General features: G+C 53.7%; 108 protein-coding genes, 2 tRNA genes, 1 other RNA gene and 1 other annotated feature (2 of these 112 only partly in view). Of the genes, 54 read left to right on the top strand and 57 right to left on the bottom strand.

Features of this window, described 5'->3' with window-relative positions:
• The 14 genes from thrS to selO all read left to right on the top strand — a co-directional run.
• A protein-coding gene (thrS, locus tag M8Q36_RS20015; protein WP_017456552.1) for a threonine--tRNA ligase crosses the window boundary here: on the top strand, window positions 1-692 show its 3' end. Its footprint begins 1,237 nt before the window's first position; the window shows 692 of its 1,929 coding nt (coding positions 1,238-1,929); its start codon lies off the left edge, out of view; the stop codon is at window positions 690-692.
• Between the two features lie 3 nt (window positions 693-695).
• The gene (gene infC, locus M8Q36_RS20010; RefSeq protein ID WP_071908164.1) at window positions 696-1,238 is read left to right on the top strand and encodes a translation initiation factor IF-3; all 543 of its coding nucleotides are present in this window, start codon (window positions 696-698) and stop codon (window positions 1,236-1,238) included.
• Between the two features lie 92 nt (window positions 1,239-1,330).
• A complete protein-coding gene (gene rpmI, locus M8Q36_RS20005; RefSeq protein WP_001124225.1) occupies window positions 1,331-1,528 on the top strand; it encodes a 50S ribosomal protein L35 in 198 nt (65 codons plus the stop codon).
• 49 nt (window positions 1,529-1,577) lie between these two features.
• Window positions 1,578-1,934, top strand: a complete 357-nt coding sequence (gene rplT / locus M8Q36_RS20000) for a 50S ribosomal protein L20 (RefSeq protein WP_013366084.1) — start codon at window positions 1,578-1,580, stop codon at window positions 1,932-1,934.
• Window positions 1,935-2,053: 119 nt separating this feature from the next.
• Window positions 2,054-2,178: a sequence feature (Phe leader region), on the top strand.
• Window positions 2,059-2,103 carry a pheST operon leader peptide PheM gene (gene pheM, locus M8Q36_RS19995; RefSeq protein ID WP_001386830.1) on the top strand — a complete coding sequence of 15 codons (45 nt, stop codon included), beginning with the start codon at window positions 2,059-2,061 and terminating at the stop codon, window positions 2,101-2,103. (Overlaps the previous feature by 45 nt.)
• Before the next feature lie 40 nt (window positions 2,179-2,218).
• Complete coding sequence (pheS, locus tag M8Q36_RS19990; protein WP_007374647.1) at window positions 2,219-3,202, top strand: phenylalanine--tRNA ligase subunit alpha; 984 nt, start codon at window positions 2,219-2,221, stop codon at window positions 3,200-3,202.
• Window positions 3,203-3,216: 14 nt separating this feature from the next.
• The gene (gene pheT, locus M8Q36_RS19985) at window positions 3,217-5,604 is read left to right on the top strand and encodes a phenylalanine--tRNA ligase subunit beta (RefSeq protein WP_249882104.1); all 2,388 of its coding nucleotides are present in this window, start codon (window positions 3,217-3,219) and stop codon (window positions 5,602-5,604) included.
• A 4-nt stretch (window positions 5,605-5,608) separates the two neighbouring features.
• On the top strand, window positions 5,609-5,908 hold the full coding sequence (gene ihfA, locus M8Q36_RS19980; RefSeq protein WP_006820203.1) for an integration host factor subunit alpha: 300 nt from the start codon (window positions 5,609-5,611) through the stop codon (window positions 5,906-5,908).
• Window positions 5,909-6,008: 100 nt separating this feature from the next.
• Window positions 6,009-6,989 (top strand): vitamin B12 ABC transporter permease BtuC, encoded by a 981-nt coding sequence (gene btuC, locus M8Q36_RS19975; protein WP_249882103.1) that lies wholly within the window; start codon window positions 6,009-6,011, stop codon window positions 6,987-6,989.
• Between the two features lie 34 nt (window positions 6,990-7,023).
• Window positions 7,024-7,575 (top strand): glutathione peroxidase, encoded by a 552-nt coding sequence (locus tag M8Q36_RS19970; RefSeq protein WP_249882102.1) that lies wholly within the window; start codon window positions 7,024-7,026, stop codon window positions 7,573-7,575.
• Complete coding sequence (gene btuD / locus M8Q36_RS19965; RefSeq protein WP_249882101.1) at window positions 7,575-8,324, top strand: vitamin B12 ABC transporter ATP-binding protein BtuD; 750 nt, start codon at window positions 7,575-7,577, stop codon at window positions 8,322-8,324. Before M8Q36_RS19970 ends, btuD begins: the two co-directional genes overlap by 1 nt.
• Window positions 8,325-8,402: 78 nt before the next feature.
• Window positions 8,403-8,867 carry a C40 family peptidase gene (locus M8Q36_RS19960; RefSeq protein WP_200551791.1) on the top strand — a complete coding sequence of 155 codons (465 nt, stop codon included), beginning with the start codon at window positions 8,403-8,405 and terminating at the stop codon, window positions 8,865-8,867.
• A 254-nt stretch (window positions 8,868-9,121) separates the two neighbouring features.
• The gene (locus M8Q36_RS19955) at window positions 9,122-9,835 is read left to right on the top strand and encodes an EAL domain-containing protein (RefSeq protein WP_249882100.1); all 714 of its coding nucleotides are present in this window, start codon (window positions 9,122-9,124) and stop codon (window positions 9,833-9,835) included.
• 61 nt (window positions 9,836-9,896) lie between these two features.
• On the top strand, window positions 9,897-11,339 hold the full coding sequence (gene selO, locus M8Q36_RS19950) for a protein adenylyltransferase SelO (RefSeq protein ID WP_249882099.1): 1,443 nt from the start codon (window positions 9,897-9,899) through the stop codon (window positions 11,337-11,339).
• 6 nt (window positions 11,340-11,345) lie between these two features.
• Here selO and hemP read toward each other — a convergent pair whose 3' ends face one another.
• From hemP to ppsR, 3 genes are all read right to left on the bottom strand, one after another.
• Complete coding sequence (gene hemP, locus M8Q36_RS19945; protein WP_249882098.1) at window positions 11,346-11,537, bottom strand: hemin uptake protein HemP; 192 nt, start codon at window positions 11,535-11,537, stop codon at window positions 11,346-11,348.
• A 142-nt stretch (window positions 11,538-11,679) separates the two neighbouring features.
• Window positions 11,680-12,726, bottom strand: coding sequence for a 3-deoxy-7-phosphoheptulonate synthase AroH (aroH, locus tag M8Q36_RS19940; RefSeq protein ID WP_249882097.1), 1,047 nt, complete (start codon window positions 12,724-12,726; stop codon window positions 11,680-11,682).
• A gap of 154 nt (window positions 12,727-12,880) precedes the next feature.
• Window positions 12,881-13,714, bottom strand: coding sequence for a posphoenolpyruvate synthetase regulatory kinase/phosphorylase PpsR (gene ppsR / locus M8Q36_RS19935; RefSeq protein WP_016496328.1), 834 nt, complete (start codon window positions 13,712-13,714; stop codon window positions 12,881-12,883).
• 331 nt (window positions 13,715-14,045) lie between these two features.
• Here ppsR and ppsA point away from each other — a divergent pair, with 331 nt between their 5' ends.
• From ppsA to M8Q36_RS19915, 4 genes are all read left to right on the top strand, one after another.
• Window positions 14,046-16,424: a phosphoenolpyruvate synthase gene (ppsA, locus tag M8Q36_RS19930; RefSeq protein WP_045511496.1), complete on the top strand. Its 2,379-nt coding sequence runs from the start codon at window positions 14,046-14,048 to the stop codon at window positions 16,422-16,424.
• A gap of 217 nt (window positions 16,425-16,641) precedes the next feature.
• Window positions 16,642-18,051 (top strand): MFS transporter, encoded by a 1,410-nt coding sequence (locus M8Q36_RS19925; protein WP_249882096.1) that lies wholly within the window; start codon window positions 16,642-16,644, stop codon window positions 18,049-18,051.
• Complete coding sequence (locus tag M8Q36_RS19920) at window positions 18,048-20,420, top strand: glycoside hydrolase family 3 N-terminal domain-containing protein (protein WP_249882094.1); 2,373 nt, start codon at window positions 18,048-18,050, stop codon at window positions 20,418-20,420. Before M8Q36_RS19925 ends, M8Q36_RS19920 begins: the two co-directional genes overlap by 4 nt.
• Window positions 20,421-21,007: 587 nt before the next feature.
• Window positions 21,008-21,214: a hypothetical protein gene (locus M8Q36_RS19915; RefSeq protein WP_175272415.1), complete on the top strand. Its 207-nt coding sequence runs from the start codon at window positions 21,008-21,010 to the stop codon at window positions 21,212-21,214.
• A 19-nt stretch (window positions 21,215-21,233) separates the two neighbouring features.
• On the opposite strand, the gene rprA is transcribed toward M8Q36_RS19915, so the two are convergent.
• An RNA gene (gene rprA / locus M8Q36_RS19910) (antisense sRNA RprA) lies at window positions 21,234-21,341 on the bottom strand.
• 188 nt (window positions 21,342-21,529) lie between these two features.
• Complete coding sequence (gene ydiK, locus M8Q36_RS19905) at window positions 21,530-22,636, bottom strand: AI-2E family transporter YdiK (RefSeq protein ID WP_249882093.1); 1,107 nt, start codon at window positions 22,634-22,636, stop codon at window positions 21,530-21,532.
• A gap of 208 nt (window positions 22,637-22,844) precedes the next feature.
• Here ydiK and ydiJ point away from each other — a divergent pair, with 208 nt between their 5' ends.
• The 4 genes from ydiJ (at window position 22,845) to M8Q36_RS19885 (ending at window position 27,863) form a co-directional block, all read left to right on the top strand.
• Window positions 22,845-25,901 carry a D-2-hydroxyglutarate dehydrogenase YdiJ gene (gene ydiJ, locus M8Q36_RS19900; RefSeq protein ID WP_249882092.1) on the top strand — a complete coding sequence of 1,019 codons (3,057 nt, stop codon included), beginning with the start codon at window positions 22,845-22,847 and terminating at the stop codon, window positions 25,899-25,901.
• Window positions 25,898-26,308 carry a 1,4-dihydroxy-2-naphthoyl-CoA hydrolase gene (gene menI / locus M8Q36_RS19895; protein WP_160270528.1) on the top strand — a complete coding sequence of 137 codons (411 nt, stop codon included), beginning with the start codon at window positions 25,898-25,900 and terminating at the stop codon, window positions 26,306-26,308. The genes ydiJ and menI overlap by 4 nt, the downstream gene beginning before the upstream one ends.
• Window positions 26,309-26,523: 215 nt before the next feature.
• Window positions 26,524-27,441 carry a kdo(2)-lipid IV(A) palmitoleoyltransferase gene (gene lpxP / locus M8Q36_RS19890; RefSeq protein WP_175272412.1) on the top strand — a complete coding sequence of 306 codons (918 nt, stop codon included), beginning with the start codon at window positions 26,524-26,526 and terminating at the stop codon, window positions 27,439-27,441.
• 71 nt (window positions 27,442-27,512) lie between these two features.
• Window positions 27,513-27,863 (top strand): hypothetical protein, encoded by a 351-nt coding sequence (locus tag M8Q36_RS19885; RefSeq protein WP_249882091.1) that lies wholly within the window; start codon window positions 27,513-27,515, stop codon window positions 27,861-27,863.
• Between the two features lie 62 nt (window positions 27,864-27,925).
• On the opposite strand, the gene M8Q36_RS19880 is transcribed toward M8Q36_RS19885, so the two are convergent.
• The 3 genes from M8Q36_RS19880 to M8Q36_RS19870 form a co-directional block, all read right to left on the bottom strand.
• Window positions 27,926-28,666: an EAL domain-containing protein gene (locus tag M8Q36_RS19880; protein ID WP_249882090.1), complete on the bottom strand. Its 741-nt coding sequence runs from the start codon at window positions 28,664-28,666 to the stop codon at window positions 27,926-27,928.
• Between the two features lie 647 nt (window positions 28,667-29,313).
• Window positions 29,314-30,105, bottom strand: coding sequence for an alpha/beta fold hydrolase (locus M8Q36_RS19875; protein WP_249882089.1), 792 nt, complete (start codon window positions 30,103-30,105; stop codon window positions 29,314-29,316).
• A gap of 160 nt (window positions 30,106-30,265) precedes the next feature.
• Entirely contained in the window at window positions 30,266-30,454 is a 189-nt protein-coding gene (locus M8Q36_RS19870) for an Ecr family regulatory small membrane protein (RefSeq protein WP_017456575.1), read from the bottom strand.
• 446 nt (window positions 30,455-30,900) lie between these two features.
• On the opposite strand from M8Q36_RS19870, the gene sufA reads away from it, so the two are divergent.
• The 7 genes from sufA (at window position 30,901) to ldtE (ending at window position 37,530) form a co-directional block, all read left to right on the top strand.
• On the top strand, window positions 30,901-31,257 hold the full coding sequence (sufA, locus tag M8Q36_RS19865) for a Fe-S cluster assembly scaffold SufA (RefSeq protein ID WP_016496315.1): 357 nt from the start codon (window positions 30,901-30,903) through the stop codon (window positions 31,255-31,257).
• A gap of 8 nt (window positions 31,258-31,265) precedes the next feature.
• The gene (gene sufB, locus M8Q36_RS19860) at window positions 31,266-32,753 is read left to right on the top strand and encodes a Fe-S cluster assembly protein SufB (RefSeq protein WP_017456577.1); all 1,488 of its coding nucleotides are present in this window, start codon (window positions 31,266-31,268) and stop codon (window positions 32,751-32,753) included.
• Window positions 32,754-32,770: 17 nt separating this feature from the next.
• A complete protein-coding gene (gene sufC, locus M8Q36_RS19855; protein ID WP_249882088.1) occupies window positions 32,771-33,517 on the top strand; it encodes a Fe-S cluster assembly ATPase SufC in 747 nt (248 codons plus the stop codon).
• Complete coding sequence (gene sufD / locus M8Q36_RS19850; protein WP_249882087.1) at window positions 33,492-34,763, top strand: Fe-S cluster assembly protein SufD; 1,272 nt, start codon at window positions 33,492-33,494, stop codon at window positions 34,761-34,763. Before sufC ends, sufD begins: the two co-directional genes overlap by 26 nt.
• On the top strand, window positions 34,760-35,980 hold the full coding sequence (gene sufS / locus M8Q36_RS19845; RefSeq protein WP_249882085.1) for a cysteine desulfurase SufS: 1,221 nt from the start codon (window positions 34,760-34,762) through the stop codon (window positions 35,978-35,980). The genes sufD and sufS overlap by 4 nt, the downstream gene beginning before the upstream one ends.
• A 14-nt stretch (window positions 35,981-35,994) precedes the next feature.
• Window positions 35,995-36,411: a cysteine desulfuration protein SufE gene (gene sufE / locus M8Q36_RS19840; RefSeq protein ID WP_017456581.1), complete on the top strand. Its 417-nt coding sequence runs from the start codon at window positions 35,995-35,997 to the stop codon at window positions 36,409-36,411.
• Window positions 36,412-36,513: 102 nt separating this feature from the next.
• Window positions 36,514-37,530, top strand: coding sequence for a L,D-transpeptidase LdtE (ldtE, locus tag M8Q36_RS19835; RefSeq protein WP_249882083.1), 1,017 nt, complete (start codon window positions 36,514-36,516; stop codon window positions 37,528-37,530).
• A gap of 70 nt (window positions 37,531-37,600) precedes the next feature.
• On the opposite strand, the gene M8Q36_RS19830 is transcribed toward ldtE, so the two are convergent.
• The 3 genes from M8Q36_RS19830 to ynhH form a co-directional block, all read right to left on the bottom strand.
• Window positions 37,601-37,837, bottom strand: coding sequence for a major outer membrane lipoprotein (locus tag M8Q36_RS19830; RefSeq protein ID WP_007374746.1), 237 nt, complete (start codon window positions 37,835-37,837; stop codon window positions 37,601-37,603).
• A gap of 309 nt (window positions 37,838-38,146) precedes the next feature.
• Window positions 38,147-39,559 (bottom strand): pyruvate kinase PykF, encoded by a 1,413-nt coding sequence (gene pykF, locus M8Q36_RS19825; protein WP_249882082.1) that lies wholly within the window; start codon window positions 39,557-39,559, stop codon window positions 38,147-38,149.
• Window positions 39,560-39,573: 14 nt separating this feature from the next.
• Window positions 39,574-39,768 carry a protein YnhH gene (gene ynhH, locus M8Q36_RS19820; protein WP_502825482.1) on the bottom strand — a complete coding sequence of 65 codons (195 nt, stop codon included), beginning with the start codon at window positions 39,766-39,768 and terminating at the stop codon, window positions 39,574-39,576.
• Window positions 39,769-40,558: 790 nt separating this feature from the next.
• Here ynhH and M8Q36_RS19815 point away from each other — a divergent pair.
• Together M8Q36_RS19815 and M8Q36_RS19810 are read left to right on the top strand one after the other, a co-directional pair.
• A complete protein-coding gene (locus tag M8Q36_RS19815; RefSeq protein WP_249882081.1) occupies window positions 40,559-41,815 on the top strand; it encodes an autotransporter strand-loop-strand O-heptosyltransferase in 1,257 nt (418 codons plus the stop codon).
• Between the two features lie 31 nt (window positions 41,816-41,846).
• Complete coding sequence (locus M8Q36_RS19810) at window positions 41,847-48,650, top strand: AIDA repeat-containing protein (protein ID WP_249882080.1); 6,804 nt, start codon at window positions 41,847-41,849, stop codon at window positions 48,648-48,650.
• A gap of 174 nt (window positions 48,651-48,824) precedes the next feature.
• Here the strand turns inward: M8Q36_RS19810 and M8Q36_RS19805 are convergent.
• The 3 genes from M8Q36_RS19805 to mdtK form a co-directional block, all read right to left on the bottom strand.
• Window positions 48,825-48,901: transfer RNA gene (locus M8Q36_RS19805), tRNA-Val, on the bottom strand.
• A gap of 12 nt (window positions 48,902-48,913) precedes the next feature.
• A tRNA-Val gene (locus M8Q36_RS19800) sits at window positions 48,914-48,990 on the bottom strand.
• A 151-nt stretch (window positions 48,991-49,141) separates the two neighbouring features.
• A complete protein-coding gene (gene mdtK / locus M8Q36_RS19795; protein ID WP_249882078.1) occupies window positions 49,142-50,515 on the bottom strand; it encodes an MdtK family multidrug efflux MATE transporter in 1,374 nt (457 codons plus the stop codon).
• A gap of 313 nt (window positions 50,516-50,828) precedes the next feature.
• Here mdtK and M8Q36_RS19790 point away from each other — a divergent pair, with 313 nt between their 5' ends.
• Window positions 50,829-51,470 carry a riboflavin synthase subunit alpha gene (locus M8Q36_RS19790; RefSeq protein WP_249882077.1) on the top strand — a complete coding sequence of 214 codons (642 nt, stop codon included), beginning with the start codon at window positions 50,829-50,831 and terminating at the stop codon, window positions 51,468-51,470.
• A gap of 31 nt (window positions 51,471-51,501) precedes the next feature.
• Here the strand turns inward: M8Q36_RS19790 and cfa are convergent, their stop codons facing one another.
• Both cfa and punC read right to left on the bottom strand, forming a co-directional pair.
• A complete protein-coding gene (cfa, locus tag M8Q36_RS19785; RefSeq protein ID WP_249882075.1) occupies window positions 51,502-52,650 on the bottom strand; it encodes a cyclopropane fatty acyl phospholipid synthase in 1,149 nt (382 codons plus the stop codon).
• 302 nt (window positions 52,651-52,952) lie between these two features.
• Window positions 52,953-54,149, bottom strand: coding sequence for a purine nucleoside transporter PunC (gene punC / locus M8Q36_RS19780; RefSeq protein WP_249882074.1), 1,197 nt, complete (start codon window positions 54,147-54,149; stop codon window positions 52,953-52,955).
• A 112-nt stretch (window positions 54,150-54,261) separates the two neighbouring features.
• Between punC and punR the strand changes: the two genes are divergently transcribed.
• Window positions 54,262-55,173 carry a DNA-binding transcriptional activator PunR gene (punR, locus tag M8Q36_RS19775; RefSeq protein ID WP_249882073.1) on the top strand — a complete coding sequence of 304 codons (912 nt, stop codon included), beginning with the start codon at window positions 54,262-54,264 and terminating at the stop codon, window positions 55,171-55,173.
• An 18-nt stretch (window positions 55,174-55,191) separates the two neighbouring features.
• Here the strand turns inward: punR and purR are convergent, their stop codons facing one another.
• Window positions 55,192-56,217 carry an HTH-type transcriptional repressor PurR gene (gene purR, locus M8Q36_RS19770; RefSeq protein ID WP_065368641.1) on the bottom strand — a complete coding sequence of 342 codons (1,026 nt, stop codon included), beginning with the start codon at window positions 56,215-56,217 and terminating at the stop codon, window positions 55,192-55,194.
• 297 nt (window positions 56,218-56,514) lie between these two features.
• Between purR and cydH the strand changes: the two genes are divergently transcribed.
• Together cydH and M8Q36_RS19760 are read left to right on the top strand one after the other, a co-directional pair.
• Window positions 56,515-56,604 (top strand): cytochrome bd-I oxidase subunit CydH, encoded by a 90-nt coding sequence (gene cydH, locus M8Q36_RS19765; RefSeq protein ID WP_016496299.1) that lies wholly within the window; start codon window positions 56,515-56,517, stop codon window positions 56,602-56,604.
• Between the two features lie 168 nt (window positions 56,605-56,772).
• A complete protein-coding gene (locus M8Q36_RS19760) occupies window positions 56,773-57,942 on the top strand; it encodes an MFS transporter (protein ID WP_249882072.1) in 1,170 nt (389 codons plus the stop codon).
• A gap of 54 nt (window positions 57,943-57,996) precedes the next feature.
• Here M8Q36_RS19760 and sodB read toward each other — a convergent pair whose 3' ends face one another.
• Complete coding sequence (gene sodB / locus M8Q36_RS19755) at window positions 57,997-58,578, bottom strand: superoxide dismutase [Fe] (RefSeq protein WP_200551820.1); 582 nt, start codon at window positions 58,576-58,578, stop codon at window positions 57,997-57,999.
• Between the two features lie 124 nt (window positions 58,579-58,702).
• On the bottom strand, window positions 58,703-59,533 hold the full coding sequence (locus tag M8Q36_RS19750; RefSeq protein ID WP_249882820.1) for a C40 family peptidase: 831 nt from the start codon (window positions 59,531-59,533) through the stop codon (window positions 58,703-58,705).
• A gap of 339 nt (window positions 59,534-59,872) precedes the next feature.
• Between M8Q36_RS19750 and M8Q36_RS19745 the strand changes: the two genes are divergently transcribed.
• Window positions 59,873-60,217, top strand: a complete 345-nt coding sequence (locus tag M8Q36_RS19745; RefSeq protein WP_016496295.1) for a Grx4 family monothiol glutaredoxin — start codon at window positions 59,873-59,875, stop codon at window positions 60,215-60,217.
• 38 nt (window positions 60,218-60,255) lie between these two features.
• Here M8Q36_RS19745 and rnt read toward each other — a convergent pair whose 3' ends face one another.
• From rnt to M8Q36_RS19725, 4 genes are all read right to left on the bottom strand, one after another.
• Window positions 60,256-60,909, bottom strand: coding sequence for a ribonuclease T (gene rnt, locus M8Q36_RS19740; RefSeq protein ID WP_200551821.1), 654 nt, complete (start codon window positions 60,907-60,909; stop codon window positions 60,256-60,258).
• Window positions 60,910-61,001: 92 nt separating this feature from the next.
• Window positions 61,002-61,409 carry a lactoylglutathione lyase gene (gene gloA, locus M8Q36_RS19735; RefSeq protein WP_249882071.1) on the bottom strand — a complete coding sequence of 136 codons (408 nt, stop codon included), beginning with the start codon at window positions 61,407-61,409 and terminating at the stop codon, window positions 61,002-61,004.
• A gap of 95 nt (window positions 61,410-61,504) precedes the next feature.
• Window positions 61,505-62,599, bottom strand: a complete 1,095-nt coding sequence (locus tag M8Q36_RS19730) for an alkene reductase (RefSeq protein ID WP_249882070.1) — start codon at window positions 62,597-62,599, stop codon at window positions 61,505-61,507.
• A gap of 56 nt (window positions 62,600-62,655) precedes the next feature.
• Window positions 62,656-63,252 (bottom strand): TetR/AcrR family transcriptional regulator, encoded by a 597-nt coding sequence (locus M8Q36_RS19725; protein WP_249882069.1) that lies wholly within the window; start codon window positions 63,250-63,252, stop codon window positions 62,656-62,658.
• 120 nt (window positions 63,253-63,372) lie between these two features.
• On the opposite strand from M8Q36_RS19725, the gene M8Q36_RS19720 reads away from it, so the two are divergent.
• From M8Q36_RS19720 to sodC, 3 genes are all read left to right on the top strand, one after another.
• Complete coding sequence (locus M8Q36_RS19720; protein WP_016496290.1) at window positions 63,373-63,612, top strand: DUF1289 domain-containing protein; 240 nt, start codon at window positions 63,373-63,375, stop codon at window positions 63,610-63,612.
• A gap of 49 nt (window positions 63,613-63,661) precedes the next feature.
• The gene (locus tag M8Q36_RS19715; RefSeq protein ID WP_249882068.1) at window positions 63,662-64,558 is read left to right on the top strand and encodes an aldo/keto reductase; all 897 of its coding nucleotides are present in this window, start codon (window positions 63,662-63,664) and stop codon (window positions 64,556-64,558) included.
• 77 nt (window positions 64,559-64,635) lie between these two features.
• Window positions 64,636-65,157, top strand: coding sequence for a superoxide dismutase [Cu-Zn] SodC (sodC, locus tag M8Q36_RS19710; RefSeq protein ID WP_016496288.1), 522 nt, complete (start codon window positions 64,636-64,638; stop codon window positions 65,155-65,157).
• On the opposite strand, the gene M8Q36_RS19705 is transcribed toward sodC, so the two are convergent.
• The 3 genes from M8Q36_RS19705 to M8Q36_RS19695 are packed head-to-tail and all read right to left on the bottom strand — an operon-like array spanning window position 65,150 to window position 68,261.
• Window positions 65,150-67,162 (bottom strand): FUSC family protein, encoded by a 2,013-nt coding sequence (locus tag M8Q36_RS19705; protein ID WP_249882067.1) that lies wholly within the window; start codon window positions 67,160-67,162, stop codon window positions 65,150-65,152. The genes sodC and M8Q36_RS19705 overlap by 8 nt on opposite strands.
• The gene (locus tag M8Q36_RS19700; RefSeq protein ID WP_249882066.1) at window positions 67,162-68,022 is read right to left on the bottom strand and encodes an efflux RND transporter periplasmic adaptor subunit; all 861 of its coding nucleotides are present in this window, start codon (window positions 68,020-68,022) and stop codon (window positions 67,162-67,164) included. Before M8Q36_RS19700 ends, M8Q36_RS19705 begins: the two co-directional genes overlap by 1 nt.
• 2 nt (window positions 68,023-68,024) lie before the next feature.
• Window positions 68,025-68,261, bottom strand: a complete 237-nt coding sequence (locus tag M8Q36_RS19695; protein ID WP_249882065.1) for a DUF1656 domain-containing protein — start codon at window positions 68,259-68,261, stop codon at window positions 68,025-68,027.
• Between the two features lie 199 nt (window positions 68,262-68,460).
• Here M8Q36_RS19695 and slyA point away from each other — a divergent pair, with 199 nt between their 5' ends.
• Window positions 68,461-68,901, top strand: coding sequence for a transcriptional regulator SlyA (slyA, locus tag M8Q36_RS19690; protein ID WP_016496284.1), 441 nt, complete (start codon window positions 68,461-68,463; stop codon window positions 68,899-68,901).
• Window positions 68,902-68,997: 96 nt separating this feature from the next.
• Here slyA and slyB read toward each other — a convergent pair whose 3' ends face one another.
• Window positions 68,998-69,465 (bottom strand): outer membrane lipoprotein SlyB, encoded by a 468-nt coding sequence (gene slyB, locus M8Q36_RS19685; RefSeq protein WP_200551829.1) that lies wholly within the window; start codon window positions 69,463-69,465, stop codon window positions 68,998-69,000.
• Between the two features lie 282 nt (window positions 69,466-69,747).
• Between slyB and anmK the strand changes: the two genes are divergently transcribed.
• From anmK to pdxY, 5 genes are all read left to right on the top strand, one after another.
• The gene (gene anmK, locus M8Q36_RS19680; RefSeq protein ID WP_249882064.1) at window positions 69,748-70,872 is read left to right on the top strand and encodes an anhydro-N-acetylmuramic acid kinase; all 1,125 of its coding nucleotides are present in this window, start codon (window positions 69,748-69,750) and stop codon (window positions 70,870-70,872) included.
• 92 nt (window positions 70,873-70,964) lie between these two features.
• The gene (gene mliC, locus M8Q36_RS19675) at window positions 70,965-71,285 is read left to right on the top strand and encodes a C-type lysozyme inhibitor (RefSeq protein ID WP_016496281.1); all 321 of its coding nucleotides are present in this window, start codon (window positions 70,965-70,967) and stop codon (window positions 71,283-71,285) included.
• A 56-nt stretch (window positions 71,286-71,341) separates the two neighbouring features.
• Window positions 71,342-71,998 carry a pyridoxamine 5'-phosphate oxidase gene (gene pdxH / locus M8Q36_RS19670; protein WP_249882819.1) on the top strand — a complete coding sequence of 219 codons (657 nt, stop codon included), beginning with the start codon at window positions 71,342-71,344 and terminating at the stop codon, window positions 71,996-71,998.
• A gap of 142 nt (window positions 71,999-72,140) precedes the next feature.
• Window positions 72,141-73,415: a tyrosine--tRNA ligase gene (tyrS, locus tag M8Q36_RS19665; RefSeq protein ID WP_016496279.1), complete on the top strand. Its 1,275-nt coding sequence runs from the start codon at window positions 72,141-72,143 to the stop codon at window positions 73,413-73,415.
• 73 nt (window positions 73,416-73,488) lie between these two features.
• Window positions 73,489-74,349, top strand: coding sequence for a pyridoxal kinase PdxY (gene pdxY, locus M8Q36_RS19660; protein ID WP_249882063.1), 861 nt, complete (start codon window positions 73,489-73,491; stop codon window positions 74,347-74,349).
• Between the two features lie 64 nt (window positions 74,350-74,413).
• Here pdxY and gstA read toward each other — a convergent pair whose 3' ends face one another.
• Both gstA and dtpA read right to left on the bottom strand, forming a co-directional pair.
• The gene (gstA, locus tag M8Q36_RS19655) at window positions 74,414-75,019 is read right to left on the bottom strand and encodes a glutathione transferase GstA (RefSeq protein ID WP_249882062.1); all 606 of its coding nucleotides are present in this window, start codon (window positions 75,017-75,019) and stop codon (window positions 74,414-74,416) included.
• A 107-nt stretch (window positions 75,020-75,126) separates the two neighbouring features.
• Window positions 75,127-76,629 carry a dipeptide/tripeptide permease DtpA gene (gene dtpA / locus M8Q36_RS19650; RefSeq protein WP_249882061.1) on the bottom strand — a complete coding sequence of 501 codons (1,503 nt, stop codon included), beginning with the start codon at window positions 76,627-76,629 and terminating at the stop codon, window positions 75,127-75,129.
• A 743-nt stretch (window positions 76,630-77,372) separates the two neighbouring features.
• Here dtpA and M8Q36_RS19645 point away from each other — a divergent pair.
• Window positions 77,373-77,798, top strand: a complete 426-nt coding sequence (locus M8Q36_RS19645) for a CopD family protein (protein WP_249882059.1) — start codon at window positions 77,373-77,375, stop codon at window positions 77,796-77,798.
• A 6-nt stretch (window positions 77,799-77,804) separates the two neighbouring features.
• Here the strand turns inward: M8Q36_RS19645 and nth are convergent, their stop codons facing one another.
• From nth to blr, 10 genes are all read right to left on the bottom strand, one after another.
• A complete protein-coding gene (gene nth / locus M8Q36_RS19640) occupies window positions 77,805-78,440 on the bottom strand; it encodes an endonuclease III (RefSeq protein ID WP_017456616.1) in 636 nt (211 codons plus the stop codon).
• Window positions 78,440-79,138, bottom strand: coding sequence for an electron transport complex subunit E (locus M8Q36_RS19635; RefSeq protein WP_249882057.1), 699 nt, complete (start codon window positions 79,136-79,138; stop codon window positions 78,440-78,442). The genes nth and M8Q36_RS19635 overlap by 1 nt, the downstream gene beginning before the upstream one ends.
• Before the next feature lie 3 nt (window positions 79,139-79,141).
• Window positions 79,142-79,762 (bottom strand): electron transport complex subunit RsxG, encoded by a 621-nt coding sequence (gene rsxG / locus M8Q36_RS19630; protein WP_249882056.1) that lies wholly within the window; start codon window positions 79,760-79,762, stop codon window positions 79,142-79,144.
• 9 nt (window positions 79,763-79,771) lie between these two features.
• Complete coding sequence (gene rsxD / locus M8Q36_RS19625) at window positions 79,772-80,824, bottom strand: electron transport complex subunit RsxD (protein WP_249882054.1); 1,053 nt, start codon at window positions 80,822-80,824, stop codon at window positions 79,772-79,774.
• On the bottom strand, window positions 80,825-83,125 hold the full coding sequence (gene rsxC / locus M8Q36_RS19620) for an electron transport complex subunit RsxC (RefSeq protein WP_249882053.1): 2,301 nt from the start codon (window positions 83,123-83,125) through the stop codon (window positions 80,825-80,827).
• Window positions 83,118-83,696 (bottom strand): electron transport complex subunit RsxB, encoded by a 579-nt coding sequence (gene rsxB / locus M8Q36_RS19615; protein WP_016496267.1) that lies wholly within the window; start codon window positions 83,694-83,696, stop codon window positions 83,118-83,120. Before rsxB ends, rsxC begins: the two co-directional genes overlap by 8 nt.
• 1 nt (window position 83,697) lies before the next feature.
• Window positions 83,698-84,279 (bottom strand): electron transport complex subunit RsxA, encoded by a 582-nt coding sequence (rsxA, locus tag M8Q36_RS19610; RefSeq protein ID WP_017456621.1) that lies wholly within the window; start codon window positions 84,277-84,279, stop codon window positions 83,698-83,700.
• 77 nt (window positions 84,280-84,356) lie between these two features.
• The gene (locus M8Q36_RS19605; RefSeq protein ID WP_017456622.1) at window positions 84,357-84,797 is read right to left on the bottom strand and encodes a DUF2569 domain-containing protein; all 441 of its coding nucleotides are present in this window, start codon (window positions 84,795-84,797) and stop codon (window positions 84,357-84,359) included.
• Window positions 84,798-84,883: 86 nt separating this feature from the next.
• Window positions 84,884-85,099, bottom strand: coding sequence for a transcription modulator YdgT (gene ydgT, locus M8Q36_RS19600; protein ID WP_016496264.1), 216 nt, complete (start codon window positions 85,097-85,099; stop codon window positions 84,884-84,886).
• Between the two features lie 243 nt (window positions 85,100-85,342).
• Window positions 85,343-85,480 (bottom strand): division septum protein Blr, encoded by a 138-nt coding sequence (blr, locus tag M8Q36_RS19595; RefSeq protein ID WP_249882052.1) that lies wholly within the window; start codon window positions 85,478-85,480, stop codon window positions 85,343-85,345.
• 203 nt (window positions 85,481-85,683) lie between these two features.
• Here blr and M8Q36_RS19590 point away from each other — a divergent pair, with 203 nt between their 5' ends.
• Window positions 85,684-86,724, top strand: coding sequence for an oxidoreductase (locus M8Q36_RS19590; RefSeq protein ID WP_249882051.1), 1,041 nt, complete (start codon window positions 85,684-85,686; stop codon window positions 86,722-86,724).
• A gap of 44 nt (window positions 86,725-86,768) precedes the next feature.
• On the opposite strand, the gene add is transcribed toward M8Q36_RS19590, so the two are convergent.
• The 5 genes from add to manA all read right to left on the bottom strand — a co-directional run bounded on the left by add (window position 86,769) and on the right by manA (window position 93,649).
• Window positions 86,769-87,770: an adenosine deaminase gene (gene add, locus M8Q36_RS19585; protein ID WP_249882050.1), complete on the bottom strand. Its 1,002-nt coding sequence runs from the start codon at window positions 87,768-87,770 to the stop codon at window positions 86,769-86,771.
• 101 nt (window positions 87,771-87,871) lie between these two features.
• On the bottom strand, window positions 87,872-89,056 hold the full coding sequence (locus tag M8Q36_RS19580) for a MalY/PatB family protein (RefSeq protein WP_283945973.1): 1,185 nt from the start codon (window positions 89,054-89,056) through the stop codon (window positions 87,872-87,874).
• A gap of 4 nt (window positions 89,057-89,060) precedes the next feature.
• Complete coding sequence (gene malX / locus M8Q36_RS19575; RefSeq protein ID WP_249882049.1) at window positions 89,061-90,674, bottom strand: maltose/glucose-specific PTS transporter subunit IIBC; 1,614 nt, start codon at window positions 90,672-90,674, stop codon at window positions 89,061-89,063.
• A gap of 167 nt (window positions 90,675-90,841) precedes the next feature.
• Window positions 90,842-92,371, bottom strand: coding sequence for a YdgA family protein (locus M8Q36_RS19570; RefSeq protein WP_249882048.1), 1,530 nt, complete (start codon window positions 92,369-92,371; stop codon window positions 90,842-90,844).
• A gap of 105 nt (window positions 92,372-92,476) precedes the next feature.
• On the bottom strand, window positions 92,477-93,649 hold the full coding sequence (gene manA, locus M8Q36_RS19565; RefSeq protein ID WP_045513446.1) for a mannose-6-phosphate isomerase: 1,173 nt from the start codon (window positions 93,647-93,649) through the stop codon (window positions 92,477-92,479).
• Window positions 93,650-93,846: 197 nt separating this feature from the next.
• Here manA and fumA point away from each other — a divergent pair, with 197 nt between their 5' ends.
• The gene (fumA, locus tag M8Q36_RS19560; RefSeq protein WP_017456630.1) at window positions 93,847-95,493 is read left to right on the top strand and encodes a class I fumarate hydratase FumA; all 1,647 of its coding nucleotides are present in this window, start codon (window positions 93,847-93,849) and stop codon (window positions 95,491-95,493) included.
• A gap of 134 nt (window positions 95,494-95,627) precedes the next feature.
• Window positions 95,628-97,028, top strand: a complete 1,401-nt coding sequence (gene fumC, locus M8Q36_RS19555; RefSeq protein ID WP_249882047.1) for a class II fumarate hydratase — start codon at window positions 95,628-95,630, stop codon at window positions 97,026-97,028.
• Here the strand turns inward: fumC and tus are convergent.
• The 3 genes from tus to rstA all read right to left on the bottom strand — a co-directional run bounded on the left by tus (window position 97,025) and on the right by rstA (window position 100,069).
• Complete coding sequence (gene tus, locus M8Q36_RS19550) at window positions 97,025-97,954, bottom strand: DNA replication terminus site-binding protein (RefSeq protein ID WP_249882046.1); 930 nt, start codon at window positions 97,952-97,954, stop codon at window positions 97,025-97,027. The two genes, fumC and tus, sit on opposite strands and share 4 nt — an antisense overlap.
• Before the next feature lie 75 nt (window positions 97,955-98,029).
• Window positions 98,030-99,325: a two-component system sensor histidine kinase RstB gene (rstB, locus tag M8Q36_RS19545; RefSeq protein WP_249882045.1), complete on the bottom strand. Its 1,296-nt coding sequence runs from the start codon at window positions 99,323-99,325 to the stop codon at window positions 98,030-98,032.
• A gap of 21 nt (window positions 99,326-99,346) precedes the next feature.
• The gene (gene rstA / locus M8Q36_RS19540) at window positions 99,347-100,069 is read right to left on the bottom strand and encodes a two-component system response regulator RstA (protein WP_131412309.1); all 723 of its coding nucleotides are present in this window, start codon (window positions 100,067-100,069) and stop codon (window positions 99,347-99,349) included.
• Between the two features lie 128 nt (window positions 100,070-100,197).
• On the opposite strand from rstA, the gene M8Q36_RS19535 reads away from it, so the two are divergent.
• On the top strand, window positions 100,198-100,533 hold the full coding sequence (locus M8Q36_RS19535) for a GlpM family protein (protein WP_249882044.1): 336 nt from the start codon (window positions 100,198-100,200) through the stop codon (window positions 100,531-100,533).
• Here the strand turns inward: M8Q36_RS19535 and M8Q36_RS19530 are convergent.
• A complete protein-coding gene (locus M8Q36_RS19530; RefSeq protein ID WP_249882043.1) occupies window positions 100,530-101,912 on the bottom strand; it encodes an amino acid permease in 1,383 nt (460 codons plus the stop codon). The genes M8Q36_RS19535 and M8Q36_RS19530 overlap by 4 nt on opposite strands.
• A gap of 192 nt (window positions 101,913-102,104) precedes the next feature.
• Entirely contained in the window at window positions 102,105-103,049 is a 945-nt protein-coding gene (gene ydgH / locus M8Q36_RS19525) for a DUF1471 family protein YdgH (protein WP_249882042.1), read from the bottom strand.
• A gap of 502 nt (window positions 103,050-103,551) precedes the next feature.
• On the opposite strand from ydgH, the gene pntA reads away from it, so the two are divergent.
• From pntA to M8Q36_RS19510, 3 genes are all read left to right on the top strand, one after another.
• Window positions 103,552-105,081 carry a Re/Si-specific NAD(P)(+) transhydrogenase subunit alpha gene (pntA, locus tag M8Q36_RS19520; RefSeq protein ID WP_249882040.1) on the top strand — a complete coding sequence of 510 codons (1,530 nt, stop codon included), beginning with the start codon at window positions 103,552-103,554 and terminating at the stop codon, window positions 105,079-105,081.
• 10 nt (window positions 105,082-105,091) lie between these two features.
• On the top strand, window positions 105,092-106,480 hold the full coding sequence (pntB, locus tag M8Q36_RS19515) for a Re/Si-specific NAD(P)(+) transhydrogenase subunit beta (RefSeq protein WP_249882038.1): 1,389 nt from the start codon (window positions 105,092-105,094) through the stop codon (window positions 106,478-106,480).
• A gap of 106 nt (window positions 106,481-106,586) precedes the next feature.
• Window positions 106,587-107,699, top strand: coding sequence for a mechanosensitive ion channel family protein (locus tag M8Q36_RS19510; RefSeq protein ID WP_249882036.1), 1,113 nt, complete (start codon window positions 106,587-106,589; stop codon window positions 107,697-107,699).
• 29 nt (window positions 107,700-107,728) lie between these two features.
• Here M8Q36_RS19510 and uspE read toward each other — a convergent pair whose 3' ends face one another.
• The 3 genes from uspE to ogt all read right to left on the bottom strand — a co-directional run bounded on the left by uspE (window position 107,729) and on the right by ogt (window position 110,302).
• On the bottom strand, window positions 107,729-108,679 hold the full coding sequence (gene uspE, locus M8Q36_RS19505; RefSeq protein WP_017456641.1) for a universal stress protein UspE: 951 nt from the start codon (window positions 108,677-108,679) through the stop codon (window positions 107,729-107,731).
• A 145-nt stretch (window positions 108,680-108,824) separates the two neighbouring features.
• Window positions 108,825-109,577: a fumarate/nitrate reduction transcriptional regulator Fnr gene (gene fnr, locus M8Q36_RS19500; protein ID WP_016496244.1), complete on the bottom strand. Its 753-nt coding sequence runs from the start codon at window positions 109,575-109,577 to the stop codon at window positions 108,825-108,827.
• Between the two features lie 209 nt (window positions 109,578-109,786).
• A complete protein-coding gene (ogt, locus tag M8Q36_RS19495) occupies window positions 109,787-110,302 on the bottom strand; it encodes a methylated-DNA--[protein]-cysteine S-methyltransferase (protein ID WP_249882034.1) in 516 nt (171 codons plus the stop codon).
• A gap of 511 nt (window positions 110,303-110,813) precedes the next feature.
• Here ogt and smrA point away from each other — a divergent pair.
• Window positions 110,814-111,377, top strand: a complete 564-nt coding sequence (gene smrA / locus M8Q36_RS19490; protein WP_249882033.1) for a DNA endonuclease SmrA — start codon at window positions 110,814-110,816, stop codon at window positions 111,375-111,377.
• A gap of 77 nt (window positions 111,378-111,454) precedes the next feature.
• On the opposite strand, the gene M8Q36_RS19485 is transcribed toward smrA, so the two are convergent.
• The 5 genes from M8Q36_RS19485 to M8Q36_RS19465 all read right to left on the bottom strand — a co-directional run.
• On the bottom strand, window positions 111,455-111,658 hold the full coding sequence (locus tag M8Q36_RS19485; RefSeq protein ID WP_249882031.1) for a hypothetical protein: 204 nt from the start codon (window positions 111,656-111,658) through the stop codon (window positions 111,455-111,457).
• Window positions 111,659-111,668: 10 nt separating this feature from the next.
• Window positions 111,669-112,739: a butyrate kinase gene (gene buk / locus M8Q36_RS19480; protein ID WP_249882029.1), complete on the bottom strand. Its 1,071-nt coding sequence runs from the start codon at window positions 112,737-112,739 to the stop codon at window positions 111,669-111,671.
• A gap of 2 nt (window positions 112,740-112,741) precedes the next feature.
• Complete coding sequence (locus M8Q36_RS19475; RefSeq protein WP_249882028.1) at window positions 112,742-113,632, bottom strand: phosphate acyltransferase; 891 nt, start codon at window positions 113,630-113,632, stop codon at window positions 112,742-112,744.
• Between the two features lie 72 nt (window positions 113,633-113,704).
• Window positions 113,705-114,448, bottom strand: coding sequence for an acetoacetyl-CoA reductase (gene phbB / locus M8Q36_RS19470; RefSeq protein WP_502825481.1), 744 nt, complete (start codon window positions 114,446-114,448; stop codon window positions 113,705-113,707).
• 33 nt (window positions 114,449-114,481) lie between these two features.
• Window positions 114,482-115,343: the 3' portion of an acetyl-CoA C-acetyltransferase gene (locus M8Q36_RS19465; protein ID WP_249882027.1), read on the bottom strand. 326 nt of this gene lie beyond the right edge of the window; only the last 862 of its 1,188 coding nucleotides appear in the window; its start codon lies beyond the right edge, outside the window — the gene reads right to left on this strand; its stop codon occupies window positions 114,482-114,484.

Here is a 115,343-nt window from a genome sequence, read left to right as displayed (position 1 = left end):
TCGAGAAGATCGTCGTCAAGCTCTCCACTCGTCCGGAAAAACGTATCGGTAGTGACGAGATGTGGGATCGTGCTGAGGCGGACCTGGCTGTGGCGCTGGAAGAGAATAATATCCCATTTGAGTATCAGCTGGGTGAAGGCGCATTCTACGGTCCGAAAATCGAATTTACCCTGTATGACTGCCTCGATCGTGCATGGCAGTGCGGTACTGTCCAACTGGACTTCTCCTTGCCGTCTCGTCTGAACGCCTCTTATGTTGGCGAAAGTAATGAGCGACAAGTCCCAGTGATGATTCACCGTGCAATTCTTGGTTCTCTGGAGCGCTTTATCGGCATCCTGACTGAAGAATTTGCAGGCTTCTTCCCAACCTGGCTTGCACCAGTGCAGGTAGTTGTGATGAACATCACTGATTCACAGGCTGAATACGTTAACGAATTGACCCGTAAACTGCAAAATGCGGGCATTCGTGTAAAAGCAGACTTGAGAAACGAGAAGATTGGCTTTAAAATCCGCGAGCACACTTTACGTCGCGTCCCTTATATGCTGGTTTGTGGTGACAAAGAGGTTGAAGCCGGCAAAGTAGCTGTGCGTACCCGTCGCGGTAAAGACTTGGGTAGCCTGGACGTAAATGATGTTATCGAGAAGCTGCAACAAGAGATTCGCAGCCGCAGTCTTCAACAACTGGAGGAATAAGGTATTAAAGGCGGAAAACGAGTTCAAACGGCGCGTCCCAATCGTATTAATGGCGAGATTCGCGCCACGGAAGTTCGCTTAACAGGTCTGGAAGGCGAGCAGCTTGGTATTGTGAGTCTCAGAGAAGCTCTGGAAAAAGCTGAAGAAGCCGGGGTCGATTTAGTCGAAATTAGCCCTAACGCCGAGCCGCCCGTTTGCCGTATAATGGATTACGGCAAGTTCCTCTATGAAAAGAGCAAATCTTCTAAGGAACAGAAGAAGAAGCAAAAAGTTATTCAGGTTAAGGAAATCAAATTCCGACCTGGTACAGATGAAGGCGACTATCAGGTAAAACTCCGCAGCCTGATTCGCTTTCTCGAAGAGGGCGATAAGGCCAAAATCACGCTGCGTTTCCGCGGTCGTGAGATGGCCCACCAACAGATCGGTATGGAAGTGCTTAATCGCGTGAAAGAAGATCTGGTTGAACTGGCAGTAGTCGAATCCTTCCCAACGAAGATCGAAGGCCGCCAGATGATTATGGTGCTTGCTCCGAAGAAGAAACAGTAAGGCCATCAAGTAACTAAACCTGTGGGCCACAAGCTCACGGGTTTAGTTCGCCTTTGTTTCGTTTATTAACAATGCGAAGTGGAAGTTAAAAAATGCCAAAAATTAAGACCGTACGCGGTGCTGCTAAGCGCTTCAAAAAAACCGGTAAAGGTGGATTTAAGCACAAGCACGCTAACCTGCGTCATATTCTGACCAAAAAAGCTACCAAGCGTAAACGTCACCTGCGTCCGAAAGCCATGGTTTCTAAAGGCGATCTGGGCCTGGTAATCGCGTGCCTGCCGTACGCATAAGTCGTTAACCTTTTAACTTTTTTAAGAATATAGATACAGGAGAGAGCATATGGCTCGCGTAAAACGTGGTGTGATTGCACGTGCACGTCATAAGAAAATTTTGAAACAAGCTAAAGGTTACTACGGCGCGCGTTCACGCGTTTACCGTGTTGCCTTCCAGGCTGTTATCAAAGCTGGTCAGTACGCTTATCGTGACCGTCGTCAGAAAAAGCGTCAGTTCCGTCAACTGTGGATTGCACGTATCAACGCAGCAGCACGTCAGAACGGTATTTCTTACAGCAAATTCATCAATGGCCTGAAAAAAGCCTCTGTTGAAATCGACCGTAAGATCCTGGCTGACATCGCAGTATTCGACAAAGTGGCATTTACTGCCCTGGTTGAAAAAGCGAAAGCAGCTCTGGCGTAAGCCAGTTTAAGAGAGGGAGCGTAGCTCCCTCTTTTGCTTTAACATTATCAATGCATTGACATTTTGCCGTGATGCGTTTTCAATAAGCCATCGCCGCCACTTACCCTGTTAAGGTAACGCAAGCATGAATGCTGCTATTTTCCGCTTCTTTTTTTACTTTAGCACCTGAATCCGGGAGGCTAGCGCGTGAAAGAAGAAACGGAAAACAGCGCCAGAAAGCCTCCCTTGTGGAGGCTTTTTTTGTATCTGCCGCTTGTAAATATCGTCATATAACGAGGAAAACCATGTCACATCTCGCAGAGCTGGTTGCCAGTGCGAAGGCAGCCATTAACGATGCTTCAGATGTCGCCGCGCTGGACAACGTACGCGTCGAATACCTGGGCAAGAAAGGGCACCTGACCCTTCAGATGACCACCCTGCGTGAGCTGCCGCCAGAAGAGCGCCCGGCTGCGGGTGCGGTGATCAACGAAGCGAAAGAGCAAGTGCAGCAAGCGCTGAACGCGCGTAAATCGGATCTTGAAAATGCTGCATTGAATGCACGCCTGGCTGCCGAAACTATTGATGTGTCGCTGCCGGGGCGTCGCGTGGAGAATGGCGGTTTGCATCCGGTGACTCGCACAATCGACCGCATCGAAAGTTTCTTTGGTGAGCTTGGCTTTACTGTCGCCACGGGGCCGGAAATCGAAGATGATTACCATAACTTCGATGCGTTGAACATCCCGGGCCACCACCCGGCGCGTGCCGATCACGACACCTTCTGGTTTGACGCAACCCGTCTGTTGCGTACCCAGACTTCAGGCGTGCAGATCCGCACGATGGAAAATCAGCAGCCGCCGATCCGCATTATTGCGCCGGGCCGTGTATATCGTAACGACTACGACCAGACGCACACACCGATGTTCCATCAGATGGAAGGGCTGATTGTTGATAAAAATATCAGCTTCACCAATCTGAAAGGTACGCTGCACGACTTCCTGCGTAACTTCTTTGAAGAAGATTTGCAGATCCGTTTCCGCCCGTCCTATTTCCCGTTTACTGAGCCCTCAGCGGAAGTGGATGTCATGGGTAAAAACGGCAAATGGCTGGAGGTTCTTGGCTGCGGGATGGTGCATCCGAACGTACTGCGTAACGTCGGTATTGATCCGGAAGTTTACTCAGGTTTTGCATTCGGTATGGGGATGGAGCGCCTGACAATGCTCCGTTACGGTGTCACCGACTTGCGCGCGTTCTTCGAAAACGATTTGCGTTTCCTCAAACAGTTTAAATAAAGGCAGGCAAAACAATGAAATTCAGTGAACTGTGGTTACGCGAATGGGTTAATCCAGCCATTGATAGCGAAGCGCTGTCCGGGCAAATCACCATGGCGGGTCTTGAGGTCGACGGTGTTGAGCCGGTTGCAGGTGCGTTTCATGGCGTGGTCGTTGGCGAAGTGATGGAGTGCGCTCAGCACCCGAACGCCGACAAACTGCGCGTAACGAAAGTAAACGTGGGCGGTGAGCGTCTGCTGGACATCGTCTGTGGTGCGCCAAACTGCCGTCTCGGGCTCAAAGTTGCGGTCGCCACTGTTGGTGCGGTACTGCCGGGCGATTTCAAAATCAAAGCGGCAAAACTGCGTGGCGAGCCGTCGGAAGGCATGCTCTGCTCTTTCTCCGAGCTTGGTATTTCTGACGATCATACCGGCATTATTGAACTGCCAGCAGATGCGCCGATCGGTACCGATATCCGTGAATATTTAAAACTTGATGACAACACCATCGAAATCAGCGTGACGCCGAACCGTGCAGATTGCCTCGGGATCATCGGTGTGGCGCGTGATGTTGCGGTGCTCAACAAATCTCCGTTGACCGCGCCGGATATCGCACCTGTTGCCGCTACCATCGCCGATACGCTGCCGATTACTGTGGAAGCGGCAGATGCCTGCCCGCGCTACCTTGGCCGTGTAGTGAAAGGGATTAACGTCAAAGCGCCAACTCCGCTGTGGATGAAAGAAAAGCTGCGCCGTTGCGGCATTCGCTCGATTGACGCCGTTGTGGACGTGACCAACTACGTTCTGCTTGAGCTGGGGCAGCCGATGCATGCGTTTGACCGCGACCGCCTGGATGGTGGCATTGTGGTGCGTATGGCAAAAGAGGGCGAAACTCTGGTGCTGCTGGACGGTAATGAAGCCAAACTGAACGCAGACACGCTGGTAATTGCCGACCATAGCAAAGCGCTGGCAATGGGCGGTATCTTCGGTGGTGAACACTCTGGTGTGAACAGCGAAACGCAGAACGTGCTGCTGGAATGTGCTTTCTTCAACCCGCTGTCCATTACTGGCCGCGCGCGCCGTCACGGTTTGCATACTGATGCTTCTCATCGTTATGAGCGTGGTGTCGATCCACAACTGCAATACAAAGCGATGGAACGCGCCACGCGTCTGCTGCTTGATATCTGCGGCGGTGACGCCGGCCCGGTGATTGATGTCACTAATGAAGCCACTCTGCCGAAACGCGCGACCATCCGTTTGCGCCGTAGCAAACTGGATCGTCTGATTGGTCATCATATTGCCGACGAACAGGTCAGCGATATTCTGAACCGCCTGGGCTGCGAAGTGACTGAAGGCCAGGACGAGTGGCTGGCGGTTGCCCCGGGCTGGCGTTTCGACATGGAAATTGAAGAAGATCTGGTCGAAGAAGTTGCTCGCGTTTATGGCTACAACAATATTCCTGATGAGCCGGTGCAGGCTGGCCTGATTATGGGAGAGCACCGCGAAGCAAACCTGTCGATGAAGCGTGTTAAAACCATGCTTAACGATAAAGGCTACCAGGAAGTCATTACTTATAGCTTTGTCGATCCGAAGCTGCAGCAACTGATTCATCCAGGTGAGGAAGCACTCATCCTGCCAAGCCCAATCTCCAGCGAGATGTCGGCGATGCGCCTCTCTCTGTGGACCGGTTTGCTCGGCACTATCGTTTATAACCAGAATCGTCAGCAGAGCCGTGTGCGTATTTTCGAAACCGGCCTGCGCTTTGTACCTGATACGCAAGCTAATCTTGGCATCCGTCAGGATGTGATGCTGGCCGGCGCGATTTGCGGTAACCGTTATGACGAGCACTGGGATCTGGTGAAAGGAAGCGTCGATTTCTTCGATTTAAAAGGCGATCTTGAGTCCGTGCTGGAACTTACAGGTAAACTTTCCGCCATTGAGTTCCGCGCGGAAACGAATCCTGCACTGCACCCAGGCCAATCTGCAGCGATTTATCTGAAAGATAAGCGCATTGGTTTTATTGGTGTTGTTCACCCGGAACTGGAACGTAAGCTTGATCTGAACGGCCGCACACTGGTATTTGAACTGGAGTGGAATGCGCTTGCAGACCGCGTGGTGCCTCAGGCTCAGGAGATTTCGCGCTTCCCGGCGAACCGCCGTGATATCGCTGTCGTAGTCGCAGAAAATGTGCCTGCAGCAGATGTTTTGGGCGAATGTAAGAAAGTTGGCGTAAATCAGGTAGTTGGCGTAAACTTATTTGACGTGTACCGCGGTAAGGGTGTAGCGGAAGGGTATAAGAGCCTTGCCATTAGCCTGATCCTTCAGGATACCAGCCGTACACTCGAAGAAGAGGAGATTGCCGCTACCGTTGCCAGATGTGTAGAGGCATTAAAAGAGCGATTCCAGGCATCATTGAGGGATTGAACCTATGGCGCTTACAAAAGCTGAAATGTCAGAATATCTGTTTGATAAGCTTGGGCTTAGCAAACGGGACGCAAAAGAGCTGGTAGAGCTGTTTTTCGAAGAGATCCGTCGTGCTCTGGAAAACGGTGAGCAGGTAAAACTCTCCGGCTTTGGCAATTTCGATTTGCGCGACAAAAATCAACGTCCGGGTCGTAATCCAAAAACGGGCGAAGATATTCCCATTACAGCCCGGCGCGTGGTGACCTTCAGACCCGGCCAGAAGTTAAAGAGCCGTGTCGAAAACGCTTCGCCCAAAGCTGAATGATATGAACTAATTAAAAAGGCCGCATCGCGGCCTTTTTTCTTTTCAGCATCCGGCATCAACCTTAAAATCAGTGGCCTTGCTGACCAATAAAACGGAAAACATGCTGGCATACGCTCGTCTTCAACAGCAACGCAACCGCCGCTGGCTGGGTGGTTTGCTGCTGCTCTTACTCTTCGCGTTACTGTTTAGTCTCTGCGCGGGCGATCAATGGATTTCTCCCGGCGCCTGGTTTACACCGGACGGGCAACTGTTTGTCTGGCAAATTCGTTTGCCACGTACGCTGGCCGTGTTGCTTGTGGGCGCTGCACTGGCGTTGTGCGGTGCGGTGATGCAGGCACTGTTCGAAAACCCGCTTGCGGAACCAGGATTGCTTGGAGTCTCAAGCGGTGCGGGCGTTGGGCTCATTGCTGCTGTATTGCTGGGGGGCGGATTGCTCCCAGGCTGGGCGCTCGGCGTTTGTGCGATCGCTGGCGCGCTCGTTGTGACGCTGATCCTGCTGCGTTTCGCGCGCCGCCACATCTCAACTAGCCGTTTACTGCTGGCTGGCGTTGCATTGGGCATCATCTGTACCGCATTGATGACTTGGGCCGTCTATTTCTCTTCCTCCTTCGATTTACGCCAGTTGATGTACTGGATGATGGGCGGTTTCGGTGGGGTGGACTGGCAACAAAGTTGGCTCATGGCGGCGCTGGTGCCAGTCATCATTTGGGTCTGTTTCCAGTCTCAGCCACTGAATATGCTGGCGCTGGGAGACATTTCCGCGCGCCAGTTAGGGTTACCGATGTGGCTATGGCGAAACGTGCTGGTGATAGCCACGGGCTGGCTGGTCGGCGTAAGCGTCGCGCTGGCGGGCTCAATTGGTTTTATCGGTCTGGTCATTCCCCATATCTTACGTCTGTGCGGTTTGACCGATCATCGGGCATTGCTGCCAGGCTGCGCGCTGGCAGGAGCGGTGGCACTGTTATTTGCCGATGTGATAGCACGTCTGACGCTCAGTGCAGCCGAGTTGCCAATAGGCGTTGTGACGTCGACGCTGGGCGCGCCGGTATTTATCTGGCTATTATTGAGAGCCGGGCGTTGAGTCCGCAAACCATAACATTCATTAAGGTGACGCTATGCAACAGGATATTCTGAATACTGAAGTTAAGACTATCGATGGTGAACAGACAACGCTTGCCGGTTACCTCGGCAAGGTGCTGCTGCTGGTCAACGTCGCCTCTAAATGTGGGCTGACGCCGCAGTACGAACAGCTGGAGCAGATGCAAAAAGAATTTGAAAGTGAAGGTCTTACCGTACTCGGTTTCCCCTGCAATCAGTTTCTCGGCCAGGAACCGGGTTCAGAAGAGGAAATTAAAACCTTCTGTAGCACCACGTATGGCGTAACATTTCCGCTGTTCAGCAAAATCGATGTGAATGGCGAAGCTCGTCACCCGCTGTATAAAAAGCTGGTTGCCGCAGCGCCGAAGGCCGTTGCACCTCAGGGCAGCGGTTTCTACGAACGTATGGAGAGCAAAGGTCGTGCGCCGAAAGAGCCGGGCGATATTCTGTGGAATTTTGAAAAATTCCTGATTGGTCGTGACGGCAAGGTGATTCAACGCTTCTCTCCGGATATGACACCGGAAGATCCGATTCTCGTTGACGCGGTAAAACAGGCGCTGGCGAAGTAATGTCAATGCTGTTGCAGCTTCAGGATGTGGCGGAGCCCGGAAGGCTTGGGCCGATAACGGCATCGGTCGGCCGGGGAGAAATCCTGCATCTTATCGGGCCGAATGGTGCGGGGAAAAGCACACTGCTGGCGCGCATTGCTGGGTTATCAGGCGGGCAGGGAAGCGTGCTGTTTAATGCCCGTTCGCTGACACAGTGGCCAGCATCGCAGCTGGCGCAACATCGTGCTTACCTGGCCCAACAGCAGACACCGCCGTTCTCTATGCCTGTCTGGCAGTACTTATCCCTGCATCAGCGCGATAACGCACAAACCGCGCTGCTGGCGCAGATTGCGGGCAAGCTTGGCCTCAGCGATAAGCTGGGGCGGGCGGTGAATCACCTGTCAGGCGGGGAGTGGCAGCGGGTACGCTTAGCGGCAGTGATTTTACAAATTCACCCGGCCGGCAACCCCGCCGGAGAGCTTTTATTGCTGGATGAGCCGATGAATAGCCTCGATGTTGCCCAGCAGGCGGCACTCGATAAGCTTTTAAACGAGCTGGTTGCCGCAGGAATTACCGTGGTGATGAGTAGCCACGATCTTAACCATACGTTGCGCCATGCGCGTCAGGCCTGGCTGCTCAGCGGTGGCAAACTGCTAATGAGCGGGCGGCAGGACGAGGTGCTGACACCATCTCATCTGGCGACGGCGTATGGTTTGGCTTTTCGCCAACTGGATGTGGAAGGTCACCGCGTGCTGATCCCCGCAACGTGACGAAAAGGTGACTTGCCACGTATCTGATTCACACGGTAGATTATTCCGAGAAAAAGAAATAAAGAGGCGTGATCCAGGATGCGTATCTGGTTTTTGCTGGCAGTGGCGTTATTCCTCGCAGGGTGTAGTTCTCATCGCGCGCCGCCGCCAAATCCAAGATTGTCAGATTCGATAACCGTTATTGCTGGCCTGAATGATCAGCTCAGCCAGTGGCATGGTACGCCGTATCGCTACGGTGGCATGAGCCGTTCCGGCGTTGATTGTTCCGGCTTCGTTATGATGACGTTTCGCGATAAGTTTTCTTTACAACTGCCGCGCGAGACGCGGCAACAGGCGGAAATTGGCACGAAAATCGATAAAGATGATTTGCTGCCAGGCGACCTGGTTTTCTTTAAAACCGGTTCCGGAGAGAGCGGATTGCACGTTGGTATTTACGATACGGATAATGAGTTCATTCATGCCTCAACCAGCCGGGGAGTGATGCGCTCTTCTCTGGATAATGTCTACTGGCGTAAAAATTTCTGGCAAGCACGTCGCATCTAGAATGAGAAAGCCCGCAAGGGCTTTTTTTAAACCAGGAAATTTCCACTAAATAATCACGTTTATCTTAATTAAGATCTGTGTACATTGGGATCCGGACATCCGTCAATTCGTTATCAGGCTAATAAAGGTTAAGGAGCAGCCAAAAAATAAAACGGGAAAAAAATGAAGTTAATCTCATTTAAAACAATAGATTTGAAATATTTCCACCTGTGTTTGACAATGCCGGATATCACCCTTAATGCGGGGCTGGCGCAATGATAGTATCGCTGGATGACACATATCGCTCTGAGCTTCTATTACTGCCTGCGAGGAAAAGTAACGGAATGCTACAGGGACTGGAAATTATCGTTAACTTTGTAGGGCCCGACAGCAATGTCCGCACGCCTACAGAGCTGGTCATACCGCGCCTTACGCCTGAAGAAATACTCGCTTTATTCAATGAACAACTGGCACTCCTTGAAGCCTGCCAACTCTTTTTTATTCAACATCAATTAACGGCCTGGATTAATATTGCTCCCTCTTTGGTTGATGTCTTGTTGGCAGATGAAACGCTAGCGACAAACATTAGGAAATTTCCTTTTCTTGAATTTACCATTAATGAGAATTTTCCCGATCTAAATAAGGGAAAAGATAATCACCCCTTGTTTCTATTGGCGAAACAATATTCACTGGTGCTGGCTAATTTTGGTGCCGGAACTGCGTCGACAAAAGCCATTTTTGATGGCTTATTTAAGCGCGTGGTATTGGATAAAAATTTTGTTCATCAGCGGCTGGCGTCACCTTCATTCGAACCTTTTATGCGGGTGATTGTTGCGCAGCTTGAACCCTATTGTGATGCATTGATGATTGCAGGCATTGATGATGAACAGGCGCTCAACCGGGCAGCAGCCTTTTCCTTTAGCGCCATGCAGGGTGCCATGTGGCCACCCGTCACCGTCGAACAGTTAACCTCTCTGGTTCAGCCATAGCCCTGCTTTTGCCTGGTGTTTAAACGCCAACGTTAGCACTACACTAAAGGCAGGAGGAACCATGACCCTGTCTTTTACTACCCACTGGCGAGATGAATTGCCAGATTTCTATACCGCATTATCCCCAACACCGTTGCACAACGCACGTCTGCTATGGCGCAATGAGCCACTGGCACATGCGCTGGATATACCGGATGCGCTGTTTCATCCCGTCTCCGGAGCCAGCATCTGGGGCGGCGAAGCGCTGTTACCCGGCATGTCTCCACTGGCGCAGGTTTATAGTGGACATCAGTTTGGTGTCTGGGCCGGGCAATTAGGTGATGGGCGCGGGATTTTGCTCGGTGAACAGCAACTCCCGGACGGCACAACCCGGGACTGGCACTTGAAAGGTGCCGGGCTGACGCCGTATTCGCGCATGGGGGATGGCCGCGCGGTGCTACGTTCGACCATTCGCGAAAGCCTGGCTTCAGAAGCAATGCACTATCTGGGGATCCCGACCACGCGCGCATTGAGCATTGTGACCAGCGATACGCCAGTCATGCGCGAAACGCAGGAGCAGGGCGCGATGCTGATGCGTATTGCCGAAAGTCATGTGCGGTTTGGTCATTTCGAACATTTTTACTACCGACGCGATCCGCAAAAAGTCTGTCAACTGGCAGATTTTGTTATCCGTCATCACTGGCCGGAATTGCAAAACGAAAGCGATAAATATGTCGCATGGTTCCGGGATGTCGTGCGGCGCACTGCGCAGATGATTGCGCGCTGGCAAGCGGTAGGGTTCGCGCACGGTGTAATGAATACCGATAACATGTCGATTCTTGGTTTAACCATCGATTATGGCCCGTTCGGTTTTCTCGATGATTACCAGCCCAGTTTTATCTGTAACCACTCTGATTACCAGGGGCGGTACAGCTTTGAAAACCAGCCGGCGGTGGCGCTGTGGAATCTGCAGCGTCTGGCGCAGTCACTATCGCCCTTTATTGCTGTGGAGGGGTTAAACGCCGCGCTGGATGATTACCAGCACCAGTTACTCACCGAGTATGGCCTGTTGATGCGCAGCAAGCTGGGCTTCTTTACTCGCCAGCAAGGCGATAACGATCTTCTGAATTCGCTGTTTGCGCTGATGGCGCGCGAAGGTAGCGATTATACGCGTACGTTCCGCATGCTCAGCCTGACCGAGCAGCAAAGCGCTGCGTCGCCGTTACGGGATGAGTTTATCGATCGCGGCGCATTTGATGACTGGTTTGCACAATATCGCTCACGCTTACAGCAGGAAAATATCGATGACGCACAGCGGCAGGCGCATATGCAACGGGTTAACCCGGCAATGGTGCTGCGAAACTGGCTGGCGCAGCGCGCTATTGATGCCGCAGAGAAAGGCGATAGCAGCGAGCTGGAGCGACTTCATGAGGCATTACGCCAGCCATTTATCGATCGCAGTGATGATTACGTCAGCCGTCCGCCCGACTGGGGCAAACGGCTGGAAGTCAGCTGTTCGAGTTGAAATGGCCTACTTTGTCAGGATCAATTTTCCGGCATGCGTCTGGCGCAGAAGGTATTGCTGCCCGTTGTGCTCAATAACGACGCGCCCTTCATCCCCCAGCAGCGAACGGCTGTGAATGCGGCGATCGGTTGGGGTGATGTGCGTGGGTTTTTCCTGAGGCGTGACCGGTGATGCAGGTGTGCTATCCATGTGCGACATATCCGTTTAAAGACAAACCAACAATGATAATGATTATCAATAGTATGGTGATATGACGCAAGGGCGATTGTTTACATAGCCGCAGTTCCCCCAGGAAAAAGTAGGGGGAACGCGTAGTTCTGCATGAGTCAGCAGGAAAAGGTTAAAAACGGGTGGCAACCGCGGTTGCGAGTTTTTCCAGCAGCAGTTCGCTGTCTTCCCAGTTCAGACATGGGTCGGTAATGGATTGCCCGTATACCAGCGGCTGGCCACTGACAATTTTTTGCGTACCTTCCTGCAGGAAACTTTCCGCCATCACACCAGAGATCGCCATCGAACCATTACGGATTTGCGCGCAAATGTCGTCACAGACATCCAACTGGCGGCGATGCTCTTTCTGGCAGTTGCCATGGCTGAAATCCACCACCAGATGCTCCGGCAAACCAAATTCACGCAGCGTATCGCACGCATTGGCGATATCTCCGGCATGGTAATTCGGTTTTTTACCACCACGCATAATGATGTGGCCGTACGGGTTGCCGCTGGTCTGATAAATGGTCATTTGCCCGCTTTTATCCGGCGAGAGGAACATATGGCTGGCACGTGAAGCGCGGATCGCGTCAACGGCGATACGTGTGTTGCCATCGGTACCGTTTTTAAAACCGACCGGGCAAGAAAGCGCCGAGGCCATTTCGCGGTGGATCTGGCTTTCCGTGGTGCGCGCGCCAATAGCACCCCAGCTAATTAAATCGGCAATAAACTGGCCGGTCACCATATCGAGGAATTCGGTCGCGGTGGGCACGCCCAGCTCATTGACCTGCAACAGCAGTTTACGCGCCAGCTCCAGGCCGTGATTGACGCGGTAACTGCCGTTCAGATCGGGATCGGAAATCAACCCTTTCCAGCCCACAACAGTACGCGGTTTTTCAAAGTAGGTGCGCATAACGATTTCCAGATGCGCGTGGTGTTTTTCACGTAATACTTGTAAACGGCTCGCGTAATCAACGGCTGCGTCAAGATCGTGGATCGAGCAGGGACCTATTATCACCAACAGGCGGCGATCTTCACCATTCAGAATTTTTTCTATCCGCCGACGGGATGCGGTCACATGCTCCGCTACCTCTGAGGTAACAGGGTAGCGCTGCGCAAGTTCAGCTGGTGTCACCAGGCTGCTGATAGGCGCAGTGCGAAGTTCATCAGTTTTGTTCATCAAGAATCTCAAAAATTAGGTGCTTCAGCGGCAGGAATGCCGGAAGTGATGCGCAACACCTTAAACCAATCCCGGCTTATTTCAAGAGGGGTTGCAAAGCACATCACGTTTCCGGGCAATATCATAGCGCACTTCGCACTTGTGTACTAGCTTGTTAGTACATGCGGCGATTTAACCCCATAATATCGAGCATCTTGGTGGCAATTTCTTCTACCGAGTAGTTGGTGCTATTAAGGCAGGGAATTTGATTCTTGCGGTAAAGCGCTTCCACTTCTGCGACTTCCATGCGGCACTGGCGCAACGACGCGTAGCGGCTATTTTCCCGGCGCTCTTCGCGAATGGCAGCAAGGCGCTCCGGATTAATGGTCAGACCAAATAATTTATGCTGCAGTGGTTTTAACGCAGCGGGGAGAACGAGGTTATCCATATCATCGGCAATAAAAGGATAATTTGCCGCGCGAATACCAAATTGCATCGCCAGATACAGACTGGTCGGTGTTTTTCCACAGCGCGAAACGCCCAGTAAAATCACCTGTGCCTGATCAAGATTGCGCAAAGAAATACCATCGTCATGCGCGAGGGTGTAATCAATTGCCGCGATACGCGCATCGTATTTGGTTAAATTACCGGGATTAAGCCCATGTGTGCGATGCGCAATGGGGGTCGGATCGAGTTTTAATTCCTCCTGCAGCGGCGCAACCAACGCCTGAACGATATCCTGACAAAATCCTTCGCTTTGCAAAATAATGGCGCGAATTTCCGGTATCACAATGGAGTAGAACACCAGTGGACGATTGCCGGTTTGCTGATAGATGGCGTCTATTTGTTCTTTGACGGCACGGGCACGGCTCTCGTTTTCCACAAACGGCAGCGTAATACTGCTAACGGCAACCGGGAATTGCGACATGACCGCATGGCCTAATACTTCAGCGGTGATAGCGGTTCCATCAGAAATATAAAAGACGTGGCGATCAACTGAACTGTCCATTTAACCCATCCTGAATGACATGCGTAATTCTCTGAAAGCATAAATTAAAACCCTCAACATGCGTATCTCCTTTTTCTCATTTTTAAAATGAAATGGTGTTTTTATTTTTAATGAACTCTACGGTTCGTTTTTTTAGTTTCCCCTATAAAAAATAAGGAGATATAGAAATGAGAAATTACTCAAGGTGATTTATTGATGGGAATCTATCCGAAAAAGCAGAAATCGTTATTGCTTACACGATTCACCGTTTTTTCAACAGAATTAATTATGCCAGGATAAAAAAGTAGTTCGACGTTTTTACCCATTCATATATCACAAAAGGATTGTTTCGATGTCCAACAATGGCTCGTCTCCGCTGGTGCTTTGGTATGACCAACTCGGCATGAATGATGTAGACAGAGTTGGGGGCAAAAATGCCTCCCTTGGTGAAATGATTACTAATCTGTCCGGTATGGGTGTTTCCGTGCCGAATGGGTTTGCGACCACGGCCGATGCGTTTAACCAGTTTCTGGAACAAAGCGGGCTAAATCAGCGCATTTACGAATTACTGGATAAAACCGACATCGATGATGTGTCCGAACTGGCAAAAGCCGGTGCGCAGATCCGCCAGTGGATTGTCGACACACCGTTCCCACCTGAGCTGGAAAAAGCCGTCCACGAAGCCTACGCCAAACTCTCCGAAGACGACGCCGAAGCCTCTTTCGCGGTACGTTCTTCTGCGACAGCGGAAGACATGCCGGATGCCTCGTTTGCCGGTCAGCAGGAAACCTTCCTCAACGTGCAAGGGTATGACGCCGTGCTGGTGGCGGTGAAGCATGTGTTTGCCTCGTTATTTAACGATCGCGCCATCTCCTATCGCGTGCATCAGGGCTACGATCACCGCGGCGTCGCGCTTTCTGCCGGTGTGCAGCGCATGGTGCGTTCGGATATCGGTTCTTCTGGCGTGATGTTCACCATCGATACAGAATCCGGTTTTGATCAGGTAGTGTTTATCACTTCTGCCTGGGGGCTGGGCGAAATGGTGGTGCAGGGCGCCGTTAACCCGGATGAGTTCTATGTGCATAAGCCAACGCTTGCGGCCAATCGTCCAGCCATTGTGCGTCGCACCATGGGGTCGAAGAAAATCCGCATGATCTATGCGCCGACGCAAGAGCATGGCAAGCAGGTGCAGATTGAAGATGTTCCGCAGGCCGAGCGCGACCGTTTTTCCCTGACCGACGACGAAGTGCAGGCGCTGGCGAAGCAGGCGGTGCAAATCGAGAAACACTATGGCCGTCCAATGGATATTGAATGGGCGAAAGACGGCCATACCGGTAAATTGTTTATCGTGCAGGCGCGTCCGGAAACCGTGCGTTCGCGTGGCCAGGTGATGGAGCGTTACACGCTGCATGCCCAGGGGCGCATTATCTCTGAAGGCCGTGCCATTGGGCATCGCATTGGCGCGGGCACAGTAAAAGTGATCCACGATATCAGCGAGATGAACCTGATCGAGCCGGGCGATGTGCTGGTAACTGACATGACCGACCCGGACTGGGAACCGATCATGAAAAAAGCGGCGGCGATTGTTACCAACCGCGGCGGCCGTACCTGCCACGCGGCGATCATTGCGCGTGAGTTAGGTATTCCGGCGGTGGTGGGCTGCGGCGACGCGACCGAACGCATTAAAACCGGGGAGAAAGTCACCGTCTCCTGCGCCGAAGGCGATACCGGTTATGTGTATGCTGATCTGCTGGATTTCAGCGTGAAAAGTTCAAGCGTAGACACCATGCCGGATCTGCCGCTGAAGATCATGATGAACGTCGGCAACCCGGATCGCGCCTTCGATTTTGCTTGCCTGCCAAATGAAGGCGTAGGCCTTGCGCGTCTGGAGTTCATCATTAACCGCATGATCGGTGTGCATCCGCGCGCGCTGCTGGAGTTTGATGACCAGGACGCGAAATTACAAAACGAAATCCGCGAAATGATGAAAGGCTTCGATTCGCCGGTTGAGTTTTATGTCGGCCGTCTGACGGAAGGCATTTCGACACTGGGCGCGGCATTCTGGCCAAAACGCGTGATTGTGCGTCTGTCTGATTTTAAATCGAACGAATACGCCAATCTGGTTGGTGGTGAGCGCTACGAGCCGGAAGAAGAGAACCCGATGCTCGGCTTCCGTGGCGCAGGCCGTTATGTGGCCGACAGCTTCCGCGATTGCTTCGCGCTTGAGTGCGAAGCGGTAAAACGCGTACGTAACGATATGGGGCTGACCAACGTTGAAATCATGGTCCCGTTTGTGCGTACCGTTGAACAGGCAAAAGCGGTGGTTGATGAGCTGGCGCGTCAGGGGCTGAAACGCGGTGAGAACGGGCTGAAAATCATCATGATGTGCGAAATCCCGTCCAACGCGCTGCTGGCGGAGCAGTTCCTTGAGTATTTCGATGGTTTCTCTATCGGCTCCAACGACATGACGCAACTGGCGCTGGGTCTCGATCGCGATTCCGGCGTGGTCTCCGAACTGTTCGACGAACGTAACGACGCGGTGAAAGCGCTGCTTTCGATGGCGATCCGTGCGGCGAAAAAGCAGGGCAAATATGTCGGCATTTGCGGGCAAGGGCCTTCGGATCACGAAGACTTTGCCGCCTGGTTGATGGATGAGGGTATTGATAGTCTCTCGCTCAACCCAGACACCGTTGTGCAGACCTGGTTAAGCCTCGCCGAACTGAAAAAATAAAGGCAAAAGTAAAATCCCCGACATAATGTCGGGGATTTTTTTATTTCAGCCGCGAACTCGGCGGCGATCACAATTACTAAAAAACGTAAAAAGCCTGGCAATTATTGCAATTGTCCCCTCGTTAGCTTCTTCCAATACTTGAGCCTGTAGTGAGCAGCGTGACGTTAATCTGTCGCGCCATGTTGAAATATTTTTTGACCTCACAAGGCTAATAAAAATGACAATCTCCTCTGTCCTGAGTACAAAAGACAAAATAGGTTACGGTTTGGGTGATATGGCAAGCGCCCTGGTCTGGCAAACCGCAACGCTGTTTCTCGCTTATTTCTATACGGATGTGTTTGGGTTACCTGCCGCAATAATGGGAACCATGTTTTTGGTCGTGCGCGCGGTGGATGCTTTTGTCGATCCTTGCATCGGCGCACTGGTGGATCGCACGCAAACGCGACACGGGCGCTTTCGCCCCTGGCTGCTGTGGTTTGCCATACCGTTCGGTGTGAGCTGCATTATTACCTTTTTTGTCCCGGACGCCGGGGCAACGGCAAAAATCCTCTATGCCTGCGTCACTTACGCCATCCTTAGCTTTATCTACTCTGCGATTAACGTACCTTACTGCGCGATGCCCGGCGCGCTGACGATGGATCCGCACGAGCGCCATTCGCTGCAATCCTGGCGCTTTGGGTTATCGTTTATCGGCGGCCTGATCGTGACCGTTATTGCCCTGCCGCTGGTGGCGCATCTGGGGGCCGGTAACGATCAAAAAGGGTATTTCTACGCCATGAGCCTGATGGGCGTATTAGGCATTTTTCTGTTTTTTGGCTGCTTCTTTATGACGCGCGAGCGTTTTACGCCGCGCAATGATAGCTCCGGTTCGCTGTTCAGCGATCTCAAATTGCTGGCGAAAAATACGCAGTGGCGCATTGTCTTTGTGTTTAATATTTTGCTGTTAACCGCGGTTGTAACGCGTGGTTCCGCCACGATGTATTACGTCAAATACGTATTACAGCGCCCGGATATGGTGTTTACCTTTATTGTTTCTGGCATGATCGCCGCCCTGAGCGGAGCGCTATTATCGGCACGGTTGTTAGGGAAATTTGACCGGGTACGCGCCTACCAGTGGACAATTATTACATTCGTCGTTTTCGCGGCGCTTATCTTTATAATCCCGCCTACGCAAGTGTGGCTTATTTTTGGCCTCAATATCGTTTTCAGCTTTATTCAGAACCTGACCACGCCACTGCAATGGACCATGTTCTCTGACGTGGTGGATTACGAAGAGCACCGCAGCGGGCGTCGCCTTGACGGACTGGTGTTCTCTACCGCGTTATTCGCCATTAAATTTGGCCTGGCGCTTGGCGGCGCTGTCGTGGGTTGGGTGCTTGGCGCCGTGGACTATGCGCCAAATCAGGCAGCCCAGAGTGCGACGGTGCTGACGACCATTAACGCATTGTTTACGCTGATCCCCTGCCTGCTGTTTATCTGCATGGTGCTGCTGCTGACCCGCTACAAACTCAATAGCCAGGTTGCCGACAGTATCGCGCAAGATCTGATACGTAAACGTGGTGACAGTGAAAGCGACACGGCAGTGCAAACCGCCCCGGATTTCAACAACACAGGAGTGACCCGATGACTGCTATCTACAAGGACGCACACCGTCCCGTGGCCGAACGCGTTGCGGATTTACTGGCACGGATGACGCCGGAAGAGAAATTCGCGCAAATGCATGCTCTGTGGCTTGTGCTTTCAGAAGAGGGTGAGCACCGTGAGCGCACCGATCTCAGCGATGAGTTTGCCGGTGTCAGCGCGCAGGCGGCGCTGGCACAGCGGCTTAAACTGGGGGTCGGGCAAATAACCCGCCCGCTGGGCACGCATATTGTGGAAGCGAAGCGCGGCGTGCGCGCGGCGAATCGGCTACAAAAAACGTTAGTGGAAGAGACACGGTTGGGCATTCCTGCGCTGTTCCATGAAGAGTGCCTGGTGGGTTTATTGTGTAAAGACGCAACGTTATTTCCTTCCTCGCTGAACTACGGCTCCACCTGGGATCCACAACTCGTGCAGCGTGCCGCCCAGCATATTGGGCTGGAAGCGCGCTCGACCGGCTGCAAGCAGGGGCTGGCTCCGGTGCTGGATGTCTCGCGCGATGTGCGCTGGGGGCGCACGGAAGAGACATTCGGCGAAGATCCATGGTTAGTGGGGGTGATGGCTTGCGCCTACGTGAAAGGTCTGCAGGGTGAAAAGGGCGACATGCTGGCGACGCTCAAACACTATGTTGGCCACTCGTTTAGTGAAGGCGCACGTAACCATGCTCCGGTACACCTCGGCTTTTGCGAGCTGAACGACACCTTTTTGCTGCCGTTCGAGATGGCGGTGAAGCTGGCGAAAGCAGGATCGGTGATGCCAGCCTATCACGACATTGATAACCAGCCGGGTCACAGTGACCATTTCTTGCTCACCACTTTGCTGCGTGAACAGTGGGGCTTCGAGGGCATTATTGTTGCTGATTACGGTGGCGTCAGCCTGCTGCATCAGCATCACGGTGTGACACATGATGCCGCGGAATCCGCTGCGCTCTCGTTTAATGCCGGGCTGGATGTTGAGTTGCCAAAAGATGACTGCGCACGCCATCTGGCAGAGGCCGTTGAGCGCGGCCTTATTTCCATGGCAAAAGTGGATGAAATTGTCGCCCGCGTGCTGACAGTGAAGTTTCGTCTCGGTTTGTTCGAACAACCTTATACCGATGAACAAGGTATCGACCTGCAGTCTGCCAAGACGCGGCAGGTAGCGCGCGAGGTCGCCACGCGCTCAATGACGCTGCTGGAAAATAACGGCATTCTGCCATTGAACGGCTCGCCGAAGGTGGCGGTAATTGGCCCAACCGCTGACGATCCGCTGGCTTTGCTCAGCGGCTACAGTTTCCCGGTGCATTTGATCATTAGCGATATGCTGGAAGAAACCACGCAGGTCACCACGCCGCTTGCGGCACTGCGCCAGACGCTGGGCGAGGGGAACGTCCGCTATGCCAAAGGCTGCCATATTATTGAAAAACGTATGGCTGGTGCCCCCGTTTTCCCTGGGGACGCATCGGGCAAACCGATGCAGCAGTCACCGGTCTCCATGGATGTGAGCCTGATCCCGCACGCGGTGAGCGTGGCGCAAGAAAGCGAGGTGATCATTGCCTGTGTGGGCGATCTTGCCGGGCTGTTCCAGAGCGGGACGGTGGGGGAAGGTTCTGATACGGATAGCCTGACGCTGCCGGGTGTGCAACAACAGTTGCTGGAGGCGTTAGTGGCAACCGGGAAACCGGTCGTGGTGGTCATGACCGGCGGACGTCCGTATAACTTGCAAGGGCTGGAGTCGCAAGTTGCCGCATGGTTGATGGCGTGGGCGCCGGGGCAGGAGGGCGGCCAGGCGATTGCCGATGTGTTGACCGGGCGAGCAGAGCCGCAGGGGCGTCTGGTGGTTAGTGTGCCGAAAAGCGCCGGTGCGATGCCCTATTACTACAATCACAAACTGAAAAGCGGTGGTACCCCGTTTGCCTTCCATTTTGGCGCCCTTTACCCCTTTGGCTACGGGAAGAGCTGGACGCAGTTCGAGTATGTGAACCCGGTGCTGCTCACGCCTGATGTGGCGATCGATGGCGATATTCACGTACAGGTACAGGTAAAAAATACCGGCGAGCGCAGCGGCAGCGAGGTGGTGCAGTTGTATGTCCGGGATAAGGTGGCCTCGATGGTGCGTCCGGTGCAGGAGTTAAAAGCATTCCAGCGCGTGGCATTATCACCGGGTGAAACGGCAACGCTGACGTTCATCGTGCCGGTAGATATGCTCAACTTTACGGGCCGTGACGGGCAACGCATTGTCGAACCGGGTGAGTTTGAGTTGCAAATCGGTGCCTCATCGGCAGATATCCGCGCAACGCTTACGGTGAATGTTTACGGCGAGATCCGTGAACTTCCCACCGCCTGGAAAATGATGAGTCAGTGCGAAGTTAGCCAGTGATAAAATCGTAGCCCATCGTTCGATGGGCTATTTTTTTGCACAAACGGGCAACAATAACCCTGCTGAAATAACAACCACACTTCATGGCTTACAATTACGTAAGGTATTTGTGTGATCGTAAGCTATTTGTGCCTGTCCCTGGTATATATTTATTGTATTGATAATTACCCTGCATATAATTCTCCCCGGTGACTTATCTCTTCGTGTTTTTTTATTTGCTTCTGCGCTTGCGGAAAGAATTCTATTGAGGTTTTTCGTAATGGGAAAAATAGCTGAGCGCCATTATGTTCATTTTATTTGTAATGGCGTGACGGGGTTTGTCGAAGTTGAACCCGGCGGTATCCAGTGGGTGAACTACGCGGGCGAACGCAGGATTTATAGGGCACTACAGGGCCGGTTACGTAACGTCGTTGATCACGTGCTGTCTCAGCATAATCTTATCAGCAGTAAGTACAGGTAAATACGTAAGCGGGTTAATGTTAATTGTGTTTTCGTCGTTTTAATTTATTAACTATTGCAATTTTTATTTCGCTGTAGCGGAAGGTATATATCTTTTATTTGCCTGCAATAGTCGTGAGGTTATTCAAATGAAACATTTTTTATTCATGTTTATCGTGCTCGCATGCGCGGGGCTTAATGGTTGCGCGTCTTATAACGAACATATTCGTGCCTGTGACGGACACGATGTGAGCACGATGCATTTAGCATTCGATTATCTACCGATTGGTGCGGCTATTGATAATGGTGCCTGCGCGGTGAGCAGCAAAGGGAGCGCGTCTGCATCCGGCAAATAAGTGCCTGAACGGAAAGTGGCGAAAAAAAAGCCCATCGTGGGAGATGGGCAAAGACTACACACAGCAATTCGTTGTTTCACTCAGGGGATTTCCATGCTTATAAATCAAGGTGTTGATTTATAACCGTGAGCTAATAGTAGGCATGTCGATTTTTTGCGTCGATCAGATTCGTCTCATTAGTTAAACGGACGTGAAGAATATATGGGTTAAACCGTGCAATATTTCGCTTTCAGAGGGATCTGAAGGGAGTTTTGCGTTTGAAATGATAAGTAGTGCTTAATAATAATTAAGGCGGGCTACCCCGCCTTAATATTTTCAGGAAGGGTTATCTACATTGTCGGCTTCGCTTAACGCATTATCTGTCGCCGCCGGTTCGGGTGCTTCATTCACCCACGCGGAGAATAGCCGCCAGGAGACCGCCAGTAATACCGGGCCAATAAACAGGCCAATCATACCGAAAGCGACCAGACCACCAATGACCCCCGAAAGAATAAGGATCAGCGGTAAATCAGCGCCCATGCGGATCAGTACCGGGCGGATGAAGTTATCCAGCGTGGCGACAACGCAGCTCCAGACCAGCAGCACGGTGCCCCAGGTGGAATCTCCGCTCCAGTACAGCCAGATAATGGCCGGAACCAGCACCGGTAACGGCCCGAGCTGCACCAGACAGGTCATCAGCATAACCACGGTAAACAACATGGCGTAAGGTACGCCGGAAATAGCCAGGCCAACGCCGCCAAGCACGGCCTGCACCAGCGCGGTGACCACCACGCCCAGCGCTACGGCGCGGATAGCCTGACCTGCCAGCAGCACAGCGGCATCGCCACGTTTCCCTGCAAGGCGAATGGCGAAATGGCGGATCCCTCTGGCAACTTGCTCACCGCGCCAGTAGAGCAGGGCGCTGAACAGCAACATCAGGCCGCAGTGCAGCATAAAGCGTCCAATATGCGCGGCCTGGCCGACAAACCAGGTGGTTGTCGCGCCTGCGTACGGGCGCAGTTTGGCCATAATGGCGCTGCCGCCCATATCCAGCAGGCTGTGCCAGCCCGTATAGAGCTTCTCACCAACGAAAGGAACACTGTTTAGCCAGGCTAAATCCGGCGGTGACATGGCGCCGGTGCTGATGGCATGGATCACCGGGCCGCTGGAGTCCACCAGGCTATTAACCAGTAGCGCGACCGGAATAATAAACAGCAGGATCAACAGCAGCATCATCACTAACACTGCCAGCGAGCGGCGGCCAAACAGCACGCGTTGCAGGCGTACCAGCAGTGGCCAGGTGGCGATCACCACCGTTCCCGCCCAGGCAAAACCGAGGATGAAGGGCTGGACGACCCACAGACAGGCGATAATCATGATTGCTAAAAACAGTACCGACAGCATGATTTGCGGTACATCCCTGGACTGACGTAGATCAACCATACGATTTACTCACCTTATTGAGTGGCTGAAAATTCGGTGTTTCTGGAAATCACCAGTGATAATGATTAATGATTTCAGCGGTTTTGGACAGTCCGATTCTGCCTGTAATTCTCATGGGCGCATAAGAAAAAAATGTGATACAACGATGAATGCTTAAAGCAAACGATTAACTATTCACAACACTAACAGTCAGGCAGGGTCAAGCATAATGATCCCACAGATTTCCCAGGCACCGGGTGTCGTTCAACTGGTGCTGAATTTTTTGCAGGCTTTGGAGCAACAAGGTTTTACCGGTGATACCGCCACCAGCTACGCCGACAGGCTAACGATGGCGACAGACAACAGTATTTACCAGCTATTACCCGATGCCGTCGTTTTCCCTCGTTCAACGTCTGACGTTGCCTTGATCACACGCCTCGCTGCCGAGCCGCGTTTTCGCACGCTGGTCTTTACTCCGCGCGGCGGCGGTACCGGCACCAATGGCCAGGCGCTGAATCAGGGCATCATCGTTGATATGTCCCGCTATATGAACCGCATTATGGAAATTAACCCCGAAGAGGGGTGGGTGCGCGTTGAGGCGGGCGTTATTAAAGATCAGCTCAACCAGTATTTGAAACCTTATGGCTTCTTCTTCGCGCCAGAGCTGTCGACCAGCAACCGTGCGACCCTGGGGGGAATGATCAACACCGACGCCTCCGGGCAGGGTTCTCTGGTGTACGGGAAAACCTCCGACCATGTGCTGGGTGTTCGCGCTGTGTTGCTGGGCGGCGATATCCTCGATACGCAGGCGATGCCGGTGGCGCTGGCAGAAACGCTGGGTAACGCCAGTACCGCTATCGGGCGAATTTATAAAACCGTGCTGGAGCGCTGTCGTGATAATCGCCAGTTGATTCTGGATAACTTCCCCAAACTGAACCGTTTTCTCACCGGTTACGATTTGCGTCATGTGTTCAATGACGAGATGACCGAATTTGATTTAACCCGCATTCTCACCGGCTCAGAAGGGACGCTGGCGTTTATTACCGAAGCGCGCCTTGATATCACGCCGCTGCCAAAAGTTCGCCGTCTGGTGAACGTAAAATATGATTCGTTTGATTCCGCGCTGCGCAATGCGCCGTTTATGGTGGACGCGCGGGCGCTCTCCGTCGAAACCGTGGATTCGAAAGTGCTCAATCTGGCGCGGGAAGACATTGTCTGGCATTCGGTGAAAGAGTTGATTACCGATGTGCCGGACAAAAACCTGCTTGGCCTGAATATTGTTGAATTTGCCGGTGACGATCAGCCGCTGATTGATGCGCAAGTGCAGTCGTTGTGCCAGCGCCTCGATACGTTGATGGCCAATGGTGAAGGTGGCGTGATTGGCTGGCAATTGTGCGAGGATCTGACAGGCATTGAGCGCATTTATGCCATGCGTAAAAAAGCCGTGGGGTTATTAGGGAACGCCAAAGGCGCGGCCAAGCCGATTCCCTTCGCGGAAGATACCTGCGTGCCGCCGGAGCATCTGGCGGACTACATCGTTGAATTCCGTGCGCTGCTTGATGGACACGGCCTGAGCTATGGCATGTTTGGTCACGTTGACGCCGGGGTGCTGCACGTGCGGCCTGCGCTGGATATGTGCGATCCGCAGCAAGAAGTGCTGATGAAATCCATTTCCGATGATGTGGTGGCGTTGACGGCGAAATATGGCGGTTTGCTGTGGGGCGAGCACGGGAAAGGTTTCCGCGCCGAATATAGTCCGGCTTTTTTTGGCGAGCAGCTGTATGGCGAGTTACGCAAAATCAAAGCGGCGTTCGATCCGGAAAACCGTTTGAACCCCGGTAAAATCTGTCTCCCTGAAGGCCTTGATGCGCTGATGAAGAAGGTGGATGACATTAAACGCGGTACGCTTGACCGGCAAATTCCTATCGCCGTGCGTTCCTCATGGCGTGGTGCCATGGAGTGTAACGGTAACGGCTTGTGCTTTAATTTCGATGTGAAAAGCCCGATGTGCCCGTCGATGAAAATCTCGGCGAACCGTATTCATTCGCCAAAAGGGCGGGCAACGCTGGTGCGTGAATGGCTGCGTCTGCTGGCCGATCGTGGCATCGATCCAATAAAGCTGGAAAAAGAGTTGCCGGAAAAACGAGCCAGTTTACGTACATTAATCGAGCGCACCCGCAATAGCTGGCATGCACGTCGCGGCGAGTATGATTTCTCGCATGAAGTTAAAGAAGCGATGTCCGGCTGCCTGGCCTGTAAAGCGTGCTCTACACAATGCCCGATCAAGATTGATGTGCCGGAGTTCCGGTCACGCTTCCTGCAACTCTATCACAGCCGTTATCTGCGCCCGGTGCGCGACCACCTGGTCGCCACGGTCGAGAGCTATGCGCCACTAATGGCGCGTGCGCCGAAAACGTTTAACTTTTTTATGAGCCAGCCGTGGGTGCGTTCCCTTTCCGCGAAGCATATCGGCATGGTGGATTTACCACTGCTGTCTGTGCCGTCATTGCAGCGTCAGATGGTCGGGCATCGCACGGCGAACATGACGCTAGAGCAGCTTGAACAGCTCGATGCCGCACAGAAAGCGAAAACTGTGCTGGTGGTGCAGGATCCGTTCACCAGCTATTACGATGCGCAAGTGGTGGCCGATTTTGTTCGCCTGGTCGAACGGCTTGGCTTCGAGCCGGTTGTGTTGCCTTTCTCGCCAAACGGTAAGGCGCAACACATTAAAGGTTTCCTGAATCGCTTTGCCAAAACGGCGCAAAAAACTGCAGATTTCCTTAATCGTGTGGCGCAACTGGGCATGCCGATGGTCGGTGTCGACCCGGCTTTGGTGCTCTGCTACCGCGACGAGTACAAGCTGGCGTTGGGTGATAAGCGTGGAGAATTTCATGTGCAACTGGTGCATGAATGGCTGCCAGTGGCGCTGGATAATATCGGGGAACGAGCGCCCAGCGGCGAGCCATGGTATCTGTTTGGTCACTGTACAGAAGTGACTGCGTTGCCGGGTGCGACGGGGCAATGGGCGTCGATTTTTGCGCGTTTCGGCGCGGTACTGGAAAATGTCAGCGTTGGTTGTTGCGGTATGGCCGGAACCTATGGTCATGAAGTGAAGAACCATGCCAGTTCGCTGGGAATTTATGAGCTTTCCTGGCATCAGGCGATGCAGCGTTTGCCGCGTAATCGCTGTCTGGCGACCGGCTACTCTTGTCGCAGCCAGGTTAAACGAATCGAAGGGAATGGCGTGCGCCATCCACTTCAGGCATTACTGGAGATTTTGGGATGATCTGGAAACGTGCGGTTACGCTGGAAGCCCTTAATGCAATGGGTGATGGCAATATGGTGGGGCTGCTGGATATTCGCTTTGAGCGCATCAGTGACGATGCGCTGGAGGCGAGCATGCCGGTAGACCAACGAACCCATCAGCCGTTTGGCCTGCTACACGGTGGCGCGTCGGTGGTGCTGGCGGAAACGCTCGGTTCTGTTGCCGGCTATTTGTGTACGGAAGGGGAACAGAAAGTGGTGGGGCTGGAGGTTAACGCCAACCACTTGCGCTCGGTGCGCAGCGGGCGCGTGCGCGGTGTTTGCCGGGCGCTGCATACAGGCGGGCGCCATCAGGTCTGGCAAATCGATATTTATGACGAACAATCCCGCCTGTGCTGTTCATCACGGCTGACCACGGCAGTGGTTTAATCATTTTCGGCGGTATACGGTATAACCGCCGAAAAATCTTCATTTTTTATTCATTATTCTGAGCATTAGATTTTAGCTCTTCGTGCTATATTGTCCGGCACTGGATGTACCGCCCGGTTATCTGTAACCGGCGCGAGTGGCTGTAACGCGTAATGACCTGATGAAGTGATTCATTGTCTCTTTAAGCGCTACTGAATAGAGGCTTTTAGGTAACAATGATGACATCGTTCAAGCTTGCATTTTTACACCCACGCCATTGGGTGACATGGGCCGGATTAGGTTTGCTCTGGCTGCTCGTTCAACTTCCTTATCCTGTTCTTGCCCGCCTTGGTGCGGGGCTGGGTCGGCAATCGCGTCGTTTCCTGCAACGTCGCGAGCGTATCGCTCGCCGTAATCTCGAATTATGTTTCCCCCATATGAGTGATGAGCTGCGCGAGCGGCTGATTGCGAAAAACTTTATGTCGTTGGGCATGGGGTTGATTGAAACCGGCATGGCGTGGTTTTGGTCGGATAAGCGTGTACGCCGCTGGTTTGATGTCGAAGGCTATCAGCACTTGCAGGCCGCCCAGGCCAGCCAGCGTGGCGTGATGGTGGTCGGCGTGCATTTTATGTCGCTGGAGCTGGGGGGGCGTGTAATGGGACTTTGCCAGCCAATGATGGCCACCTATCGTCCGCACAATAATGTGTTGATGGAATGGGTGCAGACGCGCGGGCGTATGCGTTCCAATAAATCGATGATTGATCGCCGTAACCTGAAAGGTCTGGTCAATGCGCTGAAACAAGGTGAAGCCGTTTGGTTCGCGCCGGATCAGGATTACGGGCGCAAAGGCAGTATTTTCGCCCCGTTCTTCAGTGTTCAAAACGCGGCAACGACCAACGGGACATACGTTTTATCGCGCCTTTCAGGGGCAAAAATGTTGACGGTAACGATGGTGCGCAAAGAGGATTTCTCCGGTTATTCGCTGCATATCGGCCAGGCGCTGAATGACTATCCGGTTGAGGATGAGTTTGCCGCCGCTAGCTATATGAACAAAGTGATCGAGCGCGAAATTCTGCGCGCACCGGAGCAGTATCTCTGGATCCACCGGCGATTTAAAACTCGCCCGGTCGGCGAACCTTCGCTTTATAACTAACCTTTGTTAACGCGCCCCTTCTCAGGGGCGTTGTATTATTCTGTTGCCAACAAAATGTATACGGGATGGTTATGGTCAAGTTTATTGCGGGCGGCTGTTTAGCCTTATTATCGGCGTATTCGTCTGCTGCGGGTATCACGCTGCAGTGTGATGAATACCGCGCCAGCGTCGAACCGGATGGGCTCACTGTCAATGGTCGACATTACACGAATCCTCAGGAGAATCCGTATGATATCTCCGATCAATATTCCGGGCGCTCGCTGATTTATACCGACAGCCAGGATCAAAACAAGGATACCAACTGGGCCGCTATTCATATCATCACGCAGATTGAAACGGGTAAAAAAGCCTTCTTCTACGCGGACAGTAAGCACATTAACGATAAAGCGATCATCTGCACACGCGAAAACGCAGAGGAATAGTGCACGTGCTGTGAGCTTGACGTAGCACGTTCGAATCACCCGCCAGCGGCTTGTGTGCGAGTTTAAAACCCTTCCAGTAGCTGGAGTTGCTTAAAAGTCAGCGGGCGGGAAAAGGTGTACCCCTGAATACCGCCAGAGTGATACCTGTTAAGCAGAGCGAGGTCGGCTGTGCTATCCACGCCTTCGCAAATCACGTTCGTACCGGCAGGGATCACGCTGTCAATGAAACGGTGCAGTGTTGAAAGTTTTGCCGGGTGGCGGGCAATGCCATCGACAAGGGAACGATCGATTTTAATGGTATTGAACGCAAACAATTGCAGGCGCTCTGCATGTTCATTTCCACAGCCAAATTTACCGAGTGAAACCATAAAGCCATACTCTTTGGCTTTCTTTAATGCTGGTAACCTACTGATAAATTGTGGATAAGTGATTTGATCGCTAACTTCAATTTCGATACGTTGCGGGGCAATATTATGGTGCTGGCAGCGTTCAATGAGCCGGGTAAGATAATCCATATCATTAACCAATTGCGGCGATAAAATGAAGGAAAGCGTCATGGTTTCCTTCATTTTTAGTACATGACAAATAACCTCAAAAATAAAATCGGTGACTTTTCTGCTGACCACTGTTTCTTCGAGCAGCGTTGCTGCTTGCTCTGCGGGTATGAGAAAATCCTCAGCGTTATAAAATTGCGCCACCGCTTGATAGCGGAGAATGTTTTTTCCAGAGAGATTAATGATGGGGTGAAACTCTGCCGTCATCAGGAATTTTCTGCCTTTTATTTCCAGTGTGTTAATTTTCATTTTCCTGATTTAGCCCCTACTCAAAAGAACAGGACATTCTTAATGAACAATTTTCAATTCTACACAGGGCCGGATAACGATTGAAAATTGTTTTGAATGATCGATTATCTTATTTTGATAGTCTGCATCTATTACTATCATAAAAATGATCGCTTAAATCTATAAATTACAAAAGAAGATTATTCTTAATATCTATATTCTGTCGGATTTTTGATTATGTTCTTTATGTTTAGTTTGCATTAGGTTGTTGTTTTGTGGTGAGAAAGATGATTGACAGCGAATGTGCGCAACGAACTTGTGCATGAGGTTTGGCTTACGACAATAAAGTGCGAATTAATTAACAATATTAACCATAAGTAAGATCTTTGCTGGTAATGCGCGCGTGTTTATAAGCCAGAACCTTTATTACTTTCTTTGGCATCGATGTGTAACAGACGTATAGAAGGTGTATTTAGGATACGTTTAAAAATAAACTGCCGAACATAAAAATATAATGACAGTTTTATGACAGCCATAACCAGATTGGGAATAAAAGAACTAACGGGAAACGTATCATCTAATCCTGTTTCCCGTCGGATTAATTAAAGGGTTAGCAACAGGCTATCGCCAGGGTGCTAATTTCCTGGCTTTTGCAGTGTGATGAGGGATCAACAATGTTGCTTCAGGAAGCCGACAATCAATTGCGAAACATATTCAGGGTTCTCCCGGTTACTGATATGCGCCGCATTTGGAATCAGCGTGAATTCACAGCCTAATGCTTCTGCCATCAGTCGTCCTTCCACTGGCGGGCGCGGTAGATCCAGTTCGCCAGTTGCCACATGCGCCGGGCAAGCCACAGAATCCAGAATAGCCATGCGATCCGGTCGGCCGAAAATCAATTTACCGAGCGGCACAATACTACTGCGAAGCTGCTCTGCAGAAAGCGAGGACAGATAAGCGGTGAGCTGCTGAACATCTTCAGGCGCGGCAAACTGCGAATAAAATTGACCGACGATATAATCGAGTAACTCCGGGGGAATAGTGCCGGTCGCATCAATAGCGTTGAGCATTGCGAAGTAGCGCTCACGCGCCAGATCCGTTTCATCGCCAATAAAGGTATCAAATAACATCACAGCCTTAACCCGCGCAGGTGCGGCGGCCGCGAGTTCTGCTCCCCACATTCCACCGACCGACAAGCCAACCACGGCAAACTGGTCGATATTGAGCGAATCCATTAAAGCCAGATGGTCGGCGGCAATATCGGCCAGAGAGGTGGGTGAGCCAGGCAATGCCGGAGATTCACCATGCCCCCACAAATCCGGTGCTATCACACGAAAGTGCTGGCTAAGCATTTCAATTTGTGGCGACCACATCGCTTTATCAAACAAATAGCTGTGGCCTAACAGCACGGGAAAACCCGTTCCGCTATCTAAAAAAGACATCATTGGTTTTGCATTCATCAATACTCTCCTTGTTTGATGGCTCAGCAACGTGAGCACATTTTAAAAAAGCCGAACATAACTGACTTCATTTCAGAAATGAGGGGGGTAATTCCTTCTTTTTCGAATGTTTTTTCTTATCCCATGCTATTTATGCGATAGCGACCAGAACACCATAACGTCACTCCGGTGTGGAGATAGTGGGGTAAAGCAACGTTTCCAGGAAGCTGGCCACTATCCACAGCGTTTCGCTGAAAATTGACCATAAACCCACCACCAGAACCACCACCGCGAGCAGCAGCAAAATCAACGCCGTTTTATCCATAACTTGCTCAAATGTGGTAAAAAATTCTTGTTTTCGGACACTCATTCCAGCATCCGGTTCAACTTTTTACTATGACTATTTTGCCGCCGACGGGCGGGCTGTTGATATCACTGGAGATTAATTTTAAAACGCAAAGCGCCGAAGTTGGGGCTACGTGTTTAAGGCGGCGTTTTGCGAAAAGATAAGGTTCTGATAAACGCGTCACTTTTAACATTAAAAAATTTCAAAATCCTATCTCAATAATAGGTATTGGCTATGCATCTTTTCTTTTTCAGCCCCTGGTCGCCGCTACGCCCTGTAAAGTCATTATTTATCAATTGATTAAACAAATTTTCACTTACCTGTAAAGCCTTTGTGCAGAGTCTATGCTTATAACATGTGCCGAAAAAAAGGGCTGGTGGCTAATAACCCTTCGGAAAAGAGGTTGAAGTGATAATCATTATCACTAACATAGCATTATGAGCCTTTGATCTGCTGATGTGAGGTAAACGATGGAATCATTTAATCCGCAAGATTTTACGTGGCGGGGGCTAACCATGACACCCGCTGCTGCAGAACATATCCGTGCGCTGGCCAGTAAACAGGCCGGTGTGCTCGGCGTACGGCTGGGTATCAAGCAGACGGGTTGCGCAGGTTTTGGCTATGTACTCGATACCGTGACGGAGCCGAACGAAGACGATTTGCTTTACGAATCTGACGGCGCGCGCCTTTACGTACCGCTGCAAGCGATGCCATTTATTGATGGCACCGAAGTGGATTACGTGCGTGAAGGTTTAAATCAGATCTTCAAATTTCATAACCCGAAAGCCCAGCACGAATGCGGCTGTGGCGAAAGTTTCGGGGTATAGGCGGTACTATGTCTCGTAATACTGAAGCAACTGACGATGTCAAAATCTGGACCGGCGGTAACCTCAATTATAAAGAGGGCTTTTTTACCCGGCTGAGCACTGACGAGCTGGCAAAAGGCATCAATGAAGAGGTCGTGCGGGCCATTTCAGCGAAACGCAACGAGCCAGAATGGATGCTCGAGTTTCGCCTGAACGCTTTCCGGGCGTGGCTGGAGATGGAAGAACCGCACTGGCTGAAAGCGCATTACGAAAAACTGGATTACCAGGATTACAGTTACTACTCCGCACCGTCCTGTGGCAACTGCGATGACACGTGCGCCTCGCAGCCTGGTGCGGTGCAACAGACCGGCGCAAATGCCTGGCTGACGGAAGAAGTTGAAGAGGCCTTTAACCAGCTAGGCGTCCCGGTGCGTGAAGGTAAAGAAGTGGCGGTCGACGCGATTTTTGACTCCGTCTCCGTGGCAACGACGTACCGGGAAAAATTGTCGGAGCAAGGGATCATCTTCTGCTCGTTCGGCGAGGCGATTCATGACCACCCGGAACTGGTAAAAAAATATCTCGGAACGGTGGTGCCTTCTAACGACAACTTTTTCGCCGCGCTTAACGCTGCCGTTGCTTCAGATGGCACCTTTATCTACATCCCGAAAGGCGTGCGTTGCCCGATGGAACTGTCGACCTATTTCCGCATTAATGCGGAAAAAACCGGTCAGTTTGAGCGCACCATCCTGGTGGCGGATGAAGGGAGCTACGTCAGCTATATCGAAGGATGTTCCGCACCGGTACGCGACAGCTATCAACTGCACGCGGCAGTGGTGGAAGTGATCATCCACAAAGACGCGGAAGTGAAATACTCCACGGTGCAGAACTGGTTCCCGGGGGATAACAACACCGGCGGCATTCTCAACTTTGTGACCAAGCGTGCGCTGTGCGAAGGCGAAAACAGCAAGATGTCGTGGACGCAATCTGAGACGGGCTCCGCCATCACCTGGAAATACCCGAGCTGTATTCTGCGCGGCGATAACTCCATCGGTGAGTTCTTCTCCGTTGCGCTGACCAGCGGACATCAGCAGGCGGATACCGGCACCAAGATGATCCATATCGGTAAGAACACCAAATCGACGATTATTTCGAAAGGGATCTCCGCCGGGCATAGCCAGAACAGCTATCGCGGGCTGGTGAAAATCATGCCGACGGCGACCAATGCCCGTAACTTCACCCAGTGCGACTCGATGCTGATTGGCCCGGATTGTGGGGCGCATACTTTCCCATATGTCGAGTGCCGTAATAACAGCGCGCAGCTTGAGCATGAAGCCACGACATCGCGTATTGGTGAAGACCAGCTCTTCTACTGCCTGCAACGCGGGATCAGTGAAGACGATGCCATTTCCATGATCGTCAACGGCTTCTGTAAAGACGTCTTCTCTGAACTGCCGCTGGAGTTTGCCGTTGAAGCGCAAAAACTGCTGGCTATCAGCCTTGAACACAGCGTCGGTTAAGAATTAAAGGATAAGAAATGTTAAGTATTAAAGACTTGCAGGTAAGCGTTGAAGATAAAGAGATCCTGCGTGGTCTGAGCCTGGAGGTGCGCCCCGGTGAAGTCCACGCAATTATGGGGCCGAACGGCTCCGGGAAAAGTACGCTTTCCGCGACGCTGGCCGGACGTGAAGATTACGAAGTGGTAGGCGGCAGCGTCGAGTTTAAAGGCAAGGATTTGCTGGAGCTTTCGCCGGAAGAGCGTGCCGGTGAAGGCGTGTTTATGGCGTTTCAGTATCCGGTAGAGATCCCCGGTGTCAGTAACCAGTTTTTCCTGCAAACGGCGCTTAATGCGGTGCGTGAATATCGCGGCGAAGAGGCGCTGGATCGCTTTGACTTCCAGGATCTGATGGAAGAAAAAATCAAGCTGCTGAAAATGCCCGAAGATCTGCTTACCCGTTCGGTCAATGTCGGTTTCTCCGGCGGTGAGAAAAAACGTAACGACATTCTGCAAATGGCGGTGCTGGAACCTGAACTATGCATCCTGGATGAAACGGACTCCGGTCTTGATATTGATGCGCTGAAAATTGTTGCCGAAGGGGTGAATGCGCTGCGTGACGAAAAACGCGCATTTATTATTGTCACGCACTATCAGCGGATCCTGGATTACATCAAACCGGATTTCGTTCATGTGTTGTATCAGGGGCGCATCGTGAAATCCGGTGATTTCACGCTGGTTAAGCAACTGGAGGAGCAGGGCTATGGCTGGCTTACCGAACAGCAGTAACGCGCTGCAACAGTGGCATCATCTGTTTGAAACGCAGGGTGGCGCGCGTTCTGAATCGGCGCAGCAGCATCTGCAGCAAATGCTGCGTTTAGGGTTGCCGACACGCAAACATGAAAACTGGAAATACACGCCGCTGGAAGGCTTACTGAATAGCCAGTTTGTGAGTACCTCTGGCACGATTGGTGCCGGGCAGCGCGATTCGCTGGCATTGCCGGTGGATGCCGTACGGCTGGTGTTTGTCGATGGTCAGTTTAACGCGGCGCTGAGCGATGACACCGCAGGTTCCGGTTTTGAGGTCAAATTTACCGATGTGCGGGAGGCGCTGCCTGCACCGGTGCAGCCGGAAGTGTTCCTGCATCTGACAGAAAGCCTGGCGCAGAGCGTGACCTTGATTCAGGTAGCGCGTAACCAGCGTCCTGCTAAGCCTTTGCTGCTTATGCATATTACTCAAGGGCTGGCAGGCGACGAGATGAATACCGCCCATTATCGCCACCATCTTGAGCTTGCCCAGGGCGCGGAAGCGACAATTTACGAACATTACGTCAGTCTGAACGATGCGCGTCACTTTACGGGCTCACGCCTGACGATGAATGTGGCGGCGAATGCGCACCTGCACCACGTCAAACTGGCGTTTGAAAATCCGCAAAGCTACCACTTTGCGCACAATGACATCTTGCTTGCGGCGGATGCGGCGGCAGATAGCCACAGTTTCCTGCTCGGCGGCGCGGTGTTGCGCCATAACACCAGCACGCAACTTAATGGTGAAAACACGCAGTTGCGCATTAATACCCTGGCGATGCCGGTGAAATCGGAAGTGTGCGACACCCGCACCTGGCTTGAGCATAATCAGGGCTATTGCAACAGCCGCCAGTTGCATAAAACCATCGTCAGCGATAAAGGTCGCGCGGTGTTTAATGGCCTGATCAAGGTTGCGCAACATGCCATCAAAACCGACGGGCAGATGACCAACAATAATCTGTTGCTCGGGCGTCTGGCGGAGGTGGATACCAAGCCGCAACTGGAAATTTATGCCGATGATGTGAAATGCAGCCATGGCGCGACGGTTGGCCGCATTGATGATGAACAAATGTTTTATTTGCGCTCGCGCGGGATCAATCAACAGGCGGCGCAACAGATGATAATCCATGCCTTCGCCGCTGAACTGACGGAAGCCATTAGCGACGAAGCATTAAAACAACAGGTTCTGGCGCGTATCAGCCAGCGCCTGGCAGGGGGCAGAGTATGAGTTTTCCCGTGAACGCCGTTCGCGCCGATTTTCCGGTGCTGCAGCGTGAAGTGAACGGACTACCGTTGGCCTATCTCGACAGCGCAGCCAGTGCGCAAAAGCCGAACCAAGTGATTGATGCCGAAGCTGAATTTTTCCGCCACGGGTACGCGGCGGTTCACCGTGGCATTCATACGCTGAGCGCGGAAGCCACCCAGCGGATGGAAAATGTGCGAGTGCAGGCGGCGGCGTTTCTTAATGCACGTTTGCCGGAAGAGCTGGTGTTTGTACGCGGTACTACCGAGGGAATTAACCTGGTGGCGAACAGCTGGGGGAACAGCCAGGTGCGCGCGGGCGACAACATTATCATTAGCGCGATGGAACACCACGCCAATATCGTTCCGTGGCAGATGCTGTGCGAGCGTGTGGGCGCGGAGTTACGCGTGATCCCGCTTAACCAGGATGGCACGCTGCAACTGGATGTGTTGCCAACGCTGCTGGATGAACGCTCGCGGCTGCTGGCGATCACGCAGGTGTCGAACGTGCTGGGCACCGAAAACCCGGTGGCGGAAATCATTGCGCTGGCGCATCAGCATGGTGCGAAAGTGCTGGTGGACGGCGCGCAGGCGGTCATGCACCATCCGGTGGATGTGCAGGCGCTGGATTGCGATTTTTATGTTTTCTCCGGCCATAAACTGTATGGGCCTACGGGTATTGGCGTGTTATATGCCAAAGAGACTATCTTGCAGGATATGCCGCCGTGGGAAGGGGGAGGCTCGATGATCGCCACCGTGAGCCTGACCGAAGGCACAACTTATGCGAAAGCGCCGTGGCGTTTTGAAGCCGGTACGCCGAACACAGGCGGCATTATCGGGCTTGGCGCGGCAATTGAGTATGTCCGCAAGTTGGGGCTGGAAGCGATTGGTGAATACGAGCAGACGCTGATGCATTACGCGCTCAATGCGCTGGCGGATGTGCCGGATCTGACGCTTTATGGCCCGGCGCAGCGCAAGGGCGTCATCGCGTTTAATCTCGGGAAACACCACGCCTATGATGTCGGCAGTTTCCTCGACAATTACGGCGTTGCGGTGCGCACCGGACACCATTGCGCGATGCCGCTGATGGCATTTTACAATGTGCCCGCCATGTGTCGCGCGTCATTGGCTATGTACAATACGGAAGAAGAGGTGGATCGTCTGGTGGCTGGCCTGAAACGCATTCATCAGTTGCTGGGATAATTTGAGAGGCAAAAATGGCCGCATTACCCGATAAAGAGAAACTGCTGCGCAATTTTAGCCGCTGTGCCAACTGGGAAGAGAAGTACCTCTATATTATTGAGCTGGGGCAGCGTCTACCGGAATTAAGTGCCGAAGCGCACAATCCTGAGAACATTATTCAGGGCTGTCAGAGCCAGGTCTGGATTGTCATGCATCGCAATGAGGCTGGCGTGATGGAATTGGCTGGTGACAGCGATGCCGCGATTGTCAAAGGGCTTATTGCCATCGTTTTTGTGCTTTACCAGCAGATGACCGCGCAAGATATTGTGGCGTTTGACGTGCGCCCGTGGTTTGAAAAGATGTCCCTCACGCAACATTTGACGCCTTCTCGCTCGCAGGGGCTTGAGGCAATGATTCGCGCGATTCGCAACAAAGCCGCCAACATTAGCTAAACTTAAAAGACCATATTTCATCCTGTTACGACGCGAGGCGTTAGGCGCCTCGCTGGATCTTCAGCTTTCTGACACCTTGTCAGTGGATACAGGAACTTCAGTATGAAACGCGCGTCTTTGCTCTCATTATGTCTTTTCGGCGCTTTAAGCGCACTCCAGGTGGCTTGTGCGGCAGAATATCCTCTGCCTGCCGACGGTAGCCGTGTTATTGGGCAAAACCAGACTTACACCGTGCAGGCGGGGGATAAAAACCTGCAGGCGATCGCCCGCCATTTCGACACGGCAGCCATGTTGATCCTTGAAGCCAATAACACGATTGCACCCGTACCGAGGCCGGGTACGATCGTCACCATTCCTTCACAAATGATTTTGCCCGATACGCCGCGTGAAGGGATTGTGGTTAATCTGGCTGAGCTGCGCCTGTATTATTTCCCGCCGGGAAAAAACAGTGTGCAGGTTTACCCGATTGGTATTGGGCAACAGGGGCTGGAAACGCCGGTTTCCGTGACGCGAGTCAGCCAGAAGATCCCGAACCCAACCTGGACACCGACAGCGGGCATACGCGCGCGTTCACTAGCAAACGGCATTGAATTGCCGCCGGTGATACCTGCGGGGCCAAATAACCCGTTAGGGCGCTTTGCGCTGCGTCTGGGCATTGGCAACGGTGAATATCTTATCCACGGAACAAATGCACAGGACAGCGTTGGGTTGCGGGTAAGTTCAGGCTGTATTCGCATGAATGCACCGGATATCCAGGCGCTGTTTTCTCAGGTTGCGGCTGGTACGCGCGTGACGATTATCAACGAACCGGTGAAATACGCCGTAGAGCCTGACGGGCGGCATTTTATTGAAGTGCATCGTCCGCTGGCACAAAAGGTTGAAGAAAATACGCAGACGGTGCCGATCACCTTCTCTCCCGCGCTGGAAGCGTTTATCCATAATGCCGGTGGTGATAGTGGCATGATTACGCAGGCGTTGAATCGGCGGGCAGGTTACCCGATAGCGATTCCGGTTAAGACAGCGGCGGCAGCGTTGCCGGAAAGCGTGTTATCCGTACAGAACAGTGCGAAAGAAACGACGGTGGATGCAGAAGCCCAACAGAAGGCGGTAACGCAGTAGACGAAACGGAAGGACAAATTACAGGCAAAAAAAATGGCGCACCGAGTGCGCCATTTCATTACAGGAACTCTTACTTACGGTAAGAGTGAGCCTGGTTGTCCAGACGCTGGTTAGCGCGAGCTGCGTCATCTTTAGCAGCCTGAACGTCGGAACGGATTGCGTTCACGTCGTTGCTCAGCTGGTCAACTTTAGCGTTCAGAGTCTGAACGTCAGAAGACAGCTGATCGATTTTAGCATTGCTGGAGCAACCAGCCAGCAGAGTAGAACCCAGGATTACCGCGCCCAGTACCAGTTTAGTACGATTCATTATTAATACCCTCTAGATTGAGTTAATCTCCATGTAGCGTTACAAGTATTACACAAAGTTTTTTAGGTTGAGAATATTTTTTTGATGGGAATCCACTTAAATTTGATCGTTCGCTCAAAGAAGCACCGACTTTCAATAAAAGGTTAAAAAACGCGTGTTAAAACAGCGAGCTTCCATCGGATTCATCTTAGATAATGGTCAGTTTAAATAGTGAAATCCGATTGGATTTTTTATTTTAAATGGAGGCGGGAATATAAAAAAAGCGCCGCAAGGGCGCTTTTTTAATCAGTCCGAATTGTCCGGTTATTATTACAGGACGTGGACGGAAGCCGTGTTTGTCGTGCCGCTCGGAACCAGTGCGCCGGAAACCATAACGACCACATCGCCTTTGCTTGCCAGGCCGCTTTCCAGCGCTACTTCTTTACCCAGACGGTAGAAATCATCTGTAGAAGAGATCTCTTTCACCAACTGCGGGATAACGCCTTTGCTCAGCACCAGCTGACGTGCGGTCACTTCGTTGGTGGTCAGCGCCAGAATAGTGGCATCCGGGAAGTATTTACGCACAGCGCGAGCAGATTTGCCGCCTTGAGTCGCAACAACAATCAGCGGAGCTTCCAGTTTTTCAGCAGTTTCAACAGCGCCACGGCAAACCGCTTCAGTGATGCGCAGTTTACGGCTGTCGTTGTTGAAATCCAGACGGCTGGTCATCACACGATCGGTACGCTCGCAAATGGTGGCCATAATGGTCACCGCTTCCAGCGGGTACTTCCCTTTAGCTGATTCGCCAGACAGCATCACTGCGTCGGTGCCGTCGAGGATGGCGTTCGCCACGTCGCCAGCTTCAGCGCGGGTCGGACGCGGGTTTTTAATCATGGAATCAAGCATCTGGGTCGCAGTGATAACGACTTTGCGCGCGCGGATACATTTTTCAATCATCATCTTCTGCGCGAAGATCACTTCTTCAACCGGGATTTCAACGCCCAGGTCGCCACGCGCAACCATGATGCCGTCGGAGGCTTCGAGGATTTCGTCGAAGTTGTTCAGGCCTTCCTGGTTTTCAATTTTGGAGATGATCTGAATATGCTCGCCGCCGTGCGCTTTCAGGTGCTCACGAATTTCAACCACGTCAGAACGTTTACGGATGAAGGAGGCTGCAACAAAGTCGACGCCTTGTTCGCAACCGAAAATCAGGTCTTGCTTATCTTTTTCAGCCAGCGCCGGCAGGGCGATGGAAACGCCAGGCAGGTTTACGCCTTTGTTTTCACCGAGGTCGCCGTTGTTCAGCACTTTACAGATAACTTTATTGCCAACGATTTCGGTCACTTCCATACCGATCAGACCATCGTCTACCAGTACGGTGTTGCCAACGCTCAGATCGTTGGTGAAACCTTCGTACGTCACGGCAACAGTATCCGCGTTGCCGACAACAGATTTGTCAGTGGTGAAGGTGAAAGTCTGACCTGCTTTCAGGGAGACGTCGTTGCCACCTTCCAGTTTGATGGTGCGGATTTCCGGACCTTTGGTGTCCAGCAGAATTGCCGCTTTTTTACCGGTTTTGCTCATCACGTTGCGCAGGTTTTTGATGCGCTGGCCGTGCTCAGCATAGTCACCGTGAGAGAAGTTTAAACGCATGACGTTCATGCCAGCGTCCAGCATTTTCGCCAGCATCTCTTCGGATTCGGTTTTCGGACCGATGGTGCAAACAATTTTGGTCTTTTTCATGACAGTTCTGGTCTTTAAGTTTGAGTTGAGAAGGATTGGGAATTTACGCTCCGGTTAGCGCACGGCTCCGGAGTCAAACCTGTGTTGCGAAAAGAGCGATGCCACAGTCTAAGGATAGGTGACATCAAAAAAGCGTGCAGAAGAATGTGTGCCTGAGATTCAGCCAGATCGGGGAAAAATTGATGTGAGGAATTTGTTTTACAGTTCAATCAGCTGAATCCATTCAAATTAGGATGGCGGCATTATAGCGTCGACATCGACAGAAAGGAATTAAAAACGCTGTTTCAAAATACGAATTTATCGTCTTTATCGATTTGTTGTGTAACCGTTATCACAAAATTGCGCAACCGTTGCGTAGCCGAGGCAGCCCGCGGCCTGGCCATCGTAATGGCATCAGTTTGAACCACTCTCACGCCGTGTTATTTCTCTTCTACGGCTCCGCTTATTTACTTTCTCGCCTCCTGATATTGAAAAATAAACAATAAGATTTTTCTGTTTGTTTTTTATGCGCAAGGGGTTGTGGGTATTAATTTAATAAAAAATGTGCGCCAGTTTGCTTTTTAAATAATCGCCAGGGCGACGGGTTTTTACTTCTCTCTTTTGCATCAGCGAGGCGGATATATCTGAGGAGTACTGCTTAAAAGGGTGGAAATATATTTTATATTTCTGAATTAACATCACGTTTTTGCATGAAATTTGTTTTAAGGATAATCTTAAAATGCTTGCTTTTGTTGAGGGTTAACTGCTTGTTTTTTATTAAAAAGCAGAATGAATTGCGAAAGTGGTAGAAAACTAAATTGTTGATACTTATGGCCTTTAACTTTTAGAAAGAATTTGCAATAAAACGCCTTGTTACTACTCTTAAGCGACTCTTGATGAGACCCGAAAAATTTATAAAAAATTTCGTTCCGGATTATTAGCTCCGGAGGTCGGCTGGTGCCTGCTTATTATTTACTGCCAGCCTTATTTAATGCGTTTACTCATGATGAAGGTTGGGTGATGACAACTTCCGCTGTTGCTGGACAGGGATATGCTTTTATTCCGCCGCCAGAAATTCCGACCCAGCAGGGACCGATGGGCATCCTGTACGATTTTAATGACGGTGCCCGGTTATTGTTGCCAGCTGGTAACTGGCGGGTAGAAATAAGCGATGACGAAACGGGAAATATTTTGTTTGCCGACGATGTCGCGCAGGGCTGGGTAATCAGCACAAAAAAATATTACGTGCCGTTTCGTCTGCGGGTCTGGGACGGCGTGCAGTCGGAGCCGGTGCTGGACCATGTTCTGGATATACGCGGCAAAACGGTACTGGTTTCATTTCCCGGCGGTACGCTGGGCGACCTCATTGGCTGGGTACCTTACGCCGAACGCTTTCGGCAGACTTACCAGTGCAACGTTTATTGCACCATGGCTCAGCCGATCGTCGATCTCTTCAAGCCTGTCTATCCGCAGCTTAATTGTGCTACCCCCGAGGAGTGGCAAACCGGGCCGGGCGTGAGTGAGCCGCCTTACGCCAGCTGGCGCGTCGGGTTATTTTTTCACGGCGATCTCGACAAGCAGCCATTTGATTTTCGCGTTGTCGGTCTGCACCGCACCGCCGGGCATATTCTCGGCGTTGATCCCACAGAAATCGTTCCGGATCTGCGCCAGCACAGCGCGCGTCGTATCGAGGAACCCTATGTCTGCATCGCTACCCAGTCCACCAGTCAGGCCAAATTCTGGAACAACGGGAGCGGCTGGCATGAAGTTATCGACTATCTGAAAGAGCAGGGCTACCGCGTGCTGTGTATCGACAAAGAGCGCGTGGTAGGTCGCGGTTACATCTGGAACAAAATCCCCCACGGCGCGGAAGATTTTACCGGCAACCTGCCCCTCGCTGAACGCGTGGCACTGCTGGAGCACGCCGAATTTTTTATCGGCCTTGGCAGCGGTCTCTCCTGGCTTGCCTGGGGCTGCCGCATTCCGGTGGTGCTGATCAGCGGATTCAGCCTGCCGAACAGCGAATTTCATACCCCCTGGCGCGTCATCAACACCCATGTCTGCAACGGCTGCTGGGATGACGTGCGATTCAATTTTGATCATCAGGACTATTTCTGGTGTCCGCGCCACAAAGGCACGGACCGGCAGTACGAATGCACACGTTTTATCACTGGCAAGCAGGTCATCGGTCATCTTCGTCGGCTGATTGCCCTGCGAAGCAATCCCTTTGGCATCAAAACAACAGCATTGGCAGACCCCGATCAACACGCCGCCTGACGGATGAGAGACGGGTTTCGAGGACATAGAAATGAAAAAAAGTCTTAACTGCAGTTACCGGCTGGTGTGGAATGACGTTCAGCGGGCGTTTGTGGTGGTTTCAGAACTGACCCGAGCGAAAGGCAAGCGTGCAGGCGGCGCGGTATTGATCTCAGCGGCAGTGGGCGGCATGTTCGCAAGCAGCGGGGCGATGGCGTTTACCCCGGATGTCACTGGTTCGACGCGAGATGAAGTAGTGCAGGAAGGCGTACAGAACGTGCGTCCTGGCGGCTTAACCACCAACCATACCATCAGCACCCGTGGCACCCAGATAGTGGCGGGGGGGCAGACCGTAGATACCCGCGTTCAGGACGGCGGTTCGCAGATTGTGCGGCAGAACGGCCAGACGACCGGTACCGTTGTCACTAACGGGACACAGATTGTTGAAGTCGACGGGACGGCAACAGGCACGCAGCTTAACAGCGGCGGCACGCAGGCAGTCGCCGGTAAGGCTAATAGCACCGTTGTCGGTGCTGGCGGTGTGCAGACTGTGCTGGAAAGCGGGGTAGCAAGCCAGACGATTATTAACAGTGGCGGCGTGCAAGCCGTTAACGGCAGTTCCGTCCAGGGCGTCATTAACGCAGGCGGCATCCAGCTCATCAACAGCGGTGGTTTCTCTCAGGACGCGACAGTCAACAGCGGGGGGCTCCAGCACGTTAACGTTGGCGGTTCTGCGGCCGACACCGCCATCTTTGGCGGCGGCAATCAAGTCGTGGCCGGTACGGTATCGGGTGCGCATCTCAACGACGGTGGTGCGCAACTGGTTCAGCAAACCGGCAAAGCCACCGGCACCATCATCAACAACCGCGGCACGCAGACCGTAGACGGCACCGCTATCTCCGCCGTTGTCAACGGCGGCGGCACCCAACTGGTGCATAGCGGCGCGCTGGCGGCGGGCACTATCGTGAACAGCGGTGGGGTTCAGCATATCAATCAGGGCGGCGCAGCCTCCGATGGCGTGGTGTTCGGCGGCGGCACCCAGGTAGTGGCGGGAACTGCATCTGGCACCAGCGTCAACGATGGCGGTGCGCAGCTGGTACAGAAAACCGGCAAATCCACCGGTACCATCATCAACAATCGCGGCACGCAGACCGTAGACGGCCAGGCCATCTCTTCTGTCGTCAATGCGGGCGGTACGCAGCAAGTTAATCGCGGCGGGCTGGCAACAGGCGGTGTGGTAAACACTGGCGGTCTGCAGCATATCAGCGAAGGCGGTGCGGCATCGGATGCCATTCTGCTCGGCGGCACCCAACTGGTGGAAGGCACCACCTCCGGCACTATTATTAATAACGGCGGTCTGCAGCAAATCCACGCCAGCGGCATGAGCAGTGATGCGGTGGTTAACGCCGGCGGTGAACAGGATGTGGACGGCGTTTCGTTTTCCGCTGAAGTGAACGACGGCGGCCTGCAGAAAGTCCGCAGCGGTGGCGCCGCCACCAGCGCGGTGATCAACAGTGGCGGGATTCAGAATGTGCTCTCAGGTGGATCAACCGCCTTCACCACGTTACTGGGTGGTATTCAGCAACTGGCGGGCGTGGCGGCAGACACTATTATCGGTGCCGGCGGCGTACAGCACGTTCAGGTGGGTGGCAGCGCCAGCGGATCGCTGATCAACGATGGCGGCCTGCAGCGCGTGGACGGCACAGCCAACTCATCGGTTATCTATGACGGCGGCATCCAGTTGGTGAACAGCGGCGGTCTGGCGGATAACGCGACCGTTAACAGTGGCGGCCTGCAACATATCAATGAAAGCGGCGCTGCGTCCGACACCACGGTGTTTGGCGGCGGTCGGCAAGTTGTTGCCGGTACGGCCTCCGGCACCAGTATCAATGACAGCGCTTTCCAGCTTGTACAGGTAACCGGTAAAGCTATCGACACCATCATCAACAGCGGTGGCACTCAGGCGGTAGACGGCACGGCGATCTCCGCTGTGGTCAATGATAGCGGGGTGCAACTGATTCACTCCGGCGCGCTTGCCGCGGGCTCGCTGGTTAATGCCGGTGGTTTGCAGCATATCAACGAAGGCGGCGCTGCCTCGGATGCGCTGCTGTTTGGCGGTACCCAGATTGTCGAAGGCACCGCATCCGACACCCGCGTGGACTCAGGCGGTGTGCAGCAGGTTCACGTTACCGGGAAAACCATCGACAGCAAAATCTATGACGGCGGTTTCCAGGATGTTGACGGCACCGCTAATGGCACGATCGTCTACACCGGCGGTAAACAGCTGATCCGCAGCGGCGGTCACGCGAACGACACCCGCGTCGATAAAGATGGCGTGCAGGTTGTGCGTGCCGGCGGCGCGGCGTCAAAAACGACGCTGCAGGGCGGAACGCAGCAGGTCGCGGGTATGGCAGGCGACACGGTTATTGGCGATGGCGGCATTCAGCACGTCCAGGTGGGCGGCATTGCTGCGGGAGCGCTTATCAACAGTGGCGGTCTTCAGCGCGTTGACGGCTCGGCGACCTCCGCCGTGGTGAACAATGGCGGCGTGCAACTGGTGAACAGCGGTGGACTGGCCGCAGGCTCCATCGTCAACAGCGGTGGCCTGCAGCATATCAACCTTGGCGGCGCAGCGTCTGATGGCACCATCTTCGGCGGGGGTAAACAGCTGGTGGCAGGGACCGCGTCCGGCACCAGCATCAGCGATGGCGGTCAGCAGATCGTGCAGGCCAGCGGTAAAACCTCCGGCACGCAAATCAACAGCGGCGGTGTGCAGAGCGTGGACGGCAGCGCCACCTCATCCGTGGTACGCGATGGCGGCATCCAGTTGGTGAATAACGGCGGCCTGGCGGCAGGTACTGCTGTACACAGCGGCGGTCTGCAGCACATCAACCTCGGCGGCGCGGCGTCTGATGGCACTATCTTTGGCGGCGGTAAACAGGTGGTGGCGGGCACGGCGTCCGGTACCAGCCTGAACGATGGCGCTTATCAAATCGTCACGACCACCGGGAAAGCGACCGGCACCCTGATCAACAGCGGCGGCGTGCAGAGCGTTGATGGCAACGCGACCTCGGCTGTGGTGCGCAACGGCGGCATCCAGCTGGTGAATAAAGGTGGTCTGGCGGCAGGCACCACGGTGAACAGCGGCGGTCTGCAGCACATCAATCTCGGCGGCGCGGCGTCTGACGGCACCATCTTCGGCGGCGGCAAGCAGCTGGTGGAAGGTACTGCCTCCGGTGCCAGCGTGAACGATGGCGGTACGCAACTGGTGGCAGGGAGCGGTAAAACCACCGACACCCATATCAACAGCGGTGGCGTGCAGAGCGTAGACGGTACGGCCATCTCGTCCGTGATCAATAACGGCGGTCAGCAAATCGTCAACTACGGCGGCCTCGCTGCCGGTTCGATCGTCAATAACGGTGGGGTGCAACACATTTCCGCTGGCGGCGCGGCGTCTGACGGTACGGTGTTCGGCGGCGGTACGCAACTGGTGGAAGGTTCGGCTTCCGGCACCAGCATCAGCGACGGCGGGGTACAACTGGTGACCAAGAGCGGTCAGGCCAGCGGCACGCTGATTAACAGCGGCGGCGTACAACGCGTACATGGCCAGTCGTTCGACGCGGTGATTAATAACGGCGGTGCGCAGATCGTTGACCCGTATGGTTGGGCACGCCAGAGCGTGATTAATGCCGGCGGGACGCAGATCCTCAGCAACTCTGCTGTGGCGATCTCCACCGTGATGAATGGCGGTGAGCAGCACGTCAATAACGGCGCGAAATCTTTCGCCGCGCGCCTGCTGGGCGGTACGCAAAATATTGGCAGCGGCGGGCAGGCCTTCGAAACTCTCGTTGAAAAGGGTGGCGTGCAGAACGTTAACGCGGGCGGTTACACCTACGGTGGCACCATCTCCACCGGTGGCAGACAAAATGTTGCTTCCGGCGGCGTAACCGACTTCACCTTTGTTGATGGCGGTCTGCAGGTGGTTGACGGTACCTCGATTGTCAGCATCGTGAAAAATGGCGGGCGTCAGGTTGTCAACAAAAATGCCAATGCCGAAGTCTCTGTGGTGATTGATGGCGGTATTCAGGAGGTCTTTGGCACCACCACCGGATCGGAGATCACCCGGGCGGAACAACGCATCTATAGCGGGGGTTCAGCCACCTCTACCGTGCTGAGCGATGGTGCGGTTCAGGGGATTTACGACGGCGCGATAGTGACCGATACCCGTAACCGCAACAGTATCCAGAACCTGTACAGCGGTGGGCGTGCAGAAAACAACCTGATGGATGATTTTGCAGTACAGAACATCGCTGCGGGCGCAACGGCGGTGAACACTTCGATGATCAACTCCAGCCAGCAGAATGTGCGCGGCAGTGCCGTTGATACCGATCTTTCCGCAAATGCCGTGCAGAACGTCTACCGCGGCGGGACGGCGACTCGCACGGCGATCTACGAGCGCGGCATCCAGAATATCTTCAGCGGCGGTTCATCAATACTTGCTGTCATCCAGGCCGGTGGGATCCAGAACGTGCTGAACGGCGGTACCGCCATCAGCACCACCATTAACAATGGCGGTACCCAGAACGTGAATAGTGGCGGGACGGTGATCTCGACCATTATCCGTGAGGGCGGGATCCAGAACGTCAATGACGGCGCGATCGTTATCGACAACAAAGTGGTTGGCGATCAGGTGGTCAATCAGGGCGGTACCGTCGCCTCGTCCACTGTTAGCGAAAACGGTACCCAGAGTGTCACCTTTGGCGGCACGGCGATTGCCACGACCGTCAGCAAAGGCGGCGCCCAGTTCGTGCGCGCCGGTGGCACGGCGGATCTGACGGCGATTGAGCGCGGCGGCATGCTGGCGCTGGAAGATGGCGCAACGGTCACCAATATCAATCTCAATAGCGGCGCAGCATTGATGGCGGGCACCGGTACCACACTCAACGGCACCAACGCACTTGGCAGCTTCTCCATTGCCAATAAAGTTGCCGATAGCGTGCTGCTGGAAGGCGGCGGTCTGCTGTCGGTTGCCGCTGACGGCAGCGCCAACAACACCGTGGTAAGCGAGAACGGTACGCTGAGTGTCGCCGAAGGCGGGATGCTGACCGGGATAACCAAAGTCAACGACGGCGCTACGCTTGCCGGCAATGTTAACAACAGCGGCGAACTGCGTATCACCACTGATACCAGTGCCAACACCGTTAACGCGGCCATCAACGGTAGCGGTACGCTGTATAAAGAAGGTGATAACACGCTGACTCTGAGCGGTGCGCTTAATCAGGCGGGCGGTACTTACCTGCAGAGCGGTACGCTGGTGTTCAGCGGACTGGATGCCGTGACCGACATCATCGCCCAGCGCGGCACCTCGCTGCAGTTGACCAACGGCACTACGCTGACCGGGATGATCGACCCGACCGACCTGACCGTCGATGCCGGTTCAAGCTGGCTGATGACCGCAGACTCCCTGCTCAATAACCTGACGCTGGGCGGCTCGATCGATTACCAGGCACCGACCGGGACGTTCGTTCCGAAAACCCTGACGGTTACCAACCTGGTGGGCAATGGCGGCACCATTACCCTGAACACCCTGTTTAACGGTAATAGCGCAGTGAGCGACAGCCTGGTGCTGGACGGCGGCACCGCCACCGGTAATACGCGGATCGCCATTCGCAGCCAGGGCGGTCTGGGTGCACGTACCACCGGTAACGGCATCCAGGTGGTGAATGCCATTAATGGTGCGACCACAACCGATGATGCTTTCAGTCTCAGCAGCAGCCTGCAGGCGGGGGCGTATAACTACACCCTGCAACAGGGCAGCGCCGACCAGAGCTGGTATCTGACGACTGCTGAAGCCGGTGGCAACGAGAACGGCCCGCAGAACTACCGTTCGGCGACGTATCTTTATAGCTCTGTCTATGCGCAGGCCATGGACTACGACAGTGCGCTGCTCGGTTCGCTGGATGCCCGTCGCTATGCGGCGCGTACCGCCGCCGAAAGCGGTAGCAACATGTGGGCCCGTTTCCAGGCCGGTCAACTGAGCCACGATCACGGCAGCAACGATCTGCGCAACGGCAACACGCCGGATAGTAAAGGCGGCTACACCTTCCTGCAGATCGGTAGCGATCTGTGGCAGGGTTCGGCTTCTTCCATGGAATGGACCGTTGGGGTGTACGGTGCGGCGGGGCTTTCTGCCGTCGACGTGCAGCGCAACGACAAGTCGAAAGCCGGTACGGTACGTGATGACGCTTACAGCGGCGGCCTCTACCTAAACGGCGTGCATGAGAGCGGCTGGTGGATGGATGTGGTGGCCCAGGGCACACGCCACAACTTCGATACCAACCCGCGCGATGGCGACGGTCTGAAAACTCACGGCTGGGGCTATGTTGGCTCCTTCGAAACCGGTCTGCCGTTTGAGATCGGCGGTGGCCTGGTGCTGGAACCGCAGGTGCAGTACCAGTATCGCGGCGTGAACCTGAAAGATGGTAATGATGACGTTGCAGACGTGCAGTTCGGCGACGGTCACAGCCAGCAGGTGCGTGCCGGTCTGCGTCTGGGCAACAACGCGACGCTGAAAGAGACAGGCAAACCGGTACCGGTAAGCTGGTGGGTGCGTCCGTCCTTCATCCAGACCTTTGACTCGAAGGGCTCAGTGAACGTCAGCGCGCCAGGCGTAGCAGGCAGCGAGGTCGCGTTCAATCCGGATCAGGACGGCACCGCTGCGGCGCTGGATGTCGGCATTGACGGCCAGATCCGCGATAACGTTACCCTCGGGGTGCGCGCGGGCTACACCCGGAGCATCGACGACGCAGGCACGGGCGGCTACGGCGGTCAAATCACGCTGAAAGTCGGCTTCTGATAGCTAGGTTGTAACACGAAAAGCCGTGCCGTAAGGTGCGGCTTTTTTTATTTGCTAATGCAGCAGCGCGCATACGAAGGAAGGTTGCTTTATCACTGTCGCTAACACGCAGTCGATATAGGGGATGCTCATGCTGAGATGAAACTGAAGAATGGAACTGAGAATAACTAAGAATGGTGCGTCCGAATGGACTCGAACCATCGACCCCCACCATGTCAAGGTGGTGCTCTAACCAACTGAGCTACGGACGCACTGAAAAGGAATGGTGCGTTCAATTGGACTCGAACCAACGACCCCCACCATGTCAAGGTGGTGCTCTAACCAACTGAGCTATGAACGCAGTGTTGTGGTTGACAACGGGGACGAATATTAGCGGCAGGCCGGAGATGTGGCAAGCGGAAAATGGCAAATTTCTCACGCAATTCACCTGATTGCGGAACAACTGAGCAAAATGTCGTGAAAGTAGCCGCCAGCGGGCGGCTACCAACGTTTTAGCGCGCAGCACGCTGCAAAATGGTCACCGAAGGTTGACGTTGCAGGTAACGCATCCGCAGCATCATCATTATTGCCGCCGAGGTCAGGCCAATAATAAAGCCCATCCAGAAACCCGCAGGGCCCATTCTGTCGACCACTAAATCGGTTAACGCCAGCGTGTAACCCACCGGCAAACCCAGCACCCAGTAAGCAATAAAGGTGATAAAAAAGATCGAGCGCGTATCTTTATAACCACGCAGGATACCGCTGCCAATCACCTGAATGGAGTCGGAGATTTGGTAAATCGCCGCCAGCAACATCAAGTGCGATGCCAGCGTCACGACCTCTGGATTATCGTTATAGATCAGCGCGATATGTTCACGCATTAATGCGGTAAAAATCGCCGTTAATGCCGCCATGGAGATGCCGACCAACAATCCCGTGTGGGCTGAGGTTTTCGCATCCAGTGTTGAACCCTGGCCGAGACGAAACCCGACGCGAATGGTCACCGCCGCTGACAGCGAGAGCGGTAAAACAAACATCAGCGAACTGAAATTCAGCGCGATCTGATGTCCGGCGACATCGACAATACCCAACGGCGAAACGAGCAGTGCCACCACGGCAAACAGCGTCACTTCGAAAAAGAGCGCCAGTGCAATGGGCAGCCCGAGCTGAGTCAGGCGTTTTAACACCGCGACGTCAGGTTTGGCAAAACGTTGCATCGCTTGAATATCACGCATCGCGCGGGCGCGTTTAACATACAGGCGCATGCAGATAAACATCACCCAATAGACGGATGCGGTCGCCACGCCGCAGCCTACGCCGCCAAGTTCGGGCATACCGAAATGGCCGTAAATAAAGATGTAGTTCACCGGGATATTCACCAGCAGGCCGACAAAACCCATCAGCATACCCGGGATCGTGCGGGCAAGGCCTTCGCACTGATTACGCATCACCTGGAAAAAGAGATAGCCTGGCGCCCCCCACATCAACGCACGCAAAAAACGCACGGCTTTATCCGCCAGTTGCGGATCGATGTTATGCATGGCGTAAATAATATGACCGGCATTCCACAGCACAATCATGATCAACACCGCGACCAGGCCTGCCAGCCAGAACCCCTGACCGACCTGATGGGCAATTCTGTCGCGACGTCCGGAACCATTTAACTGGGCAATCACTGGCGTCATCGCCAGCAGCAGACCGTGGCCAAACAGAATGGCGGGAAACCAGATTGAGGTCCCTATTGCCACCGCCGCCATATCCGTGGCGCTGTAGCCACCGGCCATTACCGTATCGACGAAACCCATGGCTGTCTGGGCGACCTGCGCGAAAATAACCGGCACGGCGAGCGCCAGTAACTGACCCGCTTCTCTCATATACTTCTGCACGAGAACACCTTTATCTTGTAGTTATAAGAAGAATGGAACGACTAATCAGGAAGGAGTTTTTCCTTGTGCTAAAAAGGATGCCGCACAGCGATGGGTGCGACATGTGTACAAATATTACCTGCTATGGCGTGCTTTTGCCATGCCAGTCATAAAGCAAAGTTATCTTTTAGCACGCGGCGCTACGCTTATCTTCTCGCCAGAGTGGCGGGAAAAAGGGCGGCAGGGCGATTGAAACTGGCAAGGGTAAATTTCACCTGTTATTGTGCGTAAAGAACACGGTAATGGCCGTATGAATGGAACAGGAGTGGTAAGTATGTTTACGGGTATTGTGCAAGGCACGGCGAAACTGGTGTCAATTGATGATAAACCCAATTTCCGCACTCACGTTGTTGAGTTGCCTGAGACGATGCTGGATGGCATTGAGACCGGCGCTTCCATTGCCAATAATGGTTGCTGCCTGACAGTGACGGCGATTAACGGCCGCCATATTAGCTTCGATCTGATGAAAGAGACGCTGCGTATCACCAACCTCGGCGATCTGAATGTCGGCGACACGGTAAACGTTGAGCGCGCGGCAAAATTCAGCGATGAAATCGGCGGTCACTTGATGTCGGGTCATATCATGACCACCGCCGAAATCGTTAAAATTCTCACCTCTGAAAATAACCGCCAGATCTGGTTCAAAGTGCAGGATCCTGCGCTGATGAAATACATTCTGTACAAAGGTTTTATCGGCATTGACGGGATTAGCCTGACGGTAGGTGAAGTCACCAGTAGCCGCTTCTGCGTGCATTTAATTCCGGAAACGTTGCAGCGTACGACGCTTGGCGCGAAAAAACTGGGGCATCGCGTGAATATCGAAATCGACCCGCAAACGCAGGCGGTTGTCGATACCGTGGAGCGTGTGCTGGCCTCGAAAGAAGCGGCGATTGTCGCAGCAGCCAGCGAAGAGTAAAAATAAACCCCGGTATACCGGGGTTTATTTTTTAACGCGCGACGCGCAACCCGTGCTCAATACCCCGGCTGAAAACCACCTGCCAGAGCTGAATGTCCCGCGCACGAAACGCCCCTGCGCAGGCATTGAGGTAATAGCTGAACATCCGTTTAAAGCGCTCCGAATAGTTGTCGGCGATTTCCGGCCAGGCGGCAAGAAAACGCTCATGCCACGCCATTAACGTACGGTCATAATCCGCGCCGAAATTGTGCCAGTCTTCCATCACGAAGTGTGATTCGCTGGCAACTGCAATCTGGCGCACAGAAGGCAGACAACCATTCGGGAAGATGTAGCGGTTGATCCATGGATCAACATTGTGGTCGGTGCGTTTTGAGCCGATGGTGTGCAGTAAAAAAATGCCATCGGGCTTCAGGTTACGATCGACGACGCGGAAATAGGTCGCGTAGTTTTTTGGCCCGACATGTTCAAACATGCCAACGGAAACAATGCGGTCAAATTGCTCGTCGAGATCGCGATAATCCTGCAAACGGATATCGACATCCAGCCCTTCGCAACGCTTCTGCGCCAGCTTTTGCTGTTCTGCAGAAATCGTCACGCCAACCACACTGACGCCGTAATTTTGCGCCATAAACTGCGCCAGACCACCCCATCCACAGCCAATATCCAGCACGCGCATGCCGGGTTTTAACGTGAGCTTTTCACCAATAAGCCGCAGTTTTGCCCGTTGTGCGTCGTCCAGCGTTTCAGCGTCTTTCCAGTAGGCGCAAGAGTATTGCATCTGCGGATCCAGCATGCGGGTAAACAGATCATTACCGAGATCGTAATGTTCTTTGCCCACAATCCAGGCCCTTTTTTTACTTTGCAGATTAAATAATCTTGCTCCGGCAATGCGGAGTGTGTCTTTGAGATGGTGCGGAAGTTGGTTTTCCAGCCCGGCGCGCAGGACTTTGGTAAAGAATATGTCCAGGCGAGGGCAATCCCACCAGCCGTCCATATAACTTTCGCCGAGTCCGAGCGAACCTTCCTGTAAAACGCGTTTGAAAAAATCAGGGTTTTTCACCTGAATATCTGACGCTGCGGGACCGTTGACGCGAATACCTGCGCGACCCAGCAGTTCGTTTGCTATACGGAACCAATTGTCATCCCGTACGCTAACTTCTTCTATACACGATGAACTCATAACTTCTCCATCACTCGCAGTGATCAGAACCTTCAAACAGCGTAGACGCTTTTTCAGGCTTGTGAGAAATCTCACGGTTTTTACCGTGAGGCTGATATCCGACGTAGAACAGAGGAAGGGAGAGAACCCTTGCCGAAAGGCCTTCCATGGGTAAACGGGTACAATCCGGTACCCGTTAATGCATAATATTTATCGTATTTATCAAACAGCCGAAAATGAGTATAGGCTTCAAAATCGGGTGATTCAATAAAAAGCCCGTAGCAAGCTAACCACTGTGTTGTTGATAGTCGCTTGCGCAACTATCAATGCGACGAGGAAGTCACAACCTTTTTGTCTGCTAATTCATCGTGCGTGCGGCGCTGAAGCCGATAGCCCAACGCGACCAGCAACACCATTGACACCATAACACTGGTCGTCGTCAGCAGTGGTGTGGCGATAAGCCACGAAACGACCAGACTTGCCAGAAAACATAAACCCAGCTGTAGCGTATTCTGCAAGGCAGCTGCTCGGCCGGTTGCCTGCGGGAAAGGACGCAGCGCCTGCGCGACCACGATAGGGTAAATCGCGCCGTTGGCCATTGCCATAAAGCAGAAGGGGATGAGCAGCGCGGTCAGCGACACGTCCGGCATAAAACCGACGGCCCAGGTGGCGAGGACACTTAACGCGAACGCCCCCAGCAGCCATGGCAACAAACGAGAACCCTGCCATTTCTGCAACGCGGCACGGCAACCGTAACCGCCCACCAAAAAGGCGATGGTTTGCGGCACATAACTGAGGCCAATAACCGATGGGCCATAACCCATTTCATGCAGAATAAACGGTGAACCGGTCAGCCAGGCGAAGAAACTGGCTGAGCAGGCGGCATAGATAATCACATTCCCGCGATAATCCCGGGCACGCAGCAGATCCATAAATGTCAGCGGTTGTTCGTGGTGTTCACTTTTCTTCGCCGGTGATTTCAGCCGCCATGCCGGGATCATCAGAATTAACGTTATCGCCAGTAAAGTGGCGAAAATGGCCTGCCAGTTGAAATGCGCAAGGATCCAGGCGCCCAGCAGCGGTGCCAGTGCCGGCGTCAAACCTACGAGCGGCATAATGGTGGCGAAGATGCGATTGACGCGATGCGCGGGGTAGTTATCCGTCACCAGCGCCTGCCAGCTTACTGTCGCGGCGCATACGCCGACCGCCTGGAGAAAGCGCAGTACCAGCAGCAGGGTTGCATCACGTACCCATAATGTTCCCAGACAGCCCAGCGCGAAAATCGCCAGCCCGGCCAGCAAAACCGGCTTGCGGCCATAGCGATCTGATAGTGGCCCCCATACCAGTTGCGCAATGGCAAAGCCCGCCAGAAACAGGCTTAAGGTTGCGCTAACCACCGCTGACGATGTGTATAAATCTTGCTGTATCGCGCTGAAGGCGGGGAGGTACATATCAGTGGCTAAAAAGCCGAGCACGCTTAATCCCGCGAGCCAGACTAAAAATCCGTTGCCAGGTTGCATTAATGTTTCTCTTTAATTGCAGGTAATCAGGGCTGTCGAGTGTAAGGAGTGCATTAGCGCTTGTGAAACGCTAATATTTGCGTAGTGGTTTCAAAATTTTTGCAGGCAGATTATGTGGTCAGAATATTCGCTGGAAGTGGTTGATGCTGTCGCGCGTAACGGCAGTTTTAGCGGTGCGGCGCAGGAGTTGCACCGTGTGCCTTCTGCGGTGAGCTATACCGTGCGACAGCTTGAGGAGTGGCTGGCTGTTCCGCTGTTTGAGCGTCGCCATCGGGATGTTGAGCTTACGCCTGCCGGCGTCTGGTTTTTGAAAGAGGGGCGAGCTGTTATCAAAAAAATGCAGATCACCCGTCAGCAGTGCCAGCAAATCGCCAACGGCTGGCGCGGGCAACTGGCAATTGCCGTCGACAACATCGTAAAACCTGAACGTACCCGGCAATTGATCGTCGATTTCTATCGCCATTTCAGTGATGTTGAGTTGCAGGTCTACCAGGAAGTCTTTAACGGTGTCTGGGATGCGCTTGCTGACGGGCGGGTGGAGCTGGCGATTGGCGCAACGCAGGCTATTCCCGTTGGTGGGCGTTATGCGTTTCGCGATATGGGAATGCTGAGCTGGAAATGCGTGGTTTCCTGTCGCCATCCGCTGGCGTCACTGGCAGGCCCGCTTAGCGACGATACCTTGCGCAACTGGCCTTCACTTATCCAGGAAGATACGTCCCGCTCGCTGCCGAAACGGATTACCTGGCTGCTGGATAATCAGAAGCGTGTGATCGTTCCTGATTGGGCGTCGTCGGAGGCGTGCTTATCGGCAGGGTTATGCGTGGGAATGGTGCCGGCACACTTTGCCCGCCCGCGGCTCGACAGCGGTGACTGGGTTGCGCTGACCCTGGAAAACCCCTTCCCGGACGCGGCGTGCTGCCTGACGTGGCAACAAAATGAGGCGTCCCCGGCGTTAAACTGGCTACTGGAATATCTGGGAGATAGCGAAACGCTGAATAACGAATGGTTACGGGAGCCGAATTAACGGCTCCGTAATAAGCGGTTAGCGGCGATAGTCGCGGAACGGGCCATCGGCCACGGAGCGCCGCTCGACCAGGCGCGGATGCACTTCAATAGACTGCGACTCTTCGCGCTTGTTGACGATACGATCAAGCAGCATGGTAAACGCCGTTTCTCCCAGCGAATCTTTCGGCTGGTGAATCGTGGTCAGGGCCGGGGTGAAGAAGCGTGAGTTACGTACGTTGTCATAACCAATCAGGGAAATATCCTGCGGTACCCGTAAACCCATCTCATCGGCAGCGCACAGCGCGCCCATCGCCATAATATCACCGCCGCAAAAGACCGCAGTAGGGCGATGCGCCTGGCCGAGGATTTGCTGCATCGCGCGATAGCCGGATTCCGGCTCGAAATCGCCCTGTACAATCCAGTTTTCCGGCACGGTGATAAGGGCTTCTTCCATCGCTTTCATAAAGCCAGCCAGACGGCCGGCGCCAGTGTTACGCTCCAGAGGGCCAGGGATCACACCAATATCGCGGTGCCCGCGGTCAATAAGGTAGCGACCGGCCATATAACCGCCTTCAAAGGCGTTATCAATAACGGAGTCCGTAAAGTCGGCCTTCGCTTCGCCCCAGTCCATCACCACCATCGGAATATGGCGGTACTCTTCCAGCATGCTCAACAGCGATTCAGGGTATTCTGAACACATTACCAGCAAGCCATCGACGCGCTTTTGCGCCATCATCGACAGATAAGCACGCTGTTTTTCGAGGCTATTCCAGGCATTGCCAAGGATCAGCGTATAACCCTTCTGGAAGCACTTTTTCTCTACGGCTTCGATAATTTCAGCAAAGTAGGCCGCTTCACTGCTGGTGGCCAGCAAGCCGATCGATTTAGTGTGATTCACTTTCAGGCTGCGGGCGACGGCGCTGGGGGAATAGTGCAACTCTTTAATCGCTGCCCACACAGCGTTGCGCGTCTCTTCGGCGACGAAACGGGTTTTGTTAATTACATGTGATACGGTTGTAGTGGAAACGTTTGCTCGTTTCGCTACGTCTTTAATCGTTGCCATTAGATATCACTCCAGACCATATCATAAGCTCCTGATAATACTTAAGGTAAACGTTTGCCTTTAATCACCCTGTACCCATCAAAGGGGGTGCGGTACGCCGGGAAAACGACACTGGACGTCAGGAGGGGAGTCAATGGCCGGTACGCTAATAAATTTAGCGTCGAATTTTGTCTGATCTTGAGCAAAAGGGGAAGTATTAAAACGTTTCTCCTGCGAATTCCCGCAAGATTTTTAAGATAATTTGTGCAAAAATGCGTTATCTCACTTTTTGTGGGGAAATTAAAAAGGGGAAAATTGATGAGCACCGATCTGAAGTATTCTTTAATCACTACCGTCATCGTTCTGAGCCTGATTGTTTTCGGCGGTCTGACTGCTGCACTGCATTGATCTGTCGCGAGGGAGAGCCTCTTCTCCCTCGGTTTTCTTCCCCGCTATTGTTATCACCTCTGCAATAATCTTTTGTCATTCTGCTAACTTCTGTTTTTTGTGATAGCTGTCATACTTTTGACTTCAGCGACAGGGTCGCAAGTCGGCATGTCTTTTTTGGAGTGACAGATGAAAATTAATTTCCCTTTGCTTGCCCTGGCGATTGGCGCCTTCGGCATTGGTACTACCGAGTTTTCCCCGATGGGATTACTGCCGGTTATTGCCCGCGGCGTTGACGTTTCTATTCCGGCGGCGGGGATGCTGATTAGCGCCTACGCTATCGGCGTGATGGTCGGTGCGCCGTTAATGACGTTGTTGCTGTCGCATCGCGGCAGACGCAATGCCCTGATCTTTTTGATGGCGATTTTTACGCTCGGTAACGTGCTATCGGCGATTGCACCGGATTACACCACATTAATGCTGGCGCGGATCGTCACCAGTCTGAACCACGGCGCGTTTTTTGGTCTTGGCTCGGTGGTGGCGGCAAGCGTGGTCGCTAAAGAGAAGCAGGCCAGCGCAGTCGCCACCATGTTCATGGGGCTGACCATTGCTAACATCGGCGGTGTACCTGCCGCGACCTGGCTGGGTGAAACCATTGGCTGGCGCATGTCGTTCATGGCCACTGCCGGGCTGGGTGTGATTTCTATGGCGAGCCTGTTCTTTTCGTTGCCGAAAGGTGGTGCTGGTGAGCGCCCGGACGTACGTAAAGAGCTGTCGGTACTGGTACGCCCACAAGTGTTGTCCGCATTGCTGACCACCGTGCTCGGCGCAGGTGCCATGTTCACGCTGTATACCTACATTGCGCCGGTACTGCACACCATTACCGATGCCACTCCCGTTTTTGTGACGGCGATGCTGGTGTTGATTGGCGTTGGTTTCTCCATTGGTAACTATCTCGGCGGCAAACTGGCGGATCGCTCGGTCACCGGCACGCTGAAAGGTTTTTTGATCCTGCTGATTGCCATCATGCTGGCGATCCCGTTCCTGGCGCGCAGTGAAGTGGGCGCAGCCATCAGCATGGTGGTGTGGGGCGCGGCGACGTTTGCGGTGGTTCCGCCGTTGCAGATGCGTGTCATGCGCGTTGCGCATGAAGCACCTGGCCTTTCATCTTCAGTCAATATCGGTGCCTTTAACCTCGGTAACGCGCTGGGCGCGGCAGCCGGTGGAGCAGTGATTTCCGCTGGGCTGGGTTATGATTTCGTCCCGGTTATGGGGGCGATTATTGCCGGGCTGGGTCTGCTGGTGGTGCTGTTCTCTGGCCGCTCTCAGCCAGAACGTGTCTGTGCCGCAGCAGAATAAATAGCACAAATGCAAAAAAGGAGGGGCTAGCCCCTCCTTTGTTTTATGCCGCGTTTATGCCGCTAAATTTTTGGCCACGAATGACCAGTTTACCAGCGCCCAGAAATGTTCGAGGTAGTTCGGACGCGCATTACGATAATCGATGTAATACGCATGTTCCCACACATCGACGGTTAACAGCGGGGTTGCGTCGCTTGTCAGCGGCGTACCCGCATTAGACGTTGAAACAATGGCTAATGCGCCATCCGCTTTTTTCACCAGCCACGTCCAGCCAGCACCGAAGTTTTTAACCGCAGCATCGGTGAATTGCGCTTTGAATTCGGCAAAGCTGCCGAAGGATTTGGCGATAGCCGCCGCCAGCTCACCAGTCGGTTCACCGCCAGCATTCGGGGCCAGGCAGTTCCAGTAGAAGGTATGGTTCCAGACCTGGGCGGCATTGTTGAACACGCCGCCTTCGCTGCTTTTCACAATCTCTTCCAGCGATTTACCTTCAAAAGCGCTGCCTTTGATCAGGTTGTTGAGGTTGGTGACATACGTCTGATGGTGTTTACCATAGTGGTATTCCAGCGTTTCGGCTGAGATATGCGGCGCCAGGGCGTCTTTTGCATACGGTAATGCAGGTAATTCGAACGACATTGCTATTCTCCTTTCATTATTTTAATGACACCCAATAGCCCTATTGGATGTGCGGATTAGGGTAGCAAATCGAAAGGTCAGACAAAAGAGGGAGTTACCTGCCGCCGATGCGGCAGGTGAGGGATTAGCGAATGGTTTTCGGCGTCACGACGCGACGCGCGCCGACATAATGACGCTGCCAGTAATCTTCACTCAGCGAGGTGACCTGAATATCCTGGCCGCTGCGCGGAGACTGAATGAATTTACCATTGCCAACGTACACGCCAACGTGATCGGCTGTACCACGGCCCTGGGTACGGAAGAACACCAGATCGCCGCTCTCCAGTTCCGCTACATTCACCGGTGACGCATCGCGCAGGTGATACATTTCATTGGCGGTACGCGGAATACGGAATTTCACCAGATCCTTATACGCGTAATAGACCAGACCGCTGCAATCGAAACCGGTGCTCGGTGAGGTGCCGCCCCAGTGATAAGGCTTGCCAATCTGATTCATCAGCTTGGACATGGCGGTTTTTTGTGCTTTTTGAATGCGAACTTTATGCACATCGGCGATGGCGTTAGTGCTTTTAACCTTCACACAATGCGGCTTGTGGCCTTTGCGCGGCGTACATTTTTCAGTCCAGGTGATGGCGGTAGTTTTTAACGGGCTGGATGCATTACGACGCGAAGTGATTTTGCTGGCTTTTTTGCTGGTTGTAACTTTTTTGTTTGCCGGAGTTTTTTTGCTCTCCGTTATTTTTTTGCTGGTGGTTTTTTCTGCCGGACTGCGACTGTTTTTCTTTGATGTCTTTTGTGATGTATTTTTTTTCTTACGTTCGGATGCTTTCGCCAGATGCGCTTTTTGCACGGCTGACGCTCGCGCCTGTTCAGAGGCACTCGCTAATGGCGTGAAAGAAAGCGTGGTGAACAACAAAGCACAGAGCGTGATTGAAACTTTTGGTATCCGCGCCACTGAGCAATCCCCTGTTAGGGCAAGCATTTAATATGCCTGCAAATGGTTTTTTAAAACTCGTCGATTCTAATCCATAAAAACCCCAAAAGTTAATACTGTTTTTGCATCTATAGCTTCGTTTCGTTAACAAGCGCAAAAAAAAGCAGCAAAACGTTTCTATGTGCGCAAGAGTTAGGCAGCAAGCGGGACGGCGAGTTGAGTTAAGTCATATTCCTAAGGCAACTTTTGCCGACAGACGATAAAATCATGAACGGTGAACAAAATGTTATTTTCCGATGCCCCTCTGAACCGTTACAATAGCGAACATCTGCCGTAGAAGAAGTTGAAGGAAGCAAGACAATGAGCACAACACTTGAAAAAATCCAGCGCCAGATCGCTGAAAACCCGATTCTGCTGTATATGAAAGGCTCTCCGAAGCTGCCAAGCTGCGGTTTCTCCGCCCAGGCGGTGCAAGCGCTCTCTGCATGCGGTGAACGTTTTGCCTATGTAGACATTCTGCAAAACCCGGATATTCGCGCAGAACTGCCGAAATATGCTAACTGGCCAACCTTCCCGCAACTGTGGGTTGAAGGTGAACTGGTTGGCGGCTGCGATATCGTGATTGAAATGTATCAGCGCGGTGAATTGCAGACGCTTATCAAAGAAGCGGCGGCAAAACATAAAGACGAGCCGAGCGCAGAGTAATTTCTGCCAACAAAAAAGCGACCTGACGGTCGCTTTTTTTATGCCTGATTTTCGTCCGCGATGGGCAGCGGCCAGCCGCCGAGACGCTTCCAGCGGTTGACGATTTCGCAAAACAGCAGGGCGGTTTGCTCTGTATCGTACAGTGCGGAGTGCGCCTGCGAGGCGTCAAACGCGATGCCCGCTGCGCCACACGCTTTTGACAGCACCGTCTGACCGAGCGCCAGCCCGCTTAATGACGCGGTATCGAAGGTGACAAACGGGTGGAATGGGTTGCGTTTCAGCGAAGCGCGCTCCGCAGCAGCCATCATAAAGCTGTGATCGAACGTTGCGTTGTGCGCCACCATAATTGCGCGGTTACAACCCTGATCTTTAATGCCTTTGCGCACCATTTTAAAAATGGCATGCAGCGCGTCATGCTCACTTATCGCACCACGCAGCGGGTTGTTCGGATCAATGCCGTTAAAGGCCAGCGCTTCGGGTTGCAGATTCGCGCCTTCGAAAGGCTCAACGTGGAAATGCAGCGTGCTGTCGGGCATTAGCCAGCCTTGTTCATCCATTTTCAGTGTAATGGCGGCGACTTCCAGCAGCGCGTCGGTTTTGGCGTTAAACCCGGCGGTTTCAACATCAATTACCACAGGGTAAAAACCGCGAAAACGGTCGCACAGACCAGTCAGTTGAGCGTTATCGGACATCAGGATCTCTTGATACGGGAAAATGGCAGCGCATTATGGCAAATTTTACGAAGGGATGTAAAACAGCGGGCGCAAAGCGCGCCCGGAGGGGATTAGTTACCCAGGCCTTTACCGGCGTCTTTCTCTTCGATCAGCTCGATTTTGTAACCGTCCGGATCTTCAACGAAGGCGATAACCGTGGTGCCACCTTTAACCGGACCCGCTTCACGCGTCACATTACCGCCGTTGTTGCGGATAGCTTCGCAAGCTTGCGCCGCGTTTTCCACGCTCAGCGCGATATGACCGTAAGCATTACCCAGATCGTAGCTGTCCACGCCCCAGTTGTAGGTCAGTTCAATCACCGCTTCTTCGCTTTCCGGGCCGTAGCCAACGAAAGCCAGCGAATATTTATATTCCGGGTTTTCACTGGTACGCAGCAGCTTCATGCCCAGCACGTTAGTATAAAATTCGATGGAGCGTTGCAGGTTGCCGACGCGCAGCATGGTGTGAAGTAAGCGCATAATGTCCTCTTGTATGAATGTGTTAACGTTCCGAATAGAAACACAGTTTTAGTATAGCGGCGCAGACCCGCCGCTATCAATGAACAATCAGAGGATCACAGAGAAGGGTAGTCGGTGTAACCTTCCGCACCGCCGCCATAGAAGCTTTCCGGGCGCTGTGGGTTCAGTTCCGCTTTCAGTTGCAGACGTTTTACCAGGTCCGGGTTGGCGATATAGGCGCGACCAAAGGCTACCGCGTCAATCAAACCTTTCTCGATCAACTGTTCCGCTTTTTCCGGGGTATAGGCACCTGCACCAATGATCGGGCCGTGGAAACGTGCGCGCACTTTCTCACGGAACGCGTCGGTGTACGGTTCGCCGCCCGCCCAGTCTGGTTCTGACATATGCAGATAAGCAATGCCGCGCTTGCCCAGTTCCTCAATCAGATACAACGCATCGGCTTCTTCGTTCGGGCCGTTATCCATGTTCTGGAAAGAACCGATCGGAGACACGCGAATACCAATGCGCTCTGCGTCCCACTCTTTGCTTACCGCGTCGACCACTTCCAGCACCAGGCGCGCGCGATTTTCCACGCTGCCGCCGTACTGGTCGGTACGCTGGTTCGCCGACGGTGAAAGGAACTGGTGCAACAGATAACCATGGGCCGAGTGCAGCTCAACCAGATCAAACCCGGCGTCGCGCGCATTGGCGACGGCCTGGCGGAAGTCATTAACAATACCCGGGATCTCATTGGTTTCCAGCGCGCGCGGCGTGGAGGTGTCTTCACGTGTGGCGTTACCGTTGGCATCACGCAGAGAGGTACGCGTTCCCGCGTTGATGGCTGACGGTGCGACCGGTGCGGCACCACCCGGTTGCAGGCTGCTGTGTGAGATACGACCAGTGTGCCACAGCTGTACGGCGATGCGGCCGTTTTCGCTATGCACGGCATCGGTGATTTTCTGCCATGCAGCAATTTGTTCTGCGCTGTGAAGACCTGGTGCGCCGGCATAGCCTTTCGCCTGGGCGGAGATTTGCGTGGCTTCGCTGATAATCAGGCCGGAGCTGGCGCGCTGACGATAATATTCCGCCATTAATGGCGTAGGAATATCACCCGGCTCGATGCTGCGCAGTCGCGTCAACGGTGCCATAAAAACGCGGTTTGGAACGGTAATCGCGCCCACTTTCAGCGGCGTAAATAATTTACTGGACATAACAACTCCTGAATAGACCGGTCGACTAGTAAAAAGTGAAATAAAAATGCCTGTTATCAGACAGGCGTTGCGATGATGTTATTTGCGTGCGCTAGCGCGCTTTCCAGCGGCAGGGCGCTTCGCGAAATTTTGGCCTGCAAATTGGCACCTAACCACAGGGAGTACAACACTTGCGCCTGCGTTAGCGGTTCGCCCTGAAACGTTAAGCTGCGATCGTTACGCCCGTTTTCCAGCGTATCCGCGAGCAGGGCGATAACGCCGCTCGCGCCTTTGTCCATTGCTGAACGCATGTCTTCCGACAGATCGCACACTTCCGCCGACAGTTTCACCGTCAGGCAACCGCTAATAATTCCCTGTTGGCTAAACTGCCGGAGCGTCTCCTGATAATACGCCAGCAGCCTGTCACGGTAGTTTCCCGGCCCGCTGGCGAAATGGGTCGCCAGCCGCTGGTGATACGCGGCATAGTGACGCTCAAGCAACGCTACGCCGAACGCCTCTTTGGAGCGAAAATAGTGGTAAAAAGAGCCTTTTGGCACTTCCGCCGTTTTCAGTAATTCGCTCAGACCCATACCGGTAAACCCGCGATGCATGCAAAGCTGCTCGCCGGTCGCCAGTAAATGTTCGCGCGTGTCATGTTCGGTATTTCTGCTCATCGCGCCACTCTACTAGACCGATCGGTCTGTTGCAAGTGGCGAACAATGCGTTTTTCGCCTTGCGCGTTGTCGACAGGCAGTCTTCAATAAAGGGAACTGCCTGTATTACCGGAGACGACTGTGCCAGAACAACTGGAGTTTTTCCCCGTCCAGAGCCCGTGCCGCGGTATTTGCCAGTCGGATGAGCGCGGCTTTTGTCGTGGCTGCATGCGTAGCCGCGATGAGCGTTTTAACTGGCAAAAAATGACCGATGCGCAAAAGCAGGAGGTGCTGCGTTTGTGCCGCCAGCGCCTGCAGCGCAAAATGCGCGCAAACAAAGCGTCCTCTGCGGAAGAACCTCAGCAACCTTCACTGTTTTAATAGCGAAAATGCGTATACTCGAAGGCAAATTACCTTCGAGGAAATCATTATGCTTCAACGTATTGCCCTCGCGCCGCAAGGCCCGGAATTCTCCCGTTTTGTGATGGGCTACTGGCGTTTAATGGACTGGAACATGTCCCCGCAGCAGCTGGTTAGCTTCATTGAGTCTCACCTTGATCTCGGGGTGACTACCGTCGATCACGCGGATATCTATGGCGGTTATCTGTGTGAAGCCGCGTTTGGCGAGGCGCTCAAGCTTGCTCCGCATCTGCGCGCCCGCATGGAGATTGTCAGCAAATGCGGGATCGCTACTACCGCGAAACCGGAACATGCGCTGGGTCATTACATTACTGAACGCGACCACATTATTCGCAGTGCCGAACAGTCGCTGGTGAATCTTGCTACCGATCACCTTGATTTATTACTGATCCACCGTCCCGATCCGTTGATGGACGCCGATGAGGTGGCGGAAGCTTTTCTGCATTTGCATCAGAGCGGAAAAGTGCGCCACTTCGGCGTTTCCAACTTCACACCGGCGCAGTTCTCACTGTTGCAGTCACGCCTGCCATTTACGCTTTCGACCAACCAGGTCGAGATTTCACCGGTTCATCAGCCGCTACTGCTGGATGGCACGCTGGATCAACTGCAACAGCTGCGCATCCGCCCGATGGCATGGTCATGTCTCGGCGGCGGGCGTTTGTTTAACGATGCGGCGTTCCAGCCGCTGCGTGATGAACTGGCGCGCGTTGCGCAGGAACTGAATGCCGAAACCATCGAACAGGTGGTCTATGCCTGGGTGATGCGTCTGCCGTCTGCGCCGCTGCCCATTATTGGCTCGGGTAAAATTGAGCGCGTGCGTTCGGCGCTGGGGGCACTGAACCTCCAGATGACGCGCCAGCAGTGGTTCCGTATTCGCAAAGCGGCGCTTGGTTACGACGTGCCATAACGCAGGCAAATGACCTCCCGGTGAAATCTGCCATCCTGGTTTAAACTTACAGGGTAAAACAGACCAAAGGAGGTCATATGAAGCGTTTTAGTCTGGCTGTGCTGGCGCTCGTGGTTTGCGCCGGGGCGCAAGCCGCCAGTGAAGAAGTGGAAATGAACCTGGTCACTGCGCAGGGCGTTGGGCAGTCTGTTGGTAGTGTAAAAATCAGCGAAACCGATAAGGGGCTGGAATTTGCGCCCGATCTGAAAGCCCTGCCGCCCGGCGAGCATGGTTTTCACGTCCATGCCAAAGGCAGTTGCCAGCCTGCTATTAAAGAGGGGAAAGCCTCTGCTGCTGAAGCGGCAGGAGGACACCTCGATCCGCAGCATACCGGCAAGCATGAAGGGCCAGAAGGCGCCGGACATTTAGGCGACCTGCCGGTGCTGGTGGTCAACAACGACGGTAAAGCGACCGACCCTGTGGTGGCGCCGCGTCTGAAAAAACTCGCGGATGTGAAAGGCAAAGCGCTGATGGTGCACGTGGGCGGCGATAATATGTCCGATCAACCGAAACCGCTCGGTGGTGGCGGCGCACGTTACGCCTGCGGAGTTATCAAGTAAGCGTTCCGGCTGCCGGGGCTTGCTCCAGCTGCGATAGCGCGCAATATAAGCGCCAGACAACCGAGGCCAGCTCCCGCGCGGCCGGCTGGTGATGTTTACCCAGCACCGCACTAATCCGCTGCAACTCGGTCAGCGTGGCAGAAAGTGTTCGTTGCTGGACGCCACGCTCACTCATCACGTCCCGCAATAAAACAATGCATAACTCGCGCACTTTGGCGAGGGGATCTGAGCGGATTTCCCAACCGCGTAATTGCCAGACAACATGAGAGCAATTCAACAACACGACACCCCAGCGCAGCAGCCAGCGGCGCGCTTGCGCGTCCTGACTATGACTTAACTGGCTAATGTGGTGATAAACCACCGATTCAAACTCATGCTCGCTCAGCTGTGGCACGCGGCTAAGTTGATCGACAAAACTGCGGCGCAGCGTGCGAATGTGACGCCGGCTTTTGCGGGCATCCGAGCCCGGACGTAACACGGCGAATGCGAGCCACGCCAGCGCGACGCCTGAGATCTTCGCCAGGTTGTCATTTAAGAAGTCCGCAAAGTCATAAACCGGTGGATTGGTCACTGCAATAAACGAACCCATAAAAACGATCAATTGCCCCCACAACCCGGCGAGCTTTGGCATTTGCAGTTTCAACAATTGCAGGGTGGTTAACAACGGGAAGAGAAACAGCAGAAACACCGCCAGCTCGCTGATTTGCACCATCAGGCCGAATTTCACCATAAAGCTGAACAGCGACAGCAAGACTAAGGTGCGCAGCAGCAGCGTCAGGGAGTTAAACGGCGCGGGCGAGACGGAGTAGAGCACACAGCTGATAGCCGCCAGCGTCAGCGCCGCCGAACCCGATTCCCACTGCGTATTGATGCTCCATGCGCCGACCAGACTCAGCGCGCAAAAGGTGCGAATGCCGCTCCACAGCGCTTCGGCATTATCCGTATCACGCATCAATCCCGGGCTTCGCGGTGGCGTATAACTGCTTACTGGCGAAGCATTCTCCACGCGCGCCAGCCAGCGGCTACTGGTGAGATATAGACGGCAGAAGTAGCGTAAGCGCTGCCAGAATGCATGGTGCCGGTAATCGTCGCTTTCTCCGGGCGCGAGCGGGGCGATAATCCGTGCGACGAGAAGCGCATCCGCGCGCGGATGCGCAAGCGCGGAGAGCAGTTGCTCAAGAAGCGGGCGCAAATTTTCCGGCGCGTCGGGCCAGTTCAGCAGCATTCTGCGCAGGCTGGAGATCACGCTGGTCATGCGCAACTGTTGATGCAGTAACCAGGTAAGCAAACTGTTTTGCCGCCGAAAACGGTAATGGCTCCAGAACGCCTGAATGCGCAGCAAATTGGTGGTGAGGATCTGGCCGATAACGCTCTCATGGGCGGTGCGGATAGCATCTGTGGTTTCTGGCTGCCACAGAAGGCTTGCATGTTCCAGCAACCGGGCATGCATTTTTTTCAGTGCCGTCAGCAGGGTGGTCCCGTCCGCGTTGCCGGGCAGGATCATCATCATCATGCCACCGCACAAAATGCCCAGGATCACTTCGCACACGCGCGCCTGAGCAATATCCCACAGCTCAGTAATATCGGTCACATCGACCATTGCGAACGCGATAATCGCGGCGGTATAACCCGCCAGTTGAAAGGCATAGGCGACATTATTGGTGAATTGCGCGCAAGCCCAGGTACAAAAGCCAATCCAGGCGGCCATGGCGAACAGGAACAGCCACGGATCGTTAAGCGTCTGACCGGCAATGATCAGCGCTGCGCTGGCTCCAAGCAGGCTCCCGGCAATACGACCAAGGCTTTTGCTGATCACACCGCCGACGGTGGGGAAGCTGACGACGGCTGCGGATGTCATGGCCCAGTAAGGTTCATCGAGATCGAGATAATAAGCCACCGTGAGCGCCAGACACATCGCGATACCGTTACGCAGCGCATAACGCCACTGTCCGGTCGTGGCTTTCACCCATGGCAGATTTTGCCAGAGCCAGACAGGCGATTTCATTACTGACCACCAATCGCCACGGTGCAGGTGGTGCCGGACACCAGCGTCAGCCTGGCGGGCAGGTTATCAAACTGAATACGTACCGGCACACGCTGCGCCAGCCGTACCCACGGTACATTCGGTTTGATATCGGCAACCAGCCCGCTGTCTGTCTCGACGCTTTGGTCATATATCGCGCGACCAATGCTTGAGACGTGACCCTGTAACGTAACATCTCCACTATAAAGCACGATTTTCGCAGCTGCCCCTTCATGAATATGGCGCAACTTGGTCTCTTCAAAGTAACCCATCACATAAAACGAATGGCTGTCTACCAGCGCGAAAACCGGTTGTCCGGCGGTGGCGTAATTCCCGGTGCGGGTGGAAAGGTTGGTGACCCAGCCGTCTACCGGTGCCTTAACTTCTGTTTGCGCCAATTGCCATTGTGCCTGCGCAAGTTGTGCCTGCGCTGCCGCAACGCTTGCCTGCGCGGCTTTAACACTAATATTGGCAGTATCGAGATCTTCTGCGGAGATGTAGTTTTGTGAGAGATGGCGACGGCGATTGGCTTCATTATTGGCTTTTGCCAGATCGGTTTGCATACGAGCCAGTTGGGCTTCGGCGTTCAGTACGGCAATGTGGTAAGGCGTATCGTCAATACGAAACAGCACATCGCCCGCTTTAACCAACTGGTTATCGTTCACCTTCAGTTCGGTGATGCTGCCTGAGACCTGCGGTGTGATACTGACCTGCTCAGCGCGGATCTTTCCGTCACGCGTCCAGGGGGACTGCATATAAAAGTTCCACATCCACCAGGCCGCGACAATCGCCACAGCCAGCACCAGGAGAGTAGAAAAATACTTCAGGGATTTCAGGCGCATAATTACCACACGTTTAGCAAGCCGAGGGCGAGGCTCAGCGCAATAACAAACAAGGAGAGATCCATCAGGATGGGGTGCCAGATATCACCCGCATAAATCCACCCGCGCAACAGCCGGTGAGCAATAAGCCAGAACAGGAAGCCCAGCATGACCACTTTAAATACGGGAGGGAAATAGACCGATGCGCCAAAAATCAGGTCTTGCAGGGGTAAGTTCGGGAAACTTGGGTTCAACTTCACACTTTGTGTCCTGTGCAACCTAACGGATCGCCAGATTGATGATTATCATTAGATAAGTACCAACCACTGCGTGTTGCTAAGGCAGGTGGAATCTCAGCGTAAGCCCCGGCGAGAACCGCAATACATTTGTTTTACCAATATAAATACTGCAAACTATTCTAAAATGAGTATAATAACTTAGCAAGCTAATTATAAGGAGATGAAATTGGAATCGCCATTAGGTTCTGATCTGGCACGCTTAGTGCGCGTCTGGCGCGCTTTGATTGACCATCGCCTGAAACCTCTGGAATTAACGCAGACTCACTGGGTAACGCTGCATAATATTCATCAGCTGCCGCCCGATCAGTCGCAAATTCAACTGGCAAAAGCGATTGGCATTGAGCAGCCTTCGCTGGTGCGTACGCTGGATCAACTGGAAGAGAAAGGCCTTATTTCTCGCCAGACCTGCGCCAACGATCGCCGGGCAAAGCGGATCAAATTGACAGAAAAAGCGGACCCAATCATTGAAGAGATGGAGACGGTTATTCGTAAAACCCGGGGGGAAATACTTTCCGGGATCTCTGCGGAAGAACTCGATCAGTTGATTAAAATGATTGCCCGACTGGAACAAAACATCAATGAGCTTCAGTCGCGAGACTGACCAGCAAAGCCTTGCATCCGCAAGGCTTTTTTACATCAACATTCAGTATCGGCAATACGAAAGGGCGACCACTGGCGTGACCACCCAATGCGGGAATTAACGCGGGGAAACGGTAATCTGACGACCGTTGCTTGCCATCACGACGCGCTGGCCTGCGGAGAAACGGGTGTTACCCTGTTTCTGTACGACCATAATGGTGTTGCCATCATCTTTACGAATTTCCAGCTCGACACCCTGCGTTTTATTCAGTGAACCCTGGACGGATTGCCCTGCAACGCCACCGGCTACTGCACCTGCTGCGGTGGCGAGAGAACGGCCCGTGCCGCCACCAACGGTGTTACCAAGGAAACCACCCAGCACTGCACCGCCAAGCGCGCCGATGACATTGTTATCATCGCCACCCTGAATCTGTACCGGACGGACGTTAACAATGGTGCCGTAAGTGACATTCTGCACCTGTTTAGCTTCGGATGCAGAGTAGACATCACCGGAAAGCGTGTCGTTATTCACGCAGCCAGCCAAAGTAAAACCAATCAGCGAAACTGCCAGTGCACGTAACATCATTTATGAATCTCCTGTTCACCATGAAACGCCCTTGCGGGCATCCGACATGGTTAAATTATATGGCATTTTAGCAATACCAGGTCATATCTTCTGCCAAATCCCGGCAAAATAATAATCAACGCGAGTTTAACCAGATTTAAACGAAGCGATTATAAGCGCAGCACGGCGTAATTTCACTTAACGGAAAATCATCCGATTGTTAAAAAGTGTTTGCAGCCGATGGCGTTAACCCCCGCTTTATGGTGGAGTGGTGCCCTTCGGTCATGCATTAAAGGAAGGCGTATGAAATCGGGTCGCTACATTGGGGTGATGTCTGGAACAAGTCTGGATGGGGTTGATGTGGTGCTGGCGGCAATCGATGAAACCATGGTCGCGCAGCAAGCGAGCCTGACGTTTCCGATTCCGCTGCCGTTAAAAGAGGCGATTCTTGGCATTTGTCAGGGGCAGCAACTCACACTCTCGCAACTGGGGCGGCTGGATACCCAACTGGGTCAATTGTTCGCCGACGCGGTGCTGGCGCTAATGGACCGAGAGCAACTCCACCCGGAAGATATCGTCGCCATTGGTTGCCACGGGCAAACCGTCTGGCATGAGCCGACAGGCATTGCGCCGCATACTCTGCAGATTGGTGATAACAACCAAATCGCGGCGCGTACGGGTGTGACGGTGGTCGGTGACTTTCGCCGCCGTGATATCGCGCTTGGCGGGCAGGGCGCGCCGCTGGTGCCGGCCTTTCACCATGCGCTGCTGGCGCACCCGGTAGAACGGCGCATGGTGCTCAACATTGGTGGCATCGCCAATCTATCGCTGTTGATCCCCGGTCAGCCGGTCCGAGGTTATGACACAGGCCCAGGCAACATGCTCATGGACGCATGGATTTGGCGGCAAAAAGGCAAACCGTACGACAAAGATGCGCAGTGGGCGAGCGAAGGCAAAGTAGTGCTGCCGCTCCTGCAAAACATGCTAAGCGATGCCTACTTTGCCACGCCCGCGCCGAAAAGCACCGGTCGTGAATACTTTAACTACAGCTGGCTGGAACGCCACCTGGCGCACTTCCCGGGGTTAAGCGCCAGCGATGTGCAGGCAACGCTGGCTGAATTGACGGCGGTGACAATTTCCGAGCAGGTGCTGCTCAGTGGCGGTTGTGAACGCCTGCTGGTCTGTGGCGGTGGGAGTCGAAATCCGTTGGTCATGGCGCGTCTGGCGGGGCTTTTGCCAGGTACAGAAGTCTCCACCACGGATGAAGCCGGGATCAGCGGCGACGACATGGAAGCGCTGGCGTTTGCCTGGCTTGCGTGGCGGACCCTGGCCGGACTGCCTGGCAATCTGCCATCCGTCACTGGCGCGTCCGCTGCCTCGGTGCTCGGCGCGATTTACCCTGCTAACCCGCGGCAGAATCAGAGTTAACCGCATTTCACTTTAGTTGCACCGGGCTAGACTGACCAGGCTTAGGGAGGGCGTTTCGCCCTCCGTGACCAGGACCGTCCCGGGAATACTCTATGAAAAAAATAGTCATCGCCTGTCTGCCCGCACTGCTTGCCGGATGCAGCTATTACAATCAGTTTGTAGAACGCATGCATACCGATACGCTGGTTTACCAGTGCGACGAAAAACCGCTCACCGTGAAAATTAATAACACCCGTCAGCAGGCGAGTTTTGTCTGGGATGATAAATTGCTGACCTTACAGCAAGGGCTTTCAGCCTCCGGCGCACGTTACACGGATGGCGTCTACGTTTTCTGGTCGAAGGGTGAGAGTGCGACCGTCTACAAGCGCGATCGCATCGTACTGAATAATTGCCAGCTTATTCCGCAGCGTTGAGATTTTCACAGGGGGGCGCATAATAGCCCCACCTGATGATTACTTTCGCTAACGCCATGTCTGATAACGATCAATTGCAGCAAATCGCGCATCTGCGCCGTGAATACACCAAAGGTGGTCTGCGTCGCGGCGACCTTCCCGCCGAACCGTTGGCATTATTTGAACGCTGGCTGGGGCAGGCCTGTGAAGCCCAGCTCGTTGACCCGACTGCTATGGTCGTGGCGACAGTGGATGAGGACGGTCAGCCCTATCAGCGCATCGTGTTGCTTAAACATTACGATGAAAAAGGGCTGGTGTTCTATACCAACCTTGGCAGCCGTAAAGCGCATCACATCGAAAACAACCCCGCTGTCAGTCTGCTGTTCCCATGGCATATGCTGGATCGCCAGGTGATGGTCACCGGCAAAGCCGAACGGCTTTCAACGCTGGAAGTGATGAAGTATTTCCATAGTCGCCCGCGTGACAGCCAAATCGGCGCCTGGGTATCGAAACAATCGAGCCGCATCTCCGCGCGCGGTATTCTGGAAAGCAAGTTCCTTGAACTTAAGCAAAAGTTCCAGCAGGGCGAAATCCCGTTACCCAGTTTCTGGGGCGGCTATCGCGTCAGTATTGAACAGATGGAGTTCTGGCAAGGCGGTGCCAATCGCCTGCATGATCGTTTTTTATACCAGCGCGAGAATGATGCGTGGAAAATTGACCGCCTCGCGCCGTAAACCCTGAAAAATGTTGCTATAAGCGCTGGCACTCCGTGTTCCGGCGCTTTATTCTATCTGCCCCCCATGAAGTATCCTTTCGCATCTGGCGAAAAGTCGTGTACCGGCAAAGGTGCAGTCCGTTTTATACATGGAGATTTTGATGGCAAGCAGTAACTTGATTAAACAATTGCAAGAGCGGGGCCTCGTGGCTCAGGTGACGGATGAGGAAGCGTTAGCAGAGCGACTGGCGCAGGGCCCGATCGCGCTCTATTGCGGCTTCGATCCCACCGCTGACAGCTTGCATTTGGGGCATCTGGTTCCATTGTTATGCCTGAAACGCTTCCAGCAGGCTGGCCACAAGCCAGTGGCGCTGGTGGGTGGCGCAACCGGTCTGATTGGCGACCCGAGCTTTAAAGCTACCGAGCGTAAACTGAACACCGAAGACACCGTGCAGGAGTGGGTAGATAAAATCCGCAAACAGGTCGCACCGTTCCTCGATTTCGACTGTGGCGACAACTCCGCTATCGCTGCAAATAACTACGACTGGTTTGGCAGCATGAACGTGCTGACCTTCCTGCGCGATATCGGCAAACACTTCTCTGTTAACCAGATGATTAACAAAGAAGCGGTCAAGCAGCGCCTGAACCGCGATGATGTCGGCATCTCGTTCACCGAGTTTTCCTACAACCTGCTGCAGGGTTACGACTTTGCCTGCCTGAACGAACTGCATAATGTCGTGTTGCAGATTGGCGGTTCTGACCAGTGGGGTAACATCACGTCGGGTATCGATCTGACGCGCCGCCTGCACCAAAACCAGGTCTTTGGCCTGACGGTTCCGCTGATCACCAAAGCCGATGGCACCAAATTTGGTAAAACCGAAGGCGGCGCGGTGTGGCTCGATCCGAAGAAAACCAGTCCGTATAAGTTCTACCAGTTCTGGATCAACACCGCCGACGCGGACGTTTACCGCTTCCTGAAGTTCTTCACCTTTATGGACATCGCGGAAATTAACGCGCTGGAAGAAGAAGACAAAAACAGCGGTAAAGCGCCGCGTGCGCAATATGTGCTGGCTGAGCAGGTGACGCGTCTGGTTCACGGCGAAGAGGGTTTAACCGCCGCTAAACGCATCACTGAAAGCCTGTTCAACGGTACGCTGAGTGATCTGAGCGAAGCCGATTTCGAGCAGCTGGCGCAGGATGGCGTACCGATGGTTGAGATGGAAAAAGGTGCCGATCTGATGCAGGCGCTGGTTGATTCTGAGCTGCAGCCATCCCGCGGCCAGGCGCGTAAAACCATCGCGTCCAACGCCGTTACCATCAACGGCGAAAAACAATCCGATCCGGAGTATTTCTTCACTGACGGCGATCGCCTGTTTGGCCGCTACACGCTGCTGCGCCGCGGTAAGAAAAACTACTGCTTGATCTGCTGGAAATAAAAACAGACCTGCTGAAGGGAGTGAGAAATCACTCCCTTCTTTTTATTGCTCCATTCTTGCAAGGCTACCAACAATGAAGAATATCCTCGCCATTCAATCGCATGTGGTCTTTGGTCATGCGGGGAACAGTGCCGCCGAGTTTCCGATGCGCCGCCTGGGCGCTAACGTCTGGCCGCTGAACACGGTGCAGTTTTCTAACCATACTCAATACGGCAAGTGGACCGGCAGCGTGATGCCTCCAGCCCATCTGACCGAAATTGTGCAAGGCATTGCGGCAATTGACCAACTGAAACGCTGTGACGCGGTGCTGAGCGGTTATCTGGGTTCGGCAGAGCAGGGAGAGCATATTCTTGGTATCGTTCGTCAGGTGAAAGCAGCCAACCCACAGGCGAAATATTTCTGCGATCCCGTCATGGGGCATCCGGAGAAAGGCTGCATCGTTGCGCCAGGGGTTGCCGAGTTTCATGTCCGCCACGCTTTGCCTGCCAGCGATATCATTGCGCCAAATCTGATTGAGCTGGAGATCCTTTGCGGGCATGCGGTTAACACGGTGGAAGACGCAGTGGCTGCGGCACGTGAGCTGATTGCGCAGGGGCCGCAAATCGTGCTGGTGAAACACCTGGCGCGCGCGGGACTGAGCACCGATCGCTTTGAAATGTTGCTGGTGACGCCCAGTGAAGCCTGGCACATTAGCCGTCCGTTGGTGGATTTTGGCGCACGTCAGCCTGTCGGTGTGGGCGATGTGACCAGCGGGTTGTTACTGGTGAAATTGTTGCAGGGTGCAAGCGTACGTGAAGCGCTGGAGCACGTAACGGCGGCGGTGTATGAAATTATGCTGGCGACTAAAAATTTGCAGGAGTATGAACTGCAGGTAGTCGCGGCGCAGGACAGAATTGCGCAACCAGAGCATCTTTTTAGCGCCACATTGCTGTAAAAAAGGCGGGGATCCCCGCCTTTATTGATGCCCGCTGAGCAGCGCGTACGCGGGCATACACATTTTACTGAATACCTTCTGCCGCCATTGCAGCTGCTACCGCAGGACGAGCGGCAACACGCGCCATATACGCGTCAATATTCGACAGACCTTCCATATTCAATTTCACCGCGCGCGCCCAGCGCAACACGGTAAACAGATAACCGTCGGCAATGGTAAAGTTCGCACCGCTGATCCACGCGTTATTGCTCAGGGATTCATTCACGTAGTGCAATTTTTTCTCAAGCAAAGCGCGTACGGTGGGTTTGTACTCTTCCGGTGTGTCCGGGCGGAACAGCGGGGTGAAGCCTTTATGCAGCTCGGTTGCGATAAAGTTCAGCCACTCCAGCGTTTTGTAACGCGGCAAGGTACCCACAGGTGCCAGTAACTGGCTCTCAGGCGCGCTGTCAGCAACGTATTGCATAATCGCCACGCCTTCGGTAATCAGAGTGTTGTCATTCAGCAGCAGCGCCGGGATTTGTCCTTTCGGGTTGATGGCGAAAAAGTCATCGCCGTTTTCCAGGCGCTTTTTCATCAAATCAACGCTGACCAGATCCACATCTTTTCCGCTCTCACGCAGAGCAATGTGCGATGCGAGAGAGCAGGCGCCCGGCTTGTAAAACAGTTTCATTATCTTTTCCTTATGGCTGATTTCCGGCATAGGTTATTACGCGGCAGAATAAAAAAAAAGCCGCTAACTTGCGTTAGCGGCTGAATAATTCGAGTTCCCCGCGGCGATTATGCCGTAGCGGTTTCCGACGTGTCGCGAGTGGTATCTTCGCTCTGCGTCATGCGGTTCAGCTTCGGTGCGGTGACGATCATCAGCAAAGCGATAATCGCTGTCGCGATACCAATTTGCAGGAACACGGTGCCATAGATATTCAGTGACATCAGCGGATCGGTCACGTTTTCCGGGATCGCCATCTGATTAGCCACATAGCCGGCGATAATGTTCGCGCCAGCCGTGGTCAGGAACCAGCTTCCCATAATGAAGCCCATCAGACGCTGCGGCACCAGTTGCGCGACCATCGCCAGACCGAGACCAGAGATCATCAGTTCACCGATACTTTGCAGACCATAGCTTGCGATCAGCCAGCTTACGGAAACGATACCCGCATCAGATGCGAATTTCGTGCCCAGCGGCAGTACCAGGAACGCGCCGGAGCACAGCACCATACCGATAGCGAATTTGTGCGGCATCGGCAGCGTATCGCCCATTTTGTTATAGATAGCGGCCAGAATCGGGCTACCAATAATTATCCAGAACGGGTTCAGCGCCTGATACTGTTCAGGTTCGAAAGCGATACCAAACAGTGTGTGCTCAACGTTACGGATAGCAAAGAAGTTCAGGGATGTCGGCATCTGGCTGTAGAGCACGAAGAAGACAATCGCTTGTACCATCAGAATGAAGGCGACGATCATTTTACGACGAGCGGCGCCTTTCAGCGCGAAAGTCTCTTTGGCGAAGATGCAGATAATACCCAGCGCCACAACGCCCAGCACCATACGTGCGATGCCCTGGTTGTGCAGCAGCCAGGTAGCGATAGCGATCAGCGCCACGATACCGACAATGGTCGCCAGCAGATAGCCAACGCGCAGCGGTTCGAAATCCGGTTTAGAACCGTGATTTTTCACCCAACGTTTGCAGAAGGCGAAGTTAACGATGGTGATCAGCAGACCCACCACGCTCAGACCAAACGCAGTGCTCCAGCCGAATTTCGCGGCCAGCCACGGTGTTGCCAGCATGGAGAAGAATGAACCGACGTTAACGGACATGTAGTACATGGTAAATGCACCGTCCAGACGCGGGTCGTCTTTCGCATAGCAGGTGGAGAGCAGGGAAGACGGGTTGGCTTTAAACAGACCATTACCCACGGCAATGGCCGCCATGCCCATATAGACAATGCTCGCATCATGACCGGACCACGCCACCAGCGCATAACCGACGGCCAGCACGATCGCGCCCAGCATAATCACGCGTTTGGTGCCCAGCACTTTGTCACCCAGCCAGCCACCGATGGCAACCAGGCCATAAACCAGTGCGCTGAAGGAGGAGAACAGTGTAATAGAGTCCGCTTCTGACATACCCAGTTGTTTCACCAGGTAAACAGCCATAATCCCTTGCAGGCCGTAGTAACCAAAACGTTCCCATAACTCGATAGAGAAGATCAGATAAAACGCTTTCGGCTGTTTAAAAGCGTTCAGACTGACGCTTTCCGTTGGTTTGTTTGCAGTTGACACATATACCTCTTTTTTTACATCCCATATTAACGGGGGTGTTCAGCGCGCAATGACCAGAGTTCATCACGCTTATAGTTATATTGGGAGGGGAAAACGGCGGTTAATGTTCACTATCCAGCGCGTTCAGGCAAGTCTTTTGACATATTCTGTTACATAGATCCAGGGCATTACAATGCTCGGTGTTTTTATTTGTTATTCAGAGTTAAATTTCATCATGGAAACAAAAGTGGATTTTTCTACTACACTCCGGGGGTTAGATTGCGCATTAAGGCATATGTTCTGCTATTTTGGTGAAATAGTAGTGTATTGGGCTGGTTTATGTAATCAATCTGGTCATATCTCTTGCTAAACGTGATTAAAGTTTGCACTGCAACCATTCCGTGAACATTGTTAATCTCTTTTTTAACATTGTGTTAGCAATAGTCACCGAAATAGCCATTAGTTGGATTTTTTTCTTCTAAAAAAAGGAATAACCTTATTAAATACGCATAAGCGGACGATTATTTGCTCAATATCACGATTTGTGAGCAATCATTCGACGTTTTGAGTAATTTACAGAGACGTGAGCGTTATCACATAAAGTTATGACATAAAAACAGCGAGTTCTCTTATCCGCGATTCGTTGGGTAACCAATACGCGATCAATAACGAGACCTTTTCTGCTATCTGCCGCGCATTGTTCATGACAGGGGGCAGATACGCTGTCAGACTTGCCGCAGTCTTTATTAAACTGGAGTCGAAATATGAACTTTCATCCATGGCTCAATGCGTTACATATCGCAGCGGCCATCGTCTGGATAGGCGGAATGCTGGTTATGGCTGTCGTTGCCGGCTGGTGCGCAACACAAGCAGATAACACCGCGCGTGTCGCGCTGGCGGGCGATGTACGCCGCTGGAGCCGTAAAATTACCACGCCTGCAATGTTACTGCTGTGGGTTGCGGGTGCGGTAATGGTGATTGCGCATGGGCAGATGCCGCATCTGTGGCTGATAGTAAAAGTGTGTGTCGTGCTGCTGCTTTCCGGCCTGCACGGTTTTCTCTCTGCCACGCTGCGTCGCATCGCGGCTGGTGAAGCGGTAAAGGGGATGGGCGCTTTGCGTAATGCAACCACCATTACTCTTGTTGCTGTGCTGGTGATTATTCTGCTGGCAGTGATGCGCCCGTTTTGACGGGCGTTAATTATCGACTTTACTGTCGTACTCGCACAGATCTTCGATAATGCAGGAGCCGCAGCGCGGCTTACGGGCGATGCAGGTGTATCGCCCGTGCAGGATCAACCAGTGGTGGCAATCGACTTTAAATTCAGCAGGCACCACTTTCAGCAGCTTCTCTTCAACTTCCTCAACGTTTTTACCCGGCGCAAAACGCGTGCGGTTAGAAACGCGAAAAATATGCGTGTCCACAGCGATGGTCGGCCAGCCAAACGCGGTATTAAGAACCACATTGGCGGTTTTGCGCCCGACGCCCGGCAGGGCTTCCAGCGCGGCTCTGTCTTCCGGCACTTCGCCATTGTGTTTTTCCAGCAAAATACGGCAGGTCTTAATGACATTCTCCGCTTTGCTGTTAAACAAGCCGATGGTTTTGATGTACTGTTTCACCCCTTCAACGCCCAGTTCCAGCATCGCTTTAGGTGTGTTTGCCACCGGGTAGAGCAGCGCGGTGGCTTTGTTAACGCTGACATCGGTGGCCTGGGCGGAGAGCAGTACGGCGATCAGCAGCTCAAACGGTGAGGTGAAATTCAGCTCGGTGGTTGGGTGCGGATTGTTTTCCCGTAAGCGGGTTAAAATTTCCAGTCGTTTTGCTTTATTCATTATGCCTTCCCGGGCGCGGCCTGAGTGCTGTCGTTTGCCGTTGTCGCCGCCGCTTCACGACGTTTTTTCATCTTCTGATCGATAAGGTATTTCACCGCCAGCATCATGCCGAGGCCAATAAACGCGCCCGGCGGCAACATCGCCAGCAGGAATGGGGAATCGGTGTGGAATACTTCTATGCGCAGCGCTTTCGCCCAGCCGCCTAACAGGCCATCCGCGCCATCAAACAGCGTACCGTTACCGAGGATCTCGCGCAGGGAACCCAGGACGAACATGGCGCAGGTTGCACCCATGCCAATAGAGAAGCCATCGAGTGCTGAAAGTGCCGGACCTTTTTTCGCCGCGAACGCTTCAGCACGACCGACCACGATACAGTTGGTGACGATCAGCGGAATAAAAATGCCCAGTGACTGGTAAAGACCGAACGCATAGGCGTTGATCAGCATTTGTACCGCGCTGACCACCGAGGCGATGATCATCACGTAAATCGGGATGCGGATCTCATCCGGCGTCCAGCGACGCAGGAGCGAGATAAACAGGTTGGTCAGGGTGAGTACGAGCGTTGTCGCCAGCCCCAGACCCAGCGCGTTGGTGGCAGTGGACGTGACCGCCAGCAGCGGACACATACCCAGTAGCTGTACCAGCGCAGAGTTGTTTTTCCACAGTCCCTGAACAATAACCTCTTTCACTTCGCTCATCACTTACTCTCCACAACCCGGTAAACGGGAAAGCTGTTCCGGTAGTGTCATCGCGTACAGGCCGGTCCGTTTCACCGCGTTAACGACCGCGCGCGGTGTAATGGTCGCACCGGTAAACTGATCAAAATCACCGCCATCTTTCTTCACCGCGAAATGGACATCGGCCGCGCCGTCAATCCGCTTTCCGGCGAAGTGGGTGATCCAGTCGGAAATACGCAGCTCAATCTTATCGCCGAGACCCGGGGTTTCATGGTGCTCCGTCACCCGCACACCCAGCACAGTGCCGCTGAAATCTGCGCCGACAAGCAATTGGATGGCGCCTGAGTAACCATCCGGTGCGGTCGCTTCAAGGACAGCGGCAACCGGCTTGTCATCTTTTTTGGCGATCCACACATGGTGTTGCCCTTTGCCAAGCGCCGGATCGCTGACCAGAAAACAGCTCTGTTGCAGCGCGTTATTATAGCTGTCGCCCGGGATCACCTGATCAAACAGCGCTTTTTGTTGCAGCGTAGCCTGGTCGGCAATGGTGGTTTTGGTCATTTGGTCTATTGCGGCGGTCAGCCCGGTAGAACCTGCGGCGAACAGCGCCAGCGTCACGCCATGTTTACGCATTGTCTTTAGCATGGCGGCTCCTTAACGATGCCCGTACACGCGCGGACGCGTGTAGTAATCAATCAACGGCACGGTAATATTTGCCAGTAATACGGCAAAGGCCACGCCATCCGGGTAGCCGCCAAAACTGCGGATAAGCCACACCAGCACGCCCGCCAGCGCGCCAAAAATCAGCCGGCCTTTGTTGGTGGTTGAGGCGGTAACCGGATCGGTCAGAATGAAAAACGCGCCCAGCATGGTTGCGCCAGAGAACAGATGCAATTGCGGCGCAGCCAGCGATTGCGGGGCGAAAACCCAGCCGAGTGTGGCGCAAATCGCCAGCGTCAGCAGGAAGCTTACCGGAATATGCCAGCGAATGGTTTTCTGCCACAGCAGGAACAGACCACCGGCCAGATAACCGAGGTTGACCCACTGCCAGCCCGCACCAGCCAGCACGCCGCTATAGATAGGGGAGCGCAGGATCTGCTCAACGCTGTGTCCGGCATGCAATGAAGTTTTAAAGGTGTCGAGCGGCGTCGCCTGGCTGATGCCATCGATACCAATGCGCAGCGTTTCCATATTCGCGCCAGCGGCAGTGTGACCGGTGAAAATAACCTGTAACGCATCGATAAAGCCGGGAACGGTGCGTGCGATTTCATACGGCGGCAGCCAACTGGTCATCTGCACCGGGAAGGAGATCAGCAGCACCACATAGCCAATCATCGCCGGGTTAAACGGGTTGTGGCCTAAACCGCCATAAAGCTGCTTGGCGATGACCACAGCGAACACGGTGCCAAGCACCACCATCCACCACGGGGCGAAAGAGGGAATACTGATCGCCAGCAGCAGACCCGTCAACAGAGCAGAGTTGTCCGCCAGGATCGCGCCAACGTTTTGCTTGCGTAATTTCAGTACCAGCGCTTCGGCAGTCAGCGCGCTGATAATCGCAAGAATGAGCTGTATCAGCGTCCCCCAACCGAAAAACCACAATTGCGCAGCAATGCCCGGCACGGCCGCGAGCGTCACCAGCAGCATAATACGTGAGGTCTGGCGCTGGTTATGGGTATAAGGGGAACTTGCTATTCTGAAAACCATTTAATCCTCGTTAACGGCTTGCTGTGCAGCCTTCTTCGCCTGAACACGGGCGATGGCTGCGGCGACGGCGGCTTTGCGCGGGTCGTCATTGGCGGCCTGCGCAAAAGACGAGACATCATCAGTTTGCGTGGCGGCTTGTAGTTGTTCTGATTTGCGCGCTTTGGCGCGGGCAATCGCCGCTTCAACGGCGGCTTTGCGCGGATCGACAGGTGCAGATTCAGCCGGTGACTGTCCGGCGTCCATCTGTGGTTGCTCAACGTGCGCGGTCGATTCTGCGGACTGGCTCTGTGCGAGCTTGCGCGCTTTAGCGCGGGCAATTGCCGCTTCAACCGCAGCTTTGCGCGGATCGACCGGTGCAGATTCAGCCGGTGACTGTCCGGCGTCCATCTGTGGTTGCTCAACGTGCGCGGTCGATTCTGCGGACTGGCTCTGCGCGAGCTTGCGCGCTTTGGCGCGGGCAATCGCCGCTTCAACGGCAGCTTTACGCGGATCGACCGGTGCAGATTCAGCTTGTTGTTCGGCTTTCACCTGCGGTTGCTCAGCGTTGGCTTCGGGCGCACCGGGCTGGCTCTGCGCGAGCTTGCGCGCTTTAGCGCGGGCAATTGCCGCTTCAACGGCGGCTTTGCGCGGATCGCCTGTTTCGTCCGTGGCGGCACTGTTTTCCGTCTGCAGCGCTTTTTCTGCCTGGCGGGCGCGTGCCTGCGCTTTGCGTGCTTCGCGCGCCGCAATCGCTTCGCTGTTATCGGGCTGGGCACCAGCCTGAATCACGACTGGCTGTGCGGCGGTCGCCTGTTTTTCGCGTACGCGCGCCAGCGCGGCATCAATCGCCTGCTGATCTTTAGCCGCAGGTTGAACTGCAGCCTGTTTATGACGCTGCTGGCGGGCAATTTTTTCACGCTCAAGGCGTGCCTGGCGCGCTTCAAAGCGTGCTTTGGCTTCGGCGTTGCGTTTTTCTTCCTCGGCGATGGCGTAAATCTCGGCCTTCTCCTGGCGGAAATATTGCACCAGCGGAATATTACTTGGGCACACCCACGCGCAGGCACCGCATTCGATGCAATCGGAAAGGTTATGCGCTGTTGCTTTGTCGTGCTGCTGGCCTTTGCTGAACCAGTAGAGTTGCTGAGGCAGCAAATCGGCCGGGCAGGCATCAGCGCAGGCGCTGCAGCGAATGCAGCCTTTCTCTTCCTGCGGCTCGCCCATCTCGCTGGCGGAAGGCGCTAACAGGCAGTTGGTGATTTTGACTACCGGCACATCCAGCCACGGCAGCGTAAAGCCCATCAGCGGACCGCCCATAATCACCAGTTGCTCAGCGGAAGGGCAGAAACCGGCGAAATCCAGCAGATGGCGCACCGGTGTTCCCAGGCGAGCCCAGACATTGCCTGGGCGGGTAACCGCTTCCCCTGTCACCGTGACAACGCGCTCCGTTAAGGGTTCGCCGTCGATCACCGCGCGTTTAACCGCATAGGCGGTACCCACGTTTTGCATCAGGATACCGATATCCGACGAACGCCCGCCGTGCGGCACCTGCTTGCCGGTGAGGATCTGCGTAAGCTGTTTGGCACCACCGGAGGGGTATTTCGTTGGGATGACTTTCAACTGAATATCGTGGCTGCCCGCCAGCACCGCACGCATCATGGAGATCGCCTGCGGTTTATTATCTTCAATCCCGATAAGCACCTGACGCGGTTTAAGAATGTGCGCCAGAATGCGCACACCTTCCATAATCTGCGCTGCGCAATCCTGCATTAAACGGTCATCAGCGGTGATATAGGGCTCGCATTCCGCAGCGTTAATAATCAATGTCTCGATTTTATCGCCGCCGCCTTGCAATTTTGCTCCGGTCGGGAAGCCTGCGCCACCAAGGCCGGCTACGCCAAACTGGTGGATGCGCTCGATCAGCTCGTCATGGCTATGCGAACGATAATCCGCCCAGCCGTCGCGCTCAATCCAGCGATCTTCGCCATCCGCTTCAATAATGATGCTCATCTCTGGCAGCGCAGAGGGATGCGCAGTGGAGTGGGGCGCAATCGCGACCACGGTGCCGGACGTCGGCGCATGAACAGGTAACATACGGCCACGGCCGCGCGTCAACGGCTGGCCACGCAACACTTTATCACCGACGCGCACGCACAGTTCGCCTTCGGCACCAATATGCTGCTTTAACGGGAGCACAAAGCGGCTCGCCAGCGGCATTTGGCGCAGCGGCGTACCGTTTGATTGGGTTTTCATTTCAGGCGGATGAATGCCGCCGTGAAAATCCCACAGTTTCTCTTTTCGGAAAGCGGAAAATAACTTAAGCATGGTGTTCCACAGGAATATTACGCACCGGAATGGACTGCAAATCCCATTTCCAGCTATGGGTGGTCGTTTCCACAGGACGCAGTTCAATGCACTGCGTCGGGCACGGATCCACGCAAAGATTACAGCCGGTGCACAGATCGCTCATCACCGTATGCATGGCGCGCGTTGCGCCGAGAATGGCGTCTACCGGGCAAGCCTGAATGCACTTTGTGCAGCCAATGCAATTGTTCTCATCGATTACCGCCAGCATACGCACAGGCTCAAGCGCTGCGGCATCGCCATCAATCGGTTGCGGATCGACATTCAATAGTGCGGCGATTTTCAGCATCACCGCTTCGCCACCGGGGGCGCAGCGGTTAATTTTTTCACCCTGTAAACCGACCGCCTCAGCGTAAGGGCGACAGCCAGGGTAGCCGCACTGCCCACACTGGCTTTGCGGCAATAATTCATCCACGCGTTCAACAACCGGATCATCCTCAACCGCAAAACGGCGGGAGGCATAACCCAGAATGACGCCAAACAGCAGCCCCAGCACGCTCAGTGCGGCAACGGCTATGGAAATCGCACTCATATTACAGTTTCACCAGACCACTAAAGCCCATAAAGGCCAGAGACATTAAGCCCGCAGTGATTAACGCAATCGCATTGCCGCGAAAGGGCGCGGGCACATCGGCAACGGCAAGGCGTTCGCGAATCGCGGCGAACAACACCATCACCAGTGAGAACCCTACGGCGGCGGCGAAGCCATACAACGCCGACTGCATGAAATTGTGCCCAAGGTTGATATTGAGCAGGGCCACGCCGAGCACCGCGCAGTTAGTGGTGATAAGCGGCAAGAAGATACCCAGCAGGCGATAGAGCGCCGGGCTGGTTTTGCGCACCACCATTTCGGTGAACTGCACCACCACGGCGATAATCAGGATAAACGCCAGCGTGCGCAGGTAGACTAAATCCAGCGGGATCAGCACCCATGTATCGATGAGCCAGGCGCAGATGGACGCCAGCGTCATCACGAAGGTGGTCGCCAGTCCCATGCCCATTGCGCTTTCCAGTTTTTTGGAAACGCCCATAAACGGACACAAGCCAAGGAACTTCACCAGCACGAAGTTGTTGACCAGTACCGTTCCGATAAATAGCAGCAGATAGTCTGTCATTATGTGGCCTGAAATAAAAAAAGCCGCCTATTATCGGTCAAACAGCACCGGGCGACAACAGGATAACTGTAAGGTTATTACGGATTAACAAAGGTCCTTTTCACGCGGCTTGAGCGCTTGAAATAGGGCACCATCAACGCAGCGGCAAGCAGCGGAAAGAGTAACTGACGCAGCGCCAGTTCATCGGTGACAGGAGCGAACGCAAAGGCTTTCACGGAAAGCAATACGCAAACTAAAAGCCAGATAATATAGTGCTTCGGCACGCTGCGGCGGCGTTTGAAAAAGGCGATAACCAGCCAGAAGGTGTAATACCAGATGGCGATAGCGAAGGCAAAAGAGACGAACCACAGGATGGTTTGTTTCAGCGGTTGTGCGCCCAGCGCCGTTACCGACTGAGGTGTCATTAAGGCGGTAGCGTACAGCAATAATGCCAGCGAGGTGCTTAATAACGCGACCAGCAACCAGGCCAGAGGGCCGAGTAACCAGCCTCCGATTCTTTCTGCGGGAGTCGTTGTCATGCGTATTCCTCTGTTAAGGCATTAATGCTCTGAATGATTTCGCCGGGCGAGGAGTATAAAACATTACACGACGAATGCCAGCGGCGTTACTGCACGTAGCGCCATACCGAGCGCGGAACGCACCCAATGTCAAACAGGCGGCCGCCAGAAACCAGTTCAGCCCGGCGATGATCGGCTGCGCGGTACATGTTGATAATTTCACCGCTGTCGGTCAGCGTGTAGTTGAGGTGATCAAACAATTTTTCCAGACTTTCAAGCGAACTGATTTTGCGGAATTTTAATAAATAGTCCTGAACGGTCATGTCGAAGGGTGTCCATATAATAAGAAAGAGGCAAAATATACGCGGGCTAATTTTGTACGAATAATAAACATTATTACCCGGGCGTAAATAGCACAGGAATGGTCTGCCACTAAATTAAGAGTTTTCTTTTCAGGTGAAACCAGGCGCCAGAACAGCGCCCGGCTGTGAAGATTAACGCCCTTCGCCATGACTGGCAATAAACATATGACGCTGAGTTGCACTTTGCGCGTTTTAAGGTGGCGATTATTTCTTTTGTGCCACGACACTCTGTTCAGAGGGCTGATAATTATCGATATGGCTCGCAAAAACCAAAAGAATGGTCGATACGCCGAGTACCACCCAGCCCATTAATTCAATAATCCGATTGAAAATTCCGGCCATACTTTTACTACTCCCTGATGTTTACTTTTGTCTGCGGCTGTCGATAAAAACCGGTGCCTGGTTGCAGATTTAAGCAGATTTTTTAGGCAGAAACCAGGGCTGAGCACGGTAAATTCATTCGTTTCGCTAATGGGTTACTGAAGCGGTTGTCGCCACCTGGCAGATGGTGTGAAATAGACGTTCCAATAAGGAGAGACCACTCTATGAGCGATAATATCCGTGTCGGATTAATAGGTTATGGCTACGCCAGCAAAACATTTCATGCGCCGTTGATTGCCGGAACGGCGGGAATGGAGCTGGCCGCGATTTCCAGCAGCGACGAAGCGAAAGTAAAAGCGGATTGGCCAGCCGTGCCGGTTGTCTCTGAGCCGAAGCATCTGTTTAACGATCCCTCGATTGACCTGATTGTCATCCCCACGCCGAACGATACCCATTTTCCGCTGGCCAAAGCGGCGCTGGAAGCTGGCAAACATGTGGTGGTGGATAAACCCTTTACGGTGACACTGTCACAAGCGCGTGAGCTCGACGCGCTGGCGCGCAGCCTCGGGCGTGTGTTGTCGGTGTTCCATAACCGCCGCTGGGACAGTGACTTTCTGACGCTAAAAGCCTTGCTGGCCGACGGTGCGCTGGGCGAAGTCGCCTATTTCGAGTCGCATTTTGACCGTTTCCGCCCGCAGGTACGTAACCGCTGGCGCGAGCAAGGCGGGCCAGGCAGCGGCATCTGGTATGATTTGGCACCGCATTTGCTCGATCAGGCTGTTAACCTCTTCGGCTTACCGGTATCACTGACGGTAGATCTGGCGCAACTGCGCCCTGGCGCGCAATCGACAGACTATTTTCACGCGGTGCTTGCCTACCCGCAGCGGCGCGTTGTGCTGCACGGCACCATGCTGGCCGCCGCAGAATCGGCCCGTTATATCGTGCATGGCTCGCGCGGCAGTTATGTGAAATATGGGCTGGACCCGCAGGAAGAGTGCCTGAAAAGCGGCGCGCGGCTGCCGCAGGCCGACTGGGGTTATGACATGCGCGACGGCGTATTAACCCGCGTTGACGGCGAAGAGCGTAAGGAAGAGAACTGGCTGACGCTACCGGGCAACTATCCGGCCTATTACGCGGCCATTCGCGATGCGTTGAACGGCGTGGGGGAAAATCCGGTTCCGGCCAGCCAGGCAATCCAGATAATGGAACTGATTGAGCTGGGCATTGAATCCGCAAAACATCGTTCTACGCTGAGTCTGACCTGAAAAATTACCGCTCACACATTGTCGTGAGCGGTTTTTCTTTCTTCTTATGCCTTCGCAACGCTATCGCGCAGCGCCTGTTTTTCCGCCGCGCTGAGAAAGGCCATCTCCAGCCCGTTAATCTGCGCCTGGCGAATCTGTTCGCGACTCAGCCCGGCGGCCGGGGCCGCAACCTGGTATTCATGACCAATTTCGACACCTTGCACGGCCGGGTCGTCGGTATTGATGCTCGCCAGAATGCCATGCTCAAGGAAGGTTTTCAGCGGATGGCGGGCGAGGGAGGGCACGGTACTGGTCTGAATATTCGACGTCAGGCAGGATTCAATACCAATGCGTTGTTCGGCGAGAAAATCCATCAGCGCGGCATCTTCGATCGCCTTCACGCCGTGGCCGATTCGCACGGCGCCGAGTTCACGAATCGCCTGCCAGATGCTTTCCGGACCGGCGGCTTCGCCTGCATGAACCGTAATCTGCCAGCCCGCATCACGTGCGCGGTTAAAGTGTGAAAGGAAAAGGCTGCCGGGGAAACCCAGCTCATCACCGGCCAGATCCAGCGCGGTAATGCCGTCACGGTGCGCCAGCAGCGCGTCGAGTTCCTGTAAACATGCGGCCTCGCCGAAGGTGCGGCTCATAATGCCGATTAAGCGCGCCTGCACGTTGAAATCACGGCTCCCTTCGCGCACACCGGCAATCACCGCTTCCACAACGCCCGCGACCGGCAGGTGGTGGGTCATCGCCATGTAACCAGGCGAAAAGCGCAGTTCAACGTAGTGCAATCCGTTCAGCGCCGCGTCCTGCATGTTTTCGTAAGCGACGCGGCGACAGGCATCCAGCGACGCCAGCACTTTGACACCCCAGTCGAGTTTTGCGAGGAAGCTGACCAAATCCGGTTCATTAGAGGTGACCTGAACGTGCGGACGCAGCGCTTCAAGGGTTTGTGCAGGCAGGGGCAGATTATACTGGCGGCCAAGATCCAGAATGGTTTGTGCACGGATGTTTCCGTCGAGATGGCGATGAATATCAGTTAACGGCAGGTTGGGATCAATCATGGTCGCACTCTTATTTTAAGAAAGTGCTCGCCATTATAGAGACAAAAGGCGGTAAAAAGCTATCTTGCGCAACCTGAAGGGCGGGTTGCGCAAATTCTGGTTTAATGAAGCGACGCTAATGCCGCGATTAATCCCTTCACACCTTGCTCGAGTTTTACCCGTGGGCAACCGACATTCAGGCGCACAAACCCCCGGCCTTCCGCGCCGTAAGTATCGCCGCGCATAATGGCCACCTTTTGCTCCTCGATCAGCGCTTTTTGCAGCGCGGAATCATCAATCCCTAACGGGCGCAAATCTATCCAGGCCAGATAAGTGGATTCGGGTACCTGCCAGTTCAGCACAGGGAAGGCGTTATTCAGGCGCTCTGCCAGATAAACCAGATTGGCGCGCAGGTAAGCACGAAGCGCATCCAGCCACGGCGCGCCGTCGCGGTAAGCGGCGATATGGGCGACGACCGACAGCACCGCCGGCGAGGAGAGGCCGTTGCTGTTTTTCAGCGCCTCCAGCCAGCCATTGCGCGACGACGCATCATCAATAAGCCCCCACGCGCCGGTCAATGCGGGAATGTTAAAGCTTTTCGATGCCGAACTAAACAGCGCCCACGGCCCGCGAGCGACAGCGCACCAGGGGATGTGCGGTTGGCTGCTCCAGACCATATCCATATGAATTTCATCGCTTATTACTTTCACGTTATGGCGCTCGCACAGCGCTGCCATGGTTTCCAGTTCATGGCGAGTCCACACTTTCCCGGTCGGGTTTTGCGGGCTGCACAGCAGCAGGATTTTACTCTCCGGCCTTGCCAGCACGGCGTCGAGCTGCGTCATATCGCAAAACCAGCCTGCATTGTTGTGTTGTAGCGGCACAGCCAGCAACTGCCGCTGATTCCCCTGAATGGCTTTATAAAACGCGTCGTAAGCCGGGGTATGAACCACGATGCCATCGCCCGGCTGTGACCACTGGCGGATCATTTCGGCAATCATCCAGATAACCGACGGACCATAAACAATGCTGTCAGTATCGATCTGCGTATTAAAGCGGCTGGTCATCCAGTGCGAAATAGCCCCCAGAAACGCCTCGTTTTTCCAGCGGCTGTAACCCAGCACACCATGCGTAAGCCGCTGTTGTAGCGCGTTAATTACGCACGGTGCGGTGGCAAAATCCATATCGGAAATGGTGAAAGGAAGCAAATCCGCGCGCCCAAAGCGATCGGCGACATAATCCCACTGCGTACACCAGGTGCCTCGGCGGTCAACCGGAGTGGAGAAATCGAAGATATCCGTGGTCATTTTATTATTCCGCCTCCACCGGGGTGCCAAACCGTTGTGCATTGATAAGCTGCGCCATTTCATCTTTTACTGACTGCACCTGCGGCCCAATCACCACCTGCAAATCATGTTCATTCACTTTGATAACGCCAATCGCGCGGTTGGCCTTGAGGGCGTCAACATTAACTTTATCCATCGCATTGATCGACAGGCGTAAGCGGGTGATACAGTTATCCAGCGTTGCGACGTTATCCGCCCCGCCAAGCGCAGTAAGCAGGGCAGGAACGTCATAACCGGATTTGCCCGTCACGCCCTGCGTTGCAGAGGCCGCGCTTTCCGCTACAGCGTTGTCGCGCCCCGGTGTTTTCAGGTCAAAATGGGTGATAGCGAAACGGAATAACGCGTAGTAAACGGCGAACCAGATGGCGGCAACCAGTGGCACCAGATACCACTTTGTTGCCAAACCGTGCAGCACGCCGAAGACAATGAAATCAATCACATTGCCATCCGTGTTGCCGATCGTCACGCCGAGCACGGCCATCACGGTAAAGCCCAGGCCGGTGAGCACGGCATGAATTAAATAGAGCACCGGGGCGACAAACAGGAACAGGAATTCGATCGGTTCGGTCGTACCGCCCACCACGCAGGCAATCACGCCGGAAATCATCAAGCCTTTTATTTTATGGCGGTTTTCGGGCCGCGCGCAGTGGTACATCGCCAGCGCCGCGCCGGGTAAGCCGCCCAGGAACGCGGGCATCTTGCCTTGTGAGAGAAAACGCGTCGCGCTTTCGGCGAAACCGTGCGTTTGCGGGCAGTTAAGCTGCGCCTGGAAAATGGTCAATGCGCCGCTAACGCTGTGTCCGCAGACTTCCATCGTTCCGCCAGCTTCCGTAAAACGGATCAACGCCACCAGTATATGTTGCAGACCAAAGGGCAGCAGCAGGCGTTCGCCAGTACCGAAAATCATCGGCCCGAAGTCCCCGGCGCGATCGATAATATGCCCCAGACCGCTAATCGCCATGGCAAACCACGGCCAGACCAGCGGGATCGCAAGCCCCACCACGCCCATCACGACGCTGGTGACAATCGGCACCGAGCGCGTACCGCCGAAAAAGGCCAGCGCATCCGGCAGGCGCAGGGTGTGAAAGCGTTCATGTAAACGCCAGATAATAATCCCGGCAATCACCGCGCCGAGGATCCCGGTATCAATGGACTGGATGCCGAGCACATTCTGTACGTTATGTGCTTTGAGCAGTGACGCATCGTTAGTGGGCAATATGCCCTGAGCGGTGAGCCAGAAATTCACCGCCAGATTCATCACTGCATAGCCGACAAAACCGGAAAAAGCCGCCACGCCCTTATCTTCACGCGCCAGTCCCAGCGGAATCGCGATACAGAACATCACGGGCAGGAAACTGAACGCGAACGAGCCAATTTTGTTCATCCAGATAAAAATGGCCTGCAGCAGCGGATGGCCCAACACCGGCAGCAGTGTTATCACATCGCGGCTGCTCAGCGAGCTGCCAATGCCGAGCATGATGCCGCAAAACGACAGCAGTGCGACGGGCAGCATAAAGGTTTTACCGAGCTGCTGGAAAAATGCCCACAGGTTCGCTTTTTGCGCGGTTTTCCCCGCCATAACCTCTCCTCACAAAAAAAGAATGCTCTGGCGGATGCGCAGAGCGCAGACGGTTTTATCACTTTTTGTCGCGCAAAAAACGCGAGCCGGTAACGGGGTTGCCGTTTTCGGATTCCGGCAAGATGACCGGATAGAAAATAAAAAGCCCCTCGAAAGGGGCTGGAAAATTACTGTTGCGGTACCGCAGGAACCGGCGGTGTCGCGTCGTCCGGCTGGGCAGGCTGCAGCCCTGGCATACCAAACATCCCGACAAATTGCTCGAGCGGCATTTTTTCGCCATTCAGCGTCACCTGGCCGTTGGCGTATTGCAGGCTGGTGAGGATGCTGTTGTTTTCCACGGTAGTGATGCGGAACATCTGGCCCATCGCCGCCAGGCCTTTCACCTGCTGGCTTGCCAGTTTCGCCGCGTCCTCTTGCTGATAACCTTCAAGTTTCGCCACCTGAGTCATCATTTCGGTGGCCATATCCAGCGGGATCGTCAGCTTGCTGTCGAGGGATTTCACCGTGCGGTCAACTTGATCGGCCAGCGTTTGCGGCGTGCCGGTTGCGGTTGACGGATCTTTCAGGAACAGGGACAGATTAAAGGTCGCTTCGCCTTTAGCGTTTTTCCAGCTTAACGGCGCAACGGTCAACACGGGTTCACCTTTCAGCAACAGCGGAACAATGCTGAGGAACGCTTCGGTGGCTTTCTGCTGGTAGAGTTCCGGGTTCTGCGCGATATCCGGTTGCGCCATTAAGGCACGGATTTGCGCGTCGTACTGCTCGCTGGCCTGATGCCAGGCTTTGCCATCAATCTGACCCACTTTCAGCGTCAGTTTTCCGCTGCCGAGATCCTGGCCCTGCACCTTCAGGCTGTTCAGGGAGTAATCCAGTTGGCTGTTGAGGCTCTTTTTGTCGTCCGCAACGTCCGATTTGGCGGTTAAGTTCATGCCTTCAAGCAGCGCCATCTCTTTATTTTCAATAGAGATCGCGAGCTTATCGAGACTCATCTTCTGGTTGCCGGTACGCTCATCAAAGCTGGACATTTCGCTGGAGCCGTCGGTTTTCAGGTTATTGAACGACAGTTGCACTTTCTGCCCATATTCATTCACCGTATCCACCAGGCCGCTTTCGGCTTCGCCGCTCAGCGACAACGCGTTACCTTTGCTGTCCGCGCTGAAGCGGAAATGACCGCCGCTAAAGGCAACTTTATCGCCATCTTTTTCTGAATTCAGCGGGCTCAGCACGACATCCGTGCGGGTATCGCCGCTGTAGCCAATGCGGGTGTCGGCGGAGAAGGGCGCCTGGCCTTTGGCGATATCAAACAGCCCTTTTGTCACATCGTTATTGACCAGTTGCGTATGCACGGAAGCCATCGCAGGCGTCAGGCTAAAGGTTTTAAGCTGCGCCAGCGGGAAGGGGCCATGATCGACCGTTTCGTGCAGAACAATGGCTTGCCCCGGCTTCAGCCAGGTATTGGTGCTGCCGGCGAGCGGTTTAATATTCAAGGTTAACTGGCTGGAAAAGAGGCCGCGCTGGTAATCCTGCGCAGAGAGCTCAATATTGGCCTCCGGCGCGTTGCGCTTAATTTGTGCGTTCGCCTGGCTGACCATCTCCGCCAGACGACCTTCAAGTTGTTTGCCGGTGTACCAGGCTCCGCCCGTCCAGACGATACCGAGCGCGACGATAATCCCCGCGGCAACCCACGTTTTTTTCATACTATTTATCCCTAAAAAAGAAACCAGGCGGTTAACGCCGCCTGGATGTCGAGTGATGTGCCTTCAAGCTTAGCAATCCTTGCTAAAAAGTTCAGTAACTTACTCTCACTTATTAAACACTCGCGCCACGCGACCGGTGCCGCTTACGCCAACAGGTGATTCGTCGGCGGCGATAAACGCCGATTCACCTGCTTTGAGCACTAATTGCTGGCTCGCTTTGCTGAGCACCGCCTCGCCTTCGACGCAGAAGACAATGGCCGCGCTCTGCTGCGCCAGCTGGGTTTCGCTGGTGCTGAGATCGTGCAGCGAAAAGGCAAAGTCGTCTACCGGGATCGGGAAATCCAGCTCCGCACCGTGCTGCGTCGGTTGCGTCAGCAGCTCATTCGCCGGTTTTGGCGTGAATTTTACGTTCGCCACCAGTTCCGGAATGTCGATGTATTTCGGCGTCAGCCCGGCTCGCAATACGTTGTCGGAGTTCGCCATCACTTCCAGCGCCACGCCCTGCAGATAGGCATGCGGCGTTTCGGCAAACAGAAACATCGCTTCGCCTGGGTTCAGTTTCACCACATTCAGCAGCAGCGGAGAGAAGAGGCCGCTGTCATCCGGGTAGAACTCGCTAATCAGGCGAATGGTCTGCCACGGTTCGCCGGAATGATTGCCGAGCGCTGATTTCAGCACCGCCAGCGCGCGGGATTTCTCCTCGCCTTGCATATTGAGCAGCGCGGCAAACAGCTCGCTCAGGCGCTCTGCGCCCGGCGCTTGCAGGAAATGGGCGATCGCCGGATGCGCACCCGCCACCGGTTGCAGCAGGGAAACAATGTCGGAAAACTCGCGGAAGGCGTTCATCGCAAGGAACGGCGTCAGGGCAAACACCAGTTCCGGCTTGTGGTTTGGATCTTTGTAGTTGCGCTCTGCGGCGTCCAGCGGAATGCCTGCGGCGTTCTCTTTGGCAAAGCCTGTCTCGGAGTTTTTCTTGTTAGGATGCACCTGAATCGACAGCGGCTGGTCGGCGCACAGCACTTTAAACAGGAACGGTAATTCGCCAAAACGGTTAGCGACGGCGCTGCCCAGCAAACGGGTTTTGTCCTGTTCAATCACCTCACGCAGCGCACGGGTCTGGCCGCTGGCATCCTGCACCTTTGAGCTGCTCTTCGGGTGCGCGCCCATCCACAATTCGGCCATCGGCAGATTGTCAGGATTGGCGATGCCGTAGAGATCCGTTAATGCCGTTTTACTTCCCCAGGCATAGTTCTGCACGGAGTTGATGAGTTTTTGCATTATCAAGCCCTTTCTCATTAATGAAATTATGGCGTTATTAAAGCAACAAAGCCGGCGGAAGTAACCTGTGGGGGTAAAAAGTCGTACTAGTCTCAGTTTTTGTTAAAAAATTGTGTAGGATATGGCGACTCGCTTTAACACAGGCAGATGGATTGACTGCCTGAACAATAACCAGATCAGCCGTAAGTGAGAGAACAATGTCGAACAAACCCTTTTATTATCAGGATCCTTTCCCGCTCGGAAAGGATGACACCGAATACTACCTGCTAAGCCGCGACTATGTTTCTGTGGCTGAGTTCGAAGGGCAGCAGATCCTGAAAGTGGATCCGCAAGCGCTGACCCTGCTGGCGCAACACGCTTTCCACGACGCCTCATTTTTACTGCGCCCGGCGCACCAGCAGCAGGTCGCCGATATCCTTGCCGATCCCGAAGCCAGCGAAAACGACAAATATGTCGCCCTGCAATTCCTGCGCAACTCGGACATTGCCGCGAAAGGCATTCTGCCGACCTGCCAGGACACCGGCACGGCGATCATCATGGGCAAGAAAGGCCAGCGCGTCTGGACCGGTGGCGGGGATGAAGCGGCGCTGGCACGCGGTGTTTACAACACCTACACCGAAGAGAACCTGCGTTATTCGCAAAACGCCCCGCTGGATATGTACAAAGAGGTGAATACCGGTACCAACCTGCCGGCGCAGATTGATCTCTACAGCGTTGATGGCGACGAGTATAAATTCCTCTGCATCGCAAAAGGCGGTGGTTCGGCGAACAAGACTTACCTGTTTCAGGAAACCAAGGCACTGATCACCCCGGCGAAGCTGAAAAACTACCTCGTCGAGAAGATGCGCACCCTCGGCACAGCGGCCTGCCCGCCGTATCATGTCGCGTTTGTGATTGGCGGTACGTCGGCGGAAGCGACGCTGAAAACGGTCAAACTTGCCTCCACCAAATATTATGACGCGCTGCCAACAGAAGGTAACGAGCACGGACAGGCGTTCCGCGACGTGCAGCTGGAGCAAGAACTGCTGGTGGAAGCGCAGAACCTCGGTCTTGGCGCGCAGTTTGGCGGCAAATATTTTGCGCATGATATTCGCGTGATCCGCCTGCCGCGCCACGGTGCGTCTTGCCCGGTTGGCATGGGCGTTTCCTGTTCAGCCGATCGCAACATCAAAGGTAAAATCAACCGCGATGGCATCTGGCTGGAACGTTTAGAGCAGAACCCGGGCAAATACATTCCGGAAGCGCTGCGCGAGGCCGGTGAAGGCGAAGCGGTGAAAGTGGACCTTAACCGCCCGATGAAAGCGATCCTCGAACAGCTTTCGCAGTACCCGGTCTCTACGCGCTTGTCGCTTACCGGCACGATTATCGTTGCGCGCGATATCGCCCACGCGAAGCTCAAAGAGCTGATGGACAGCGGCGAGCATCTGCCGCAGTACATTAAAGATCACCCGATTTACTACGCAGGCCCGGCAAAAACGCCGGAAGGTTATGCCTCCGGTTCGCTGGGGCCGACCACCGCCGGGCGTATGGATTCTTATGTCGATCAACTGCAGTCGCAGGGCGGTAGCATGATCATGCTGGCGAAAGGTAACCGCAGCCAGCAGGTGACCGATGCCTGCCATAAGCACGGTGGTTTTTACCTTGGCAGCATTGGCGGCCCGGCGGCGATCCTTGCGCAGAACAGTATCAAAAGCCTTGAGTGTGTGGCTTATCCGGAACTCGGTATGGAAGCTATCTGGAAAATTGAGGTGGAAGATTTCCCGGCGTTTATCCTTGTGGATGACAAAGGCAACGACTTCTTCCAGCAAATTCAATCCGGGCAGTGTGCCCGCTGCGTTAAATAGTATTGACCGCCCTTCGGGGCGGTTTTTTTAAGCACAAAGCAGTAAACAACATTATAAAAAGCATCAATACTTTTACTTGTTTGCAGGTGAGCAATGTCGCAACCCAATATCACTTTGTAACCAAGGAGAGAGTCATGGCAACGCATCGCAGTGAGAAAGATTCGATGGGCGCAATCGACGTCCCGGCAGACAAACTGTGGGGAGCGCAAACCCAGCGGTCGCTTGAGCATTTTCGTATCTCAACGGAAAAAATGCCGGTCTCACTGATCCACGCGCTGGCGCTGACCAAACGCGCAGCGGCGAAAGTTAACCAGGATTTGGGGCTACTGCCCGAAGAGAAAGCGCGCGCGATCATCGCGGCGGCGGATGAAGTGCTGGCCGGGCAACATCCCGATGAGTTTCCGCTCGCTATCTGGCAGACCGGGTCCGGTACGCAGAGCAACATGAACATGAACGAGGTGCTGGCCAATCGTGGCAGCGAAATCCTCGGCGGCGTGCGCGGCATGGAGCGCAAGATCCATCCCAATGACGACGTAAATAAAAGCCAGAGTTCAAATGATGTTTTCCCGACAGCGATGCATGTCGCGGCGGTGATTGGCGTGCGCGAGCAATTGATCCCGCAGCTACAGGTACTGAAAAAGACGCTTAATGAGAAAGCCATCGCGTTTGCAGGTATTGTCAAAATCGGCCGTACCCATTTGCAGGACGCGACGCCGCTGACGCTGGGCCAGGAGATCTCCGGCTGGGTGGCGATGCTTGAGCATAACCTCAAACATATCGAACAGAGCTTGCCGCACCTGAGCGAACTGGCGCTGGGCGGCACCGCCGTGGGCACTGGGCTGAATACGCACCCGGAATACGCTGTGCGCGTGGCGCAAGAGCTGGCCAGCTTTACCGGGCAACCGTTTATTACCGCGCCCAACAAATTTGAAGCGCTGGCGACCTGCGATGCACTGGTGCATGCCCATGGCGCGCTAAAAGGGCTGGCCTCTTCATTAATGAAAATCGCTAACGATGTGCGCTGGCTCGCCTCTGGCCCGCGTTGTGGTATCGGTGAAATCGCGATCCCGGAAAACGAACCGGGCAGTTCGATCATGCCGGGTAAAGTTAACCCTACACAGTGCGAAGCAATGACGATGCTATGCTGCCAGGTGCTGGGCAATGATGTCGCGGTAAATATTGGCGGCGCGTCTGGCAACTTTGAGTTGAACGTTTTCCGCCCGATGGTAATCCATAATTTCCTGCAATCGGTGCGTCTGCTGGCGGACGGGATGGAGAGCTTTAACGAGCATTGCGCCGTGGGGATTGAACCCAACCGCGAGCGTATTGATCAACTGCTGAATGAGTCTTTGATGTTAGTAACGGCACTGAATACCCATATCGGCTACGACAAAGCGGCGGAAATTGCCAAAAAAGCGCATAAAGAGGGGCTGACGCTGAAAGCGTCTGCGCTGGCGCTCGGCTACCTGACGGAAGCCGAGTTTGACAGCTGGGTGCGTCCGGAATCGATGGTTGGCAGTTTGAAACAGGCTTAACCCGCCAGATACAGGTGCAGCCGCGGGATGATCAGCGTCAGCGGCTGCGCCTGCGGCTTATAGCGGTGTTGAATAGTTTCCGCGTTGTAATCCAGCAGCTCGCCAATATCCGGAACGGTTCCGCCATTCTCTTCTGAAATCAGCGTGATAAGCGGTGTCGGACAGGCATATTGCACCTGCTTTTGTGAACCGGCATACCAGACGCGGGCAATGGGCTGCACTTTCACCGGACGTTTGATTTTCAGCCGCGCCTGTTTTGGCAGGGCGGCGATATCGTTGTACTCCTGCTCAATACGTCCCAGCCACTCTTCTCGCGTCCATGCTGAGACAGCGCGCGGGGATTTCAGGCTTTTTTCCAGTTGCGCCAGTACCTCATCGCGGGTCAGGTTTTTAATAATATGCTTATTCGCCCAGCCAAAACGGATGGTTGCCGGTGCGCGAATGGCCGTCAGTGTCCGGTAAGCATTTAAAGTGATAAGCCCCGGCAGATGGCGGTGAACCCATTCAAACCGGGCCGCAGGGGCCAGCCCCGATTCCTGAGTAACTATCCGTTCAAAGGTTAATTTCAGCGCGTTCACGGTGCTGATGCGTTCAGTCAGCACGCTAAGCGTGGCCTCATTTACCTGGTAGCAGATAACGCCCGGCAGCCGCACGGCGGCTTTGCTGCTGCGGTTTTCCGACTGCTGCTGAATAAATAAATGGGTGAAATGATTGAGGGCCAGCGCTGCCGCCTGCCGACCAAGATGTTGTTCGACATGGATCGCGGTAAGCGGGTTGTGTTCCGCGCCTTTGGGGATATCCGGCAGGCTAAATACGCGCGCGGCCATTAACCGGCAACCCGCTAACTCGGTTTTTAGCGCAGCCAGTTCATGTTCCAGCTGCCGGAAGGTGGTGTTGAGGCGTTCGATCAAATCTAAGGCAGCCATTTTGCACTCCATTAGTTACAACATACTTGTGTTTATAGCACAGTCGCCGGGATTCGGCCACTGTGCGGTTAATGGTCAGGAGGGCAAAACAATGTGGTGGTAAATCGGCCAGTGGAAAGAAAATTTCGCGCCGCCCAGTTCGCTCTGCGCGCAACTGACTTCGCCGCCGAAGGCCTGCGCGATGGAATGCACAATCGCCAGCCCTAACCCGCAGCCGCCGGTTGCGCGGTCGCGGCTGGGATCGAGGCGAACAAAGGGCTCAAACACGCGTTCGCGCTCTTCGGGCGCAATACCGGGGCCATCATCTTCAACGATCATACAGGCTTGTGAACCTTCGCGTTGTAAGGTGACTTTTATCGTTTGCTGGCTGTAACGCAGGGCGTTATTCACCAGATTATCCAGAACGCGCTCCATCAGACGCATATCCAGCGCGCCATAATCTTCACCCGGCGTTGTTGCCAGCAAAAAGGTGTGCTGCGGGTTCATGCTGCGCGCATCGTCAAGATAACTGCTGAACCACGCCGGTAGATCCGGCGTGGTGAGTTTCAGCTCGGTCTGCGGGCGATCGAGACGGGCGTACGTCAGCAACTCTTCAATCAGCGCTTCCAGTTGCCCGATATCGCGATTTAACGCCGCATGCTCGGTTTCGCTGAGGTTTTCGCTCATCTCCAGCCGGTAACGTAGCCTGACCAGCGGCGTGCGCAGTTCGTGGGCTATGCCGTCTATAAGGTGCTTTTTACTGGCAATCAGCGCGTTGATATTGTCCGCCATCTGGTTAAAGGCGATGCCGAGCCGCTCAAAACTCGAGGCACTGTCAAAATGAATGCGCTCTTCTAAATGCCCCTCGCCGAAGCGTTGTGCTGCTGATTCAAGCCGCAACATCTCCTGCCAGTGCGGGCGCATCCAGATAAATACCGGGAAGGCAAGGGAGATAGCAATCAGCGCCATCAAGCCCATATCCAGCAGCCGTGTTTCATGCAGGAAAAAGAGATACGGCACCGGGCCGACGGCCAAAACATAATGACTGCGGGGAATACGCTGGATGAAAGTGTATTCCGAATCAAGCGCCACAATATCGCCTTCACGCAGCCGCTGTGCCGGACGCGGCTCCAGCGTGTATTTGCTCATTGGCTCAATGCGCAGATTAAACGACAGATTGAGATCCAGCTCCTTCAGGGTTCTGGCCCATTGATTGGGTGGGATCTCGCGCAGCTCGCTACGCATCAGGTACAACGAGCTTTTCATCAGGTCGTCAAGAGACTGGCGGCCCGCCCGCTCAGCGGTGAATTTATAAACCAGACCCACCAGCATCGTCATGACCAGAAAGCAGACGAACAGCAAAAGGTAAAACTGGACGAACAGCTTTTTCATAGCGACACCTGGTTTTGCGTTTTAGTTGTCCCATGCATGCGGGGCAAACAGATAGCCTTTGTTGCGCACGGTTTTAATACGGTAGGGTTCCGTTGCGCTATCGAGCAATTTTTTACGCAGACGGGAAATCGCCACATCAACGCTGCGATCCATGCCATCGTAGCTTACACCACGTAAGTTCTTCAGCAGCGCATCGCGGTCCATAATCTGTCCGGCGTGGGTCGCTAATTCCCACAGCAATTCGAAATCGGCGGTGGAGAGGGCGACTTGTTGCCCGGCCAGCAACACCTGGCGGTTAACCGGATCGATAGACAAGGTGCCGAAGCTGATCGTCTTATGTTGTTTCAGCGAGGGCGTGGCGGGTTCGGCGACGGTATTCGCACTACTGCGCTGGCGCAAATGCAAACGCAGTCGCGCCAGCAATACGGCGGGCGGCGTGGTTTTCAGAATGTAATCGTTGGCGCCCATCTCCAGTGAAAGAATGTGGTTCATATCACTGTCCAGCGAGGTGAGCAGCACAATCGGGCCGTTCCACTGGTTACGCAGGTCGCGACACAAGGTCATGCCATCTTTCCCGGGCAGCATGATATCCAGCAGCACCAGTTCGGGTTTTTCGCGGGCGATCACCTCTTCGGCGCGATCGCCACGGGGTTCGACAATGACGTCCATATCGTGTTTGCCCAGATAAGCGGCAATCAGTGCGCCCACTTCCGGGTCATCTTCCACAAAAACGATCTTATTCATAAGCCATCGCGATTGTTCAAAAACGTCAACATACACCGCCTTGCTATAAGCTGCCATTAATCTTTTCTAAACGAAGAGGCTTCCGTTATGCTATAGGTCGTTGTTGTTGCAGTGATAAAGGGAAAATCATGGGGTTGGTGATTAAAGCGGCTATCGGGGCGCTGGTGGTGGTGTTGATTGGTCTGCTGGCCAAAACAAAAAATTACTATATCGCCGGGTTAATCCCGTTATTTCCGACTTTCGCGCTGATTGCGCACTACGTTGTCGCCACCGAGCGTGGCGTTGAGGCGCTGCGCACCACGATCGTGTTCGGCATGTGGGCGATTATTCCCTATTTTATCTATTTACTGTCGCTCTGGTATTTCACCGGTTTGATGCGGGTCTGGCCGGCGCTGGGCTGTGCGGTTATTTGCTGGAGCCTCAGCGCCTGGCTGTTAATTTATTGCTGGAGCCGCCTGCACTAGCGCATCAGCATCCAGGTGGCGGGAACGGCGGCGATTAACAAGGCGCCAATCAGCGCTTTTTCATGCTGTTTGAGCATTTCCGTCATCTCATGTGTGCGACGGGCGTACATAAACACCAGCAGCCCCGGTGCGTAGAGCACCACCGACAGCAATAAATGCATCGGACCGGATGCATACAGCAGCCACAAGCCATATACGCAAGCGCCGATGGCCACCGCCTGGTGCAAGGGGCGCTGCGCGATCTTCCACAGGAACGCGCCGACGAGGAAGTAGGGCACCAGAATCATCTCTGACGCGATGGTCAGCAACGTGTTGTAATCTGAACCGGTGAGCCAAATCAGCACCAGACAAACCTGCACGCTGATATTGGTCAGCCATAAAGAGGCAGCAGGCGCGTTGTTTTTATTCTGTCGCGCGAAAATTTTCGGGAATGCTTTATGCGTTGCGGCCAGTAACGGCACTTCCGCCGCCATAATCGTCCAGCTCAGGTACGCGCCGCAGACGGAGACAATCAAACCTGCCGCGATAATGACTTCGCCCCAGCTCCCCAGCAGTTTCACCATCAGACCGGCCATTGACGGATTACGCATCTCTGCCAGTTCCGGGCGAGCAACAACGCCGAGCGAAAGCAGGGTAACCAGCAGATAGACAGTCAGCGCGGCCAGCACGGCGAGCAGTGTGGCGCGGCCAACATCGTGCTTATTGCGCGCCCTGGCAGAAACCACAACCGCGCCTTCGACCCCAATAAATACCCACAGGGTAATCAGCATGGTGTTTTTCACCTGTTCCCATACCGGAACACCCAGCGCGATGCCGCTGAAATCAAGGCGGAATTTGTCGAGGTTAAAGGCCAGCGCCGCCAGCACAATAAACAGCCCGAGCGGCACCAGTTTCGCCAGCGTCGCTGCCAGATTGATACTCGCCGCGGTTTGTACGCCGCGCAGAACCAGCGCATGCACAATCCACAATAGTGCGGATGCGCCAACAATTGCCTGCCAGGTGTTGCCATCGCCAAACAGGCGCAACGATGGCGTGTCGGTAAAGAAACTCAGGGCGGAAAAGACGATAACCAGATAAGAGACGTTGGCGATAACCGCGCACAGCCAGTAGCCCCAGGCCGAACAAAAGCCAATCAGCTCACCAAAACCTTCGCGGGCGTAAGTGAATATGCCGCCATCCAGATCCGGGCGAATACGGGTCAGGATCAGCATGGCAAAAGCGAGCAATAAAATCCCCGCCCCGGTGATCATCCAGCCAATGATCAGTGCCGCCGGACTGGCAACTTCCGCCATATTTTGCGGCAGGCTGAAAACGCCAGCGCCCAGCATCGAGCTTAAAACCAGCGCAGTTAATGCGCTAAGGCCAAGTTTCTTTTCCATGGTTATCCTGTCAAAAAAGCAACTAATCCAGAATAATTATTTTGCCGTGGCGCATAAATATGGTGGATATCACTAAGGCGCGGGATTTTACGGAGAGTCGACGGACCATGCAATGCGGTGGGACGACAATTTTACGAAAAAGGGTAAAAAAATAAAAAAGGCGGCCGTAGCCGCCTGATTCATAAACGCAGACTATTTATACAGATCGGCGCTGATGGTCATGTTGTTGCCGCTTTCTGACCACTGGCGGGTGATGTGATAGTACTTAGCACCTTTCTGCGCGGCACGTTTGGCGACCTGATAAGAGATCTCGGTCATGTTGCCATAGTTGCCGGTGAACTTGATGCTGTCGAAAGGCACCATCTGCGCAGCGGTGATTTTATTCACCTCTTCAATCTTTGTTCCGTCAGGCAGCGTTACACTGTAACGACCACCGGAAGAGGATTGCGTTTCGAAGAATCGGCCAACACCGACGCCCGCTGTCGCATCGCTGGCGACGCCTGGGATCTCAACTTTTTTCGCTTCTTCACCGCCTTTTGCCAGCGCGGCGCGGCCAGCATCCGAGTCACGCGGGATAGCATCCGCGCTCTGGATAACGCGTTTTTTCGCGTCGGCTTTATAGATGAAGGCCGTGACGATCTGGTTGCCACCCTGGTTAGCATCAACCTGGCGAACAATAAAGAAAGAAGCAGCGCCTTTCTCTTTAGCGGCTTTAGTAATGGCGTCGTTCACTTCCGGTTGGGTGCGGAAGAAACCCTGCACGGTCACCGTATCGTACGGCTGCAGCGCAATTGCCTGATCTTTGGGTAACTCGGTCACGCCGTTAATAACGCGGAAAGCAGGGCGCTCCGCTTTTGCGGCGTCAGCTTTGTATAAATCGACCGTGGCGCGCTGATTACCGCTGTTGCCCGCGTCGGAGGTATCAACAACGTAAAATGATGCGGCACCTTCTTTATCCGCGCGTTTGGATGCTGCGTTAACGACGTCGCCAATGGCATTAAAACGGCCGGTGATCACGATGCGATCGTAAGGTTTTACCGCTGCCGCTTGCTCCGGTGTTAACTCTGTCGCTGCGTTGGCGGTAAATGCCGCTGCCGAGAGAAGTGCTGACGCCAGGAGGGTGTACTTAAGCTTCATAAAAATAATCCTTCGCCTTGCGCAAACCATAAACTGGTGTTGTTGTTGGGAAAACGTCGGTGATTATTGCATTTAAACAGCGCAACTGTCTGCGTCATTTTTCACTGACTGTGCTACCGGAGGGGAAATAACGATAACCTTTAGTGATATGTTGAAAAAACAGACGCTTGACCAGCAAAACCGATAAAGGTTATGACTTTTTTAAGTTAATACATTGTTAAAAAGCGAATCTACACCGGAGATTAATCGTGTTTTGCCGCTTCGCTTGAGCGAAATATCGGCCTGTATGCGGGAATTTAAGGCAAATAACCTTGCCTGCGGCCTCCGACAGTTAATTTTCACGGATAAATGCATAATTTCTCTTTTCCGGCTGTGGATCACAGGCGTTATTTTCAGTAGGTTATAGAAAGTTTGTTACTGTTTTATTTTCCGCAGCGTTGCGTAAATAACCGCGCCGGAACCACTGACAAACCATCATCTAAAACCGATGGAAGGGAAAACTATGCGTATTGGTGTACCTAAAGAACGGTTGGCCAATGAAACCCGCGTTGCAGCGACGCCGAAAACGGTCGAGCAACTGCTTAAACTGGGTTTTACCGTCGCGATTGAAAGCGGCGCGGGCAAGCTGGCAAGTTTCGATGACGATGCGTTCGCCCAGGCCGGCGCGACGATTGTCGAGGGGAGCAACGTCTGGCACTCGGACGTTATCCTCAAGGTTAACGCGCCGGACGATGAAGAGATCGCGCTGCTTAATCCGGGCACGACGCTGGTGAGTTTTATCTGGCCTGCGCAAAATCCGGCATTAATGGAGAAGCTGGCTGCGCGTAACATTACCGTGATGGCAATGGATTCTGTGCCGCGTATCTCCCGCGCCCAGTCGCTGGATGCGCTGAGCTCAATGGCCAACATCGCGGGATATCGTGCGATTGTTGAAGCGGCGCATGAATTCGGCCGTTTCTTTACCGGGCAGATCACGGCGGCGGGCAAAGTGCCGCCGGCGAAAGTGATGGTGATTGGCGCGGGCGTTGCCGGTCTGGCGGCAATTGGTGCGGCCAACAGCCTTGGGGCTATTGTGCGTGCGTTCGACACGCGCCCTGAAGTCAAAGAGCAGGTGCAGAGTATGGGCGCCGAGTTCCTGGAGCTGGATTTCCAGGAAGAAGCGGGCAGCGGCGACGGCTACGCGAAAGTGATGTCCGAAGCCTTTATCAAAGCAGAAATGGAACTCTTCGCAGCCCAGGCGAAAGATGTCGACATCATCGTCACTACGGCGCTTATTCCGGGGAAACCCGCACCGAAGCTGATCACCCGTGAAATGGTTGACTCCATGAAGCCGGGCAGCGTTATTGTGGATCTTGCTGCGCAAAACGGCGGTAACTGCGAATACACGGTACCGAACGAGGTCAGCACCACCGCCAATGGCGTGAAAGTGATCGGTTATACCGATTTACCAGGCCGTTTGCCTACGCAGTCTTCCCAGCTTTACGGCACCAACCTTGTGAACCTGCTGAAACTGCTGTGCGTTGAAAAAGATGGCAACGTGGTTGTCGATTTTGATGACGTTGTGGTTCGTGGGGTTACCGTGGTTCGCGATGGTGAAGTTACCTGGCCTGCACCACCGATTCAGGTTTCTGCGCAGCCGCAGGCCGCGCCAAAAGCGACTGCGACACCAAAAGAAGAGGCCAAACCGGCTTCGCCGTGGCGGAAATATGCCTTTATGGCACTGGCGATCATTCTGTTTGGTTGGCTTGCGGATGTTGCCCCGAAAGAGTTCCTCGGTCACTTTACCGTTTTCGCGTTGGCTTGTGTGGTGGGTTACTACGTGGTGTGGAACGTCTCGCATGCGCTGCACACGCCGCTGATGTCGGTCACTAACGCCATTTCCGGCATTATCGTGGTCGGCGCGCTGTTGCAGATTGGCCACGGCGGCTGGGTCAGCTTCCTGAGTTTTATTGCGGTACTGATTGCCAGCATTAATATTTTTGGTGGTTTCACCGTCACTCAGCGCATGCTGAAAATGTTCCGGAAGAACTAAGGGGTAACAGATGTCTGGAGGATTAGTTACAGCTGCATACATTGTTGCCGCGATCCTGTTTATTTTTAGCCTGGCAGGACTTTCTAAACACGAAACGTCCCAGCAGGGGAATAACTTTGGTATCGCCGGGATGGCGATTGCGCTGATTGCAACCATCTTTGGCCCGGACACCGGCAATGTCGCCTGGATTATAGTGGCGATGATTATCGGCGGCGCGATTGGTATTCGCCTGGCGAAGAAAGTGGAAATGACCGAAATGCCAGAGCTGGTGGCGGTGCTGCACAGCTTCGTCGGCCTGGCTGCGGTACTGGTAGGCTTTAACAGCTATCTTGACCACGAAGTGGGGTTGGATCCGGTGCTGGTGAATATTCACCTGACGGAAGTGTTCCTCGGCATCTTTATTGGTGCGGTGACCTTCACCGGTTCTATTGTCGCTTTCGGTAAACTGCGCGGAAAGATCTCTTCTAAGCCGCTGATGCTGCCGCATCGCCACAAACTGAACCTGGCGGCGTTAGTGGTTTCTTTCGTGCTGTTGCTGGTGTTTGTGCGCACTGAAAGTGTCGGTCTGCAAGTGCTGGCACTGTTAGTGATGACGATAATTGCGCTGGTGTTTGGCTGGCATCTGGTGGCCTCTATCGGCGGTGCGGATATGCCGGTCGTGGTTTCCATGCTGAACTCCTATTCCGGTTGGGCGGCGGCGGCGGCGGGCTTTATGCTCAGCAATGACCTGCTGATCGTGACCGGTGCGCTGGTCGGTTCTTCCGGTGCGATCCTCTCTTACATTATGTGTAAGGCGATGAACCGCTCCTTTATCAGCGTGATTGCCGGTGGTTTTGGTACGGACGGTTCTTCAACCGGTAGCGATGAAGAAGCGGGCGAGCACCGCGAAATCAATGCCGAAGAGACCGCAGAGCTGCTGAAAAACTCGCATTCGGTCATCATCACCCCGGGCTATGGCATGGCGGTGGCGCAGGCGCAGTATCCGGTGGCGGAAATCACCGAGAAACTACGCGCGCGCGGCGTGAAGGTGCGTTTCGGTATTCACCCGGTTGCCGGACGTTTGCCGGGTCATATGAACGTGCTGCTGGCGGAAGCGAAAGTGCCGTACGACATCGTGCTGGAAATGGACGAAATCAACGATGATTTCGCCGACACCGACACCGTGCTGGTCATCGGTGCGAACGACACGGTTAACCCGGCGGCGCAGGATGATCCGAAGAGCCCGATCGCGGGCATGCCGGTGCTGGAAGTGTGGAAAGCGCAGAACGTGATTGTGTTCAAGCGTTCCATGAACACTGGCTACGCGGGTGTGCAGAACCCCTTGTTCTTCAAAGAAAACACGCAGATGCTGTTTGGCGATGCCAAAGCCAGCGTCGACGCTATCCTCAAAGCGCTGTGATGCATACCGCCTGAAAAACCGCTCTTCGGAGCGGTTTTTTTTGGCCTGCGTAGGCGAAAGCAGAGTGTCTATACTTTTATCTTCATGTTTTTTATGAGGAGGAAGGATGACGTTTTTGTCACGTTTTGACTTTATATCCATAGTGATGCTGCCATCATTCTGGATTGGTCTTGCCACGGTGGTTATCGTTACGCTGGTTGTCTACTGGCTGTTCACCTACTTACTGAATATGGTGCTGAAAGGCGCGCGCAACTGGAGTGAAAAGCAGAACGGCGTCGGCAGGCTGCAGCATGTTGTGGTGGATATGCTCAGACGCACCAGCAAATTCCTGCTCTTTGTGGCGGCGTTACTCTTCAGCCTGCGGTTTGTCGATCTCCCCGATCACCTGTTTAACACGCTCGGGCACGCCTGGTTTTTAGTGCTGGCGATCCAAATCGCCCTCTGGCTTGATCAGGGCGTGGTGTCGTGGATGCGTCACTTAATGTATTCGCCCAATACCAGTAAAAACCCGGTCACTATGGTGATTGCGGGTCTGCTGCTGCGCATGATGCTGTGGACGATGATGCTGTTATCGATTCTGGCGAATGTCGGGGTCAACATTACCGCGCTGGTCGCCAGTCTTGGCGTGGGCGGTATCGCCATTGCGCTGGCGGTACAAACCATTCTCAGCGATGTTTTCGCCTCGCTTTCTATTGGTTTTGATAAACCTTTTGAGATTGGTGATTTTGTCGTTTTCGGCGACGTTGCCGGCACCATTGAGCATATTGGCCTGAAAACAACGCGTATCCGTAGCCTGAGCGGGGAGCAGATTGTCTGCGGTAACGCCATCCTGCTTCAGCAAACGCTTCATAACTACAAACGTATGCAGACCCGGCGCATCGTCTTCACTTTCGGTCTGGCGCTCACTACGCCGCCGGAGAAGTTGCGCAAAGTGGGTGAGATGGTGCGTAGCATCATCACTGACGTTGGCAACACGCGCTTTGACCGTGCTCATTTCCTCGGGTTTGGTACCGATCGGCTGAATTTTGAAGTGGTGCATATCGTCAATTCGGCAGACTACAACACCTACATGGATATCCAGCAAGAAATCAATATCCGCATCATGGAGCATCTGGCCGCAGAGGAGATTGAACTGGCACTGCCGTGCGTAGTGGTGAAAGGGGGAGTGGCTGTCGAAACGCCGACCGCAGAGCCACAGGGGGAACAAACGGCTGTATAAAAAAACCCGCCTTGCGGCGGGTTGCTTGTTTAGTCGTCTTCTTCGTCGTCCAGTTCGACAGGTGTCTGGTATTCATCCGGTTTAATGACCAGCAGATCGCAACGCAGATGATCAATAACCTGTTCGGCGGTGTTGCCAAGGAAGGCGGCGGAGATCCCGGTGCGCCCGATAGTGCCAAGCACGACAATCCCTGCCTGCAGGTGTTCAGCCAGATCCGGGATCACCTCTTCAGGTAACCCTTTTTCCACATGCGTGAGTTTTTCATCGATGCCAAATTTCTGCCGTAACGCTTTCATCGCCAGCAAGTGCTGACCGCGAATGGCGTCGTTGTATACGCTGGGATCGAATTCCGGCAGTTCAATCGCGATGTTGATAGGCGTCACCGGGTATGCGCCAACGAGATGCACTTCGGTGTGGTTTACCTGTTCGGCCAGATGCAGCGTCTCTTTGACCAGCTTTTCATTCAGCGAGTTGTGGTAAATCTCTTCGCTGGCAAGGTTGACTGCGACCACTGCACGTCCTGCTTCTGGCCAGGGCTGGTCTTTCACCATCCACACCGGGCACGGGCATTTACGTAGCAGATGCCAGTCGGTCGGCGTAAAAATAACGGATTCCAGTTTGTCATGCTGGTGGGTCATCTTCAGCAATAAATCGTGTCCACCAGCCAGAACTTCCTGAATGATGGCTTCGAAGGGACGATTGTGCCAGACCACTTTGATTTCGATTGGCACACCCGCGTCGATATAGTATTTCGCCTGCTCTCGGATCCACGCGGTGCGCTGGCTGATGACGCCCTGGCGCATTGCAGTACGCTCGTCTGGGGACAGAAGGGTGGTCATTTCGTAAGAGAAATCATAGATAGGCAAAAACGCTTTAATGCGGCCGCCAATCCGTTGATGCAAATACACAGCACGTCGTAACGCTGGCTGATCGTCCTGATTGGGATCGATGGCGACCAACATATTCTGATACTTAGCCATACAGGGTCTCCTTACATCTGTCACCACAGTCTGTCAGTAAAAGATAACCCATAAGTGCTGAATGAAACAGGGGAAAGCCTTCGCCAGATCAATAAATCAGATAAATTTAATGACCCGGCAAAGGTGAGATCAAGCGGGGGAAAAATCAGGCAACGTTGCGCGCATGGCCAGCCAGTTGCGCCAGCATGTCACTATTTTCAATGGTGATATATTTCCCTTTTACCGCCAGCATGCCGCTCTTCTGGAAACGGCCTAACAAGCGGCTGATGGTTTCCACCGTCAGACCCAGATAGTTGCCGATATCGCCACGTGTCATCGTCAGGCGGAACTCACGCGGGGAGAAACCGCGCTGTGCAAAACGGCGTGAGAGGTTATAAATAAACGCCGCCAGGCGCTCTTCTGCATTTTTCTTCGAAAGCAGCAGGATCATATCCTGATCGCCTTTGATCTCACCGCTCATCAAACGCATCATCTGCTGACGCAGGTTGGGCATTTTACCCGAGAGGTCATCCAGCGTTTCAAAGGGGATTTCACAGACCATTGATGTTTCAAGCGCCTGTGCGAAGCTCGGGTGATGACCGGTACCAATGGCATCAAAGCCCACCAAATCACCCGCCAGATGGAAACCGGTGATCTGCTCGTCGCCCTGTTCGGTAATGGTGTAGCTTTTGATCGTACCGGAGCGGATAGCGTAAAGCGATTTCAATTCATCCCCGGCTTTGAACAAGGTCTGACCTTTCTGGATGGGCTTTTTACGCTCAATGATGTTATCGAGCTGATCCAGCTCATGTTCATTCAGAGTAAAGGGGATGCAAAGCTGGCTAATGCTGCAATCCTGGCAATGGATTGCACAACCGCCAGACTGAATGCGTCGTATAATTCGCTTTTCCGGGATCATAGGTCTGCTCAACGCCGTAATTGATATTGGTCAATTTTAACAGCTTTTTACTGGGCGCGTAAGCCCGGTAAAACGTCAATTCACGATTAATAAAACGGGAGGCAGAAATGAAAAGAGATGATATTGCACCATCTCTTTGAAATTCCATCATTTCGCTAAGGTTTTTACCACAAAAGAGGGTGAAAAGAACGCTAAATATGCGTTTTTTCTCACAATAGAAGGTATCCTTCATGGCGTAGCAACCACTCTTTTCGCTGCACGCCGCCCGCATATCCCGTCATCGTACCGTTACTGCCGATAACGCGATGGCAGGGCACGACAATACTCACCGGATTGGAACCATTCGCTGCGCCGACCGCACGCGCGGCACCTGCACGTCCCAGTTTTACCGCCAGTTGACCATAATGCATTACCTGGCCACAGGGGATCGTGCGTAGCGCTTGCCACACTTCGCGCTGAAAAGGTGTGCCGCCAGTTGCCGTCGGCAGTGTTTCAATTACGGCCAGATCGCCGTCAAAATAGTCCTGCAATTTTTGGCTTAGCCCGCCCGGATTATGCGCTGCCACGCGCTGGTAACCCTCCCGGCGATAGTGGATATTTAATAACTCAACCATCCGATCGCTGTGTTCTTCCCATTCAACCGCGCGAAGCTGGAATTGCTCATCGCACAGAACCCAAAGCGGGCCAAGCGGCGTGGAAATATTATCTTCAAGTAGGGTCAGCATCTGGCATCCTTTTCAGTGGGCAACGGCGCCAATTTACCAAACGAACTGTGATGCTGCTATACCCCGAAAGGGACTATATTCTGGATAAAGAAATAAGCTGGTGAAATAATAGTCAGCGAAGTATGCATTATTTAATAGATGATATATTGCGCTTATTTCGCGAATAAAAAAATAGAGCCTGCCGACATCCGTCAGGCTCTACAGTACACACAGCAGCGCATCCGTTCATTATTTTATGCATTTTCATCCTTGCGCGGTAAATATAGTTATAGCGTTCCTGCATCATATTTCCAGTCTGAATTGGTGATTGATTTCACGTTAATTTAACTGAAATTCAGAATATTAATTTTCCTTAAGGTTAAGTTCTAATAGCATTACGAAGAATAATGTTATTGAAATATCGTCCGGGAGAACCAATCGCTAGTATCTAAAAACCAATTTAGCACCAGCCATTGTGAGCGCAGGCCCTGCCAGCTATAGTACGGAGCAGAAGTAGCTGGAGGACTGCCCTATGAACCCTGACGACAAATCGCTTTTCCTTGACGCCATGGAAGATGTCCAACCCCTGAAGCGCAGTGCCGATGTGCACTGGCAACCGAGCCACAATTCGCGCACCTTACAACGCGTCGACACGCTGCAACTCGACAACTTTCTGACCACCGGGTTTCTTGATATCGTGCCGCTTGACTCACCGCTGGAGTTCAAACGAGAAGGCCTGCAACAAGGGGTGCTTGATAAATTGCGCCAGGGGAAATATGGACAACAGGCAAGCCTGAACTTACTGCGCCAGTCGGTAGAGCAGTGCCGGCAAATGGTGTTCCGTTTTATGTATCATGCGCGCCAGGATGGGCTACGCAATGTGCTTATCATTCATGGTAAAGCGCGTGAAGACGGTTCGCATGCGAATATCATTCGGAGTTATCTGGCGCGCTGGCTGCCTGAATTCGATGAGGTTCAGGCGTTTTGCACTGCGTTGCCGCACCATGGCGGAAGTGGTGCTTGCTATGTCGCGATCCGCAAATCCGAGCAGGCAAAACAGGATAACTGGGAACGCCATGCAAAACGCAGCCGTTGAAGAACGCAGTGGTGACTGGAAATTAGCTTGTGAATAGTAAATAAAAGGCGGGAACCAGACTGGTTCCCGTTGTGTTTTTAATCGGCATATTCGGCCGCAATAAGGATTTCATTTTGCCGGGCACCCAGCGCGCTTGAAAGATGTTCTGCCTCCGCACTATTCAGCTCAATTGAAATATCCTCCTGTCCATCGTTGAAATTGATGTGCAGGCATATACCGCCATTAGGTTTTGTCACGGTGATTTGATTTGGAAACAATGCAATATTCTTTTCACTCATCATTTATACCTCTTCAGTATTCGACTAACTCCCTTTGACCTTCCATCGCTGCCAGTACTCCATCTGCCAGCGCGAACATTTCATCCTCACCAGGATAAACGACGATTTCAGGTGTAATAAAACTGACGCGCTGACGGATAAGTTCGACAATTCTTCTGTTATAGGCTATCCCGCCGGTAATGATGATGGCATCGACCCATCCCTCCAGTACGGCGGCGCACGAGGCGATCTCTTTGGCTATCTGGTAGGCCATAGCTTCCAGAATCTCCAGCGCCTTTTTATTCCCATCCATAATCTGTTGCTCAACGTCGCGGATATCCTTAGTGCCGAGATAACCATATACGCCGCCTTCGCCAATCAACTTCTTCTTCAATTGCACATACGTGTACTGCCCTGAAAAGCACAGTTTTAATAATTCATAGCTGGGAAGGCGGCCAGCGCGTTCCGGCGAGAATGGTCCATCGCCGCCCAGGGCTGAATTCACATCCACAATACGTCCATCGCGGTGAGCACCCACGCTGATACCGCCACCTAAATGGGCCACGATCAATTTAAGCGCAGAATAGGGGCGGTTTGTTTCCGTGGCATAACGATGCGCAACAGCCTTTTGATTCAGCGCGTGAAAAGCGCCAACGCGTGAAATTTCCGGCATTCCGGATATTTTTGCTATCGGGTCATATTCGTCGACGACGACAGGATCAACGGTATAAGCCATCTCTTCTTTATTTACCGCCCGCGCGAGCTCCCAGGCCAATATGGCTCCCAGATTAGAAGCATGTTCACCGTTCAGGCCGACACTGGCATCGTGAATATAGTCGTCATTAATCCGATAAACGCCGCTTTGCAAATGACGAACCAGACCACCGCGGCCGATAAATATATCAATGTCGTTTAAGCGAAAACCATGCTCCTGCAATATGTCGAGAATAATCTGTTTGCGAAAGGCTTTTTGCTCCAGAATCGTGGAAAAAGCCGCCATCTCTTTTTCATCATGATTAAATGTGCGGTAAATAAGCTGCGTGCGGTTGTTATATACCGCAATTTTTGTAGACGTTGAGCCTGGATTTATTACCAAAATATACATAGTCAGTCCTTGCATTGAGATATCGCACAAGCAATAGCAAAATATTTTGTTTTAGCGCTGTCCGATCGCGAGGTAAATACCACTGGTTTTGACGTTCCCGTTAGCGTACTTGCGCTCAATGCTCCGCCAAGCTGCATCACCGTTTTATAAAAGACATTAGCGCTGTTGATATCCGGAAGGACGGCCAGGTCAATATCGCCGCCAACCTGGGAATGCAACCCTTTATGTCGGCAGGAGTCTTTATTAAACGCCAGATCGATGGACAGCGGTCCTTCAACAATACAGTTATCATAAGTGATGCCACTCAGCGCCGCGGCATCCACGGTAGCGGTTATTGCGGGCGTAATATGCTCCACGGCGGCAATCAGCGCGACTTTGGGCACTGCGATACCAACCTGATGCAGGACATTAACCGACTGGGCAATCATCGTGGCTTTATCTCGCTGGTCAGGTGTAATAGTGATGCCAGCGTCGGTGATCGCAAACAGCTTGTGATAATGCGGGCTTTCGATAAAGGCTAATTGCGTGACAAGCCGTGATGCCGCAATGCCAGTCTCTTTATTTAAAATCGCTCGCAGATAAATGGCGCTATCGACCAGTCCTTTCATTAAAATATGCGCTTGTCCGGATTTGACGACTCGCACCGCCTCTTTGCAGGCTTCAGCTTTATCTGGAATATCCATTATTTCGATATGGCTGATATCAAATTTAAGGTTTTCGGCGAGCGAGGTTATTTTATCCCGGCAACCAATCAGAATGGCCTCTGCCAGCCCATCATTTTTGATCCATTTTATGGCTTCGAGTGCATGAGAATCTTCTGCTGCGGCCACGGCAATTATTTTCGGCTTTTTCCTGCGCGCAAGCTCAACAAACGAACTTAATTTTTCAAGCATGATAAAAAATCCTGAGTCCCCAATATTGCCTCACCAGATGTATCGCCGGTGAGGACCGGAAATGACATATCCTTAATACATATGCTGGCCGCCATTGATGGCGATATTGGAGCCGGTAATAAACCCGGCCTTATCACTGGCCAGATACATGACCAGTTCGGCGATTTCATCGGCTTCGCCGAGGCGACCAACGGGAATTTGCGCCACAATAGCCTCCAGCACATCGGTGGGGATGGCCTGCATCATTTCAGTGTTGATGTAGCCTGGGGAGATGGTATTAACGGTAATATTTTTACGCGCTACCTCCTGTGCCAGCGCTTTCGTGAAACCATGCACACCCGCTTTGGCGGCCGAATAATTAGTCTGACCAAACTGTCCTTTCTGACCATTTATCGACGATATATTAATGATGCGCCCGCGCTGGTTTGCCAGCATGTTATCCAGAACGGGTTTGGTCATATTGAACATGCTGTTCAGGTTGACCTGAATAACCGCATCCCATTGCGATTTATCCATTTTTTTAAAGGTTGCATCGCGGGTAATACCCGCGTTATTCACCAGAACATCAATATGACCATATTGCTTCAGCAGCGTGCTGACCGCATCCTGACACTGCGCGTAATCGCTGACGTCGCAAGGAATAGCATCGGCTTTGGCAAACCCTGTTTCTCGCTGGATTTCAATCCACTCTTTCAGGCGATCCGCATCTGTATCAACCGCGATAACCTGGTAATGCTCCAGCAGAAAGCGAAGGCTGATTTTTCCACCAATACCGCGGATCCCACCGGTTACAAGCGCAACTTTACCCATCATCATTTCCTCACGTTAAAAACATTCTTCATAGCGGCGTTATTCCATTTCGACGGTGACGGCGATGCCCATTCCACCGCCAATGCACAGCGTTGCCAGACCTTTTTTGCTTTTTCTGCGCTGCATTTCATGGAGCAAAGAGACGAAAATTCGCGTGCCTGATGCACCGATAGGATGGCCGAGCGCAATTGCGCCGCCATTCACATTCACTCTGGAGAGATCCCAGCCCATTTCCCGGTTGACGGCGATGGCCTGAGCGGCAAAGGCTTCATTGGCTTCGATAAGATCCAGCTCATCAACCTGCCAGTTCGACCTGGCCAGCGCATGACGAGACGCCGTGATTGGGCCGGTTCCCATGATTTCTGGCAAGACGCCTGAAGTACCGAACGCCACGATCCTGGCCAGCGGAGCGATCCCCAGCTCACGCGCTTTTTTCGCCGTAGCCAGGATCACCATTGCCGCACCATCGTTAACGCCTGAGGCATTGCCGGCGGTGACGGTGCCGTTGGCTTTAAAGGCTGGCCGGAGTTTGGCTAAGCCTTCACGCGATGTTTGCGGACGGGGAAATTCATCGGTATCGAACAGGACGGGCTCTTTACGAGGTCGGGTGATGTCAACCGGAACAATTTCACTGGCGAAACGGTGCGTTTCTAACGCGATCGCCGCTTTCTGTTGTGACGCAAGGGCGAAAGCATCCTGTTCTTCACGTGTGATCGCATATTTTTCGGCCACATTCTCGGCAGTGATGCCCATGTGATAATCATGAAAAGCATCCCACAGGCCATCCTTCACCATGCTGTCCAGCATTGGCCAGTTACCCATTTTCATACCGCTGCGTGAATGGGGTAAAACATGCGGTGCCTGGCTCATACTTTCTTGCCCTCCGGCAATAATTAATTCG

It is taken from the genome of Kosakonia sp. R1.Fl, assembly GCF_023516815.1.
GTDB lineage: Bacteria > Pseudomonadota > Gammaproteobacteria > Enterobacterales > Enterobacteriaceae > Kosakonia.
This window is presented reverse-complemented; position numbering and strand designations above follow the sequence as displayed.

Coding starts and splice junctions, on each gene's coding strand:
- rpmI (WP_001124225.1), top strand. CDS start 1,331: ATGCCAAAAATTAAGACCGTACGCGGTGCTGCTAAGCGCTTCAAAAAA.
- rplT (WP_013366084.1), top strand. CDS start 1,578: ATGGCTCGCGTAAAACGTGGTGTGATTGCACGTGCACGTCATAAGAAA.
- pheS (WP_007374647.1), top strand. CDS start 2,219: ATGTCACATCTCGCAGAGCTGGTTGCCAGTGCGAAGGCAGCCATTAAC.
- pheT (WP_249882104.1), top strand. CDS start 3,217: ATGAAATTCAGTGAACTGTGGTTACGCGAATGGGTTAATCCAGCCATT.
- ihfA (WP_006820203.1), top strand. CDS start 5,609: ATGGCGCTTACAAAAGCTGAAATGTCAGAATATCTGTTTGATAAGCTT.
- btuC (WP_249882103.1), top strand. CDS start 6,009: ATGCTGGCATACGCTCGTCTTCAACAGCAACGCAACCGCCGCTGGCTG.
- M8Q36_RS19970 (WP_249882102.1), top strand. CDS start 7,024: ATGCAACAGGATATTCTGAATACTGAAGTTAAGACTATCGATGGTGAA.
- btuD (WP_249882101.1), top strand. CDS start 7,575: ATGTCAATGCTGTTGCAGCTTCAGGATGTGGCGGAGCCCGGAAGGCTT.
- M8Q36_RS19960 (WP_200551791.1), top strand. CDS start 8,403: ATGCGTATCTGGTTTTTGCTGGCAGTGGCGTTATTCCTCGCAGGGTGT.
- M8Q36_RS19955 (WP_249882100.1), top strand. CDS start 9,122: ATGATAGTATCGCTGGATGACACATATCGCTCTGAGCTTCTATTACTG.
- selO (WP_249882099.1), top strand. CDS start 9,897: ATGACCCTGTCTTTTACTACCCACTGGCGAGATGAATTGCCAGATTTC.
- hemP (WP_249882098.1), bottom strand. CDS start 11,537: ATGTCGCACATGGATAGCACACCTGCATCACCGGTCACGCCTCAGGAA.
- aroH (WP_249882097.1), bottom strand. CDS start 12,726: ATGAACAAAACTGATGAACTTCGCACTGCGCCTATCAGCAGCCTGGTG.
- ppsR (WP_016496328.1), bottom strand. CDS start 13,714: ATGGACAGTTCAGTTGATCGCCACGTCTTTTATATTTCTGATGGAACC.
- ppsA (WP_045511496.1), top strand. CDS start 14,046: ATGTCCAACAATGGCTCGTCTCCGCTGGTGCTTTGGTATGACCAACTC.
- M8Q36_RS19925 (WP_249882096.1), top strand. CDS start 16,642: ATGACAATCTCCTCTGTCCTGAGTACAAAAGACAAAATAGGTTACGGT.
- M8Q36_RS19920 (WP_249882094.1), top strand. CDS start 18,048: ATGACTGCTATCTACAAGGACGCACACCGTCCCGTGGCCGAACGCGTT.
- M8Q36_RS19915 (WP_175272415.1), top strand. CDS start 21,008: ATGAAACATTTTTTATTCATGTTTATCGTGCTCGCATGCGCGGGGCTT.
- ydiK (WP_249882093.1), bottom strand. CDS start 22,636: ATGGTTGATCTACGTCAGTCCAGGGATGTACCGCAAATCATGCTGTCG.
- ydiJ (WP_249882092.1), top strand. CDS start 22,845: ATGATCCCACAGATTTCCCAGGCACCGGGTGTCGTTCAACTGGTGCTG.
- menI (WP_160270528.1), top strand. CDS start 25,898: ATGATCTGGAAACGTGCGGTTACGCTGGAAGCCCTTAATGCAATGGGT.
- lpxP (WP_175272412.1), top strand. CDS start 26,524: ATGATGACATCGTTCAAGCTTGCATTTTTACACCCACGCCATTGGGTG.
- M8Q36_RS19885 (WP_249882091.1), top strand. CDS start 27,513: ATGGTCAAGTTTATTGCGGGCGGCTGTTTAGCCTTATTATCGGCGTAT.
- M8Q36_RS19880 (WP_249882090.1), bottom strand. CDS start 28,666: ATGAAAATTAACACACTGGAAATAAAAGGCAGAAAATTCCTGATGACG.
- M8Q36_RS19875 (WP_249882089.1), bottom strand. CDS start 30,105: ATGAATGCAAAACCAATGATGTCTTTTTTAGATAGCGGAACGGGTTTT.
- M8Q36_RS19870 (WP_017456575.1), bottom strand. CDS start 30,454: ATGAGTGTCCGAAAACAAGAATTTTTTACCACATTTGAGCAAGTTATG.
- sufA (WP_016496315.1), top strand. CDS start 30,901: ATGGAATCATTTAATCCGCAAGATTTTACGTGGCGGGGGCTAACCATG.
- sufB (WP_017456577.1), top strand. CDS start 31,266: ATGTCTCGTAATACTGAAGCAACTGACGATGTCAAAATCTGGACCGGC.
- sufC (WP_249882088.1), top strand. CDS start 32,771: ATGTTAAGTATTAAAGACTTGCAGGTAAGCGTTGAAGATAAAGAGATC.
- sufD (WP_249882087.1), top strand. CDS start 33,492: ATGGCTGGCTTACCGAACAGCAGTAACGCGCTGCAACAGTGGCATCAT.
- sufS (WP_249882085.1), top strand. CDS start 34,760: ATGAGTTTTCCCGTGAACGCCGTTCGCGCCGATTTTCCGGTGCTGCAG.
- sufE (WP_017456581.1), top strand. CDS start 35,995: ATGGCCGCATTACCCGATAAAGAGAAACTGCTGCGCAATTTTAGCCGC.
- ldtE (WP_249882083.1), top strand. CDS start 36,514: ATGAAACGCGCGTCTTTGCTCTCATTATGTCTTTTCGGCGCTTTAAGC.
- M8Q36_RS19830 (WP_007374746.1), bottom strand. CDS start 37,837: ATGAATCGTACTAAACTGGTACTGGGCGCGGTAATCCTGGGTTCTACT.
- pykF (WP_249882082.1), bottom strand. CDS start 39,559: ATGAAAAAGACCAAAATTGTTTGCACCATCGGTCCGAAAACCGAATCC.
- M8Q36_RS19815 (WP_249882081.1), top strand. CDS start 40,559: ATGACAACTTCCGCTGTTGCTGGACAGGGATATGCTTTTATTCCGCCG.
- M8Q36_RS19810 (WP_249882080.1), top strand. CDS start 41,847: ATGAAAAAAAGTCTTAACTGCAGTTACCGGCTGGTGTGGAATGACGTT.
- M8Q36_RS19790 (WP_249882077.1), top strand. CDS start 50,829: ATGTTTACGGGTATTGTGCAAGGCACGGCGAAACTGGTGTCAATTGAT.
- cfa (WP_249882075.1), bottom strand. CDS start 52,650: ATGAGTTCATCGTGTATAGAAGAAGTTAGCGTACGGGATGACAATTGG.
- punC (WP_249882074.1), bottom strand. CDS start 54,149: ATGCAACCTGGCAACGGATTTTTAGTCTGGCTCGCGGGATTAAGCGTG.
- punR (WP_249882073.1), top strand. CDS start 54,262: ATGTGGTCAGAATATTCGCTGGAAGTGGTTGATGCTGTCGCGCGTAAC.
- purR (WP_065368641.1), bottom strand. CDS start 56,217: ATGGCAACGATTAAAGACGTAGCGAAACGAGCAAACGTTTCCACTACA.
- cydH (WP_016496299.1), top strand. CDS start 56,515: ATGAGCACCGATCTGAAGTATTCTTTAATCACTACCGTCATCGTTCTG.
- M8Q36_RS19760 (WP_249882072.1), top strand. CDS start 56,773: ATGAAAATTAATTTCCCTTTGCTTGCCCTGGCGATTGGCGCCTTCGGC.
- sodB (WP_200551820.1), bottom strand. CDS start 58,578: ATGTCGTTCGAATTACCTGCATTACCGTATGCAAAAGACGCCCTGGCG.
- M8Q36_RS19745 (WP_016496295.1), top strand. CDS start 59,873: ATGAGCACAACACTTGAAAAAATCCAGCGCCAGATCGCTGAAAACCCG.
- rnt (WP_200551821.1), bottom strand. CDS start 60,909: ATGTCCGATAACGCTCAACTGACTGGTCTGTGCGACCGTTTTCGCGGT.
- gloA (WP_249882071.1), bottom strand. CDS start 61,409: ATGCGCTTACTTCACACCATGCTGCGCGTCGGCAACCTGCAACGCTCC.
- M8Q36_RS19730 (WP_249882070.1), bottom strand. CDS start 62,599: ATGTCCAGTAAATTATTTACGCCGCTGAAAGTGGGCGCGATTACCGTT.
- M8Q36_RS19725 (WP_249882069.1), bottom strand. CDS start 63,252: ATGAGCAGAAATACCGAACATGACACGCGCGAACATTTACTGGCGACC.
- M8Q36_RS19715 (WP_249882068.1), top strand. CDS start 63,662: ATGCTTCAACGTATTGCCCTCGCGCCGCAAGGCCCGGAATTCTCCCGT.
- sodC (WP_016496288.1), top strand. CDS start 64,636: ATGAAGCGTTTTAGTCTGGCTGTGCTGGCGCTCGTGGTTTGCGCCGGG.
- M8Q36_RS19705 (WP_249882067.1), bottom strand. CDS start 67,162: ATGAAATCGCCTGTCTGGCTCTGGCAAAATCTGCCATGGGTGAAAGCC.
- M8Q36_RS19700 (WP_249882066.1), bottom strand. CDS start 68,022: ATGCGCCTGAAATCCCTGAAGTATTTTTCTACTCTCCTGGTGCTGGCT.
- slyA (WP_016496284.1), top strand. CDS start 68,461: ATGAAATTGGAATCGCCATTAGGTTCTGATCTGGCACGCTTAGTGCGC.
- slyB (WP_200551829.1), bottom strand. CDS start 69,465: ATGATGTTACGTGCACTGGCAGTTTCGCTGATTGGTTTTACTTTGGCT.
- anmK (WP_249882064.1), top strand. CDS start 69,748: ATGAAATCGGGTCGCTACATTGGGGTGATGTCTGGAACAAGTCTGGAT.
- mliC (WP_016496281.1), top strand. CDS start 70,965: ATGAAAAAAATAGTCATCGCCTGTCTGCCCGCACTGCTTGCCGGATGC.
- pdxH (WP_249882819.1), top strand. CDS start 71,342: ATGTCTGATAACGATCAATTGCAGCAAATCGCGCATCTGCGCCGTGAA.
- tyrS (WP_016496279.1), top strand. CDS start 72,141: ATGGCAAGCAGTAACTTGATTAAACAATTGCAAGAGCGGGGCCTCGTG.
- pdxY (WP_249882063.1), top strand. CDS start 73,489: ATGAAGAATATCCTCGCCATTCAATCGCATGTGGTCTTTGGTCATGCG.
- gstA (WP_249882062.1), bottom strand. CDS start 75,019: ATGAAACTGTTTTACAAGCCGGGCGCCTGCTCTCTCGCATCGCACATT.
- M8Q36_RS19645 (WP_249882059.1), top strand. CDS start 77,373: ATGAACTTTCATCCATGGCTCAATGCGTTACATATCGCAGCGGCCATC.
- nth (WP_017456616.1), bottom strand. CDS start 78,440: ATGAATAAAGCAAAACGACTGGAAATTTTAACCCGCTTACGGGAAAAC.
- M8Q36_RS19635 (WP_249882057.1), bottom strand. CDS start 79,138: ATGAGCGAAGTGAAAGAGGTTATTGTTCAGGGACTGTGGAAAAACAAC.
- rsxG (WP_249882056.1), bottom strand. CDS start 79,762: ATGCTAAAGACAATGCGTAAACATGGCGTGACGCTGGCGCTGTTCGCC.
- rsxD (WP_249882054.1), bottom strand. CDS start 80,824: ATGGTTTTCAGAATAGCAAGTTCCCCTTATACCCATAACCAGCGCCAG.
- rsxC (WP_249882053.1), bottom strand. CDS start 83,125: ATGCTTAAGTTATTTTCCGCTTTCCGAAAAGAGAAACTGTGGGATTTT.
- rsxB (WP_016496267.1), bottom strand. CDS start 83,696: ATGAGTGCGATTTCCATAGCCGTTGCCGCACTGAGCGTGCTGGGGCTG.
- rsxA (WP_017456621.1), bottom strand. CDS start 84,279: ATGACAGACTATCTGCTGCTATTTATCGGAACGGTACTGGTCAACAAC.
- M8Q36_RS19605 (WP_017456622.1), bottom strand. CDS start 84,797: ATGACAACGACTCCCGCAGAAAGAATCGGAGGCTGGTTACTCGGCCCT.
- ydgT (WP_016496264.1), bottom strand. CDS start 85,099: ATGACCGTTCAGGACTATTTATTAAAATTCCGCAAAATCAGTTCGCTT.
- blr (WP_249882052.1), bottom strand. CDS start 85,480: ATGGCCGGAATTTTCAATCGGATTATTGAATTAATGGGCTGGGTGGTA.
- M8Q36_RS19590 (WP_249882051.1), top strand. CDS start 85,684: ATGAGCGATAATATCCGTGTCGGATTAATAGGTTATGGCTACGCCAGC.
- add (WP_249882050.1), bottom strand. CDS start 87,770: ATGATTGATCCCAACCTGCCGTTAACTGATATTCATCGCCATCTCGAC.
- M8Q36_RS19580 (WP_283945973.1), bottom strand. CDS start 89,056: ATGACCACGGATATCTTCGATTTCTCCACTCCGGTTGACCGCCGAGGC.
- malX (WP_249882049.1), bottom strand. CDS start 90,674: ATGGCGGGGAAAACCGCGCAAAAAGCGAACCTGTGGGCATTTTTCCAG.
- M8Q36_RS19570 (WP_249882048.1), bottom strand. CDS start 92,371: ATGAAAAAAACGTGGGTTGCCGCGGGGATTATCGTCGCGCTCGGTATC.
- manA (WP_045513446.1), bottom strand. CDS start 93,649: ATGCAAAAACTCATCAACTCCGTGCAGAACTATGCCTGGGGAAGTAAA.
- fumA (WP_017456630.1), top strand. CDS start 93,847: ATGTCGAACAAACCCTTTTATTATCAGGATCCTTTCCCGCTCGGAAAG.
- fumC (WP_249882047.1), top strand. CDS start 95,628: ATGGCAACGCATCGCAGTGAGAAAGATTCGATGGGCGCAATCGACGTC.
- tus (WP_249882046.1), bottom strand. CDS start 97,954: ATGGCTGCCTTAGATTTGATCGAACGCCTCAACACCACCTTCCGGCAG.
- rstB (WP_249882045.1), bottom strand. CDS start 99,325: ATGAAAAAGCTGTTCGTCCAGTTTTACCTTTTGCTGTTCGTCTGCTTT.
- rstA (WP_131412309.1), bottom strand. CDS start 100,069: ATGAATAAGATCGTTTTTGTGGAAGATGACCCGGAAGTGGGCGCACTG.
- M8Q36_RS19535 (WP_249882044.1), top strand. CDS start 100,198: ATGGGGTTGGTGATTAAAGCGGCTATCGGGGCGCTGGTGGTGGTGTTG.
- M8Q36_RS19530 (WP_249882043.1), bottom strand. CDS start 101,912: ATGGAAAAGAAACTTGGCCTTAGCGCATTAACTGCGCTGGTTTTAAGC.
- ydgH (WP_249882042.1), bottom strand. CDS start 103,049: ATGAAGCTTAAGTACACCCTCCTGGCGTCAGCACTTCTCTCGGCAGCG.
- pntA (WP_249882040.1), top strand. CDS start 103,552: ATGCGTATTGGTGTACCTAAAGAACGGTTGGCCAATGAAACCCGCGTT.
- pntB (WP_249882038.1), top strand. CDS start 105,092: ATGTCTGGAGGATTAGTTACAGCTGCATACATTGTTGCCGCGATCCTG.
- M8Q36_RS19510 (WP_249882036.1), top strand. CDS start 106,587: ATGACGTTTTTGTCACGTTTTGACTTTATATCCATAGTGATGCTGCCA.
- uspE (WP_017456641.1), bottom strand. CDS start 108,679: ATGGCTAAGTATCAGAATATGTTGGTCGCCATCGATCCCAATCAGGAC.
- fnr (WP_016496244.1), bottom strand. CDS start 109,577: ATGATCCCGGAAAAGCGAATTATACGACGCATTCAGTCTGGCGGTTGT.
- ogt (WP_249882034.1), bottom strand. CDS start 110,302: ATGCTGACCCTACTTGAAGATAATATTTCCACGCCGCTTGGCCCGCTT.
- smrA (WP_249882033.1), top strand. CDS start 110,814: ATGAACCCTGACGACAAATCGCTTTTCCTTGACGCCATGGAAGATGTC.
- M8Q36_RS19485 (WP_249882031.1), bottom strand. CDS start 111,658: ATGATGAGTGAAAAGAATATTGCATTGTTTCCAAATCAAATCACCGTG.
- buk (WP_249882029.1), bottom strand. CDS start 112,739: ATGTATATTTTGGTAATAAATCCAGGCTCAACGTCTACAAAAATTGCG.
- M8Q36_RS19475 (WP_249882028.1), bottom strand. CDS start 113,632: ATGCTTGAAAAATTAAGTTCGTTTGTTGAGCTTGCGCGCAGGAAAAAG.
- phbB (WP_502825481.1), bottom strand. CDS start 114,448: ATGATGATGGGTAAAGTTGCGCTTGTAACCGGTGGGATCCGCGGTATT.